This window comes from Alloyangia pacifica (genome assembly GCF_900116195.1).
Lineage (GTDB): Bacteria > Pseudomonadota > Alphaproteobacteria > Rhodobacterales > Rhodobacteraceae > Salipiger > Salipiger pacificus.
In genome coordinates this window covers 111,542-226,884 of record NZ_FOZW01000007.1, presented here as the reverse complement: position 1 = coordinate 226,884, position 115,343 = coordinate 111,542, and the positions used below count along the sequence as shown (strand labels likewise).

98 protein-coding genes and 1 tRNA gene (1 of these 99 cut by a window edge) are annotated in these 115,343 nt (G+C 68.2%); 53 read left to right on the top strand and 46 right to left on the bottom strand.

Translation table 11 applies throughout. The features are described from left to right. Positions 1-176 precede the first annotated feature (176 nt). On the bottom strand, positions 177-1,238 hold the full coding sequence (gene zapE / locus BM397_RS16170; RefSeq protein ID WP_092425955.1) for a cell division protein ZapE: 1,062 nt from the start codon (positions 1,236-1,238) through the stop codon (positions 177-179). 166 nt (positions 1,239-1,404) lie between these two features. On the opposite strand from zapE, the gene BM397_RS16165 reads away from it, so the two are divergent. Then, positions 1,405-2,643 carry an MFS transporter gene (locus BM397_RS16165; protein ID WP_092425953.1) on the top strand — a complete coding sequence of 413 codons (1,239 nt, stop codon included), beginning with the start codon at positions 1,405-1,407 and terminating at the stop codon, positions 2,641-2,643. A 39-nt stretch (positions 2,644-2,682) separates the two neighbouring features. On the opposite strand, the gene BM397_RS16160 is transcribed toward BM397_RS16165, so the two are convergent. The 6 genes from BM397_RS16160 to BM397_RS16135 form a co-directional block, all read right to left on the bottom strand. Next, entirely contained in the window at positions 2,683-3,624 is a 942-nt protein-coding gene (locus tag BM397_RS16160; protein ID WP_092425951.1) for an alpha/beta fold hydrolase, read from the bottom strand. Further along, entirely contained in the window at positions 3,621-4,241 is a 621-nt protein-coding gene (locus BM397_RS16155; RefSeq protein ID WP_092425948.1) for an HAD family hydrolase, read from the bottom strand. The genes BM397_RS16160 and BM397_RS16155 overlap by 4 nt, the downstream gene beginning before the upstream one ends. A gap of 3 nt (positions 4,242-4,244) precedes the next feature. After that, positions 4,245-4,694 carry a YaiI/YqxD family protein gene (locus BM397_RS16150; RefSeq protein WP_092425946.1) on the bottom strand — a complete coding sequence of 150 codons (450 nt, stop codon included), beginning with the start codon at positions 4,692-4,694 and terminating at the stop codon, positions 4,245-4,247. Further along, complete coding sequence (gene fghA, locus BM397_RS16145; RefSeq protein WP_092425944.1) at positions 4,691-5,521, bottom strand: S-formylglutathione hydrolase; 831 nt, start codon at positions 5,519-5,521, stop codon at positions 4,691-4,693. The genes BM397_RS16150 and fghA overlap by 4 nt, the downstream gene beginning before the upstream one ends. A 108-nt stretch (positions 5,522-5,629) precedes the next feature. Then, entirely contained in the window at positions 5,630-6,556 is a 927-nt protein-coding gene (locus BM397_RS16140; RefSeq protein WP_092425941.1) for an AEC family transporter, read from the bottom strand. A 29-nt stretch (positions 6,557-6,585) separates the two neighbouring features. Continuing rightward, positions 6,586-6,765 (bottom strand): zinc-finger domain-containing protein, encoded by a 180-nt coding sequence (locus BM397_RS16135; protein ID WP_092425939.1) that lies wholly within the window; start codon positions 6,763-6,765, stop codon positions 6,586-6,588. Positions 6,766-6,839: 74 nt separating this feature from the next. Here BM397_RS16135 and BM397_RS16130 point away from each other — a divergent pair, with 74 nt between their 5' ends. After that, entirely contained in the window at positions 6,840-7,766 is a 927-nt protein-coding gene (locus BM397_RS16130; RefSeq protein WP_092425936.1) for an ABC transporter ATP-binding protein, read from the top strand. A gap of 176 nt (positions 7,767-7,942) precedes the next feature. Here the strand turns inward: BM397_RS16130 and BM397_RS16125 are convergent, their stop codons facing one another. After that, positions 7,943-8,311 (bottom strand): histidine triad nucleotide-binding protein, encoded by a 369-nt coding sequence (locus BM397_RS16125; protein WP_092425933.1) that lies wholly within the window; start codon positions 8,309-8,311, stop codon positions 7,943-7,945. An 8-nt stretch (positions 8,312-8,319) separates the two neighbouring features. Further along, a complete protein-coding gene (locus tag BM397_RS16120; protein WP_092425931.1) occupies positions 8,320-9,894 on the bottom strand; it encodes a DUF5928 domain-containing protein in 1,575 nt (524 codons plus the stop codon). Positions 9,895-10,029: 135 nt separating this feature from the next. Between BM397_RS16120 and BM397_RS16115 the strand changes: the two genes are divergently transcribed. Continuing rightward, on the top strand, positions 10,030-10,848 hold the full coding sequence (locus tag BM397_RS16115; RefSeq protein ID WP_092425929.1) for a sulfotransferase family protein: 819 nt from the start codon (positions 10,030-10,032) through the stop codon (positions 10,846-10,848). A 209-nt stretch (positions 10,849-11,057) separates the two neighbouring features. Here BM397_RS16115 and BM397_RS16110 read toward each other — a convergent pair whose 3' ends face one another. Then, the gene (locus BM397_RS16110) at positions 11,058-11,648 is read right to left on the bottom strand and encodes a DUF1285 domain-containing protein (protein ID WP_092425927.1); all 591 of its coding nucleotides are present in this window, start codon (positions 11,646-11,648) and stop codon (positions 11,058-11,060) included. Positions 11,649-11,718: 70 nt separating this feature from the next. Here BM397_RS16110 and BM397_RS16105 point away from each other — a divergent pair, with 70 nt between their 5' ends. Genes BM397_RS16105 through BM397_RS16090 form a run of 4 tightly spaced genes read left to right on the top strand, consistent with a single transcriptional unit; the run spans position 11,719 to position 18,473 of the window. Further along, complete coding sequence (locus tag BM397_RS16105; RefSeq protein ID WP_092425925.1) at positions 11,719-12,720, top strand: AAA family ATPase; 1,002 nt, start codon at positions 11,719-11,721, stop codon at positions 12,718-12,720. After that, positions 12,717-13,595 (top strand): DUF58 domain-containing protein, encoded by an 879-nt coding sequence (locus BM397_RS16100; RefSeq protein ID WP_092425922.1) that lies wholly within the window; start codon positions 12,717-12,719, stop codon positions 13,593-13,595. The genes BM397_RS16105 and BM397_RS16100 overlap by 4 nt, the downstream gene beginning before the upstream one ends. Further along, the gene (locus BM397_RS16095; RefSeq protein ID WP_092425919.1) at positions 13,592-16,390 is read left to right on the top strand and encodes a DUF4159 domain-containing protein; all 2,799 of its coding nucleotides are present in this window, start codon (positions 13,592-13,594) and stop codon (positions 16,388-16,390) included. Before BM397_RS16100 ends, BM397_RS16095 begins: the two co-directional genes overlap by 4 nt. Before the next feature lie 40 nt (positions 16,391-16,430). Further along, positions 16,431-18,473: a glutamine amidotransferase gene (locus tag BM397_RS16090; RefSeq protein ID WP_092425916.1), complete on the top strand. Its 2,043-nt coding sequence runs from the start codon at positions 16,431-16,433 to the stop codon at positions 18,471-18,473. On the opposite strand, the gene BM397_RS16085 is transcribed toward BM397_RS16090, so the two are convergent. Genes BM397_RS16085 through BM397_RS16075 form a run of 3 tightly spaced genes read right to left on the bottom strand, consistent with a single transcriptional unit; the run spans position 18,474 to position 20,005 of the window. Beyond that, positions 18,474-18,827, bottom strand: a complete 354-nt coding sequence (locus BM397_RS16085) for a hypothetical protein (RefSeq protein WP_092425912.1) — start codon at positions 18,825-18,827, stop codon at positions 18,474-18,476. Between the two features lie 60 nt (positions 18,828-18,887). Further along, complete coding sequence (locus BM397_RS16080; protein ID WP_092425909.1) at positions 18,888-19,592, bottom strand: DUF599 domain-containing protein; 705 nt, start codon at positions 19,590-19,592, stop codon at positions 18,888-18,890. A 2-nt stretch (positions 19,593-19,594) separates the two neighbouring features. Further along, positions 19,595-20,005, bottom strand: a complete 411-nt coding sequence (locus BM397_RS16075) for a CopD family protein (RefSeq protein ID WP_092425906.1) — start codon at positions 20,003-20,005, stop codon at positions 19,595-19,597. A gap of 133 nt (positions 20,006-20,138) precedes the next feature. Between BM397_RS16075 and BM397_RS16070 the strand changes: the two genes are divergently transcribed. From BM397_RS16070 to BM397_RS16045, 6 genes are all read left to right on the top strand, one after another. Beyond that, positions 20,139-21,587 (top strand): FAD-linked oxidase C-terminal domain-containing protein, encoded by a 1,449-nt coding sequence (locus BM397_RS16070; protein ID WP_092425904.1) that lies wholly within the window; start codon positions 20,139-20,141, stop codon positions 21,585-21,587. 96 nt (positions 21,588-21,683) lie between these two features. Continuing rightward, on the top strand, positions 21,684-22,817 hold the full coding sequence (locus tag BM397_RS16065) for an FAD-binding protein (RefSeq protein ID WP_092425902.1): 1,134 nt from the start codon (positions 21,684-21,686) through the stop codon (positions 22,815-22,817). A 24-nt stretch (positions 22,818-22,841) separates the two neighbouring features. Beyond that, a complete protein-coding gene (gene glcF / locus BM397_RS16060) occupies positions 22,842-24,146 on the top strand; it encodes a glycolate oxidase subunit GlcF (protein ID WP_092425899.1) in 1,305 nt (434 codons plus the stop codon). A 79-nt stretch (positions 24,147-24,225) separates the two neighbouring features. Beyond that, positions 24,226-25,005, top strand: coding sequence for a trypsin-like serine peptidase (locus BM397_RS16055; RefSeq protein ID WP_342707620.1), 780 nt, complete (start codon positions 24,226-24,228; stop codon positions 25,003-25,005). Continuing rightward, positions 25,002-25,787, top strand: coding sequence for a trypsin-like serine peptidase (locus BM397_RS16050; protein WP_245696103.1), 786 nt, complete (start codon positions 25,002-25,004; stop codon positions 25,785-25,787). The genes BM397_RS16055 and BM397_RS16050 overlap by 4 nt, the downstream gene beginning before the upstream one ends. Positions 25,788-25,937: 150 nt before the next feature. Then, positions 25,938-26,414, top strand: coding sequence for an Hsp20 family protein (locus BM397_RS16045; RefSeq protein ID WP_092425896.1), 477 nt, complete (start codon positions 25,938-25,940; stop codon positions 26,412-26,414). Between the two features lie 178 nt (positions 26,415-26,592). Here the strand turns inward: BM397_RS16045 and BM397_RS16040 are convergent, their stop codons facing one another. Both BM397_RS16040 and BM397_RS16035 read right to left on the bottom strand, forming a co-directional pair. Continuing rightward, positions 26,593-27,135: a GNAT family N-acetyltransferase gene (locus tag BM397_RS16040; protein WP_092425894.1), complete on the bottom strand. Its 543-nt coding sequence runs from the start codon at positions 27,133-27,135 to the stop codon at positions 26,593-26,595. A gap of 106 nt (positions 27,136-27,241) precedes the next feature. Beyond that, on the bottom strand, positions 27,242-28,222 hold the full coding sequence (locus BM397_RS16035; RefSeq protein ID WP_092425891.1) for an NAD(P)-dependent alcohol dehydrogenase: 981 nt from the start codon (positions 28,220-28,222) through the stop codon (positions 27,242-27,244). 110 nt (positions 28,223-28,332) lie between these two features. On the opposite strand from BM397_RS16035, the gene BM397_RS16030 reads away from it, so the two are divergent. Beyond that, positions 28,333-29,232, top strand: coding sequence for a LysR family transcriptional regulator (locus BM397_RS16030; protein WP_176806697.1), 900 nt, complete (start codon positions 28,333-28,335; stop codon positions 29,230-29,232). A 109-nt stretch (positions 29,233-29,341) separates the two neighbouring features. Here BM397_RS16030 and BM397_RS16025 read toward each other — a convergent pair whose 3' ends face one another. Further along, positions 29,342-31,501 (bottom strand): esterase-like activity of phytase family protein, encoded by a 2,160-nt coding sequence (locus BM397_RS16025; RefSeq protein ID WP_092425888.1) that lies wholly within the window; start codon positions 31,499-31,501, stop codon positions 29,342-29,344. A 234-nt stretch (positions 31,502-31,735) separates the two neighbouring features. On the opposite strand from BM397_RS16025, the gene BM397_RS16020 reads away from it, so the two are divergent. Next, positions 31,736-32,281 (top strand): putative pterin-binding protein, encoded by a 546-nt coding sequence (locus tag BM397_RS16020; RefSeq protein ID WP_092425885.1) that lies wholly within the window; start codon positions 31,736-31,738, stop codon positions 32,279-32,281. A gap of 38 nt (positions 32,282-32,319) precedes the next feature. On the opposite strand, the gene BM397_RS16015 is transcribed toward BM397_RS16020, so the two are convergent. Then, the gene (locus BM397_RS16015) at positions 32,320-33,108 is read right to left on the bottom strand and encodes a hormone-sensitive lipase (RefSeq protein ID WP_092425883.1); all 789 of its coding nucleotides are present in this window, start codon (positions 33,106-33,108) and stop codon (positions 32,320-32,322) included. Positions 33,109-33,197: 89 nt separating this feature from the next. On the opposite strand from BM397_RS16015, the gene BM397_RS16010 reads away from it, so the two are divergent. From BM397_RS16010 to BM397_RS15995, 4 genes are all read left to right on the top strand, one after another. Next, entirely contained in the window at positions 33,198-34,673 is a 1,476-nt protein-coding gene (locus tag BM397_RS16010; RefSeq protein WP_092426226.1) for an NAD-dependent succinate-semialdehyde dehydrogenase, read from the top strand. A gap of 321 nt (positions 34,674-34,994) precedes the next feature. Then, complete coding sequence (locus BM397_RS16005) at positions 34,995-36,215, top strand: M24 family metallopeptidase (RefSeq protein WP_092425881.1); 1,221 nt, start codon at positions 34,995-34,997, stop codon at positions 36,213-36,215. Positions 36,216-36,427: 212 nt separating this feature from the next. Beyond that, entirely contained in the window at positions 36,428-37,051 is a 624-nt protein-coding gene (locus tag BM397_RS16000; protein ID WP_092425879.1) for a DUF1523 family protein, read from the top strand. Between the two features lie 89 nt (positions 37,052-37,140). After that, positions 37,141-37,548, top strand: coding sequence for a DUF805 domain-containing protein (locus BM397_RS15995; protein WP_092425877.1), 408 nt, complete (start codon positions 37,141-37,143; stop codon positions 37,546-37,548). Between the two features lie 4 nt (positions 37,549-37,552). Here the strand turns inward: BM397_RS15995 and BM397_RS15990 are convergent, their stop codons facing one another. Beyond that, positions 37,553-38,503: a nuclear transport factor 2 family protein gene (locus BM397_RS15990; RefSeq protein WP_092425874.1), complete on the bottom strand. Its 951-nt coding sequence runs from the start codon at positions 38,501-38,503 to the stop codon at positions 37,553-37,555. Positions 38,504-38,745: 242 nt separating this feature from the next. After that, complete coding sequence (locus tag BM397_RS15985) at positions 38,746-39,969, bottom strand: glycosyltransferase family 4 protein (RefSeq protein WP_092425871.1); 1,224 nt, start codon at positions 39,967-39,969, stop codon at positions 38,746-38,748. A gap of 304 nt (positions 39,970-40,273) precedes the next feature. On the opposite strand from BM397_RS15985, the gene BM397_RS15980 reads away from it, so the two are divergent. Both BM397_RS15980 and BM397_RS15975 read left to right on the top strand, forming a co-directional pair. Then, positions 40,274-41,668 (top strand): hypothetical protein, encoded by a 1,395-nt coding sequence (locus BM397_RS15980; RefSeq protein ID WP_092425868.1) that lies wholly within the window; start codon positions 40,274-40,276, stop codon positions 41,666-41,668. Between the two features lie 31 nt (positions 41,669-41,699). Then, positions 41,700-42,995: a glycosyltransferase family 4 protein gene (locus BM397_RS15975; RefSeq protein WP_092425866.1), complete on the top strand. Its 1,296-nt coding sequence runs from the start codon at positions 41,700-41,702 to the stop codon at positions 42,993-42,995. Here the strand turns inward: BM397_RS15975 and BM397_RS15970 are convergent. Next, positions 42,907-43,551 (bottom strand): serine O-acetyltransferase, encoded by a 645-nt coding sequence (locus tag BM397_RS15970; RefSeq protein ID WP_092425863.1) that lies wholly within the window; start codon positions 43,549-43,551, stop codon positions 42,907-42,909. The genes BM397_RS15975 and BM397_RS15970 overlap by 89 nt on opposite strands. A gap of 293 nt (positions 43,552-43,844) precedes the next feature. On the opposite strand from BM397_RS15970, the gene BM397_RS15965 reads away from it, so the two are divergent. The 3 genes from BM397_RS15965 to BM397_RS15955 are packed head-to-tail and all read left to right on the top strand — an operon-like array spanning position 43,845 to position 48,210. Next, a complete protein-coding gene (locus BM397_RS15965; protein ID WP_176806695.1) occupies positions 43,845-45,875 on the top strand; it encodes an acyltransferase family protein in 2,031 nt (676 codons plus the stop codon). Then, positions 45,872-47,440 carry a GMC oxidoreductase gene (locus BM397_RS15960; RefSeq protein ID WP_425425943.1) on the top strand — a complete coding sequence of 523 codons (1,569 nt, stop codon included), beginning with the start codon at positions 45,872-45,874 and terminating at the stop codon, positions 47,438-47,440. The genes BM397_RS15965 and BM397_RS15960 overlap by 4 nt, the downstream gene beginning before the upstream one ends. After that, positions 47,437-48,210, top strand: a complete 774-nt coding sequence (locus BM397_RS15955) for an SDR family oxidoreductase (protein ID WP_092425858.1) — start codon at positions 47,437-47,439, stop codon at positions 48,208-48,210. The genes BM397_RS15960 and BM397_RS15955 overlap by 4 nt, the downstream gene beginning before the upstream one ends. On the opposite strand, the gene BM397_RS15950 is transcribed toward BM397_RS15955, so the two are convergent. Beyond that, on the bottom strand, positions 48,207-48,971 hold the full coding sequence (locus BM397_RS15950; RefSeq protein WP_092426222.1) for a WecB/TagA/CpsF family glycosyltransferase: 765 nt from the start codon (positions 48,969-48,971) through the stop codon (positions 48,207-48,209). The two genes, BM397_RS15955 and BM397_RS15950, sit on opposite strands and share 4 nt — an antisense overlap. Positions 48,972-49,308: 337 nt before the next feature. Here BM397_RS15950 and BM397_RS15945 point away from each other — a divergent pair, with 337 nt between their 5' ends. The 6 genes from BM397_RS15945 (at position 49,309) to BM397_RS15920 (ending at position 57,071) form a co-directional block, all read left to right on the top strand. Beyond that, positions 49,309-50,436 (top strand): Gfo/Idh/MocA family protein, encoded by a 1,128-nt coding sequence (locus BM397_RS15945; protein ID WP_092425855.1) that lies wholly within the window; start codon positions 49,309-49,311, stop codon positions 50,434-50,436. Continuing rightward, a complete protein-coding gene (locus BM397_RS15940) occupies positions 50,424-51,428 on the top strand; it encodes an NAD-dependent epimerase/dehydratase family protein (protein ID WP_092425853.1) in 1,005 nt (334 codons plus the stop codon). Before BM397_RS15945 ends, BM397_RS15940 begins: the two co-directional genes overlap by 13 nt. Continuing rightward, entirely contained in the window at positions 51,425-52,642 is a 1,218-nt protein-coding gene (locus BM397_RS15935; RefSeq protein ID WP_092425851.1) for a glycosyltransferase, read from the top strand. The genes BM397_RS15940 and BM397_RS15935 overlap by 4 nt, the downstream gene beginning before the upstream one ends. Continuing rightward, entirely contained in the window at positions 52,639-53,598 is a 960-nt protein-coding gene (locus tag BM397_RS15930) for a glycosyltransferase family 2 protein (RefSeq protein ID WP_092425849.1), read from the top strand. Before BM397_RS15935 ends, BM397_RS15930 begins: the two co-directional genes overlap by 4 nt. Positions 53,599-53,608: 10 nt before the next feature. Beyond that, positions 53,609-55,714, top strand: a complete 2,106-nt coding sequence (locus BM397_RS15925) for an NAD-dependent epimerase/dehydratase family protein (RefSeq protein WP_092425847.1) — start codon at positions 53,609-53,611, stop codon at positions 55,712-55,714. Between the two features lie 256 nt (positions 55,715-55,970). After that, positions 55,971-57,071: a nucleotide-binding protein gene (locus tag BM397_RS15920; protein WP_092425845.1), complete on the top strand. Its 1,101-nt coding sequence runs from the start codon at positions 55,971-55,973 to the stop codon at positions 57,069-57,071. 137 nt (positions 57,072-57,208) lie between these two features. Here the strand turns inward: BM397_RS15920 and BM397_RS15915 are convergent, their stop codons facing one another. The 8 genes from BM397_RS15915 to BM397_RS15880 all read right to left on the bottom strand — a co-directional run bounded on the left by BM397_RS15915 (position 57,209) and on the right by BM397_RS15880 (position 75,122). Continuing rightward, positions 57,209-57,940, bottom strand: a complete 732-nt coding sequence (locus BM397_RS15915; RefSeq protein WP_092425843.1) for a class I SAM-dependent methyltransferase — start codon at positions 57,938-57,940, stop codon at positions 57,209-57,211. 412 nt (positions 57,941-58,352) lie between these two features. Beyond that, positions 58,353-59,663: a GumC family protein gene (locus BM397_RS15910; protein ID WP_092425840.1), complete on the bottom strand. Its 1,311-nt coding sequence runs from the start codon at positions 59,661-59,663 to the stop codon at positions 58,353-58,355. A gap of 222 nt (positions 59,664-59,885) precedes the next feature. After that, positions 59,886-60,542 (bottom strand): 4'-phosphopantetheinyl transferase family protein, encoded by a 657-nt coding sequence (locus tag BM397_RS15905; RefSeq protein ID WP_245696102.1) that lies wholly within the window; start codon positions 60,540-60,542, stop codon positions 59,886-59,888. A gap of 1 nt (position 60,543) precedes the next feature. Beyond that, on the bottom strand, positions 60,544-65,229 hold the full coding sequence (locus tag BM397_RS15900) for a MupA/Atu3671 family FMN-dependent luciferase-like monooxygenase (protein WP_092425835.1): 4,686 nt from the start codon (positions 65,227-65,229) through the stop codon (positions 60,544-60,546). Between the two features lie 5 nt (positions 65,230-65,234). Further along, entirely contained in the window at positions 65,235-66,242 is a 1,008-nt protein-coding gene (locus tag BM397_RS15895) for a glycosyltransferase family 2 protein (protein ID WP_092425833.1), read from the bottom strand. Between the two features lie 3 nt (positions 66,243-66,245). Beyond that, positions 66,246-72,686 (bottom strand): type I polyketide synthase, encoded by a 6,441-nt coding sequence (locus BM397_RS15890; protein WP_425425942.1) that lies wholly within the window; start codon positions 72,684-72,686, stop codon positions 66,246-66,248. A 202-nt stretch (positions 72,687-72,888) separates the two neighbouring features. Beyond that, positions 72,889-74,256: an oligosaccharide flippase family protein gene (locus BM397_RS15885; protein ID WP_092425830.1), complete on the bottom strand. Its 1,368-nt coding sequence runs from the start codon at positions 74,254-74,256 to the stop codon at positions 72,889-72,891. Continuing rightward, entirely contained in the window at positions 74,256-75,122 is an 867-nt protein-coding gene (locus BM397_RS15880; protein WP_092425828.1) for a glycosyltransferase family 2 protein, read from the bottom strand. Before BM397_RS15880 ends, BM397_RS15885 begins: the two co-directional genes overlap by 1 nt. 152 nt (positions 75,123-75,274) lie before the next feature. Here BM397_RS15880 and epsE point away from each other — a divergent pair, with 152 nt between their 5' ends. After that, entirely contained in the window at positions 75,275-76,486 is a 1,212-nt protein-coding gene (gene epsE, locus BM397_RS15875; RefSeq protein ID WP_092425826.1) for an exopolysaccharide biosynthesis GT4 family glycosyltransferase EpsE, read from the top strand. A gap of 51 nt (positions 76,487-76,537) precedes the next feature. Here the strand turns inward: epsE and BM397_RS15870 are convergent, their stop codons facing one another. Next, on the bottom strand, positions 76,538-79,513 hold the full coding sequence (locus tag BM397_RS15870) for a type I secretion protein (RefSeq protein WP_092425824.1): 2,976 nt from the start codon (positions 79,511-79,513) through the stop codon (positions 76,538-76,540). A gap of 334 nt (positions 79,514-79,847) precedes the next feature. Here BM397_RS15870 and BM397_RS15865 point away from each other — a divergent pair, with 334 nt between their 5' ends. After that, positions 79,848-81,413: a 2-isopropylmalate synthase gene (locus tag BM397_RS15865; protein ID WP_092425822.1), complete on the top strand. Its 1,566-nt coding sequence runs from the start codon at positions 79,848-79,850 to the stop codon at positions 81,411-81,413. A gap of 168 nt (positions 81,414-81,581) precedes the next feature. On the opposite strand, the gene BM397_RS15860 is transcribed toward BM397_RS15865, so the two are convergent. From BM397_RS15860 to BM397_RS15850, 3 genes are all read right to left on the bottom strand, one after another. Beyond that, positions 81,582-82,505, bottom strand: coding sequence for a hypothetical protein (locus tag BM397_RS15860; RefSeq protein WP_143015385.1), 924 nt, complete (start codon positions 82,503-82,505; stop codon positions 81,582-81,584). Positions 82,506-82,646: 141 nt separating this feature from the next. After that, positions 82,647-83,501, bottom strand: a complete 855-nt coding sequence (rfbD, locus tag BM397_RS15855) for a dTDP-4-dehydrorhamnose reductase (protein ID WP_092425818.1) — start codon at positions 83,499-83,501, stop codon at positions 82,647-82,649. 35 nt (positions 83,502-83,536) lie between these two features. Beyond that, the gene (locus tag BM397_RS15850; RefSeq protein ID WP_092425815.1) at positions 83,537-84,523 is read right to left on the bottom strand and encodes a 2-hydroxyacid dehydrogenase; all 987 of its coding nucleotides are present in this window, start codon (positions 84,521-84,523) and stop codon (positions 83,537-83,539) included. A 106-nt stretch (positions 84,524-84,629) separates the two neighbouring features. Here BM397_RS15850 and BM397_RS15845 point away from each other — a divergent pair, with 106 nt between their 5' ends. Further along, positions 84,630-85,130, top strand: coding sequence for an SH3 domain-containing protein (locus BM397_RS15845; RefSeq protein ID WP_092425813.1), 501 nt, complete (start codon positions 84,630-84,632; stop codon positions 85,128-85,130). A gap of 6 nt (positions 85,131-85,136) precedes the next feature. Here BM397_RS15845 and BM397_RS15840 read toward each other — a convergent pair whose 3' ends face one another. Next, positions 85,137-85,571, bottom strand: coding sequence for a GNAT family N-acetyltransferase (locus BM397_RS15840; RefSeq protein ID WP_245696101.1), 435 nt, complete (start codon positions 85,569-85,571; stop codon positions 85,137-85,139). A gap of 208 nt (positions 85,572-85,779) precedes the next feature. Between BM397_RS15840 and BM397_RS15835 the strand changes: the two genes are divergently transcribed. Beyond that, positions 85,780-86,457 (top strand): ZinT family metal-binding protein, encoded by a 678-nt coding sequence (locus BM397_RS15835; RefSeq protein ID WP_092425811.1) that lies wholly within the window; start codon positions 85,780-85,782, stop codon positions 86,455-86,457. 52 nt (positions 86,458-86,509) lie between these two features. Here the strand turns inward: BM397_RS15835 and BM397_RS15830 are convergent, their stop codons facing one another. Further along, complete coding sequence (locus BM397_RS15830) at positions 86,510-87,361, bottom strand: Hint domain-containing protein (RefSeq protein WP_342707619.1); 852 nt, start codon at positions 87,359-87,361, stop codon at positions 86,510-86,512. Between the two features lie 544 nt (positions 87,362-87,905). On the opposite strand from BM397_RS15830, the gene BM397_RS15825 reads away from it, so the two are divergent. The 3 genes from BM397_RS15825 to kdsA are packed head-to-tail and all read left to right on the top strand — an operon-like array spanning position 87,906 to position 90,483. Further along, positions 87,906-88,859 carry a KpsF/GutQ family sugar-phosphate isomerase gene (locus BM397_RS15825; protein WP_092425806.1) on the top strand — a complete coding sequence of 318 codons (954 nt, stop codon included), beginning with the start codon at positions 87,906-87,908 and terminating at the stop codon, positions 88,857-88,859. Further along, positions 88,856-89,644 carry a 3-deoxy-manno-octulosonate cytidylyltransferase gene (locus tag BM397_RS15820; RefSeq protein WP_092425804.1) on the top strand — a complete coding sequence of 263 codons (789 nt, stop codon included), beginning with the start codon at positions 88,856-88,858 and terminating at the stop codon, positions 89,642-89,644. Before BM397_RS15825 ends, BM397_RS15820 begins: the two co-directional genes overlap by 4 nt. Before the next feature lie 17 nt (positions 89,645-89,661). Next, positions 89,662-90,483 (top strand): 3-deoxy-8-phosphooctulonate synthase, encoded by an 822-nt coding sequence (gene kdsA / locus BM397_RS15815; RefSeq protein WP_092426214.1) that lies wholly within the window; start codon positions 89,662-89,664, stop codon positions 90,481-90,483. 31 nt (positions 90,484-90,514) lie between these two features. On the opposite strand, the gene BM397_RS15810 is transcribed toward kdsA, so the two are convergent. The 6 genes from BM397_RS15810 to BM397_RS15785 form a co-directional block, all read right to left on the bottom strand. Further along, the gene (locus BM397_RS15810; RefSeq protein WP_092425802.1) at positions 90,515-91,231 is read right to left on the bottom strand and encodes an LrgB family protein; all 717 of its coding nucleotides are present in this window, start codon (positions 91,229-91,231) and stop codon (positions 90,515-90,517) included. After that, complete coding sequence (locus BM397_RS15805; protein ID WP_092425799.1) at positions 91,228-91,602, bottom strand: CidA/LrgA family protein; 375 nt, start codon at positions 91,600-91,602, stop codon at positions 91,228-91,230. The genes BM397_RS15810 and BM397_RS15805 overlap by 4 nt, the downstream gene beginning before the upstream one ends. 666 nt (positions 91,603-92,268) lie before the next feature. After that, positions 92,269-92,344, bottom strand: a tRNA-Thr gene (locus tag BM397_RS15800). A gap of 45 nt (positions 92,345-92,389) precedes the next feature. After that, positions 92,390-93,961, bottom strand: coding sequence for a heme biosynthesis protein HemY (locus BM397_RS15795; RefSeq protein WP_092425797.1), 1,572 nt, complete (start codon positions 93,959-93,961; stop codon positions 92,390-92,392). A gap of 18 nt (positions 93,962-93,979) precedes the next feature. Next, on the bottom strand, positions 93,980-95,596 hold the full coding sequence (locus BM397_RS15790) for a COG4223 family protein (protein ID WP_176806693.1): 1,617 nt from the start codon (positions 95,594-95,596) through the stop codon (positions 93,980-93,982). Positions 95,597-95,609: 13 nt separating this feature from the next. After that, positions 95,610-96,410, bottom strand: a complete 801-nt coding sequence (locus tag BM397_RS15785) for a uroporphyrinogen-III synthase (protein WP_092425795.1) — start codon at positions 96,408-96,410, stop codon at positions 95,610-95,612. 86 nt (positions 96,411-96,496) lie between these two features. On the opposite strand from BM397_RS15785, the gene tsaD reads away from it, so the two are divergent. From tsaD to BM397_RS15760, 5 genes are all read left to right on the top strand, one after another. Beyond that, on the top strand, positions 96,497-97,576 hold the full coding sequence (gene tsaD / locus BM397_RS15780) for a tRNA (adenosine(37)-N6)-threonylcarbamoyltransferase complex transferase subunit TsaD (protein WP_092425793.1): 1,080 nt from the start codon (positions 96,497-96,499) through the stop codon (positions 97,574-97,576). Further along, on the top strand, positions 97,573-98,532 hold the full coding sequence (locus tag BM397_RS15775) for an NAD(P)H-dependent glycerol-3-phosphate dehydrogenase (RefSeq protein ID WP_092425791.1): 960 nt from the start codon (positions 97,573-97,575) through the stop codon (positions 98,530-98,532). The genes tsaD and BM397_RS15775 overlap by 4 nt, the downstream gene beginning before the upstream one ends. A 2-nt stretch (positions 98,533-98,534) precedes the next feature. Beyond that, positions 98,535-98,807, top strand: coding sequence for a YciI family protein (locus BM397_RS15770; protein ID WP_092425789.1), 273 nt, complete (start codon positions 98,535-98,537; stop codon positions 98,805-98,807). 10 nt (positions 98,808-98,817) lie between these two features. Further along, positions 98,818-99,237, top strand: coding sequence for an EVE domain-containing protein (locus BM397_RS15765; protein ID WP_092425787.1), 420 nt, complete (start codon positions 98,818-98,820; stop codon positions 99,235-99,237). Positions 99,238-99,309: 72 nt separating this feature from the next. Further along, positions 99,310-99,702: a DUF1761 domain-containing protein gene (locus BM397_RS15760; protein WP_092425785.1), complete on the top strand. Its 393-nt coding sequence runs from the start codon at positions 99,310-99,312 to the stop codon at positions 99,700-99,702. Between the two features lie 263 nt (positions 99,703-99,965). On the opposite strand, the gene BM397_RS15755 is transcribed toward BM397_RS15760, so the two are convergent. After that, on the bottom strand, positions 99,966-100,307 hold the full coding sequence (locus BM397_RS15755) for a DUF2853 family protein (RefSeq protein WP_092425783.1): 342 nt from the start codon (positions 100,305-100,307) through the stop codon (positions 99,966-99,968). Between the two features lie 262 nt (positions 100,308-100,569). Here BM397_RS15755 and BM397_RS15750 point away from each other — a divergent pair, with 262 nt between their 5' ends. Together BM397_RS15750 and BM397_RS15745 are read left to right on the top strand one after the other, a co-directional pair. Then, positions 100,570-101,007, top strand: a complete 438-nt coding sequence (locus BM397_RS15750; protein WP_092425780.1) for a universal stress protein — start codon at positions 100,570-100,572, stop codon at positions 101,005-101,007. A 16-nt stretch (positions 101,008-101,023) separates the two neighbouring features. Beyond that, a complete protein-coding gene (locus BM397_RS15745; protein WP_092425778.1) occupies positions 101,024-102,589 on the top strand; it encodes an alanine/glycine:cation symporter family protein in 1,566 nt (521 codons plus the stop codon). A gap of 64 nt (positions 102,590-102,653) precedes the next feature. Here BM397_RS15745 and BM397_RS15740 read toward each other — a convergent pair whose 3' ends face one another. Continuing rightward, positions 102,654-104,003: an esterase-like activity of phytase family protein gene (locus BM397_RS15740; RefSeq protein ID WP_092425776.1), complete on the bottom strand. Its 1,350-nt coding sequence runs from the start codon at positions 104,001-104,003 to the stop codon at positions 102,654-102,656. Between the two features lie 204 nt (positions 104,004-104,207). Then, a complete protein-coding gene (ahcY, locus tag BM397_RS15735; RefSeq protein ID WP_092425774.1) occupies positions 104,208-105,593 on the bottom strand; it encodes an adenosylhomocysteinase in 1,386 nt (461 codons plus the stop codon). 123 nt (positions 105,594-105,716) lie between these two features. Between ahcY and BM397_RS15730 the strand changes: the two genes are divergently transcribed. Genes BM397_RS15730 through BM397_RS15720 form a run of 3 tightly spaced genes read left to right on the top strand, consistent with a single transcriptional unit; the run spans position 105,717 to position 107,527 of the window. After that, positions 105,717-106,415 (top strand): FkbM family methyltransferase, encoded by a 699-nt coding sequence (locus BM397_RS15730; protein WP_092425772.1) that lies wholly within the window; start codon positions 105,717-105,719, stop codon positions 106,413-106,415. Between the two features lie 9 nt (positions 106,416-106,424). Continuing rightward, positions 106,425-107,027: an HD domain-containing protein gene (locus tag BM397_RS15725; protein WP_092425770.1), complete on the top strand. Its 603-nt coding sequence runs from the start codon at positions 106,425-106,427 to the stop codon at positions 107,025-107,027. A 50-nt stretch (positions 107,028-107,077) separates the two neighbouring features. After that, entirely contained in the window at positions 107,078-107,527 is a 450-nt protein-coding gene (locus tag BM397_RS15720; protein WP_092426211.1) for a GNAT family N-acetyltransferase, read from the top strand. Between the two features lie 155 nt (positions 107,528-107,682). On the opposite strand, the gene BM397_RS15715 is transcribed toward BM397_RS15720, so the two are convergent. Together BM397_RS15715 and BM397_RS15710 are read right to left on the bottom strand one after the other, a co-directional pair. Further along, the gene (locus BM397_RS15715; protein WP_092425767.1) at positions 107,683-108,237 is read right to left on the bottom strand and encodes an ActR/PrrA/RegA family redox response regulator transcription factor; all 555 of its coding nucleotides are present in this window, start codon (positions 108,235-108,237) and stop codon (positions 107,683-107,685) included. Between the two features lie 98 nt (positions 108,238-108,335). After that, on the bottom strand, positions 108,336-108,962 hold the full coding sequence (locus BM397_RS15710; RefSeq protein ID WP_092425765.1) for an SCO family protein: 627 nt from the start codon (positions 108,960-108,962) through the stop codon (positions 108,336-108,338). A gap of 137 nt (positions 108,963-109,099) precedes the next feature. Here BM397_RS15710 and regB point away from each other — a divergent pair, with 137 nt between their 5' ends. The 6 genes from regB to addB all read left to right on the top strand — a co-directional run. Continuing rightward, complete coding sequence (gene regB, locus BM397_RS15705; protein ID WP_092425763.1) at positions 109,100-110,488, top strand: sensor histidine kinase RegB; 1,389 nt, start codon at positions 109,100-109,102, stop codon at positions 110,486-110,488. 283 nt (positions 110,489-110,771) lie between these two features. Continuing rightward, entirely contained in the window at positions 110,772-112,103 is a 1,332-nt protein-coding gene (locus tag BM397_RS15700; protein ID WP_245696100.1) for a PAS-domain containing protein, read from the top strand. 59 nt (positions 112,104-112,162) lie between these two features. Next, complete coding sequence (gene tsaE, locus BM397_RS15695; protein WP_092425759.1) at positions 112,163-112,624, top strand: tRNA (adenosine(37)-N6)-threonylcarbamoyltransferase complex ATPase subunit type 1 TsaE; 462 nt, start codon at positions 112,163-112,165, stop codon at positions 112,622-112,624. Beyond that, positions 112,621-113,580, top strand: coding sequence for an aminoglycoside phosphotransferase family protein (locus BM397_RS15690; protein ID WP_245696099.1), 960 nt, complete (start codon positions 112,621-112,623; stop codon positions 113,578-113,580). The genes tsaE and BM397_RS15690 overlap by 4 nt, the downstream gene beginning before the upstream one ends. Next, a complete protein-coding gene (locus tag BM397_RS15685) occupies positions 113,580-114,254 on the top strand; it encodes a nucleotidyltransferase family protein (protein WP_092425757.1) in 675 nt (224 codons plus the stop codon). Before BM397_RS15690 ends, BM397_RS15685 begins: the two co-directional genes overlap by 1 nt. A gap of 7 nt (positions 114,255-114,261) precedes the next feature. Further along, positions 114,262-115,343: the 5' portion of a double-strand break repair protein AddB gene (gene addB, locus BM397_RS15680; RefSeq protein ID WP_092425755.1), read on the top strand. It continues 1,849 nt past the right edge of the window; the window shows 1,082 of its 2,931 coding nt (coding positions 1-1,082); the start codon lies at positions 114,262-114,264; its stop codon lies off the right edge, out of view.

The following is a 115,343-nucleotide window of genomic DNA, read 5'->3' as shown; positions in this document are numbered from 1 at the left end:
GACCGCACGGAATTTTTGTGCGGTTTCCGCTGCCGAATTCTCTGCCATGCCCACGGTCCCGACGGGATCGAAGTTGATTTCTATCGCAGGCAGAAGACTTTAAAAAAACGAGCAGTTTGAAGGGTCCTTCGGGACCCTTCCTTTTTGCGTGCGCGCCACGAAGGGCACGGCCCCAGTCAGATGGGTTTGCCCCAATCGGCATCCTGCATCTCGCGCAGGCGACTGGCGGTCCGTTCGAACTCGAAGGCCCCCGCGCCCTCGACATAGAGGCTCTCGGGCTCGTCCACCGCGCTTGCGATCAGCTTCACCTTGGCCTCGTAGAGCGCGTCCACCAGCGTCACGAAACGCTTGGCCTCGTTGAAGTTGCCCCGGCCAAGGCGGGGAATGTCCTCGATCACCAGCACCCGCACCGCGTCGGCCAGCGCCAGGTAGTCCGCCGGTCCCAGCGGCTGGCCGCAGAGGTCATAGAAGGAGGCCCGTGCCACGCCGTTCCAGTAACGCGGCAGCTCGACCTTGCGGGTCTTGATGTGCAGGGTCAGCACTTCCTCGTGGCCGTGGGTCAGCTCTTGCCAGATGTGGTCGATCTTGGCCCGCGTTTCGGGGGTCACCGGGCAAAAGTAGACCTGCGCCCCCTTCAGCCGGTCCTGCCGGTGGTCCTTTTCCGAGGCCAGCTCGCGCACCTCGAGCCGTTCCTTGATCTGCTTGATGAACGGCAGGAAGAGCTGGCGGTTGAGGCCGTCCTTGTAGAGATCATCCGGCACCCGGTTGGAGGTGGTCACCACCACGGTGCCCGCCGCGAAGAGCTGCTCGAACAGCCGCCCGACCAGCATGGCGTCTCCGATGTCGGTGATTTGCATCTCGTCGAAGGCCAGCACCTTCACCGCGTCCGAGACCTTCTTGGCCATCGGAACAACCGGGTCCTCGACGCCCTGCTCGCGCAGGCGGTGCAGCTCCGACTGCATCTCCTGCATGAAGGCATGGAAGTGCACCCGGCGCACCGGCACATGCAGGCTCTCGACGAACATGTCCATGAGCATGGACTTGCCGCGCCCGACGCCGCCCCAGAGGTAGAGCCCCTTCGGCGGCTCGGGTGCCTTGCGGAAGAAGCCCTTCTTCACCGGCTTGGCAAGCTCGGTACGGATGCGCTCGAAATGGGGAAGCGCCTCTTCCTGCGCGGGATCGCGCAGCAGCAGGCCCTCGGCCACCTTCTCGTCGTAGAGGTCCATCAGCGTGGTCATGCACGCGCCATAGCGCGGCGCGCGAGGATTGTGTAGGCCCCGCCGAAGCCTTGGGGATGCCGCGCCGCCGCATTCATTCAATTTCGTGATGTTTTTCATCATGAAGCGCGAATTGACCCCGCGTTCAGATTCCGTAAAGCTGCGCGGCGCAGCAGGAGCCTCCCAAATGACCCGCACCCCTCTCTTCACGCCTGTCCTTGTGGTGGGCTGCCTGATCATCCTGATCTCCTTCGCGATCCGCGCCAGCTTCGGCGTGTTCCAGATCCCGATCGCCGAGGAGTTCAACTGGCCGCGGGCCGAGTTCAGCCTCGCCATCGCCATCCAGAACCTTGCGTGGGGAATCGGTCAGCCGATCTTCAGCGCCATCGCCGAGAAGGTCGGCGACCGCAAGGCGATCATCCTTGGCGCGCTGGTCTATGCGGCGGGCCTCGTGCTCTCGAGCTTTGCCGTCAGCCCGGTACAGCACCAGCTCTACGAGGTGCTCGTGGGCTTCGGCGTCGCCGGCACGGGCTTCGGGGTGATCCTCGCCGTGGTGGGCCGCGCCTCGTCGGATGAGAACCGCTCGATGAGCCTTGCCATCGCAACGGCCGCGGGCAGCGCCGGTCAGATCTTTGGCGCGCCGGTGGCCGAGTGGATGCTGGGCATGATGCCCTGGCAGCAGGTCTTCCTCGTATTCACCGCGGCAATCCTCGCGGTGCTGCTCTTCCTGCCCCTGATGCGCGCCCCTGCCGCCAGCAAAGCCGAACTCGAGGAGAGCATGGGCACGATCCTGAGCCGCGCCTTCCGCGACCCCTCGTTCTCGCTGATCTTCCTCGGCTTCTTCTCCTGCGGCTACCAGCTGGCCTTTGTCACCGCGCATTTCCCCGCCTTCGTCACCGAACTCTGCAGCCCCATCGCCGCCGGCAGCGTGCTGGCCAACATCGGCGTGACCAGCACCTCGGCGCTCGGCGCGCTGTCGATCGCGGTGATCGGCGTCGCCAACGTCGGCGGCACGCTATTGGCGGGCTGGGCCGGCAAGCGTTGGCCGCGTAAATACCTTCTGGCGCTGATCTACCTGGGCCGCACCATCACCGCGGGACTGTTCATCATGCTGCCGATCACCCCGGTCAGCGTTCTGGTCTTCTCGGTGGTCATGGGCTCGCTGTGGCTGGCCACCGTGCCGCTGACCTCGGGTCTCGTCGCGCATCTCTACGGGCTGCGCTACATGGGCACGCTCTACGGCATCGTCTTCTTCAGTCACCAGCTCGGCGGTTTCCTCGGCGTCTGGCTCGGCGGGCGGATGTACGACATCTACGGCGACTACACACTGGTGTGGTGGATCGGCGTCGGCGTCGGTGCTCTGAGCGCGATCGTCCATTTGCCGGTCCGCGAGACGCCCCGCACACCGGTGGTGCAGCCGGCCTGAGACCGACCGGACACGGAAGACCCGGGCCCGGTCGCCTGTTCAGCCGAACTCGCGCCGGGTCTCATCGCCACAGATGATCCGCGCGACCTCACTGGCATGGGTGTGCGGAACGCCGTGCCAGGCATCCTCGATCAGTCGCAACTCGACCGAGGGGTTCCAGGACTGCAGCTGCTCCATGCCGTCGGAGCGCACCATGCGGTCCTGCCCGCCCCAGATCGCCAACACCGGAATGCCCAGCCCGGCAACGCGCCGGTGCTGCGCCTCCTGCGGCTCCTGCAGGCAGCCGCGCAGGCTCGACAGGACCGACCGCACATAGCCGCGCCGCTCCAGCTCCGCCAGGTGGATCCGGTCGACCTCGGGCACCTCGCTGCGCGCGTCCGAGCTTTCGATCACGTTCTGACGGTGCGCCTTGGGGAACACCATGTGGAACAGCCAGTCGCCGACGCCGCGGTGCTGCGCGGTCCAGTCGACGATCGGCGAGAGCTCGGACTCGATCCCGGCCGGGGCCAGCAGAACCAGCCGCGAGACCCGCTCGGGCATCTCGGCGGCGAATTGCACCGCAACAGTGGCGCCGAGCGAATAGCCCAGCAGCGTAACCGGCCCCCGCAGCTCCAGCGCCGACAGCAGCTCGTGCAACTGGCGGGTGAAGAAACCCGGTGTCTGCAGCGCCCGCGGCCGGTCGGAATAGCCCCGCCCGTAGAGATCGTAGATCAGCACCCGCTTGCCCTGCGCCGCGAGATGCCGGGCCAGCGCCTTGAACACAACCGAGGGGGCGGTCAGCCCGTGGATGCAGACCACCAGCTCCCCGTCCTCGGGGCCGGTCAGGCAGTAATGCGTCTCGCCCTGCGACAGCCGGGCAAAGCGACCGGGAGCTTCGGCCCGGCGGGTACTATCGAGCTTCCGGCGGCGGAGTTCACCAATCCCCGGAAGCGCCGCAAGCAGCGGCAGCGCCACGGCAACCGCGCCCAGCACATAGCTCATGCGGCGTCGCGCTCCGGCAGCAGCCCATGGTCGATCAGGCTGCGCTCCCAGCCCTCGGGCCCGTCGAAGAGATGCACCTTCCAGCCCCGCGCGGCGGCGGCGGCGATGTTCTCCGCGCGGTCATCCGCAAACAGCAGCCGCTCCGGCGCCACACCGCTCTCGGCCTCCAGCCGTTCGTAGATCTCGGCCTCGGGCTTCGTGACGCCCATGTAGCCCGAGATGAAACGGCGGTCGAATTCCTTGAGGAACGGGTAGGCCTCCTCGGCGACCTCGAAGGTGCCGATGCCGAAATTGCTCAGGGCAAAAACCGGCACGCCGCGCGCACGCAGCGCCCGCAGCAAGGCCACCGAGTGCGGGATCTCCGGACTCGCAAGTTCGATCCAATGGTCGTGCCAATGCCGGATCTCGTCGTGCCAGTCCGGGTGGCGGGCGGCCATATCGTAGACGGTGCTGCGGAAGTCCTCGCCGCGATCGACCTGTTCGTTCATGTCGTGAAGGTCGATCTCGGCGAACAACTTTCGCCTGCGTTCCTCGCCTATGCGGCGATCGTAATATCGTTCGGGCTGCCACTCGATGAGCACGTTCCCGATGTCGAAGACGACAGCTTCGATTGTCATTTCCTAGTCCCCTGCAGCGCGCACCTCGCGCTCTAGTACATTTAGGAAACGGGAGCGGTCATTCTTTGTAAAGCTCCGGCCTTTCCCGCTCTGGTAGAAAGGATCCGAAGCGCGGATATCTTGCATCAGGTCGCGCATCGCCAGCTGCGCGCCGATGTTGCCGGGGGTGAAGACCTCGCCGTCCGGCCGCAGCACCCGCGCGCCGCCCTCGATGCAGCGCGCCGCCAGCGGGATGTCACTGGTCACCACCACGTCCCCCTTGCCCGCCCGCTCGGCGATCCACATGTCCGCCTCGTCGGGACCGGCGGCGACGGTGACCACCTCGACCAGCGGATTGCGCGAAGGGCGCAACCCGCCGTTCGACACCAGCACCATCCGCAGGCGGTGGCGGGTCGCCACGCGCTCCGCCTCCTCCTTCACCGGACAGGCATCGGCGTCGATGTAGAGCGTCACGCGTAAAGCGCCTCTGCGTGGAAGGCGACATGCTCTTCCATGAAGGTCGAAACGAAGAAGTAGCTGTGGTCATAGCCCGGCTGGGTGCGGAAGCTGCCCGCCTGCCGCTTCGCCGCCATCGCCTCGGCCAGCGCCTCGGGCTTGAGCAGGTGCAGGAACTGGTCGCTGCCGCCCTGGTCGATCAGCACCGGACCGTCGAAGCCTTTCTCGCGCATCAGCAGGCTCGCGTCATGCGCCGCCCACTTGCTCTCGTCCGCGCCGAGATAGGCACCGAGCTGCTTGCGGCCCCAGTCGCTTTGCGTCGGGTTGGTGATCGGCGCGAAGGCCGAGACCGATCGGAAGCGGCCCGGCAGGCCCATCGCCAGTGTCAGCGCGCCGTGCCCGCCCATCGAGTGCCCGGTGATCGCCTGGCGCTCCATGTCGAGCGAGAACTCCTGTCCGATCAGCGCCGGCAGTTCCTCGGCCACGTAGTCCCACATGCGGAAATGCGGTGCCCAGGGCGCCTCGGTGGCGTTGACGTAGAAGCCCGCCCCCTTGCCCAGATCGTAGGCCTCGTCGTCCGCCACACCCTCGCCCCGCGGGCTCGTGTCGGGAAAGACCAGCGCCACGCCCGCCTCCGCGGCCCAGGCCTGCGCCCCGGCCTTGGTCATGGCGTTCTCATGAGTGCAGGTGAGCCCCGAGAGGTACCAAAGCACCGGCACCTCCATGTCCTTGGCCATCTCGGGCAGGAACAGACCGAAGGTCATGTCACAGCCGCAGGCCTCGGAGGCGTGGCTGTAGACGCCCTGCACGCCGCCGAAGCAGCGGTTCTCGGATTTGATTTCCATGATGGCACTCCTGTTTGCGCCGGTTCCGGTTCGGCCCAAGGGCTACCCCGCCGGATCGCCGTGGCGCAAGCGAAAGCGCCCGGAGCCGCTGCAAGGTTCAGGCCCGGATCAGGGATGCACCCAGGCGATCACCGCGCTGACCGTGAGGATACTGGCCGTGGTCGAGACGAGGATCGCCGCCGAGACCCGCTGCGGCGCGATGCCGTAATGCTGTGCCAGGATAAAGACGTTGCCCGCCACCGGCAGCGCCGCCGCCGAGACCATTACCGCCGCCTGGTAGGCGGTGACCGGGAATAGCAGGAACGCCCCCAGCGCCACGAAACCCGGATGCAGCACCAGCTTGCAGAAACTCAGCCAGCCCGCCACCGCCAGCCGCTCGGCGCTCTTCGAGGCCAGCGAGGCACCGATGGCGAAAAGCGCGCCGGGCGTCGCCGCATTACCTAGGATGGTCAGGAATTCGGTGACCGGCGCGGGCAGCGTCAGCCCCGAGGCCGAGACGCAGAGCCCCGCCGCGATCGAGACGATCATCGGGTTCTGCACCAGCCCCAGCCCGACGCGTTTCAGCGTGGCCGGGGTCAGCCGCCCCTCGCGAGATCCGGTGACGAGGATAACCAGCAGCGTCGAGAAGACGATGAGGTCGATCGACAGCATCAGGATGATCGGCCCCACCGCCGCCTGCCCCAGCAGCACCGCCAGCATGGGCACACCGAGAAAGCCGGTATTGCCGATCGCGGCGCATTGCGCCTCGATCGCCGTGGTCTGCACGTCCTGCCGCCGGATGAAGCCGATCACCGTGGCCACCGCGTAGACCGCGGCGGTGCCGAAGAGATAGGCCGAGGTGACGCGCGGATCGAAGATCTCCGAGATCGACAGCGTCGCGGAAAAGCGGAAGAGCATCGCCGAGAGGGCAAAGTAGAAGACGAAGCGGGTGATCGCCGCAACGGATTGCTCGGAAAAGAACCTGATCCGCGCGGCCCCGTAGCCGAGGCCGATCAGCGCAAAGAACGGCAGGACCTTGAGAAAAACGGCGAGCATGAACCGGGATCAGATGGTCCGGCGGGCGCTCAGACCTTGCCCTCGAGGTCCTTGTGCACGTAGCGCGCATCGCAATAGGGGCATTCCACGACGCCGGTCTCATGCGGCAGCGAAAGCCAGACGCGCGGATGGCCAAGTGCCCCTTCTCCGCCGTCGCAGGCGATGCGGTAGCTGTCGACGAATTTGGTCTCGGGCGCCTCGGTGGCCATGCTCCGGTTCCCTTTTCACTGGCTTTGCACTACCTGCGTTATGAGACAAGTGAGGCACGGGAGCAAGGCTCGGCATGAGTGACGACGCGATCCGCATCGAAGGGCTGCGCAAGACCTACGCAGGTGGCAAGCAGGCGCTGAAGGGTATCGACCTGAACGTGCCCCAGGGGTCGATCTTCGGCCTGCTCGGCCCGAACGGGGCGGGCAAGTCGACGCTGATCAACATCCTCGCCGGGCTGGTGGTGAAGACCGCCGGCAAGGTGTCGATCTGGGGCTGGGACCAGGACCGCAACCCGCGGCAGTCGCGCGCCTCGATCGGGGTGATGCCGCAGGAGCTGAACCTCGATCCCTTCTTCACCCCGCGCGGCGCGCTGGAGGTGCAGGCCGGGCTCTACGGCGTGCCCAAGCGCGACCGCCGCACCGAGGAGATCCTCGAACTGGTGGGGCTCGAGGACAAGGCCGAGGCCTATGCCCGAACGCTCTCGGGCGGCATGCGCCGCCGGCTCTTGCTGGGCAAGGCGCTGGTGCACCACCCGCACATCCTGGTGCTGGACGAGCCCACCGCGGGCGTCGACATCGAGCTGCGGCAGATGCTCTGGCGCAACGTTCGGCGGCTCAACCGCGAGCGCGGCATGACCATCATCCTCACCACCCACTACCTCGAGGAGGCCGAGGAGATGTGCGACGAGATCGCCATCATCAACCACGGCGAGGTGGCGGCACGCGACAGCACGGCGAACCTGCTGGGCAACATCGACGCCAAGACGCTGGTGATCACCCCCGAGACCATGCCGGACACCCTGCCCGAGGCACCCGGCATCAAGGCCGAGAAACGCGACGGCGGGCTGATCGCGCTCAGCTACCGGGCCCGCGAGACCACCGCCGAGGACGTGCTGGGACTGGTACGCGCACATGGCATCAGCCTGCGCGACGTGCGCACCGAGCAAGCCGACCTCGAGGATGTCTTCCTGGAGCTGACCCGCAGCCGCCCCGCCGCCTGAGAAGCGCCTCCGGCGGGCGTATTTGTCAAAGAGAAGAAGCCAGGGGCGCGGCGCCCTTGCCGGGCACAAGGTCAAAAAGGGCGCCGCCGGGGGATCGGCGCCGCCCTTTCATTGTTCCCCAAATACGCCCGCCGGAGGCGGTCCTGCCCGCCTCGCGCGCGCGGCGGCGGGAAATCTCAGCCGCGCTCGAGCATCCGGCCCAGCGGACGGCCGGCGAGGATGTGCACGTGCAGATGCGGCACCTCCTGGACGCCCTCGGCACCGGCGTTGGAGATCAGCCGGAAGCCGTTCGCCGCCACGCCCTCCATCTCGCAGACCTTGCCGATCGTGCGGGTGTAGTCGAGGATCTCGGCATCCGAGGCGTTCTGCGCGAAGTCGTCGTAGCAGACGTAGGCACCTCTGGGGATCACCAGCACATGGGTCGGCGCCTGCGGGCGGATGTCGCGGAAGGCGAGGCTGTGCTCGGTCTCGAGCACGGTGTCATTGGGGATCTCGCCCCGCAGGATCTTCGCGAAAATGTTCTGGTCGTCGTAGCTGTAGGCCATGGGAACCCTCAATCGGAATAGAGTTGATCGTCGGAGGTGATCTCCCGCGCGCGGGCGGCGGGGATCGAAAGGAACTGCGCCACCGCCTGCACCTGCGCCTCGGGCGGGTCAAGCTCGCGCAGGTAAACATGCCCCGGCAGCTGCGCATCGCGCAGCGCGTCGCTCTCATGCAGGATGTCGTTGCGGATGGTCGGCACTAGCCTTGCCATCGCCGCCTCGGAGGTGCGCTCGCCCGCCAGCCCGACGCGGGTGGCGTGGCCGGCGAGGAAGTCATCCGAGAACTGGCAGTCGATCTGCAGCAGGCGCGTGGTGGCACGGTCGCGACAGAAATCCTCGATCAGGTCGAGGTTGCCCGGATCGAGGCAGATCACCAGCCGGTCGCTGCCGAAGTAGTCGTAGAGCATGCGCATCAGCGCGCGGCGGTGGCGGTGGCGCTTGTCCATGGTCGACTGCAGCCCGCCGAGGTCGGGCAGATCGCAGCTCTCCTCGTTGAACAGGTAGTCGATGCAGGGCAGACCGGTCGCTTCACGGATGCGCCCGATCAGCCGCTTGGCCACGTGCCACTTCTTGCTGACGACGATGAGCAGTTCCCGCTCGCGGCCGAGCGAGCTCTCGGTCTCCCAGAAACGTGGCGCGAAGCGGTGCCCGGCGCGGCCCTTCTCGGTCAGGAACTTGTAGAGCGAGCGCCCCTCGTCGGAGATCTGGAATGCCACGCGCTCCGAGGAGTAGAGCACCCCGAGCCGCCGCTTGAGATCGAGCGCGCCGGGGCTGATCTTGCGGGCGAAAAGGTAGTCCTGCGCCAGCAGCAGGTCGTAGTGATCGTTGTAGAAGGTGACCGGCATCCCGTAGTCCGTGAACATCAGGAAGGTCAGCGTGCGGTTCTCGATCTCCGGCTCGGGCACGAGGTGGCGCACCAGCGTCTGGAAGAAGGTCTCGTCGGGGATCCAGGTGCCACGGAAGAAGCGCAGCACGTCCGGCCGCCCGGCGATGAACTCGAGGATTGCTTCAACCGTGCGACGGCGCAGGCACCACCATTGCGAGCCGATCATCACCTCGAGGTCGGCGGGGATCCTGCGCTTCAACCCGAGCCGTTTCTGCAGTTCGAACATCGCGTAGAAGCGCCGCTTCTGGGTGCGCTCGTTGAAGATGTGGCGGTAGATCAACCGCTCTTCCTTCCAGCCGGTCTTGATCCAGCCGGAGGAGAAGAAATCGACGCTCTCGATGTAGTCGGCCTCGCGCGCATCGAGCCGTTCATGTGCAAATTCCGCCGGCTTGATCGCCATGCAATCGCCCGAGACCATGTAGAAATGCGTCGCGCGGGGAAAGCGGTCGAGTGCGGCCTCGAGGGCATTCAGAGTGGCCTGCACCAGCGACCAGGCGCCCCAGCCACATTTCACCCGCCGCGCGAAGGTCACGTTCGGATTGTCCGCAAGCGCGGCGCGGATGCGCTCGAAGTCGGCCCGCGGCGCACTGGCGTCGAAATGGATGGCCATGCAATCGCCGACCGCGGTCAGGCTCTGCGCCTGCTTGATGATCGCCTCGGGATCCTTGTGGCACAGCAATATGAAGGCAATCTTCGCCACAGGTTGAGGTCCGCCCAATTTTCGCCTGCTTCTTCACCTTTATCCCGGCGAAGACATTGTACAGGCCGATGTCTTTTGCTTTTTTGCATGTCCAGGGAGCCCGCGACAAGCCGGGCGGTACGAGGAGCAGGCGGTATGGGGTTTCCCGGCACATGGATGACCGAGAGCGAGAGCATGATCTATCGCGTGGTGCCGAAATGCGCCTGCTCGACCATCGGCCAGATCATGTACTACTCGGACCACGGCAGCTTCTACGACGGCGACATCCATGACGCCGATCAGGGTCTGCACAAATGGGCCCGCGAGGAGAGCCACAATCCGATCAATGCCAACGTGAAGACCCGCAGCGCCCCGGCCTTCACCTGCGTGCGAAACCCATACAGCCGCATCCTGTCGAGCTTCTTCGACAAGATCTGCGGCATTCAGCGCAATGGCAACCGCTACCGCGGCAACCTCGTTCCGATGCTGGTGCAGAAATACGGCATCGAGGTCGGCGGCGAGGACGGCAAGGAGGACTTCGATCAGATCCGCTCGTTCCGCCGCTTCCTGCTGTTTGCGCGCGACACCATTCGCTGGCGCCGCCCGATGGACCCCGACATCCACTGGTCGGCGGTCTCGGGGCATGTGTCGACCTTCATCGTCAACGGCGGACGCTACGACAGCATCTTCTGGACCGAGAAGTTCGACGAGGGGATGCAGGGCGTGCTGGACCGGGTGCAGACCCGTCATCCGGTAGACCTCGCGGCGATTCCCCGTTTCAACGAGTCCGAGGGCCATGGGCCGAAGCGCGCGCATCCGGTGGAAGACTATTTCGACGACCTGTCGATGCACCTGGTCTACGAGATCTACAAACGCGACTTCGATCTGTTCCGCTACGATTTCGAGAACCCGGCGAACAAGATGCCGATCGGCGAGATCGACCTCGACGAGGTGCACGCCAAGCTCGGCGACTGAACCAAGAACGCCTTAGCCCGGGCTCAGCCGTGCACGAATCCCGGTCAGCCCCTTGCGCAACGCCTCGACCCCCAGGGCGATGCCCTTCAGCGCCTCGCTGCGCTGCTTCGACATGTCCATACACGCGTCTCCCGCCGCATCTTACCTTTGATGGCGTCAGCGTCTCATCCCGTGCCGCTAGCGCAAAGCGAGAAGTGAGTGAAGCGCGCTCAGCCCTCCAGCTCTGCCGAAGGAATCATCGGGAAGAAGGTGCCCGACGACCACAGGCCGAACCAGCGCGCGCCCTCATGGTCATGATGCACGCCCAGCTCCACCAGCCGGTAGAAGCTCTTGCGGTCGATCAGCGCCTCGAGATTGCGGCGCACAAGGATGTAGGGCGAGGGCTCGCCGGTCTCGGGGTCGCGCACCACGCGGATCGGATGCTCGGACCCGGCGACGGCGAAATCGCCCACATGGGTCTGGAAGGTCAGCACCTGCGACTCGCCCTCACCCTCCGCCTCGAAGTCGGTGGCGACGAAGGGCGCGTCCTCGACGGTGATTCCGACCATCTCGACCGGGGTCACCAGGAAATATTTCTCGCCATCTTTCCGCAAAATCGACGAAAAAAGCTTCACCAACTCGAAGCGCCCGATCGGCGTTCCAAGGTAGAACCAGGTCCCGTCCCGCGCGATCCGCATGTCCAGATCGCCGCAGAAGGGCGGATTCCACCGCTCGACAGGCGGCAGCCCGCGTCCCGAAGCGGCGCGCGCTGCAGCAGCAATGCCGTCAGCCGAAGGTGTCACGTAATTTTGTGTGCGCATTGGTTTTGCCATTCTTCACCCCCGCGATACACTCTCTTCGGTAAAGGATTTACGCAAGGGAGTCTCCCCCATGGCCGAAGACCTGGTCGCCGAGATTGAGGCGCTGGAAGAAAAGCTCGCCGAAGCCAAGTCGGCGATCACCCGGCGCTTCATCGGACAGGAACGGGTCGTCGACCTGACCCTTGCCGCGCTGCTCTGCGGCGGCCACGCGCTGCTCATCGGCCTGCCCGGCCTCGGGAAAACCCGGCTGGTCGAAACCCTGTCGACGGTGATGGGCCTCAATGGCAACCGCGTGCAGTTCACCCCTGACCTGATGCCCGCCGACATCCTCGGCTCGGAGGTGCTGGAAACCGCCGCCGATGGCAGCCGCGCGTTCAAGTTCCTGCCGGGCCCGATCTTCTGCCAGCTGCTGATGGCAGACGAGATCAACCGCGCCTCGCCGCGCACCCAGTCGGCCCTGTTGCAGGCCATGCAGGAAAAATCCGTCACCATCGGGGGGGAAACGCGTACGCTCGAGCTGCCGTTCCACGTGCTCGCCACGCAGAACCCCATCGAGCAAGAGGGCACCTACCCGCTGCCCGAGGCGCAGCTCGACCGCTTCCTTGTGCAGATCGACGTGGCCTACCCCGACCGCAAGACCGAAAAGGACATCCTGCTCGCCACCACCGGCACAGAAGAGGCGGTGGCGCATCAGGTCTTTGACCCCGCCACGCTGATGGCCGCGCAGCACCTGCTGCGGCGCATGCCCGTGGGCGACGCGGTGGTCGAGATGATTCTCGATCTGGTACGCGCCTTCCGCCCCGGCGATCCCTCGGCTTCGGCCCGGGTGCGCGACACCGTGGCCTGGGGCCCCGGCCCGCGCGCCGCGCAGGCGCTGATGCTGACCGTGCGCGCCCGCGCGCTGCTGCAGGGGCGGCTCGCACCCTCGCCCGAGGACGTGATGGACATGGCCCGCCCGGTGCTGGTGCACCGCATGGCACTGACATTCTCGGCCCGCGCCCGTGGCGAGGACCTCGGCAGCATCATCGACGAGGTCTGCGGCACGCTCGAGCCCTCCGAGGCTGCCGCTTGATAGGTCCCGTCGCCCAGCTCCGGCAGAGCGCGCAGGAAGAAGCCACCCGTTTTCCGGCCCTCCTGGCCCGTGCCGAGCATCTGGCCGGCACCGTCCTGCTGGGCGAGCACGGGCGGCGGCGCTCGGGGCTGGGCGACGATTTCTGGCAATACCGGCCGCTGCGGCCCGGCGACACCTACCGCTCGATCGATTGGCGGCGCTCGGGCCGCGGCGACGAGCAATACGTGCGCGAGCGTGAATGGCAGATCGCGCAGAGCGTGCAGCTCTGGGTCGATACCGGGGCCTCGATGCGCTTCACCTCGAACAAGGACCTGCCAAGCAAGGGCGACCGCGCCCGGCTGGTGGCGCTGGCGGCCTCGATCCTGCTGATCCGCGGCGGCGAGCGCGTCGGCTTCACCGGCTGGTCGCTGCCGCCACGCAACGGCGATATCCAGGTGCTGCGCCTCGCCGAGGCGCTGGCTGCGGACGGTGAAGAGGATTACGCGCAGCCCGAGGCGCGCGGCATCATCCCCCACGCCCGCGCCATGTTCGTCTCGGACTTCCTCGGCGATCTCGACCCGGTCGAGGCCGCGCTGACCAAGGCCGCAGACCGCGGCGTGCGCGGGGTGCTGCTGCAGGTGCTCGATCCGTCCGAAGAGAGCTTCCCCTTCAAGGGCCGGACGATTTTTGAAAGCATGGGCAAGACCTTGGCCCATGAGACACTGAAAGCCGGAGACCTGCGCGAACGCTATCTCGAGCGTCTTGCCGAGAGAAAAGCCCGGCTTGACCATCTATCGCGCTTAACCGGCTGGCAATTTCTGTGCCATCATACCAGTGACAGCGCGCAGAATGCCCTGCTCTGGGTGTACCGCGCGATGGACGGAGGGCACGGATGACCATTCTCGGCCCCCTGGGCTTCACCGCCCCCTGGCTGCTGCTCGGGCTGCTGGCCCTGCCGGTGCTCTGGGTGATCCTGCGCGCCGTGCCGCCGGCACCGATCCGGCGGATGTTCCCCGGCGTGGTGCTGCTGCTGGGGCTGAAGGACGACGATCAGGTCACCGACCGCACCCCCTGGTGGCTGCTGCTGCTGCGCCTTCTGGCCGTGGCGGCGGTGATCATCGGCCTCGCCGGGCCGATCCTGAACCCCGAGGACGACGCGCAGACCGCCGGCACCGGCCCGCTGCTGGTGGTGATGGATGCCAGCTGGTCTTCCGCCGCCGACTGGCGCGCACGGCAGATCGCGCTCGATGCGCTGCTGTCCCGCGCCGAGCGCGAGGCGCGGCCGGTCGCCGTGCTGCGCCTGACCGAACCCGAGGTGCCGCAGTTCCAGCAGGCGGCCGTGCTGCGCGCCCGGCTTTCCGGACTGCAGCCAGAACCCTGGGAGCCGGGGGAGGCGCATGTCACCCGCGCGCTCACCATGCTGCCCGAGGGCGATTTCGACAGCTACTGGATGTCCGACGGGCTTGCCCGCGAAAGCCGCGAGCCGATGCTCGACGCGCTGATGGATCATGGGCAGGTCACCGTCTTCGAAAGCCCGCGCAACCTGACCGCCCTGCTGCCCCCCGCCTTCGAGGACGGACACGTGCAGCTGACCGCCCGCCGCCTGCACCCCGGCGGCGAGCGCGAGATCTCCATCGCCGCGCACGGCCTCGACCCGGCAGGCAACCCGACCGTGCTGGTCCGCGCTCCGCTGACCTTCGCCGACGGCGCCTCCGAGGGCGAGCTCGACCTGTCGCTTCCCGCCGAGCTGCGCGCCCGCATCACCCGCTTCGAGATCGACGGCGCCCGCAGCGCCGGCGCGGTCAGCCTGCCCGACGACAGCCTGCGCCGCCGTGAGGTCGCGCTGATCGCCGGGAACGAGAACCGCGAGGGGCTCGAGCTGCTCTCGCCGCTCTACTACCTGCACAAGGCGCTGGAAGAGGATGTCGACATCCTCGACGGTGCGCTGACCGAGGTGCTGCCTGCCAATCCCGACGTGATCGTGCTGGCCGACGTGGCGACGCTCGGCCCGGGCGAGGAAGAGGGCGTTACCGATTGGCTGCAGAAGGGTGGCACGCTGCTGCGCTTCGCCGGGCCGCGGCTCGCCGCCTCGGACCTCTCGCGCGACCGCGAGGACCCGCTGATGCCGGTGCGGCTGCGCGCTGGCGGGCGCTCGGTCGGCGGCGCGATGAGTTGGGGCGAGCCGAAATCGCTGGCCCCCTTCCCCGCAGGCAGCCCCTTCGAGGGGCTCGCTATCCCCGAAGACGTGACCGTCACCAGCCAGGTCATGGCCCAACCCGACCCGACGCTCGCCGACCGGGTCATCGCCCAGCTCAGCGACGGTACGCCGTTGGTCACCCGCAAGCGCGTCGGCCAGGGGCAGGTTGTGCTGTTCCACGTCACTGCCAACGCCGAATGGTCCAGCCTGCCGCTCTCGGGCCTCTTCGTGCAGATGCTCGAGCGGCTGGCGATCTCGGCCATGCCGACCACCCCGGCACCCGAGGAACTGGTCGGCACCATGTGGCAGCCGATCCGCGTGCTCGACGGCTTCGGGGCGGTGGTCGACGCGGGCACCCTGCCCGGCGTGCCCGGCGAGGCCCTGCTGACCGAGGCCCTTGGCCCCGAGCTGCGCCCCGGCCTCTACCAGGGCGAAGAGCGTAGCCTCGCGCGCAACGTGGTGACGGCGGACACCGAACTGCAGCCCGCCACCTGGCCCGACACCGTGCCGGTCGAGGGGCTGAGTCGCCCGCGGGAAACCCCGCTTGCCGGCTGGCTTCTGGCGCTGGCCATCGCGCTGCTGCTGGCGGATGTGATCGCCTCGCTGGCGCTCTCCGGTCGCCTGCGCGGCGCCCGGCCCAGCACGCCCGGCACCGCCGCCGTGCTGCTGGCGCTGGCGCTCGGCGCGTTTGCCATCCCCGGCACAAGTCGTGCCCAAGGCACCGCTTCCGCGGACGTCGATGCCTTTGCCGAGGCTGCCACGGGCGAGGTCACGCTGGCCCACGTGGTGACCGGCGATGCCCAGCTCGACGCGCTGGCGCAGGACGGGCTGCGCGGCCTGTCCGACACGCTCTTCTACCGCACGTCGGTCGAGCCCTCCGAGCCGATGGCGGTGAACCTCGAGAGCGACGAGCTGGCCTTCTTCCCGCTGCTCTACTGGCCGATCACCCCATCGCAGCCAACTCCCTCTCCTGCCGCATACGCCAAGCTCAACGAGTACCTGCGTTCGGGCGGGATGATCCTTTTCGACACCCGCGACGCCGACGTGGCGGGCTTCGGCGCCGCCTCTCCGGAGGGCCGCAAGCTGCGCGAGCTGGCCGCCCCGCTGGACATCCCGCCGCTGGAGCCGGTGCCGCAGGACCACGTGCTGACCCGCACCTTCTACCTTCTGCAGGATTTCCCCGGCCGCTACGCCAGCCGTGACGTCTGGGTCGAAGCCGCGCCGCCCGATGCGGAAATGGTCGAGGGCATGCCCTTCCGCAACCTCAACGACAATGTCACCCCGGTGGTGATCGGCGGCAACGACTGGGCCGCGGCCTGGGCGGTGGACAGCCGCGGCAACCCGCAGGTGCGCATCGGCTCGGGCTTCGCCGGCGAACGCCAGCGCGAGATCGCCTACCGTTTCGGGGTCAACCTGGTGATGCACGTGCTGACCGGCAACTACAAATCCGACCAGGTCCACGTGCCCGCGCTGCTCGACAGGCTCGGCCAATGACCGGCGCCGGGACCGCCGCCCCAACCAACGGACATAACGAATGACCGGCGAGATCGTCTTCGACCCGCTTCTGCCTTGGCCCGCGATCTGGGTACTGGGCGCCGTCGCGCTGGCCTCGGTGGCGCTGGCGCTCTGGCGCGGCATGCCCGGCTGGGCGCTGCGGTTCTTCGCCGGCTTCGTGCTGCTGGCGGCACTCACCCAGCCCTCCTTCCAGGAAGAAGACCGCGCGCCGCTGTCCGACATCGTGCTGCTGCTCGAGGACCACAGCGCCTCGCAGCGGCTCGGCGACCGGCTGGAGACCACGGCCGAAACCGCCGACGCGCTCGAGGCCCGGATCGCCGCCCGCCCCAACACCGAGGTGCGCCGCATCACCGTGCCCGACGGCGAGGGCGACAGCGGCACGCTGCTGATGACCGCCCTGTCGGAAGCGCTGGCCGAGGAGCCGCGCGGCCGCGTCGCGGGCATCTTCCTGCTGTCGGACGGTCGCCTGCACGATCTCGAACGCGCGCCCTCGCTGCCCGCGCCGATGCACCTGCTGCTGACCGGCCACGACACCGACTGGGACCGCCGCCTGATCGTCAAGAACGCCCCCGCCTTCGCCATCCTCGGCGAGCCGGTCACCCTGACCCTGCGGGTCGAGGATGACGGGGATGCCCCGCAGGAGGCCGAGACCGAGCTGCAGATATCGATCGACGGCGGCGATCCCGAGAGCTACCGCGTGCCGCTCGGACAGGACATCGAGCTGCCCGTCACCCTGCCGCACGGCGGGCTCAACGTCATCCAGTTCACCGTCCCCGAGGGCGAGGCCGAGCTGACAGACCGCAACAACACCGCGCTGGTGCAGATCAACGGCGTGCGCGACCGGCTGCGCGTGCTGCTGGTGTCGGGCGAGCCCCACGCCGGCAGCCGCACCTGGCGGAACCTGCTGAAATCCGACAGCTCTGTCGATCTCGTGCACTTCACCATCCTGCGCCCGCCGGAGAAGCAAGACGGCGTGCCGGTGACCGAGCTCTCGCTGATCGCCTTCCCCACCCGCGAGCTCTTCCTCGAGAAGATCGAGGATTTCGACCTGATCATCTTCGACCGCTACAAGCGCCGCGGCATCCTACCGGCCATCTACCTCGACAACGTGCGCAACTACGTCGAGAACGGCGGCGCGGTGCTGGTTGCCGCCGGGCCCGATTTCGCCAGCGCCGATTCCATCTACCGCTCGCCTCTGGCCGAGATCCTGCCCGCCGAACCCACTGCCCGCGTCATCGACCGCGGCTTCCGTCCCACGGTCACCGACCTCGGCCAGCGCCATCCCGTCACCGCCGGGCTCAGCGGCGCCGAAAGCTGGGGCCGCTGGATGCGGCAGGTCGAAGTCACCCCAAACGACAGCGCCGAGGTGCTGATGTCAGGCGCCGAGGAAAAGCCGCTGCTGGTGCTCGACCGCATCGGCGAGGGGCGCGTGGCGCTGATCGCCTCAGACCAGGCCTGGCTCTGGTCGCGCGGCTTCGAGGGCGGCGGCCCGCAGCTCGACCTGCTGCGGCGACTGGCGCACTGGATGATGAAGGAGCCCGAGCTCGAGGAAGAGGCGCTCTGGGCCGAGGCCACGGGCCAGCACATGCGCATCATCCGCCGCACGCTGGAGCAAGGCGTGGGCGCGGTCACCGTGACCCGCCCCGACGGCACCGAGGAAAGCGTGGCCCTGCAGGAGGTTTCGCCCGGCCGCTTCGAAGCGGAATACGACGGGCCGGAAATCGGCCTCTACCGGCTGAAGGAGGGCGAGCAGGAGGCGGTGATCGGCCTCGGTCCCGCCGCCCCGCGCGAATTCGAACAGACCATCGCGAGCGGCGAGGCGCTGGAACCCGTGGTCGCCGCGCTGCGCGGTGGCGAAGCACGGATCGAGGACGGTCTGCCGAGCATCCGCGCGGTCGGCGCGGGGCGCCCCGCCGCCGGGCGCGGCTGGATGGGCATCACCCCGCGCGAAGCCTTCGAGACCATGGACGTGACCCGCATTCCGCTGCTGCCGGCCTGGCTGACGCTACTGCTGGCCGCGGGCTTCATCGTCGCGGCCTGGCTGCGCGAGGGCCGGCGCTGATCACTCCAGGTCGAGCGGGGTCCGCGCCTCGTTCCAGCCGTCGGTCAGACAGCGTGCGCGGATGTAGACGCGCCGCGTGCCCGCCGGGATCGCGACGCCGGACAGGCTGCGGGTGAAGGGCTGCTCGGTCTCATGCGGGTGTAGCAACTCGCGCACGCCCAGCACGGTGCCATCCTCGGCCTCCACGCGCCATCCGTCGGCATAGTGCTCCCAGCCGGTGTCGGGATGGGCCAGCGTGACGGAGAAGACCCGGGCATCGCCATTGCCCGACGTCTTGGCTGCGACCACCTCGGGCGGCGCGGCGTAAAGCGGCAGCGCAGACAGGCATAGCAGGGCAGCGAATCCAGCTTTCATGCGGCGAGCATAGCGCAACTCCCTTCGAAGGGAGTTGCAAAAGCCTTCGAAGGCTTTTGACTACTCTTCCTCGCTGGCGAGCAGAACTTCGCGCGACTGCGAGGTGAACTCGCGGCGCAGGATCACCGTCAGGGTGATCAGTACCGCCACGATCAGCGGCCAGGACCCCAGCAGCCAGGCGGTGGAGCCGATACCAAAATACACCGACCGCAATCCGCGATTGTAGCTGCGCGCGGCAAAGATATTGATCTCGGCGGCCTTGGCGGCGCGGGTATAGGCCAGCGGGCTGTCGTCATTGGGCACCGAGCCCATCAGCACCGAGCAATAGCCGAACAGCCGGTTCGACCAGACGAACTTGAGAAAGGCGTTGGCGGCGAAGGCGAGGATCAGCAGCAGCTTGGCCTCCCAGACGATCACCGGCGAGTCGCCCCCCGTCGACAGATCCTCAGCGACGCCCCGAACCTGGTCAGGATTGCCCAGCAGCGCGAAGATGCCGCCGATGGCGATCATCGAGGTCGAGGCGAAAAAAGCGGTGCTCTGTCGCAGACTGCCGACGATCTGGGAATCGAAGATGCGCGGCTGGCGGGTGACGAAGTGCCTCATCCATTGCCGCCGGTAGCGCGCCATCAGCTTGGTCACCGAGGGACGCCGCGCCGGCGGGTGCTCGATCAGCCACGAGCTGCCCAGCCAGCAGAGCAGCAGCAGCCCGACACCGGTCAGGTCGACTGGCGAGAAATAGTAGAAGGGATCGAGCGAGGGCAGCATGGTCAGAACGGCTTGGCCACGACCAGCCACAGGATGGCGATCGTGCCCACCACGCTGATCTCGTTGAAGATGCGCAGGAACAGGTCCGACTCGCGGAACTCGCCCCGCTTGGCCCGGCCGACCAGCACCCCGGTCCAGACGTAATGCGCCGCCAGCAGCACCACGAGCGCAATCTTGGCGTGCAGCCAGGCCGGGAAGCCCCAGAGCACGCCGAGCCAGAGCCCGGTGATCGCAGCGATCACCGCCAGCCCCGCGGAAAAGCGATACAGCCGGTAGGTGAGATCGCCCAGCGGGCCGAATTCCCCGGTCTTCGCGAAGTCGCGTTTCCAGTAGATGAGCGCGCGCGGCACGGCGAAGATGGAGGTCATCCACCCCATGACGCAAAGAATGTGAATGATCTTCAGCCAGGTCATGGGGGCCACCTGCTATCATTCCCTTGCCTCGCGCAAGATCCGCGGACACCGCGCGCGCGCCACCATGGCAAAAATGCTTGGCCCTCGCGCAAATTGGTTATATGAGTTTACCAATTCTAGGAGGAGACCCCCGATGGAGATGCCAGCCCCCAATGCAAGCATCCTCGCGCGCAAGCACCAGATCGTCGCGCGGCTGAGGGAGGTCCTGCCCGAAGGTTCGGTGATCTCGGAGCTGTCCGAGACCCGCGCCTATGAATGCGACGCACTCACCGCCTACCGCTGCCCGCCGCTCTGCGCGGTCCTGCCGTCCTCGACCGAAGAGGTCTCGGCGGTGCTGAAGATCTGCTTTGAGGAAGGCGTGCCTGTCGTGCCGCGTGGCTCGGGCACCTCGCTGGCAGGCGGCGCGCTGCCCACCGCCGACAGCGTGATCCTCGGCGTCGCCAAGATGAACCGCGTGCTGGAAACCGATTACGCCAACCGCTTCATCCGCGTGCAGACCGGGCGCACCAACCTCTCTGTCAGCGGCGCGGTGGCGGAGGAAGATTTCTTCTACGCCCCGGACCCTTCGTCGCAGCTCGCCTGCGCCATCGCCGGGAACATCGCGATGAACTCGGGCGGGGCGCATTGCCTCAAGTACGGCGTGACCACAAACAACCTCATGGGCGTGACCATGGTGCTGATGGACGGCACGGTGATCGAACTCGGCGGCGCGCATCTCGACGCGCCGGGGCTCGACCTGCTGGGCGTCATCTGCGGCTCCGAGGGACAGCTCGGCGTGGTCACCGAAGCGACGCTGCGCATCCTGCGCAAGCCCGAGGGCGCACGCCCGGTGCTGATGGGTTTCGCCGCCAACGAGGTGGCCGGGGAATGCGTGTCGGACATAATCAAGGCCGGCGTTCTGCCGGTGGCGATCGAGTTCATGGACCGGCCCTGCATCGAGGCCTGCGAGGCCTTTGCCAAGGCGGGATACCCGATGTGCGAGGCGCTGCTGATCGTCGAGGTCGAGGGCTCCGAGGCCGAGATCGCCGAGCAGCTCGAAAAGATCATCGAGATCGCCAAGCGCCACAACCCCGTCGAGCTGCGCGAGGCGCGGGACGAGGACGAGGCGGGCCGCATCTGGCTTGGCCGCAAGTCCGCCTTCGGCGCCATGGGGCAGATCAATGACTACATGTGCCTCGACGGCACGATCCCGGTCTCCTCGCTGCCCCATGTGCTGCGCCGGATCGGCGAGATGTCGGAGGAGTTCGGACTGAAGGTGGCCAACGTCTTCCATGCCGGCGACGGGAACATGCACCCGCTGATCCTGTTCAACGCCAACGAGGAGGGCCAGCTCGAGCTCTGCGAGCGCTTCGGCGCGGAGATCCTGAAACTCTGCGTCGAGGTCGGCGGCTGCCTGACCGGCGAGCACGGCGTGGGGATCGAGAAGCGCGACCTGATGCACACGCAATACGCGCCCGCCGACCTCGAGGCGCAGATGGCGGTGAAGGACGTCTTCGACCCGCACTGGCTGCTGAACCCCGCCAAGGTGTTCCCGCTGGACGCCTCGGAAGCGCGGCGCAGCGCGGCCCTGGCTGCCGAGTGAACCGACGCTTGAGCCGCCGTTTGACCCGCCGAGGGGGCGCTGCCCCCATCCGCTGACGCGGACTCCCCCGGGATATTTTGACCATGTGGAAGCCTGATGAGACCTGAGACCGAGACAGACCTCGCGGAGATGATCTCCGCCAGCAACGGGCCGCTGCGCATCCGCGGCGGCGGCACGCGCAGCATCGGCGACGTTGCGGGTGCGCCGCTGGAGACCGGCGGCCTCTCTGGGATCACGCTCTACGAGCCGGGCGCGTTGACGCTTGTGGCCGGGGCGGGCACGCCGCTCGCAGAGGTCGAGGCGGCACTGGATGCCGAGAACCAGCGGCTGGCCTTCGAGGTGCCGGACATGCGCGGGCTGCTCGGCGCGCAGGGCACCAGCACGCTGGGCGGGATCGTGGCGGCCAATGCCTCGGGGCCGCGGCGCATCGCCTCCGGCGCCTGCCGCGACTTCCTGCTGGGCGTGCGTTTCGTCGATGGCGCGGGCAGCATTGTGTCGAACGGCGGGCGGGTGATGAAGAACGTCACCGGCTACGACCTTGTGAAGCTGATGGCAGGCAGCCACGGCACGCTCGGGGTACTGACCGAGGTGAGCTTCAAGGTGTTGCCCAAGCCCGAGGCCGCCGCGACGCTGGTGCTGCACGGGCTTTCGGATACCGAGGCCGTGGCCGCCATGTCGGCGGCGCTCGGCGCGCCCTACGACGTGACCGGCGCGGCGCATGACCCCGCCGCGCGACAGACCTTGCTGCGCATCGAGGGCTTCGCGCGCTCGGTCGCCTATCGGCTGGAACGCCTGAAGGCGCTCTTCCCCGGGCGCGAAATCACCGAGGAGACCGGTGCTGCGGCCGGGGCGGCGCTCTGGGCCGGGGTGCGCGACGCGGCCCCGCTGCAGGGCCGCGCAGGGGATGTCTGGCGGCTGTCGTGCACACCCTCGGACGCGCCGGAGCTGGCCACCCGGCTGTGCGCCGAGGCGCTGCTCTACGACTGGGGCGGTGGGCTGGTCTGGGCGCTGCTGCCCGAGGGCACCGACGCCCGCACCCGGCTCGGCGCTTTCAAGGGCCATGCCACGCGGGTTCGGGGCACCGGCAGCATATCTGGCAGCGTATCTGGCAGCGCATCTGGCAGAGTGCCTGCCTTCCATCCCGATCCCGCCCCCGTGGCCGCCCTGAGCACGGCGCTGCGCCGCCGCTTCGATCCGCGCGGGGTGCTGAACCCCGGCCTGATGGCGTGACCCGAGCGAGCTGAGGACCAAGACATGCAGACCAATTTCACCCCCGACCAGCTGCGCGATCCGGGCACCGAGCGGGCCAACGAGATCCTGCGCTCCTGCGTGCATTGCGGCTTTTGCACCGCCACCTGCCCGACCTACCAGGTGCTGGGCGACGAGCTCGACAGCCCGCGCGGGCGCATCTACCTGATCAAGGACATGCTCGAGAACGAGCGGGTGCCGGACGCCAAGACCGTGAAGCACATCGACCGCTGCCTCTCGTGCCTGTCGTGCATGACCACCTGCCCCTCGGGCGTGCATTACATGCACCTCGTGGACCATGCGCGGGCCTATATCGAGAAAAACTACACCCGCCCCTGGCACGACCGGGCGCTGCGCTGGCTGCTTGCCCAGATCATCCCGCACCCGATGCGCTTCCGCCTGGCGCTGGCGCTGGCCAAGCTGGGCCGCCCGTTTGCCGGGCTGCTGCCCGACCCGCGACTGAAGGCGATGCTGGAGATGGCACCGAAGCGCATTCCGCCGGTCAGCCGCAACGATGACCCGCAGAGCTTTGCCCCCGTGGCACCGAAGCGCAAACGCGTGGCGCTGATGACCGGCTGCGCACAGAAGGCGCTGAACACCGACATCAACGACGCCACCATCCGTCTGCTGCGCCGGCTGGGCTGCGAGGTGGTGGTCGCCAAGGGGGCGGGTTGCTGCGGCGCACTCACCCACCACATGGGGCGCGAGGCGCAGGCGCATGGTTCTGCCGAGGCCAATATCCACGCCTGGACCGCCGAGATGCAGGGCGATGGGCTCGATGCCATCGTCATCAACACCTCGGGCTGCGGCACCACGGTGAAGGACTACGGCCACATGTTCCGCAGCTCGCCGCTGGCGGAGGCGGCGGCAAAGGTCTCGGCCAAGGCCATGGACATCAGCGAGCTGCTGCGCGATCTCGAGATCCCCGAGGAGATGCTGGCGGGCGCGCCGAAGGACCTGCGCGTCGCCTATCACGCCGCCTGCTCGCTGCAGCACGGGCAGAAGGTGAAAGCCGCGCCCAAGGACCTGCTGAAGCGCGCCGGGTTCGAGGTAGTCGAGCCCGCCGACAGCCATCTCTGCTGCGGCAGCGCCGGCACCTACAACCTGCTGCAACCGGAGATCTCGAAGCAGCTGCGTGACCGCAAGGTGCAGACGCTGGAGGCCAAGGCACCGCAGCTCATCGCGGCGGGCAACATCGGCTGCATGATGCAGATCGGCTCGGGCACCGGGCTGCCGGTTGTGCATACGGTCGAACTGCTTGACTGGGCGACCGGCGGGCCGAAACCGCGCGCGCTGGAAGCGCTGGCCTGACCCTTTTGAGACCCCCGGCGCGCCCAAATTTCGCCCCAGACTCTGCCTAGCGTAAGCGGGCGAACAGGGAGTCATTTTCGTGCGATACCTCATTGCGCTGCTCGCCGCGCTGCTGGCCTCGCCAGCCTCCGCACAGGGTGGCCTGTTTTCCATGGAAAGCCGCGAGGACGGGCGCGGCTGGGAAGCGGTCGGCCGGCTGGAGATCGCCGGACAGGCCTTTTGCACCGGCGCGCTGATCGCGCCGGACCTCGTTCTGACCGCCGCGCATTGCCTGTTCGATGCACGCAACGGCGCGCGCGTGCCGGTCGAACAGATCCAGTTCCTTGCAGGCTGGCGCAACGGCCGCGCCGCGGCCTACCGGCGGGTCCGCCGGGCGATCTCGCTCGACAGCTACGACTTCGGTGCGCCGGCCAGTCCCGAACGGGTGCGCAGCGACCTCGCGGTGATCGAGCTGCAACTGCCGATCCGCAACAGCAGCATCGCGCCCTTCGGGCTCGGCCCCTTCCCCGAGACGGGCGACGAGCTGGGCGTGGTCTCCTACGCGCATGACCGCTCCGAGGCCCCTGCACTGCAGGACTATTGCGGCGTGCTCGAGCGTCAGGACGGCATTCTGGTGCTCGACTGCACCGTCGACTTCGGCAGCTCCGGCTCACCGGTCTTCTCCTTCGAAGGCGGGGAGCCACGCATCGTCTCGGTGATCTCGGCCAAGGCCGAGGCAGACGGCGCGCCGGTCTCGCTGGCCACCGGACTGTCCGGCCCGCTCTCCGAGCTGCGCGGCGCGCTCGACGAGGACATCGTGCTCAACCCGCTCCCTGCCGGCGACCGGCGCGACACCGGCGCAAAGTTCATCAAGCCGTGAGGGCGCTGCTCGCCCTTCTCCTGCTGTTGCCCGGACTGGCCACGGCGCAGGCGAACTTCGACGTGATCGAGGGGCGCGGCGACCTGCTGGGCTGGGAGGCGGTGGGCCGGCTCGACGCCGAGGATGCCTTCTGTACCGGCGCACTGATCGCCCCAGATATTGTCCTGACTGCGGCGCATTGCGTCTTTTCCCCCGACGGCACCCCGCGTCCGCCGGGCAGCCTGACCTTTCGTGCCGGCTACTACCGCGGCTCGCAGATCGTGGCGCAGCGTGTCCGCCGCTGGGTCACCCCGCCCTCATACGTGCAACTGCCGCGCCCCACCCATGCGACCGTCGCCGTGGACGTCGCCCTGCTGAAGCTCGAGGCCCCGGTGACCAGCGCCGAAGCCGATCCCTTCCGGGTGCTGCAGCACGCCCCGGAGGGCAGCGAGGTCACCGTGCTCAGCTACGGCAAGGGCCGCGAGGAGGTGTTGTCGCGAGAGCCGTCCTGCGCGGTCACCGCGCATTACGCCGATGACGTGCTCGGCTTCGACTGCGACGTGACCTTCGGTAGTTCCGGCGCGCCGGTGTTCCTGCGCGAGAACGGACGGCTGCGCATCCTGTCGGTGATCTCCTCGACCGGCGGCGGCTCGGCCTACGGCCCCGGCATCGCCGCGCTGGTGCCCGAGCTCGCCGCCCGCCTGCGCAATGAAGATGCCCGGCCCGTCGCGAGCACTGGTGCGCGGCGCATCACTGTCGGCGGCGGGCGCGAGGGGACCGGCGCGCGCTTCGTGCGGCCTTGAAGTTCCGGCCTCTTGAAACGCCGAAAACCGCTCCCCATCTGAGCTTTACCGGGGCGCCTGTGACAGGGCTCCGGACCAACCCAGCGCCTGTTCCGGATGGAAAGGCGCAGCACAACGGTATCGCACAGTCTCGCTCAACGGAGGATTCCCATGCGACATTTCGATCTTGCCCCGCTCTATCGCGCCACTGTCGGTTTTGACCAGATCGCCGACATGATGGACCGGGTGCTGGCCAGCGACGTGGCCCAGCCCAGCTACCCCCCCTACAACATCGAGAAGACTGCCGATGATGCCTATCGCATCTCGATCGCCGTGGCCGGCTTCTCCGACGAGGACCTCTCGGTCGAGGTGAAGGATCACGCGCTGGTGGTCTCCGCCAAGAAATCCGACGACGGCCAAGAGCGCAGCTACCTGCACCGCGGCATCGCCACCCGCGCCTTCGAGCGCCGCTTCACCCTTGCCGACCACGTGCGGGTCGAGGGCGCGACGCATGAGAACGGCATGCTGCACATCGACCTGCGCCGCGAGATCCCCGAGGCGCTGAAACCGCGCCGGATCGCCATCGCCAAGCCGCAGCGCACCACGGCCATCGAGAAGGACGTGGTCGACGCGCAATCGGTCAATTGACCGGTGATCTTCGGTCTCGGGTCGCACTGACCTGAGTGTGGGGCCCCGCTGGACGCAGCGGGGCCTTCTTGCATCCAGATGTCCCGGACCCTCTTGCAAACCCCGTCACGCCTGCTCTCCCGGCGCAGCCCCGCCTCAGCGCTCTGACTTGCAGCGTTGCGGAGCGCCCCCGCGCCAGCTAGCGCGCGCGGCGCGGCCGGTACAGGAACAGCGCCTCGTTCTCCCCGTAGCGCCCCATGCGGTCCCGTTCAAAGCCGACCTTCCTTGCGACGTGGATCGAGGCGACATGGGCCGGATCGAACATCGCCACCGTCGCGGGATGACCAAGCCTCTCATCCGCCCACCTCAGCGCCGCCGTGACCGCCTCGGTCGCATACCCCTTGCCGTGGGCATGGGCGGCAAAGACCCATCCGGCTTCCGGTGTGCCCGCGAGGTCCGGGTCGGTGTCGCGGCGGTAGTCGGCGAAGCCCACCTCGCCCAGGAAGGTGCCCTCCGCCCTGTCGGTTACCGCCCAATAGCCGAACCCCAGGTGAAGCCAGTGCCCGGTGTAGCGCAGCAGCCGTGCCCAGGACTGCTCGCGGGACGACGGAACCCCCGAGATATGCGCGACCACGCGGGGATCGGCCCACATCTCCGAGAGTGCATCGAAGTCGTCGCTCCGGTGACCGCGCAGGATAAGGCGGTCTGTTTCCAGGACGGGAACCCGTTTGGTGTCGTTCATCGCAAAAACCCGCCTTTCCTGCCGCAATGTGCTTGGCGCCATATCCACCACAGCTGACCGCCCATTGCACGGGGGAACGGTTTGCTGCCCCGCGATGCTCAGAATCTCAGCCGTTGCCGGCCTCGTCCCCACCGACCTCCAGCACCACCGCCCCGGCGCGATGCCGCGTCTCCACCAGGCGATGTGCCTCGGCGATGTCCTTCAGGGCGAAGCGGGAGTCGATGACCGGGCGCAGCTTGCCGGCGCGCCACAGGTCCAACAGGGCCTCCAACCCCGCGCGGCTGTCGCCGCTCACGTGCAGCACCATGCGCGGCCCGCCCGAGAGCTTCGCCTGCAGCAGGTGCCACAGGTCCCCCAGCCCGAAGTTGAGCGGCAGGAACAGGCCCTGCTTGCCGAGCAGCCCTCGGCTTTGCGGCCAGTGCGTCGCCCCCACCGTATCGAAGGCCAGATCGAAACGCCCCGCGATCTCGTCCTTGCGGTAGTCGAGCACGCGCTCTGCCCCGAGACCACGCAGGAGGCTCTCGCGCCCCGGTCCCGCAACCGCGGTCACATGCGCGCCGAGCGCCGCGGCGATCTGCACCGCGTAGGCCCCGACCCCGCCCGAGGCGCCAAGGATCAGCACCTCCTGCCCGGTGCGCAGGTTTGCCACGTCGCGCAGGAACTCCAGCGCCGTCAGCCCGCCGAAGGGCAGCGCCGCAGCCTCGTCGAAGCCCATGTCCTCCGGGAGAGGCACCACCGCGCCGTCAGCCTTGGCCAGCGCATAGTCTGCATGCCCACCGTGGCCGAGCACCGCCAGCACCCGCTGCCCGACCTCGAAACCGCCGACCCCCGCGCCCAGCGCCGCGACCTCTCCGGCGACATCCGAGCCGGGCACCAGGTGGCGCGGCTTCCAAAGGCCGGCAACCATCCGCCCGACCAGCGCCAGCCCGCCCGGGAATTCGGCGGCCCGCAGCCGCCAGTCGGCGGTGGTGACCGAGGCCGCACGCACCCGGATCAGGATCTCGCCCGGGCCGGGCTCGGGGCGCGGCAGGTCTTCGATGCGCAGGACATCGGCGGGGCCGTAGCGGCGGGCGGTGGCGGCTTTCATGGCGGGCTCCTCGGGGCTCGGTGTCGGATTCTGATTGGTTGGACCCGAGATACACCCCACGATTACGCAGGAATATTGACCGATATTGCACCACACCCATACAAATACGCATGGACTGGCAGAACCTCCGCTTTGACTGGAACCGGCTGCGCGGCTTTCTCGCGACCGCCGAGCAGGGCTCGCTTTCCGGCGCGGCCCGGGCGCTGAACATGAGCCAGCCGACCCTCGGGCGGCAGGTGGCGGCGCTGGAGGCGGAGCTGGGCCTGACCCTCTTCGCGCGTCACGGCACCGGGTTGCAGCTCACCGAGGCGGGGATGCAACTGGCCGAGCACGCCCGCGCCATGGGCGAGGCGGCAGAGCGCCTGTCTCGCGTTGCCTCCGGCCAGCAGCAGCAGATTGCCGGGCATGTGACCATCACCGCCTCGGAGATCTACGCCGCCTGGCTCCTCCCGCAACTGCTGCCGAAAATTCGCGCCGCCGCCCCCGGGCTGACCATCGAGATCCTCGCCTCCAACGCCATCCGAGACCTGCGCCGCCGCGAGGCGGACATCGCCCTGCGCAACGCCCGCCCCGAGCAGCCCGACCTCATCGCAAAACGCGTCGCCGAGGACCGCGGCAGCTTCTACGCCACCCCCGGCTACCTTGCCACGCTGCCGCCGATCACCGCCCTGCCCGATCTCGTCGCCGCCGAGTTCATCGCCTTCGAGGACCCCGGCCCGCACCGCGCCTTCCTGCGCGAGCTCGGCGTGCCGGTCACCGATGCGAACTTCCCACTGGTCAGCTCCAGCCACCTCGTGCACTGGCAGATGGCCCGCGCCGGGCTGGGCATCGGCGTCGGACCGATCGGCCTCGGCGATCCCGACCCGCAGCTGACCCGCGCCCTGCCCTCGCTGGAAATCCCCTTCCCGGTCTGGCTCGTCGCCCACCGCGAATTGCACAGCGCGCGCCGCATCCGCCTCGTCTACGACCTTCTGTCGGAGCTAATCCCGCCGCTGCTGCGCGCGCCCTGATTCTTCTTCTCTTTCCAAATACGCACGGCGAGAGCTTTCCACCCGCACCATGAACGGCAAGGGCGCCGCACGGTTTCCCGCACGGCGCCCCTTCCTCAATTCGCTGCAATCAGTCGAGCTGGAACGACCAGAAGAAGGTTTCGCCCGAGCTGTCGTCGACGCCGTCGTTGTCGGTCGAGACGTAGGCGGTGCCGTCCTGCGTGATGGCGAGGCCCTCGACCTTGTCCACCACGTAGCCACCCCAGGACTTGAGGTCGGGGATCAGGTCGCGCACCTCTTGCTTGCTCACCACGGGCAGCGCGCCGCCCAGCGGTGCAGGCACCATCTCGGTCAGCGGGATGCGATAGACCTTCTTGGTCACCGCTTCGGCGCCGATCTGGTTGTCGCGTTCCACCACGTAGACGTGGTCGCCATGCGCGGTGATCTCCGACAGGCCCACCCAGCCCTTGTCAGGCGCGGCCTTGGCATAGCGCACGGCGCCCCATTCCTCGGTCTCGGGGTTGTAGGAGACCAGCTTCACGTGATCCTTCGGATCGTCGCCCCACTCGCGCTGCACCGCCATCCAGAGCGTGCCGTCCACCATGGTGACACCCTCGAAGCCGAAACGTTTCTCGCCGGCGAGCAACTCGGAGGGCAGGCCCACCTCGTCCTCGATCTGACCCTCAGCATTGACGTGATAGAGCGCATGCGGGATCAGCTTCGCGGTATTGCCTTCGGAGGCGAGCCAGAAGCCGCCCTCACCGTCGAGCGTGATCCCCTCGATGTCGAGCTTCTGCGCCGGCATGCCCGCGCGGGTGATCTCGATGGCGCGGGTGATCTTCGCCGGTTTCGAACTCGGGTCGATCACGAAGATCCGCGGCTGGTAGCCGTAGAAACTGTCGTTGACCGCGTAGACCATGCCGTCCTCGCCGGCGACCATCCCCGAGATCGCGCCCCATCCGATCAGCGCGTCCGCGCCTTCGGAGGTGAGGGTCGGATACATCGCCTCGCCCTCGGCATACTCGTAGATCATCACGTGGGCACGTACGCCGCCGTCCTCGATCAGATCTTCCTCGTTGGCGGTGACCAGAAGGTTGCGCTGCGGGATGGCCACGGCACCTTCGGGCGCGATGCCCGAGGGCAGCATCTGCTTCAGCACGGGCGCTGCGGGATCGGTCAAGTCGTAGACACCCGCCACCGATCCGCGCTCGGAGAGCAGGATCATGTAGGGCGTGCCGCCGAAAGTGGCGAACTCCATGCCCTCGGGCTCGGCACCCTTGGCGTCGGAGCGCTTGTCCGGGTAGTGGCCGACCTGCACCACGGCATGCTCAAAGCTGTTGCCGCTGTCGTAGACCTCGGTGCCATCCTTCTGGAAAACGGTGAAGCTGCGCGAGCCGCCGTCCATGTCACCCTCGTTGGCGATGGCGAAATGCGCGTCGTCGATCCACTGCACCGAGTCGGGTTCGCGCAGACGGCCCATCTGGCTCTCGGTGAAGTTGAGCGCGCCGCGCTCGTCGGTGCCGTCGATCTCGGTCAGGTCGGTGCTCCCGGCGGAGAAGTGGTTCAGCACCTCGCCCGATTTGTTCAGCACGACGATGTGGTTGTTCTCCTGCAGGGTGACCACGATCTCACCGGCGCCATTGACGTCGACGAACTCGGGCTCGGGGTCTTCCGGCACGATCTCGGCAAGGCCGGTCAGATCGGCCTTCACGAGGCTGGCGCAATCCGCTGCGCCATCCACCACGTCGAGGATCGCCACATAGCCCGCGGGCATCTGCGGCACGCGGCCGTCGCCTGCGTCTTCGTCACGCTCGTTCTCGATGGCGATGGTGACGAAGCTTCCGTCCTTCGACAGCGCCACGCTGTCCGGCTGGCCGCCGAGGTCGCACTCGCCGACGATCTCGCCGCTCTCCATGTTCACCATCTCGAGCTTGCCCGAGGGGTTGGTGAAGCTCTCCGAAGTGTTCACCCCGACAAAGGCGGTGCCGCCCGCCACGGCCACCGAGGTGGGTTCGCCGCCCATTTCGATATTGCCCAGCGGCTTCGGCGCGCGCGGCTCGGTGATGTCGATGCGGCCGATCACGCCCAGCGGGCTGTCGGTGTAGACCAGCGTATTGCCGTCTTCCGAGGCATAGATGATCTCGGCCGAGGTCACGCGGGCGCGGTCCTCGCCCTCGGCCATGTTCTCGGGCGTGGAAAAGCTGGCGATGCGGTTGAAGGTCATCTCGGCCTGAGCGGCCCCGGCGAAGAGAGCCAGAGCCGAGGTCAGGCACAGCGTACGGATGGTCATGGGACGTCCCCCTGTTTCGGTCCGCATCGCCATGGGGCAGCGACGTAACAGCCGTGTGATGCCTCGGTGACGCATTGATGACGCTACGGAAAACAGCCCTTTACAATGGCCCGTGGTTGCGCAGGAATTGCCGCAAAGCCGAGCCATAGTGCGCGGGTAACCGGAGGCTCGGTGGGGATATTTCCCCGCACCGGCTCTGCCCGTGAGTATTTGAAGTCCAGCAGGAGATTAAACTTGCCCAACGCCTTTTCAGCCGCCGTCCAGGCCCATTTCAACACTTTCAAGATTCCGGCCTGCGCCGCCGCCCTCGCGCTTTGCACAGTGGCAGCCAGCCCGGCGATGGCCACCGAAACCCTGCTGACGATCATTGCCGCCGACGGCACCGAGACGACGCTCGACCGGGCGGCACTGGAGGCGCTGCCGCAGCATGCATTCAGGACCGAGACGCAATGGACCTGGGAAGAACAGAGCTTCAGCGGCCCGCTGCTGATCGATGTGCTGGAGATGGCCGGCCTGCCCGGCCCGGCATCGGGCAAGGTGATCGAGTTCGTCGCCGACGACGGCTATCACGCCCGCGTCGATCTGGACGCGAATGCCGAGTTCCTGACCGGCGACTATCCGATCGTCACCACCCGCATCAACGACGAGCCCTTCCCGCTGGAAGAGAACGGTCCGCTCTGGGTGATGTTCCCCTACGACGCCCACCCGGAGCTGGACGTCGAGGCGGTGCACAACTTGACGGTCTGGCAGCTGCTGCAGATCGTCGAGCTCCCCGAGTGACCCTTGCCCGAGGTGCCGGGGGCTAGCCCCTCGGCTCCCTAACCTCCGGTCACCGCCCGGCACAGCGGGCTGTCCGCCTCGGCCAGCCCGTCGATCACGTCGAAATGGTGCAATCCGGCGTCGATCACCACGGCACAGTTCCAGGCCTCGCCCAGCCAGCGCGCCTGGTCGATGAACACCGGCCGCTCGTCGCCGCCGACCCAGACCGTGACCGGCACCTGCGGCGCGGGCTGGAAGATCGGGCTCTCGGCCTCGGCCTCCGCAGCCTCCAGCTTCAGCCCGGCGTTCATGTCGGTCTGCATCAGCGGGCGCAGGTCGGCCAGCGGCGAGATCGGCACCACCCCGGCGATCCGCGCGGCCACAGCGTCTGGCAGCAGGCCCGGCGCCAGCATCCGCGCCACCAGGTGCCCGCCTGCAGAATGGCCGGTCAGATGGATCGGGCCCGCGACCTCCTCCGCCGCCTTGCTCACCGCCGCCGCCACCTGGCGCGTGATCTCCGAGATGCGCACGTCCGGACACAGATCATAGGAGGGCATCGCCACAGCCCAGCCGGCCGCCAGCGGTCCGGCGGCGAAATGCGACCAGACCGAGCGGTCGAAGCGCAGCCAGTAGCCGCCGTGCACGAAGACCACGAGGCCCTTCGCCTCCCCCTTGGGCAGGAACAGGTCCAGCGCCTCGCGCGCGCCCGCCCCGTAGGCGAGGCTGCGGTATCTACCCTCGTCGGCAAGCTGCGCCCGGAACGCCTCGGCCGCCGCGCTCCAGCGGGGCGGGAAGTCCGCCGCGCCGGGAATGTAGGCGGCATTGGCATATGCGTCGCTGAGGTCCATCGTCTTTCTCCCTTGTCGTACTAGAGTAGGGAATAGCAGATACGCCGACGCCCGCAGCAGGAAACGCGGCAGGACAAATGGAGATCGCCATGCTTGACCAGACCACCGACCTTCCCGGGCTGCTGAAGGACCCCAGCCTGCTTGCCACCCGTGCCTATGTGAACGGCGAATGGATCACCGGCGCGGACGGCGAATTCGAGGTCACCAACCCGGCCCGCGGCGACGTTATCGCCCGCGTCGCCGACCTCAGCCGCGCGCAGATCGCCGGGGCCATCGACGGTGCCTACCTCGCGCAGAAGGCCTGGGCGCAATGGACCGGCAAGGAGCGCGCCAAGGTGCTGCGCAAGTGGTTCGACCTGATGATGGAGAACCAAGACGATCTCGGCACCATCATGACCGCCGAACAGGGCAAGCCGCTGGCCGAGGCCAAGGGCGAGATCGCCTATGGCGCGTCGTTCATCGAGTTCTTCGGCGAGGAGGCCAAGCGCGTCTACGGCGAGACCATCCCCGGCCACGCCCGCGACAAGCGCATTACGGTGCTCAAGCAGCCGATCGGCGTCGCCGCCTCGATCACGCCCTGGAACTTCCCCAACGCGATGATCACCCGCAAGGCCGGTCCGGCGCTGGCCGCCGGCTGCTCCTTCGTCGCCCGCCCGGCCTCAGAAACCCCGCTCTCGGCTCTGGCCATCGCCGTGCTGGCCGAGCGCGCCGGCATCCCGGCGGGCGTGTTCAACGTGGTGCCGACCTCGTCGTCCTCGGAGGCGGGCAAGGAGTTCTGCGAGAACCCCAAGGTGCGCAAGCTGACCTTCACCGGCTCCACCGAGGTCGGCCGCATCCTGCTGCGCCAGGCCGCCGACCAGGTGATGAAATGCTCGATGGAACTGGGCGGCAACGCGCCCTTCATCGTCTTCGACGACGCCGATCTCGACGCCGCGGTCGAAGGGGCCATTGCCTGCAAGTTCCGCAACAACGGCCAGACCTGCGTCTGCGCCAACCGCATCTACGTGCAATCCGGGGTCTATGACGCCTTCGCCGGGAAGCTCGCCGCGGCGGTGAAGAAGCTCAAGGTCGGCGACGGGCTGGAAGAGGGCACCGATCTCGGCCCGCTGATCACCACCAAGGCCATCGACAAGGTGCAGGAACATATCCGCGACGCCAGGGAGAAGGGCGCCACGCTCCTTCTCGGCAGCGAGGAGCAGGAGCTCGACGGCCAGTTTTTCGGCCCGACCATCGTCACCGGCGCCACCCGCGAGATGAAGTTCGCGACGGAAGAGACCTTCGGCCCGCTCGCCCCGCTGTTCAAGTTCGAGGACGTGGACGAGGTCATCGAGATGGCCAACGACACCATCTTCGGCCTCGCCTCCTACTTCTACGCCAAGGACCTGAGCCGCGTGTACAAGGTGGCCGAGGCGCTGGAGTATGGCATCGTCGGCGTCAACACCGGTCTGATCTCGACCGAGCTCGCCCCCTTCGGCGGGGTCAAGCAGTCGGGTCTCGGCCGCGAGGGCAGCCACCACGGCATCGAGGACTACCTCGAGATGAAATACGTCTGCCTGAGCGTCTGACGCGCGACCGACCACCGTCCGTACTTCCCGTCCGTACTTCCATATGTCGTAAATATCCCGGGGAGCGCGAGGGGCTGGCCCCTCGCTCCTTCGCCCTCCCCCAGCGTCACGCTCCACGTGAAACAGCCCCCTTGCCAAAGCCGCCGCCACGCAGCATCCTTCGCTCCGGGCAGGCGATGGCGTCGCCGGTGCCGCGTGGCACGCCCTGTCAGCCGGTGACTCCCCGTCACCCGAAGACACAACCGTCCTGAACGCCGGGACCTTGCTTTGTCTGTGCGGCAGGGTCGGGTCCCCCTCCCTCCGCATCCAAAGGAGGGCCATATGGACCACCAACCGACCACCCGCCCCGCGACCTACCGGTTCCACAACGGCGAGAAGGCCCCGCTGCCCTTCGCGCCCCGGGAATACGAGGCGCGGTTGACCGGCCTGCGCACCGAGATGGCGGCGCAGGGGCTCGACGCCTGCGTGCTCAGCTCGATGCACAACATCGCCTACTACTCGGGCTTCCTCTACTGCAGCTTCGGCCGCCCCTACGCACTGGTGGTCACGCCCACCGACAGCGTCACGATCAGCGCCGGCATCGACGCCGGTCAGCCCTGGCGGCGCTGCCATGGCGACAACATCACCTACACCGATTGGGCCCGGAACAACCTCTGGCGCGCCGTGCGCGAGGTGACCGGCACCGGCAAGGTCGTCGGCTTCGAGGCCGACCACCTGACGCTGGCGCAGAAGGCGCTGCTCGACGAGTTCCTCGCGCCCGCGCGGACCACGGACATCGCCGCGGCCACCATGCGCCAGCGGATGATGAAATCCCCCGCCGAGATCGCGCTCATCCGACACGGCGCGCAGGTCGCCGACATCGGCGGCTACGCCATCCGCGAGGCGATCCGGGAGGGCGCACGCGAGATCGACGTCGCCATGGCCGGGCGCGACGCCATGGAGCTGGAGATCGCGAAGCGCTTCCCGGATGCCGAGTACCGCGACACCTGGGTCTGGTTCCAGTCGGGGCTGAACACCGACGGCGCACACAACCCGGTCACCGCGCGCGCCCTGCAGCGCGGCGATATCCTCTCGCTCAACTGCTTCCCGATGATCTCGGGCTATTACACGGCGCTCGAGCGCACGCTCTTCGTCGGCGAGGTCGATGCCGCGTCCCTTGCGATCTGGGAGGCCAATGTCGCCACGCACGAGCTCGGCCTGTCGCTGCTGAAGCCCGGGGTGAGCTGCGCCGAGGTGACCCATGCGCTCAACGCCTTCCTGTCGGAGCGCAACCTGCTGCAGTACCGCACCTTCGGCTACGGCCACAGTTTCGGCGTGCTGTCGCACTACTACGGCCGCGAGGCCGGGCTGGAGCTGCGCGAGGACATCGACACGGTGCTTGCGCCCGGCATGGTGGTCTCGATGGAGCCGATGCTGACGATCCCCGAAGGTCAGCCCGGCGCCGGCGGCTACCGCGAGCACGACATCCTGGTGATCACCGAAGATGGCGCGGAGAACATCACCGGCTATCCCTACGGTCCGGGGTTCAACGTGGTCGGCTAGGGTTTCACCTCGAGAAAGGATGGGGGCTCTGCCCCCGTCCGCTTGCGCGGACACCCCCGGGATAGTTTTGTCTAGACGAAGCCGGACGCGCGCGCGATCCAGCGGCGGAGCTTGGCTTGTTTTGCCGCCAGACGGTTGATTTTCCTGCCCCGACAGGTCACCTGAGGAGAGGGCGCGCCGCGCCTGCACGCCGCATCATCAGGAGAGCCCCAGTGACCTACGTGAAATGGACCTTCATCGTGCTCTTCTGGCTCCTCGTCGGCGCCTTCCTGCATTACACGCTGCCACAGCATGACATCGCCCGCATCACCGACACCTACGAGAAGCGCGAGACGCCGGGCTCGGTGAACCGCTGGTTCTGGAGCCAGGCTGGCAGCAAGAGCGCCGCCGCCACCGGCGGGCGCGACGTCTTCTTCATCCAGACGCGGCTGGCCAGCGACAAGGTCATGGTCTACCGCAACGAGGACACCAGCTGGGGCTGGCCGCCCTATTTCAAGTTCGACACCTCGAACCTGCAGGCCGAGGCCAACGATCTGCGCTCGGGCTCCGCAGAGCCGCAATGGGTGGCGATCAAGCATTACGGCTGGCGCAACGAGTTCCTGTCGATCTACCCCAACGCGGTGAAGATCACCCCGGTGGACGGGCCGGACGCGCGCATCATCCCCTGGACCAACATCATCGTACTGACCCTGCTCGCAGCGCTCTGCTGGGCGGTCTGGGTGCGCTGGCGGCGCTTCCGCCGGGCGCGCATCGACCCGGCGCTGGAGGAGATGGGCGACAATATCGACGAGGCCGGCGGGCGGATCCGCGGCTTCTTCGGGCGCAAGAAGGGCTGAGGCCCGGGGCGCCCCCCTCGACACTCGCCCCAAGGCACCGCGGCGTGTATGCTGATGGCGACGCTGGACAATCGGGACGAGGGATCGACATGGGCTTCGTGGATGCGGTCAGGACCTGCTTTCGCAACTACGTGACCTTCTCGGGGCGCGCGGCACGACCGGAGTTCTGGTGGTTCGCGCTGTTCGTCTATGGCGGCGGCCTGCTCCTTGGCCTGCTCGACCTCGCCCTCTTCGGCCAGACCACCACGGTCTCGACCGAAACCACCACCGCGGTCTCGTCGCAGACCACCTTCGCGCCCTTCTCCTTGCTCTTCGGACTGGCCGTCGTGCTGCCCTACATCTCGGTCACCGTGCGGCGACTGCACGACACGGACCGCAGCGGCTGGTGGTACTGGATCGCGCTGATCCCGCTGATCGGCGTCATTCTGCTGATCGTCTGGCTGGCCTCGAAAGGCACGCCCAGCGACAACCGCTACGGTCCGCCGCCCAATAAATGACTGCTCAGTAGCCGCCGGTGGCGCGCAGGATCTGCACCCAGACACCGGGGGCATCGTAGAGCGTCCACTCGCGCCGCAGCCCGTCCGGCCCGAATTCGGCATGAGTCATCCCCAGGATCTCGACCGGGGCGCCGGTGGGCGCACCGAAGGCGCCCTGGCCGTCGTGCCGCCCCACCAGACGCCAGCGGATGCAGGCACGCGGCGGCGCCAGCGGCCTCTCGCTGCCCAGGGCGTGATGCACCTCGAAGCGGGCCGAGGGGAAGGCCGCCCGCAGCCCGACCCAGAAGGTCTCGGCCTCGCGCGGGCCGCAGCCGATCTCGGCCCCGGGCAGGAAAAGCTCCGCCGCCGGGTCGTATTGCTCGGCCAGAACAGCGATCTCGCCCGACATCACCCGCCCGATCAGCTCGGCCAGCGCCTCCCCCCAGGGATCGCCATCACCGGTGCCGGCGTCGCGCGAGGGGACCTGCTCTTCTACCCCGGAGGCAAGGCGCAACCGCGCGCCCTCTTCCGGCTGCAGACCGAGCTGCGCCAGGATCGCGGCCTCGTCGCGCAGCACCCATTGCTCGTCCAGCCTGCCGGAACGGCAGAGCCGCTCGCTCATCTGCGCAAAACACAAGCGACGACGGCTCGGCGGGCCGTAGAGCCCTGCGCCATCATGCCGGGCTGTGACGTGAAACCGTTCGGCGGCATAGAGCGCATTGGCCTCCGCGGCATGCCAGAGCCGTTCCTCCAGCAACAGGTGCGGACCGGTGAGCGCGGCCAGCCGGCTGGCCAGCGCCGCGCCGAGGACCTCGGGCTCGGTCAGCGCCCCGCTGCCGCCGTGCGAGATCACCTCGGGCGAAAGGTATTCGTCCAGCAGGTCGAGACGCCGCCCCTCGTCGAGATCGCGGGTCAGCGCGGAGAGATACTGGTCAGCGTCCTGCCAACGCGGGTCGAACCCGGCAAGAAACGGCACACTTGTCACCTTCCGTCGAAGAAGCCGACCCCGTGATCGACCCCTGAAAAGTACAACCGTATTCAGGGGAACACGCGGACGACCCGCGAGGCAAGCAAAATGAGTCAAAAATAAGGCATGCATCGGACTGGGCGATATTGGCTGCCCGAGGTCTGCACCGTGCCCTCCGGGAAACGGGTGCACCGACGGCAACGAGCGACGATCCCGCTGGATCTACGCGTCCCGGCCCGTCCCGCCGCAGATCACTCTGCCGCGGCGACCCGCGGTGACACGGCCTGCGCCTCTGCCGCGGGCGGAACCGCCCCGCGCCTCGCGACCTGCGCCTGAAGGAGGCCGGAGACGCGTTGCCCCCAGGCGTCCCAGTTGAGCCGCGCTTCGTACTCGGCACGGCTGCTGCGCACCAGCGCGGCGTAGCTGTCCGGCGCGTCGAGGCAGGCCAGGATGCGCGCGGCAAAATCCTCCGCGCCGCTGCCGGGCGGCAGCGCAAAGCCGTTGATCCCGTCGCGCACCGGAACCCCGCCGATGCGGAGGCAGAGCGAGGGCACGCCATGCGCCGAGGCCTCACAGAAGGCAAAACCGTAGCTCTCGAAGCTGGCCATGACGGTGAAATGCGCGCGGGCATAAAGCTGCTGGAACAGCGCCGCCTGTTCCGGCACGGCCTTGTCGAGCTGCGGGTGCACCTCGGTATGGGGACCGCGCGCTTCCGGCGGCGGCACGCAGCCGATCACCGTCAGCCGCGCGTCGATGCCGCGGGCGCGCAGCAGGCACATGACCTCCTGCGCCACCGGACCGCCCTTGGCCACCCAGTTGCGGCCCACGACCAGAAGGTGCACCGGCGCCGAGCGCGAGATCGGGCGCTGCGCGGGCGGCGGAGGCGGCGGGATATTGGCACCCCAGGGCACCAGATGCATGCTGTCCCCGGACAGGCAGTAACGCGCCGCGCTCTTGTCCATCAGCCATTGCGAGGGCCAGAGCAGCAGGTCGGCACGGCGGAACACCTCCGCCTCGGCGCGCTCGACCCAGGCGTCGAACAGCCGTCCGCCCGGGATCAGCCCCGGGTGCGCCTGGCCGATTTCGGATCCCCGGTAGATGCTGTGCGTGGCGTCCGAGGTGTAAGCGACGGTCATCGGGTAGGGCAGCCGCAGCCCGCGCAGCGACTGGAAGGCATAGGCCGCGAATAGCACGTCGTAGCGGTCCTGTCGCAGCGCCGACTCGATCCGGCGCGCCACCAGTGGCGCCAGCGCTGTCTGGGCGCGCCACCGAAGCCGCAGGCTGAGGGTATCGGGCAAGGCGAGGATCGCACGGCGCAGCGGCTCGGCAGGGCCCCAGTCCGTCGGCAGGATCGTCACCTCCCCTGCGTGGGCCTGCAGCGCATCGTGGATGCGCGCGTTGCCGCCCGAATAGAGATTCCGGTCGCGTGCCGAGAAGTCACTCAGATAAGCGATCTTGAGAGGCCGACGACCCATCCCGCACTCGTGCTCCTGAAACCTTCCCCAAAGAAAGGCTGCACCTCCAATCGGGCAGGATCATGTCTCCAAAAGAACAATCCTGCGGTTTCGCGGCGATTTACGCCAAGTGCGACACCATCGGCCAGCCGTGACCCCGCGTCTTCGGGCAAACTGTGCCAAATCCGCCTGATCGCCGACATTCCTGCCGCTCCGCAGGCGACAGGGATCGCCGCGCATGATAGGTCTGACACCTGCTCCGCGCGCATGGGTGTGCTGCCCGGAAGGCTGTTTTGAGTAGTCTGGTTCACGGGTCGCACAAGGTATGCCGAACCCTCTTGCCTTTCTGATGCTGGCGCTCTGGCCGATCGTCACGATCGTCCTGTTCCGCCGCATGGCGCCCGACCGGGCGCTGGTCGCCGCGCTGCTGGCGGGCTACCTGATCCTTCCCGAACCCCCGGCGGTTTTCGACCTGCCGATGTTCCCGCCGCTGACCAAGCACAACATCCCGGCGCTCACCGCTTTCGCCTTCTGCCTCTGGCGCTACGGCATGCCGGGCGGATTGCTGCCGCGCTCGCTGCCCGGGAAGGTCCTGCTGATCACCTACGTGTTCTCCCCGGCTCTCACGGCAGTGACCAACACCGAGCCGGTCTTCTACGGCCAGATCGGCCTGCCCGGGCTGACGATCAAGGACGGGGTGGCGTTGGTGCTGCAGCAGGTGCTGCTGGTGCTGCCCTTCCTGCTGGCGCGCCAGTTCCTGGCACAGGGGGGCGCGCAGCGGCACCTGCTGGTGGCGCTGATCTGGGGCGGGCTGTTCTACACGCTGCCGATGCTGGTCGAAATGCGGCTCTCGCCGCAGCTGAACAACTGGGTCTACGGCTACTACCAGCACCTCTTCGGCCAATCGATCCGGGCCGACGGCTACCGCCCGGTGGTGTTCCTCTACCACGGCCTCTGGGTCGCCTTCTTCATGATGACCGCCGCGGTCTCGGCCTGGGCCCTCTGGCGGGTCGAGCGCAACATGAAGATGCTGATGGCGGCCCTCTGGCTGACGCTGATCCTCGTTCTGGCCAAATCGCTCGGCGCGCTGATCTTCGCGGTTTTGCTGATCCCGGCGGTGTTGCTGCTGAGCCGCATGGCCCAGATCCGCGTGGCGATCCTGATCGGGCTGATGGCGATCACCTACCCGGTCCTGAAGGGCACGCACCTCGTGCCCGAGCAGACCATCCTCGCCCAGGCCGCGAAGATCGACCCCGAGCGCGCCTACTCGCTGGATTTCCGCTTCGACAACGAGAACACCCTGCTCGACCGCGCCTACGAAAAGCCGGTGTTCGGCTGGGGCAGCTGGGGGCGCAACCACATCCTCGACCCGGTCAGCGGCGCTATCCTGACTGTGACCGACGGCCGCTGGATCATCGTCATCGGGGTCTACGGCTGGGTCGGCTTCCTCGCCGAGTTCGGGCTGCTGCTGTTGCCGCTGCTGCTGCTCTGGCGGGAAAGCACCACACGCGGGCACGACGCGATCTCGCCCTTCATCGCGCCGCTCTCGCTGCTCCTGGCGATCAACCTGTCGGACATGGTGCCCAATGCCACGCTCACACCGCTGACCTGGCTCGTCGCCGGCGCCCTCACCGGTTACGCCGAGTCGCTGAAGACCCGGCGCAGCCAGTTTGTTGCCCCGGATCAGCCCAAGAAGCTGGGCTGGCAGTCCGTGCTCTAGCCCTTTCCTCCCGTTTCAGATGATTGCTCAGATGACATCACCCCGGAAACCCCGCGTCCTGGCGATCGCCGAGGCCGCCAATCCCGAGTGGGTCAGCGTGCCGCTGGTCGGCTGGTCGCTGGCGACGGCACTGCGCGAGGTCGCCGAGGTGCACATCGTCACCCAGGTCCGCAACCGCGACGCCTTCATCCGCGCGGGGCAGGTCGAGGGCCGGGACTTCACCGCCATCGACTCCGAGGCGTTCGCCCGCCCGCTGTGGAAACTCGCCGAAGTGCTGCGCATGGGCGAGGGCAAGGGCTGGACCATGGTTCAGGCGGTCAACGCTCTCAGTTACCCCTATTTCGAACAGCTGGTTTGGAAGGCCTTCGGCCCCGGCATCCGCAACCATGCCTGGGACCTGGTGCATCGCATCACCCCGCTCAGCCCCACCGTCGCCTCGCCGCTCGCCGGACGCTGCGCGCGCGCCGGGGTGCCCTTCGTGCTGGGCCCGCTCAACGGCGGCGTGCCCTGGCCGAAGGGGTTCGACGCGGAACGCCGGCGCGAGCGGGAATGGCTGAGCTACCTGCGCGGCGCCTACAAGGCGATGCCCGGCCGCGGAGCGACGCTCCGGTCGGCCTCCGCGATCCTTGCCGGCTCGCAGCACACCGCCTCGGAGATTCCCGCGCGCTATCGCGACAAGCTGATCTACCTGCCGGAAAACGGCATCGACCCCACGCGCTTCAACAAGCGGGCCGCCCCCGAGCCCGGCGCGCTGCGCGCCGCCTTCGTCGGGCGGATGGTGCCTTACAAGGGGCCGGACATGCTGCTCGAGGCCGCCGCGCCGCTGCTCCGGGACGGCCGGATGACGCTCGAGATGGTCGGCGACGGACCGCTTCGGGCCAGCCTCGAGGCGCGTGCTGCCGCCCTTGGGGTCACACAGGCGGTCACCTTCCACGGCTGGCTCGACCACCACGAGGTGCAGGACGTGCTGTGCCGCTGCCACCTCCTGCCCTTCCCCTCGATCCGCGAGTTCGGCGGCGGCGTCGTGCTCGAGGCCATGGCGCTGGGGGTGGTGCCGATGATCGTCGACTACGCCGGCCCCGGCGAGCTGGTCACCGAGGGCACGGGGTTCAAGCTGCCCTGCAGCGACCGTCCCGGCATCATCTCGGCCTTCGCCGCCGCGCTGGAGGCGCTCGCCGCGGACCCCGCCCCGCTGCCAGCCATGGCGCAGGCCGCGCGGGAGCGGGTGCACGCACGGTTCACCTGGGCGCAGAAGGCCGCGCAGGTGGCGCAGGTGTACGAGTGGATCGCGCAGGGACGCCCTGGAAAGCCCCCGGCGTTTCCGTGATCTCTGCGTCCCCGTCCGGGGCAGCGGCTGACGCCGTGTCCGGGCCCGGGTCGGGACACGGACGACGTCGGTACGAGATCACCCGGGCTGGCACCCCGGCAACCACCGCGCCCGGCGGCACGTCACGGGTGACCACCGCGTTGGCGCCGATCTCCGCGTGATCGCCGATGGTGACCGGACCGAGGATCTTTGCCCCGGCACCCACGTCCACATGCCCACCGAGCACCACCCGACCCGCCAGCGTCACCTGGTGAAAGAGCAGGCAGTTGACGCCGATCTCCGCGTCGGGATGCACAACGATCCCCTGCGGATGCGGCAGCCGCAGCCCGCCCCCGATCCGGGTGTTGAGATGCAGCTCGCATTGCGTCATCAGAGACCAGAGCCAGTGCGACAGCACCCAGTATTTCGCCAACAGACCAGCCGCGATGCCGCCCCTTTCCCGCGCCGCCTGGTAGCGGCGGATCGCCCGCAGTTGCCGGTAGCCGGGATCCCAGAGGCCCCGCACCTGCTCGCGCGTCCAATCCGGCTTGTTGGCCGAGATACCCTCGTCACTCATACTTATCTGCGCTCCGCACCGTTCCCCTGACCGATATTTTTGCGTCGGCCTCGCAGTTTCGCAACACTTCTGCGGCTAGTCTCCCGCGAGCCGCGTTTTCCTTGCAGCAGTTCCGTCCGCGTTCCTATAGTCGCCGACGTGCTTCTGCGGGGGCGTGAGGCGCGCCCGTTTTGTCCGAGCTCCGGTTTCGTTTATGTCCAGACCCGCCCCGATCCTTGCCCCGATCCCTGCCAAGAACCTCCTGCCGGGTTCCATCCCGCTCGCGCGCCCGGCCACCGGAGGCGGCACCGCGCATGCATGATCCCGCACATGCGCCCATGCCCTACCGCGCCGACATCGACGGTCTGCGCGCCGTGGCTGTCCTGTCGGTGGTGCTCTATCATTTCGGCCTGCCCTGGCTCGGCGGCGGCTTCACCGGCGTCGACGTGTTCTTCGTCATTTCCGGCTTCCTGATCGGCGGCATCCTCTGGCGCGAGTACGAGGCCGAGGGCAGGATCCGTCTCGGTGCCTTCTACCTGCGCCGCTTCCGCCGGCTCGCCCCGGCCTTCTTCCTCATGGCGCTGGTCACCGCGGCACTGAGCGCGGCGCTGCTGCTGCCCTTCGAGTTCCGCGAGTTCGGCAAGTCGCTGATCGCCGCCACGGTCTACCTGTCGAACGTGCTGTTCTTCCGGCAGGAAGGCTATTTCGACACCGGCGCAGAAACCAAGCCGCTGCTGCATACGTGGTCGCTGGCGGTCGAGGAACAGTTCTACATCTTCCTGCCGCTGCTGATCCTCGCGCTGGCGCGCAACCGCAGGCTGCTGCTGATGGCCCTGGTGACGATCTGGGCCGCCTCGCTCGCCTCGTCGATCCTCGCGACCCCCAGCCAGCCCGGTGCTGCTTTCTACCTCTTTCCCTTCCGCGCCTGGGAGCTGCTGTCCGGCGTGCTGCTGGCGATCTGGGGGCTGGAGACCGGCCGCGTCTGGCGGGGCCACCCGGTGCTGAGCTGGACCGGGTTGGCGTTGGTCCTTGGCGCGGCGGTGCTGGTGCCGGCCGGGCCGCTCTTTCCCGGCCTGCTGGCGATTGTTCCGGTACTCGGCGCGGCGCTGCTGATCGGCAGCGGCACCGGCGACAATCCGGTGAACCGTGCGCTGTCGCATCCCGCCGCCCTGTTCTTCGGGCGTATCTCCTACTCGCTCTACCTCTGGCACTGGCCGGTGCTGGTGCTCTCGCTCTACCTGCGCGGCGAATATGCGGGCCCGGCCGAGGCGCTGTGCTGGGCGGCGCTCTCGGTGGTGCTGGCCTGGCTGTCCTGGCGCTTCGTGGAAACCCCGATGCGCCGTGCCCGCCTGCCCGGAATCGCGGTCTTCGCGGGGACCGCGATGGCCTCTGCGGCAACGCTGGCCATCGGCGCCTGGCTCTACCTCGGCGACGGGCTGGCCGGGCGCTTCGGCCCCGCGGCACGCCCGCATATCGCCGCTTCGGCGGACTTCCTGCAGGACTGGAGCCGCTGCACCACGCCGTCTTCCGGCCCGCTGATGGGCATCGAGACCTGCCCGATCGGCCCCGAGGGGGCGCCGCAGGTGCTGGTCTGGGGGGACAGCCACGTCAGGGCCTTCAAGGAGGGGCTCGATCTTGCCGCCCATGAGGCCGGGGTACCCGGGCTGATCGTCTGGCGCGCCGGCTGCCCGCCGCTTTTCGGCCTGCGCAAGACCGAGAGCGCCGCCACCCCGGCGCAGGACCATGCCTGCACCCAGGCCAACCTGCAGATCCGCCAGGCGCTGCCCGCCCTGGAAGGTCTTCAGAGGATCGCGCTGATCGGCCGCTGGACCTATTACGCCCAGGGCTCCGGCATCGGGCTGGACGCGGGCAACACGATCACCCTGTTTCCCGCGGACGCCCCGACCCCGGCGGAGGCGCCGCAGTCGCAGATCGTCGCCGCGGCGGCGCGTGCCACGGTCGAAGACCTTCGGCAGACCGGCGTGCAGGTCATCGCCCTGCGCCAGCCGCCCGAGATCCCGAATTACGACAGCCGCCGCGCCGCGCGCGAGGCCGCGCATGCCGGTTGGCCGCTGGCGCAGACGCCGGTCACCGATCCCGACATGCCCCGCGCAGCCCTCGCCCAGCGGGTGAGCGAGGCAGAGGCGCCTTGGCGCGCCTTGGCCGAGGCGGGCGAGATCGCCTTCATCGACACCTGGCCGCGCTTCTGCGACGCAGAGGCGTGCCACGCGCTGCAGGGCGGAACCGGCTGGTACTTCGACAACAACCATATCACCAACACCGCGGCCCGCGCCCTGCGCGATCTCTTCGCCCCGGTCTTCGGCACCAAGGTGGCCGGACTGTGAGCCACCCGCTCAGCGACATGCACTGGGACGCGATCGTCATCGGCTCCGGCATCGGCGGCGGCACGCTGGGCCGGGCACTGGCCGAGTCGGGCCAGAAGGTGCTCTTTCTCGAACGCGGCCCCGCCGGGCAGCGCGCCGCGCGCAATGGGCTGTCCGAGATCTTCGTTCCCGAGGCCCGGCTGGCGCGGGGGCTCTGGCCGGAGCCGCTGCACGCCCGGGTGAACGGGGTCGAGTCCGCCTTCTACGCGCCGCTCGGTGCGGGACCGGGCGGCTCCTCGGTGTTTTACGCCGCGACGCTGGAACGGCCCGAGCGGCACGACCTCGACGATCTGCCGGACCTGCCCCACCCGTCCGGCGGCTGGCCCGTCGGCTTCGACGCCATGCGCCCCTGGTACGACCGCGCGAGCGCGCTCTACCGCCTCCATGGCACTCCCGACCCGCTCTCGCCCGAGCCCGCGCCGCCCCTGCACGAGCCGCCGCCATTCACCGCCACCGAAACCGCGTTGATGCGCGCGATGGAGGCGGGCGGCCTGCATCCCTACCACGCCCATACCGCCATCGACCGCACCGAAGACTGCCTCAACTGCCTCGGCAGCAAATGTCCTCGGACATGCAAGATGGACGGACGCTCCGCCGGAGTGGAACCGGCGCTGGCCACTGGCAACGCCATGCTGCTCGACCGGGCCGAGGTCACGCGTCTGCTGGGCAGCGACGAGCGGGTCGAGGGCGTCGAGGTTCGCCGCGACGGCGAGACCCATGTGTTCCGCGCCCGCAACTACGTGCTGGCCGCAGGTGCGCTGAACTCGCCGCGCATCCTGCTCGCCTCGGCCTGCGAGGCCTGGCCGGAGGGCGCGGCCAATGGCTCCGGGCTGGTGGGACGCAACCTGATGTTCCACCTCAACGAGATGTTTGCCCTCTGGCCGCCGCGCGGCACCCCTGACAGCGGCCCCACCAAGGCCATCTCGCTGCGCGATCTCTACCACGCCGGCGGCACCCGCATGGGCACGGTGCAGGCCATGGGGATCCGGGCGTCCTACGGCGAGATCACCTTCTACCTCAACCGGATGCTGGCCCGCTCGCGGCTCCGCCACCTGCCCGGCCTCGGCCAGCTCACCCGCCTGCCCGCCGCAGCGGCGGCGCAGGTGCTCGGCCATGCGCAGATCTTCGTCGGCCTGCTCGAGGACCTGCCCTACCGCGAAAACCGCGTGACCTACGATCCCGCCGAGCCGCACCGCCTGTCGGTGGACTACACGCTGCACCCGGAGTTGCTGACCCGCCGCCGCGCCTTCCGCAAGGCGATCTCGCGCGCGCTGAAGGGCCAGCGCCGCATGTTCCTCGGGCATGGCCCCGAGCTGAACTTCGGCCACCCCTCGGGCACACTGCGCTTCGGCACGGACCCCGGCACCTCGGTGCTGGACGCCGACTGTCGCACCCACGGGCTGCGAAACCTGCGGGTGGCCGACGCCTCCTTCATGCCCAGCTCGATGGGCGTGAACCCCAGCCTGACCATCGCCGCCAATGCCCTGCGCGTGGCGGACTCGATCCTCAAGGAGCGCGCCCCATGACCACGCTGACCCCCGAGGACGGCATCGCCGTGGTGACCGGCGCGGGCTCTGGCCTCGGCCGTGCCATGGCGCTCGAGCTGACCCGGCGCGGCTTCACCGTGGCCGGTCTCGGCCGCCGCCGCGCCGCGCTGGAGGAGACCCGCGCCGGCGCCGCGTCGGGACGCTTCCACCTCTACCCCGCCGATGTTGCGAACCCGGAGGAGGTCGCCGAGGCTTTTGCCCGCATCCGCTCCGAAAACGGCCCCGTCGCGCTGCTGATCAACAACGCCGCCAGCTACCCGCGCCGCGACATCCTCGATGAAAGCGTCGAGAGCTTCATGGAGACCGTGGCCACCAACCTCGGCGGCACCGTCGCCTGCAGCCGCGCCGCTCTCGAGGATATGGTCGAGAGCGGGCGCGGGCGGATCCTCAATGTCGCCACCTTCGCCGATCTCGCGCCGCTGCCCGCGTCCTCGGCCTATTCGGTGTCCAAGGGGGCGGCGCGCATCTTCACCCGCGCGCTGATCGCCGATCTTGCCGACCGCTTTCCCGGCATCGTCATCACCGACTGGATGCCCGGAATGCTGCGCACCGCGATGGGCATCCCTGACGGGCTGCCGCCCGAGCAGGCGGCCGCCTGGGGTGTCGCGCTGGCGCTGAACACCGATCCGGCGCTCACCGGCGCGACCTTCGAGATGGATCGCGAGATCCTGCCGCCGCGCGGCCTCAAGGGACAGCTCAAGGACATGGTGCTGATGCGCCGCCGCAGGCCGCGCCGGATCGCCCCCTAGGAGCGGAGCGTGAAGAAACGCAGCAGCAGCGCCCGCAGCGACTGCCCCGGCAGGATCGCGAGGCAGCTCAGGTAGCGCAGCCCCAGCCGCCGGGGATTGTTCACCGCCCGCCAGAGCCATTCCAGCGCCATCTTGCGCGCCCAGTCCGGCGCGCGCTTCTGAGTTCCGGCAAAGAAATCCAGACCGGCGCCGATCCCGGCAAAGCCCACGCGGGGTGCCAGCATGCGCCCCACCGCGCCGAAGATCTCCTGCTTGGGCGCGCCCAGCGCGACGAAGCACAGGCCCGCCCCCGAGGCCACGATCTCCTCGAAGACCGCCCGCCCCTCGGGGCCCTCCGGATCGAAGCCCATCGGCGGCGACACCATCGCCACCACGCTCAGGTCGCGCACCTCGCGTTCGAGGTAGCTGCGCGCGCGCGACAGGGTGACCGGGGTACTGCCGACGAGCGCGACGCCGATCCCCTGCTTGGCGGCGATGCGTGCCAGCGGCAGGATCGCGTCGGAGCCGGGGATGAGCTCGACCGGCCGTCCGGCGAGATGCGACAGCCAGACGATGGGATTGCCGTCGGCGACGACGAAATCCTGCGCCGCATAGGCGGCGCGGAACCGGACCGAATGGCGCAGCTTCACGAGGTGATCGAGATTTATGGTGGCAAGCGCGAAGCCCTGCCGCTGGGCGAGCCGTTCGGTCACCCGCGCCTGCAGCGCCGCCCACGTGGGCACCGTGATGGCGACCCGCTGGCCGCCAATCCGAAATTCCATGCGCGGATCCATCGGCGCGCGACATCCCCTTCTTCGCCCCGTCGCAGACTCTCGCTCAACGCCCCCGGCGATCCTAGCTGGCCGGGGCGATTTGCCCCAGACCGTGGCCGCGGTGCCGCACTCGCAGGACAAATGCCCGCCGCCGCCGCGAAAGCGCCGAAGAGACCTGCATACGGTCGAATTTCGGTCAAAGTCTTCTGGTCAGTGACGACCCGGAGCGCCCCCGGGCGTGCCGACAGTTTTTGCCCGTCCCGCAGTCAGGTATCGCGATGATCGCCCTCAGCATTTCCGGCCCCGCGCGCTGCCGTGGCGCGCTCCGCTCCGCGGCGGGCCCGCGATGACCGGAACCATCGCGCTTCTGGGCTGCGGCTTCGTGGCCGACCTCTACCTGCGCTCGCTGCACGCCATGCCGGGCATCTCGGTACATTCGGTGCACGATCGCGACGAGGCCCGTCTGTCGCGGTTCTGCGCCCATTGGCAACTGCGCGCAGATCCCGATCTCGAGAGCTTTCTTGCCGGCCTTCCCGAGGGCTGCATCGTGCTCAACCTGACCAACCCGGCCGCCCATTACACGCTGAACAAGGCGCTGCTCGAGGCCGGGCACCACGTCTATTGCGAAAAGCCCCTCGCGCTGGAATTGGGTCAGGCGAAGGCGCTGCACGCGCTGGCCGCCGAAAAGGGTCTGATGCTGGCCTCCGCCCCCTGCTCGGTGCTGGGCGAGGCGGCCCAGACGCTGGGCCATGCGCTGCGCAGCGGCGTGGCCGGCACGCCCCGCGCAATCTATGCCGAGCTGGATGACGGCTTCGTACCGCAAGCGCCCTACAAGGACTGGCACAGCGAGAGCGGCGCGCCCTGGCCCTTCGAGGACGAGTTCCGCACCGGTTGCACGCTGGAGCACGCGGGCTACTACCTCACCTGGCTGATCTCCTGGTTCGGATCGGTGCGCAAGGTGGTCGCCGCCTCGACCGAGGTGCTGCCCGACAAGGCCGGGCTCGGCCCCGCCGCGCCGGACCTTTCGGTGGCCACGCTGTTCTTCGAAAACGGGCCCGTCACCCGGCTCACCTGCTCGATCGTTGCCAGCCACGGCCACGGCATCCGCATCTTCGGCGACCGCGGCGTGCTCAGGTGCAAGGCATCTTGGGACAATGCCGCCAAGGTCCGCTTCGCAAGGCGCAGCGTGCTCCGCCGCCGGCTGGTCGAAAGCCCTTTCCCGCGTCGCCTCCGTCTGCCGCAGCCGACCCATCCCAAGGTGAAGCGCTGGGGCGCGGCGGCGATGAACTTCATGCTCGGCCCCGCCGAGATGCTGGAGGCACTGCGAGAAGGCCGCCCCTGCCGCCTGTCGCCCGACTTCGCGCTGCACCTGACCGAGGTGACGCTGGCGATCCAGAACGCCGGCGAAGACGCCGGCGCGCAGGTGATGACCACCCGCTGCGCCCCAATGGAGCCGATGCCATGGGCGAAATGAGGGGCACAGAGAGCGGCAAGGTGACCGATACGCCGCGCATCCTGCTGACCGGGGCAAATGGCTTCGTCGGCCGCGCGGTGCTGATCGAGGCCCGCGCCCAGGGACTGCGTGTTGTCGCCGTCACCCGCTCCGCCGCGCCGGGCAAGGTCCCGCAGATGAAGGGCGTCACCTGGCTCGAGGCCGATCTTTCCGACCCGACCTGCATCCCGCTTCTGCGCGAGGCCGCGCAGGGATGCTCTGCTGCGATCCACGCCGCCGCGCATCTGGGCGCCGATGAGGGCGCGGTGAGCGCCGGCACCATCGACGGCACGCGCCACCTGCTGGAGGCGCTAGAAGGCCTGCCGCTGCACCTCGTGCTGGTCAGCTCCATCGCGGTCTATGACACCGCCCGCCTGTCCCCCGGCGCCGAGGTCACCGAAACAACGCCGCTCGACACGCCGACCAGCGCCCGCGACGCCTATGTCGGCGGCAAGCTCGTGCAGGAAGAGCTCTGCCGCGACTCTGGCCTGCCGCTCTGGATCCTGCGCCCGGGTACGATTTTCGGCGAGGGACGGACGTGGAACGCCCATCTCGGCCCGGCGCTCGGGCCGGTGCTGATCCGGGTGGGCATGACCGGTGAGCTGCCGCTTGCCCATGTGTCGCATGTCGCGAAACGTCTGCTGCAGGCCGCGCAGCGTCGTCCCGAGGGCCCGCGCGTGGTCAACGTGATCGACCCGGATCGCCCCGACCGCACGCGCTTCCTGCGCGCCCATGCCGCCTCGGGGTGGCCGAAGCTGGTGCTGCCCCTACCCTGGCCGCTCTGGATGCTGGCCGCCCGGCTGCTCTCGCCCTTCGCCGCGGGCCTGCCCGGCCTGCTGCGGGTGCCGGCGCTCAAGGCCCGGATGATGCCGTTGCGCTATCCCGACCGGGGTCTTCTCGCGGCCCTCGGCCCGCTGCCGCAGGAGCGCTTCGGCGCGCTCATGGCGCGGTCCCTACGGGAGGGCACGGAATGAGCCTGCCCAAGCTGGCCTATCTCTCCGGCGAATATCCCCGCGCCTCGGACACTTTCATCCAGCGCGAGATCGCGGCCCTGCGCGACCTCGGCCACGAGGTGCTGACCTGCTCGATCCGCACCACCGGGGCCGAGCACCTCGTCGGCCCCGAGCAGCGCACCGAACACGCGCGGACCTTCAAGGTGCTGGACGCCTGCCGCGCGCCGCTGCGACTGCTGCGCGCCCATGCCCGCTGGATGCGCCAGCCCGGCCGCTACCTGCGTGCTCTGGCGCTGGCGTGGCGAACCGCGCCCAGGGGCCTGAAGGGACGCGCCTACAACCTGATCTACTTCGCCGAGGCCGGGGTGCTGGCGGATCACGTCGCCGCGCAGGGCGTTCAGCACCTGCACAACCACATCGCCAAGGCCTCCTGCACCGTCGCCATGCTGGCCTCGGAACTGTCGGGCATCCCCTACAGCTTCACCATCCACGGGCCGGACATCTTCTTCGAGCCGCATCACTGGCGGATCGACGAGAAAACCCGCCGTGCCAGCTTCGTCGCCTGCATCAGCGCCTTCTGCCGCGCGCAACTGATGTGCTTCGCAGAGCGGGCAGACTGGGACAAGCTTGAGATCATCCACTGCGGCATCGAGCCCGCGCGCTATGCGCCCTCGTCGCACGGAGGCCAGAGCCTGCTCTTCGTCGGCCGCCTCGCCGGGGTGAAGGGCGTGCCCGTGCTGCTGCGCGCCCTCGCAGACCTCGCCCCCCGCCATCCTGACCTTCGCCTGCGCCTCATCGGCGACGGGCCGGAGCGGGCGGCACTGGAGACGCTCGCGACCGAGCTGGGCCTCGCAGAGCGCTGCGAGTTCCTCGGCTACCGCTCGCAATCCGAGGTCGCCGAGGCGCTGAGTGCCGCCGACACCTTCGTATTGCCGAGCTTCGCCGAGGGCGTGCCCGTGGTGCTGATGGAAGCCATGGCGGCGCAGCTGCCCGTGGTGACCACCCGCATCGCCGGTGTGCCCGAGCTGGTCGAGCATGGCACCAGCGGCCTGCTGGTGCCGCCGGGAGAGGTGGACAAGCTCGCAGAAGCACTGGACACCCTGCTGACCGACCCGGCAAAACGCCGCGCCATGGGGGCCGCGGGCCGTGCCAAGGTCGCGGCCGATTTCGACATCGGAACCGAGGCGGCGAAACTCTCCGCCCTCTTCACCCGTGGCCCCGAGGCAGGCGCATGACCCCCGTCGATGTCGTGCTTATCGGCCGCAACGAGGGTGCGCGGCTGATCGCGGCGCTGGCCTCGGTGCAGGGTCAGGCCCGGCAGGTGGTCTATGTCGACAGCGGCTCCACCGACGGCAGCACATCCGAGGCGCAGAAGGCCGGAGCCAAGGTGATCGAGCTGGACCTCGCCTCCCCCTTCACCGCCGCCCGCGCCCGCAACGCGGGCTTCGCGGCGCTGGACGATCCGCAACTGGTGCAATTCATTGACGGCGACTGCACGCTGGTGCCCGGCTGGATCGACGCGGCGCGCACGCATCTCGAGCGCGCGCCCGGAACCGCCATGGTCACCGGCTGGCGCTCGGAGGTTCACCGCGACGCCAGCCTCTACAACCAGCTCTGCGACTTTGAATGGCGGCGCCCGGCCGGGGTCATCCTCGCCTGTGGCGGTGACATGATGGTGCGCGCCGGGGCCTTCGCCGAGGTCGGCGGCTTCGACCCCAAGGTGATCGCCGCCGAGGACGACGAGTTCTGCACCCGCCTGCGCAAGGCCGGATGGATGCTAGAACGCCTGCCGCACGAGATGACGCGCCACGACGCCGCGATGATCCGCTTCGGCCAATGGTGGCGCCGCGCGGTGCGCACCGGCCACGGCTTCGCACAGGTCGGCCACCTGCACCCCGAGTATTTCACCACAGAGCGCAAGCGGGCGCTGATCTACGCGCTGCTCCTGCCGATGCTGATCCTCCTGTGTGCCCTTCTCTTCTGGCCGTTCGCGATCGTCCCTCTGGCCGCCTACCCGCTCAACTGGGCCCGTACCGCGCAGGGCCTGCGCCGCGACGGCCTGCCCGCCCCCGAGGCGCGCCGCCACGCGCTGCTGCTCACCCTTTCGAAATTCCCCAACCTCATCGGCATGGCCACCTACCACTGGCGCCGGCTGAGGCAGGCACCCATGCGCCTGATCGAGTACAAGTAAGGAGCCTCCCATGCCGCAACCCATCCGCGTGGGCCTGATCGGGGCCGGCTATATCGCCAGCTGGCACGGTGATGCGCTGAAGGCCACGCCCGATGCACAGGTGACCGCCGTCTGCGACCTCTCGGAGCCCGCCGCCGAGGGGCTGGCCATGGCCTATGGCGCGGTGCCCTTCACCTCCGTCGAGGCGATGATCTCATCCGGGGCCTGCGACGCCGTGCACATCCTCACGCCGCCGCAACTGCACGCGGGGCTGGCGCAGCAATGCCTGAAGGCCGGGCTGCACGTGCTGGTGGAAAAGCCCGTCGCGGTGAGCCTAGACGAGACCCGCGCCATTGCCGAGACCGCCGAAGCATCGGGCAAGCGGTTCCACCCCGGCCACAACTTCCTCGGCCTTCCGTCTTACGTCCGGATGAAAGAGGCGCTGAACGCCGGGGCCTACGGCCGCGTCTCGCAGGCCGAGATCAGCTGGGCCCTGCCGCTGGCCCCGCTGCGCTCGGGACCCTTCAACCTCTGGCTTCTGCGCGAGCCGAAAAACCTGCTGCTGGAGCTGGGCCCGCACCCCTTCGCCTTTGCCGTCGACCTCTTCGGCCCGCTGGAGGTGCTGCACGCGGAGGCCACCAAGCCCACGCCCCTGCCCGGCGACGACATGCGCCCGCAGGGCTTCCGCATCCTCGCCCGCGCCAGTGGCGTCGAGATCACCTTCCACCTGTCGATGGTCGAGACGGTGGACGACCGGTCGCTCACCCTGCGCGGCTCTTCGGGGCGGGCGCGGCTCGACTATGCCGCCGACACGCTGGTGGTGGACCGCGAGAACGCCTCGGACCTGATCATGAACCCGCTGAGACGACAACTGGACCTCGGCTGGCAACACCTGCGCGAAGGCATCCGCAACGCCGCCGTGCAAACCGTCTCGCTGAACCAGAAGGGCCCCTATGCCCAGAGCTTCCGCGGCATGATGGCGGCCGTCTACGGCCCGCTCGCCGCCGGCCAGCCGCAGGACAGCCGCTTCACGGCAACAAGCGCGATCGCGGTGATGCAGGCGCTCGAGGATGCCATCGCAAAGCTGCCGCCCGAGGTGCTGGCGGTGGCCGCGCCCGCCGTGCAGCACCGACAGCCCAAGCCCACCGCCATGGTGATCGGTGGCACCGGCTTCATCGGCCGCGCCCTGACCCGGCGGCTGGTGGCCGAGGGTCAGGACGTGCGCGTGCTCTCGCGCGGGCGCCAAGGCCCCTTCCCCGACCTGCCGGACCAGGTGGAAACGGTCGGCGTGTCGCTGCACGACCTCGAGGCGCTGACCGAGGCGATGCAGGGCATCGAGGTGGTCTACAACCTCGCCCGCTCGCTGGAAGACACCTGGGCCGGAGCGCTGGCCAACGATGTCGGCGTAAGTACCCGCATCGCCATGGCTTGCGAGGCCGCAGGCGTGCAGCGGCTGGTCTACACCGGCACCATCGCCAGCTACGACATGTCCGATCCCGAGGTACAGATCACTGAGGAAACCCGCTTCCCCGCGGACATGACGGACCGCAACCTCTACGCCCGCTCCAAGGCCGAATGCGAGCGCCAGCTGATGAAGCTGCACGCCGAGCGCGGCCTGCCGGTGACCATCGCCCGGCCCGGCATCGTCGTGGGCCATGGCGGGCCGCTGCAGCACTGGGGCATCGGGCGTTGGCACGGCGCGGGCGCGGTGCGCATCTGGGGGCCGGGCCACAATATCCTGCCCTTCGTGCTGATCGACGACGTGGCCGATGGGCTGATCCGCATGGGCCGGGACCCGGCGGCGGTTGGCCAGAGCTTCAACCTCGTGGGCGAGCCGATGCTCACCGCGCGCGGCTATTTCGACGCCATCGAAGAGGCGCTCGGCGCGCGCCTGCGTGTCAGCTCGGGCAACCTCAACGTCTTCTACGCCAGCGACGCGGTGAAATACGGGCTGAAGAAATACGCGCTGCGCAAGCGCGGCCTCGTGCGTCCCTCGCTCGCCGACTGGAAGAGCCGCGCGCATTTCTCGCCCTTCGTGAACGACAAGCCGAAAAGAATGCTCGGGTGGCAACCGGAAACCGACCGCGCGCGTTTCATCGAGAAGGCCATCACCGAGGCGAATCTGTTCGGCTTCTAGGCGAAAACTCTGGGAATTGACCGGCTCGTGCCCGCCACGAGTCGTGAACAATCCTCAAATTTCGACCTTATTCTTGACCGAATCTCGTGGTGTCCTGACGCCGAATGTAAAGATTGTGTGCGGAACCCGCGCCGTGGCATGGCCCCGCGCGACAGCCCCGCGAAGAGGCGGTAATCTTGGAGGGTCGGAGGCCGGGAGGCCGCCGTCGACAGGACCGCCGGTACGGTGCCCACCTTCCGGGTGCGGAGAGACGAGTATGGTAGAACGCCGAAAATTCAGCCGTCGCAAGCGGGCTGAGGAATTGCCGGAGGATCCGCCGATCCTGCCGCTGGAGCGCCGCGAGGAGAGGCTCGCCCGACGCCGCGCCGACCGCGAGGCCGAAGAGGCTCGCGCCGCCGAGCAGCGCCGCGCCGAGCAGCAACGGCTCGAGGACCAGCGCCTCGAAGAACGCCGCCTCGAAGAGCATCGGGCAGAGATGGACACGGCCCGCCGCCAGCTTGCCGCCGCGCGTCCCCGCGCCGCCGCAGCCGTGGCCGCACCGGTCAATGCGTCGGCAGCCCCCGCACATCCTGCGCCCGAAACCGCGCCTGCCTTTCGCCGCCCGATCACCCATCGCACCGCGCCGCAGGCCGAGGCGCTCTGGGATCGCCTGCCGGTTTTCGAGATCGACACCGACCATCTCGAGCGCAGCCGCATCATCACCGCCAGCCGCGAGGACCCGGCCCATACCGCCTTTGACGTGCTGCGCACCCGGCTGACCCAGGCGCTGGCCGAGAACGGCTGGACCCGCGTCGGCATCACCTCGCCCAGCAAGGGCTGCGGCAAGACCTTCACCGCCGCCAACCTCGCGATCTCGCTGTCGCGGCAGGAAGGATTGCGGGCGCTGCTGATGGACCTCGACCTGCGCAACCCGTCGCTGCACAAGGTCATGGGGGTCCGCACCCCGGGCGCCATGGGCGCGCTGCTGCGCGGGGTGGTCTCGCCCGAGGCACATCTGATGCGCATGGGCGAGAACCGCATCCACGCGGGGCACAACATCGCCTTCGGCTTCAACGAGGTGGTCGAACCCTATGCCGCCGAGCTGCTGAACGCCCCCGCCACCGCCGAGGTGGTCACCGCGATCGAATCCCGGCTGCAGCCGGACGTCATGCTCTTCGACCTGCCCCCGGCGCTTTACTACGACGATGTGCTGGCCTTCCGGCCGCAGATCGACGGGGTCCTGCTGGTGGTCGGCGGCGGGCTGACGACGGAGCGGGAAATCCGCGAGGTCGAACGCCGGCTCGGCGCCAACACGCCCCTGCTCGGTATGGTCCTCAACAAGGCCGAAGGCACGGAGCTCAAGAAGTACCAATACTGAGAAAGTCGGCCCGGGCCGGGCTGTATGCGATACCTGGCGCGCGGGTGCTCGACGAAGCCACCGCAATGACCGCCACGAGCCCTTTCGCGACATTCGGTAGTATGCCGCCTGGCCAGAAGGACCGGGCGGCAACCAGATCAGCTCTTGAATGCCGAAACCAACAGCATCATCGGCCGTTCCTTCTCTTCGGCCAGCCCCGGCATGGCCTCGATCTGATCCGGCGTCGGTGCGAATTCCTCGATCCGGCGCAGCGTGAAGCCCGCGCCAAGCAGGGTGTTGACCGTGGTCGCCAGTGTCCGGTGATGCTTCAATACACCCTCGGCGAACCAGTCGGTGCGACGTTCGCCCTCCCTCGAATAACCGTTGACGGGCCAAGTTTTACGTCCGCCCTCGTCCTTGATCCAATGCGGATGGGCTGCGGCCATAAAGATCGGGTGTTCTATGGTAAAGACCAGATCGCCACCGGGCGACAGAGCGCGGTGGATCGCCCGCATAAGCCGTCCAAAATCCTGTACGTAGTGGAAGGTCAGCGCACTATAAACCAGATCGAACGCGGCTTCCGGAAGGTCGAGCGTGTCGAGATCGGCAATGCGATAGTCGATGGCGGCATCGTCAGTGCCGGCCTGTGCTCGGTCGACCATGTTCCGCGACAGATCAAGCCCAAGAACTGAGGCTGCACCGTTCTCGCGGAACCAACGGGATGCCCAACCGAAGCCGCAGCCCAGATCAGCCACGCTCTTGCCTGTGACGTCCGGCAGCAACGCGCGGATGGCGGGCCATTCCGGCGCACCATCTAGCCCTTGCACCTGCCGGGGAAGCTGGCTGTAGCCAGCAAAAAAATCGGGATCGTCGTAGATATTCTGTGCCATGTGTGTCTCCAGAGAAAAGGGAGGACGAGGCACGTTTTCCACGCCATAGCACCTCGTCCAAAAAGGCGAGGCCGAGGCTGGCAATCGGCAAGGTCAGGTCGCGTGATTGTCTTCCCGGCATCCCGCTAAGGGGAAGCCGGCCGGCCGGGCGACTATGTGGATGTCCTTCTCAACCATGCGGGCGTTATCGTCCGTGAGGCAGAAAAAGTCAATTTGACCGCCCTCGCGAAGGGCCGGAGTGTCCGCCTAGCCGTCCTTCATTGCGGAAAACTCCCGAAGATTTCTTCGAGAGCCGCTCTTCAACCTGGTGATGTGGCTACGCCGCAATGAGCCCGAGACGGCACTACTTGTTGCACGTGCTCCGGGTCCGCCTTTCCGTTCCTCCAGGGCCGGCGACGATCCCGACCCGCACTCATGCCCCGACGCGCGGCAGGAAGCGTTCGATCAGCGGCAGCCTGTCGCCCAGCACCCGCATCACGCCGAAGATCAGCGCCGCGGCGGCCAGCACCAGAGCGAGGATGCCAAGACCCCGGCCCCGCCGGTCGCGGCGGGTCTTCACCGGGGGAATCGCGACCACCGGCTGGATGCCCAGCACCCGCTCCATCTGCGCCGCGCTGCGCAGCGCGGGGTTCATCATCTCGGCGGCAAAGGCGGACATCAGACCGGCGATCAGGCTCGCAACGGCACCCACCGCCACCAGCTTGCGGCGGCTCTTGGAGCCGGAGACCTCAGGGACCAGCGCCGTCTCGAGGACCTCAAAGCGATCCGACTGCTGACGGTCTTCGAGCATCTGCCCCATTTCGGCGTCGGCCTTGCGGCGGGTGATCACGCTGTACTGATCCTGCAACTGGGTGCGCTCGCGCTCCAGCCCGCTGAGCTCGCGCTCGACCTCGGGTGCCTGGCGGATGGTGTCCTCCAGCGAGGTGACGCGCGCCCCGATCAGCTGCTTCTGTTCTTGCAGCAGCGCCAGCTGACGCGCCTGCACATCTTCGCGCTGACGGGCGGAATTGGCCTGCAGGGCGACGATGTCGCGATCCAGTTCCAGCTTGTTGTCCTCCAGCGTTGCCAGCTGGTCGCGCATTGCCGCCAGGCCCGACGGCAACGCCTCGGAGTTCTGTGTCTTGAAGTCGGCGATGCGGGCATCCATCGCCTCGATCTCGGCCTCCACCCGGGCCGCTTCGGCCTCGAAGAAAGAGAGCGCATCGCGGGCGCGGGTCTCGCTGCGGCTGCGCGACAGCTCGATCACCGAGTCCATGAGCTCGTTCGCCACGTCCGCGGCCTTCTGCGGATCGTCGAGTTCGACGGTGATCATCAAACCGGACGGCGCGCTCTGCGGGCCGAAGCCGGCACTGATGTCGCGGATCTCCTCGATCGACGCGGACTTGCGCATCTGGAACACGCGCTGGGTCATCGGCATCGCCGGATCGGCGGTGAACAGGTCGTGCTTCTGCATGATCCGCACGAGGTTGTCGCGCGACATGATCCGCTGCTCGATCAGCTGCACCCGGCGCGAGGCATCCTCTGCCGCGCTGGTCGGGCTGGTGGGATTGGGGGCGACCTGCGCCTCCTCGATCTGCACCACGGCCGTCGCCTCATAGAGCTTGGTCTGGTTAAGCGCGAAGAGGACGGAGATTCCCGTGCCGACCACGAAGATCAGGAAGATGAGCCCGAAGCGGCGGCGCAATGCGGAGAGCACCTCGGAAAACGACTGGAACTGGTTCACAAATACACTCCCGCAAAGGCCCCCAATGCGTTCGGAAAGCGACGCTCCTGCACCCGGCCAATTTGGGGTTGAGACCGGAAACAGACGCGCCGTTTTCATGTCAAAGTGTAACCTATGCGCCCAGTTTACGCCATGTTCATGCACGGCATTTCGGGAAACACTTCGTGTCCGGAACCGCAATCAGGAACACATTTAAGTCATATTGTGGGGTATTTTTATCTCTTATGCGTGAGGAATGGCGCATAAGGACAGGATGAGGTCAAATTTGGCGATCTGGAGCATCGGAAGTCGTGCGCCTTTTCCCAGCCCAATTTCCGCCACCATTTGCATCTCGCCAAATGGCAGACGCGATTCCATCGCCTCGAAGCCGAAGAGCGCCCCGGTCAGCGGGTATTGCGCCTTGTAGGCGGCTTCCTTGGCGCTGAAGATCCGCACCGCCGCCTGCGAGAAGGGCATGGGCGAAAGCCGCGCCAGCTCGGTGATCGAGGTGATCGCCGGGATCAGGTCGGATCTCATCGGGCGGTCGAGTTCGAGGTCGATGCCCAGAGCGCGCCAGTCGCGGGCCCGCGCCGCCATTGCAAGGCAGAGCCCGCCGGTGTGCGTGATGCTTGCAACCACCCCCTCGGGCCAGATCGGCGAACGGTCTTTCGCCTTAAGGATCGGGCCACCGCTCAGCCCGAGCTGGCGCAGCGCCGCGCGCGCGGCGAGCCGTCCCCCGGCAAATTCCGCCTGCCGCTTCGGCACCGCATTGGAAATGGCGGCACGCTCTTCGGGATGGAGCTCGGAGAGATCCGCCACCGGCTCCGAGACCGCCCAGACCACGCCCTCCGGCAGCGGCGCCCGACTCAGCAGGTCGCGGAGATCCTCGGGACCCGCCACGTCAGGCTCTGCGCCGGGCGCGCATTTCGCGCCGCCGGGCCATGGCATCGGCCCTTGCGCCGGCCCGTTCGTTGCGCGGCGGCGCGGGGACAGGGGCGGGCTCCTCCGACACCCGCGCGGGCTCCGGGGCGGGCGCGGCGCGCGTTGGTGCGGGCGCGGGTTCGATCATCCCTCCCCCGAACAGCCCTGCGACCCGGCCCGCCAGGTCGGCCAGCACCGGGAAGCGGAAGATATCGGTGATCGACAGCCCCTTCGCGCCAAGTTCGTCGCGGATCGCCCGATGCGCCTGCACCGCCAGCAGCGAATGCCCGCCCAGCTCGAAGAAATTGTCGCGCCCCGAGATGCCCTGCACCCCCAGAACCGTCGACCAGATCTCGGCAATCCGCGTTTCGAGCTTCGCCAAGTCGGCACTGCCCGGCGGTGTGCCACCGGCAGACGGCGCTGCGACCGCGGGCGCAGGCCGTGGCTCTGGCTTGGCCACCCGGGCCGGGCGCGTCACGGGCGCGGGCAGCGCCTTGCGGTCGACCTTCTTGTTCGGGGTCAACGGAAAGGCATCGAGCTTCACGAAATGCGCCGGCACCATGAAGCCCGGCAGCCCCCGGCCCATTTCGGTGCGCAGCGCGGCGTCGTTCATCTCGGTGGCGGCGGTGTAGTAGCCCACCAGCCGCAGGTCCCCCGGCGCGTCCTCGCGCGCCACCACCACCGCCTGCGAAATGCCCGGCTGCGCCTCCATGACGGCCTCGATCTCGCCCAGCTCGATGCGGTAGCCGCGCAGCTTCACCTGGTGATCGACCCGGCCGATGAAATCGATCCGGCCATCCATGCGACGGCGCACCAGATCGCCGGTGCGGTACATGCGGCCTTCGTGGAACGGGTTGGAAACGAACCGCTCGGCGGTGAGCGCCTCGCGGCCCCAATAGCCGCGCGTCACGCCCTCGCCACCGATCCAAAGCTCGCCGGGCACACCCACGCCCACCGGCTGCTGCGCCTCGTCCAGCACGTAGAGCTGCTGGTTCGCCAGCGGCAGGCCGATGTTCACCACACCCTCGGCGGCGAGCGCATCCTCGGTCGAGGACCAGATCGTCGTCTCGGTGGGCCCGTACATATTGGTCACCGAAGCGTCGGTGATCCGCCCGAACTCCTCGACCAGCGCGCCGGGCAGCGGCTCGCCGCCGAGGAACAGGTGATCCACCTTCGACAGCGCAAACCGCGCCTCGTCGTTCATCGCGATCATCCGCGCCATCGAGGGCGTACACTGCATATGGGTGACCCCATGGCGCAGGATCTGCGCGGCGATCGAGAAATCGTCCTCGGCCAGTTCCGGCGCGACATTCGCCCGCTTCACCACTTCGGCCAGCGGCTTCAGCCCCTCGAGCACGGTGTCCACCGGGATGCCGTAGTCGATCAGGCAGGCGATCTCGCCCACGCCGATGCGCTTGAGTTGCTCGGTCCGCTCCAGTGCGTCCTCGACCGTGCCGAAGAGCCCGCTTTCGTTGAAATAGCGCTCGAAGGCGAAATCGAGGATCGCCTCGAGGTCCTCCGGCTCCAGAATGTCGAGGTCCAGATCGAAGGCGTTGTTCACCCCTTTTGGGCGTTTGAACGCCGGGAAGGCCCAGGCGTATTGCTTGATGAGCGCCGCCGCCGAGCGCAGGTATTCGCGCATCGGGCCGCGAGCAGTCTCTCGCGCCTCCTCGCGGGTGCCCGCAACGAAGCTGTGCAGCATCAGCGTGACGGTGAAATCCTTCGGGTCGCGCCCGGCCTCGCGCAGCGACGCATGGTAGAGGCGGATCATCTCGGCCACGTCGTCGATGCTCTGCCCCAAGAGGTGCGTCAGGACGTTGCAGCCGTGGGTGCCGGCGTCCTTCCAGGTCTGCGGGTTGCCCGCGACGGTCAGCCAGAGCGGCAGCTCCTTCGAAACCGGGCGCGGCTGGGTCACCACGTCAAACAGCGTCCCATCCTTGCGCGGGAAGGATACGGGCTTGCCAGCCCACAAATCCCGGATCTGGGAAATATTCTCGATCACCGCCTTCTTGTTGTCCGGCGGCGTGTTCTCCGGGCGCAGCACGAAGTCATCCGGCTGCCAGCCCGAGGCCAGTGCCAGCCCGGCCCGACCGTTCGTCAGGTTGTCGATCACCGCCCATTCCTCGGCGATCCGCGCCGGGTGGTGCAGAGGCGAGACCACCGAGCCCGAACGCACCGCCAGGTTCTCGGTGACCGCCGCCACCGCCGCCCCGGTCACCGAGGGGTTGGGATAGGGCCCGCCGAAGGCGTGGAAATGCCGTTCGGGTGTCCAGACCGCGCAGAAGCCGTGCTTGTCGCCAAACTTCGCGCCCTCCAGCAGCAGCCGGTACTTGTCGCGCCCGACGCCGTCATCGTTGCCCCAGTAGTAGAGCGAGAAGTCCATGCGCTGATCCGACAGCGGCATCGGCCCGTTCGAGATCAGCCCGCGATCCTCGTCCGAGGTCAGCACCACCTTGAAGCCGCGCGCCAGCGTGTAGAACAGCTCCAGCACCGAGATGTCGAAGCTGAGCGAGGTCACTGCCAGCCACGTTCCGGCGGGGTCATGCGGCACCACAGCATCCATGCCGGCAAAGAAGTTCACCACGTTGCGCTGCTCGACCATGACCCCCTTGGGCGTGCCGGTCGAGCCGCTGGTGTAGATCAGATAGGCGAGGTCTTCGGGGCCGCTGGTCGCTTCGGGGCGCGTCGCCGGGGCCTGCGAGAGCCGCGGATCGGCATCGAGCAGCAGGAGCTGCGCCGCGTGCTCCGGCAGGCTGTCCGCCAGGGCCGACTGGGTGACGATCACCGGCGCGCCGCTGTCGGCAATGTAGTGCTGCAGCCGGTCCGCCGGGTAGGACGGATCGAGCGGCAGGTAGGTGCCGCCCGCCTTGAGGATGCCGAGCGCCCCGACCATCAGGTCGACCGAACGACGGGTGCAGAGCCCGACGACCACGTCCGGCCCGACGCCCATCGCCTGCAGCACATGCGCGGCGCGGTTGGCGCGCGCATCCAGGTCGGCATAGCGCAGGCTCTGCCCCTCGAAGACAAGCGCCACGGCCTCTGGCGTCTTCGCCGCCTGTGCCTCGAAGGCGGCCTGAATGGTAAGGCCTCGGTCATGCTCCATCCCTGTGGCGTTCCACAGGTCGACGACCATGGCCCGTTCGGCCTCGGGCAGGATCGGCAGCTCGGCAACCGCTCCGCCGCCGGACAGATGCGCCGCGATCAGCTCCAGCCGGGCGGCGATCAGCTCGGCCTGCGCGGCGGAGATGCACCCGGTGTCCGCATGAAGGATCGCCCCCTGCGCCGTCTGCTCGACGGTCAGCGCCGTACCGGGGACCATGCCGGCGGCAAGGCTCAGCCCGAGATGCGGCACCTGCGGCGCACCGGTCAGTTCGGGCGTGCGGGCGGGCAGATCGGTGGCAAAGCCCCGGCGCGTCTTCGCCTCGGCAACCGAGATCGCCAATCCGGCTTCCAGCGCCGCCACATCCCCCGCGCTCTCCGCGCGCAGCGGCACCCAGGGGGTGATGATCCCGCTCTTGGCCAGCCCACTCAGCGCCAGATCGCTCAGCGCGATGTCGCAGCCTCCCTGCTCGTCGTGCCGCGCGGCAAAGGCGGCAACGACAGAGCCGATGTCCGCCGTGCCCAGCGACAGCGGGCGCATGGTGATCTCGCCTGCGGAACGGCCCAGCCCCGGCAGCTCGAATGGCCTCAGGTCAGCGAGCCGCTGCCGCCAGAAGCCCTCATGCGGGGCGACGGCACGGATGGCGCTGTCGATCCGGGCCCGCTCGTCCGGCTCCAACATATCCAGCGATCCGCCGGGTTTGCCGACCTGCGCCACCAGCGCGGGCGCGCCACAGATATGGGCGAAATGCGCCAGCCGCAGCGCTCCACTGCCGCAGGCGACGGTGAGGTGATCGTCGGTGGCCTCGAGGATCTCGCCGGGCGTGCCGCACCCCTCGATCCCCGTCGCCGCGCCAACCAGCCAGAGCCGGCCGTTCGCGCGCAGCTTGGGGGCCGAGAGAGGGTTGGCATAACCGCCATGATCCAGCGCCCGCACCAGTCTCGCGAGATCGGTGGCAGGCTTGGTGAAGTCCAGCAGAGCATGCCCCGACGGCCGGTTGGCCAGCGCGTGGTAGCTGCGCTGCGCGAGGTCCTGCGGAACGCGCTTCAGCCCGCCCGCCAGCTGCGCGATCACCTCGTCGAAACTGTCGATGGCGGCCTCGAAGGCCTTGGCGTTCAGCGTCAGCGCCGTATCGGTTCCGGAAATGTCGAAGCCGCGGGTCACGAGGATATCGCCCTCGTCCACGCCGCCCTCAATCATGTGCCAGCTGATGCCGTGGCGGGTCTCGCCCTCGATCAGCGCCCAGACCGGCGCGTTGAGCCCGGCGTGGCGCGGCAGCGGCCCGTCGTGGAAGTTCACCGCCCCCTTGGACGGCAGCGCCAGAACGGAGGCGGGAATAATATCCAGATTCGAGATCGACAGCAGGTAGTCGAACGCCTGCGGCAGGCGCTCCGCCAGCCCACGCCCGGGGGCGACGACCTCGATTCCCTTGGCCGCGGCCCAATTCCCGATATCGGGATTGCGCGTCACCACGGCAGAAATCTCGTGGCCTGCCGCCAGCAGCTTCTCCGAACATTGCACCAGCAGAGACTCGTTGCCGATCACCACAGAGGTAAACTTGGCCATCACATTCACTCCACCTTCGCCTCTGCGCGTGCCGTCCCCGCGGGGACGGCACGTCCCGGCGCGGGCCGGAACAGGGCGCGGAGGTCATGGGACAGAAGATCGCGCAGGAACCGCGCGGGATCGGCGGGGGGCTTGCGCTGAATCAGCCGGCGCAGCCGCCAGAGCAGCCCGCCGCTGGCATGCGACAGCGTCGCCAGCGCGGCGTAGCCCCGTCCGTGGGATTTCGAGAAATAGTGCCAGCGGCTGTCGAGCCAGAAGCCGGGAACGCGGGTCCAGCGCTTCATGCCGGTCGAGACCGAGCCGATGTGCATGACCTCGCTCTCGCGGACATAATGCGTCTCGTAGCCCGCCCGCGCGGCGCGCAAGCAGAGCTCGGTCTCCTCGAAGTAGAGAAAGAAGGTCTCGTCGAAGAGCCCGATCTCGTCCAGCACCCTGCGCCGCATCATCAGCGAGGCCCCGGCCAGCCAGTCGACGGGCCGTGTCCCCGCGGGGACGGGCAAGGGCACAGCCTTGTTCCGCAGCAGCCGCGAAACCGGACCCGAGCGCGCGGCGCCCTCGAATTCCGAGGCGATCGAGGGAAAGCGGAAGGCGGTGATCTGCGCCGCGCCATCCTCGCCGAGCAGGCGGCTTCCGGCGAAGCCCGCCTGCGGATGCGCTTCGAGGTGGCCGACCAGCGCGCGAATCGCCCCTTCGGCCGGGAAGGCGTCGGAGTTCAGCAGGTAGACGTAGTCCGGGTGGCTGCCGTCCGACATGCCGGCGCGAATGCCAAGGTTGTTGCCCGCGCCGAAGCCGCCGTTATGGCCTGACCGGATCAGCCGGATCGGAGCGCCCTGCGCCCAGGGCTCACCAGCGAGCGCTGCCTCCATGGTTTCGTAAGACCCGTCGCCGCTGTCGTTGTCGACGATGACCAGCTCGGCATCGAGGCCCTGCATCGCGCGCAGCGCCGCCTGCGCCGAGCGCAGGGTCATTTCCGCGGTGCGGTAGTTGAGCGATATGACCAGAACGCGGGGCATGGCCTACTCCGCCGCCCGCGCGCCGAAGCTCAGAACGGCGCTGTTCAGGCGCTCTGCCTCGGCCTCGGCGATGGCGCGGCGCATCTGCGCGGCCAGCACCCGCACGTTGGGCTCCAGCACCATGGAATCGTGATCCCCCGGCACCTCGTGCACCTCGACGCCCGGCACGTATTGGCCCCAGTCGTTGTCGTGCAGCACGTAGGCGCGTTCCGAGTTCACCATACGGCCGCCACCGACCTGCCACTTGCCGACCAGCGGCGGGCGGTAGAGCACCAGCCGCCCGTCCCAGGGGCGCAACTGGTATTGCGCCACCGCCGAGAGGAAGGCCGCCTCGATCTCGGCGTTGTGGAAGGCGTGGCCAGCCTCGGTCTCGTCTTTCGCGCTGCGCTTCTCGATCTCCCAGCGCAGGCGGTTGCGCGCCCAGATCAGCGGATAGAAGACGCCCTTCGCCTTCGCCTCCTGCCACTGGATGCGCAACCGGTCGCCGCGGTCCAGCGGGCGGCGCACGGGCAGCGGCGTGTCAAGCAGCACGCAGAGCGAGACCTCCTCGCCCATGGCTTCGAGCTGGCGGGCGATCTCGTAGGCGGTGATGCCGCCGCCCGAGAAGCCTCCGACCATGTAGGGGCCCTCGGGCTGCACCTGCCGCATCTCGGCGATATAGTCGCGCGCCGCGGCTTCGATGCTGTCGTGCGGCGCCTCGCCGCCGTAGAGCCCCTTGGCCTGTAGCCCGTAGAACGGCCGGTCAGCCCCCAGCAGATGCGCGAGATGGCGCAGGTTGAGCACGTTGCCGAACATGCCGGCGACAAGGAAGAACGGCCGTCGCGGACCGCCCTCGCCGTCGTGCATGGGCACGAGATGGGTGAAGCGGCGCTCGGGAGCCTTCGGCTCTGCGGGCGCGTCCTCGCCGGTGTAACCGGTGCGCTCGGCGATCAGCGCGGCGCATCTGCGGATGGTCGGCGCCTCGAAGAGCACCGAGATCGGGAAATCGACGCGGAACGCCTTGCGCACCATGGAAAAGAGCCGCACGGCGATCAGGCTGTGGCCGCCCAGGTCGAAGAAACTGTCCTCGGCCCCGACGTCCTGCACGCCCAGCAGCTCCTCCCAGAAACCCGCCAGCCGGCGCTCGATCTCGCCCTCGGGCGCGACATAGTCGCTGTCGAGCTGCGGGCGATCGAAGCTCTGGCCCTCCGGCTTCTCGGCGGTGGAGGCGGCTGTCTGCCGGGTGAGCTGGTCCAGATCCATCGACGAGACCACCACCTGCGGCAGCCCCAGCGCGAGCGCGCGGGCAAAGGCCTCGACCCCCTCGGCGGGCAGGATGCCCTGGCTGAGGTTGTGGGCCAGCCGCTCCTCGGCAGGCGACAGCGGCTGCGCGGCGGCGGTCTCATCGACCTCCAACTCGGCGGCAGTGAGGCGCGGCGTGACCTGCAGTTGGTCGGGCGTCTCGAGACGCCGGATGGTAAAGCCGGAGACCTCCACCAGCACGGTCCCGTCGGGCGCGCAGAGCGTGACATCGAAGCTGGCGGTCTCGTCCTCGACGCGGTTCCCAGCCGCGTTGCGCACCCAGCTCACGATGCGCTCCGGCAGCGGCGCATGAACGCGCACCCGGGCATAGGAGACCGGCACCCACAGATGCGTCGGCTGCCATCCCCCGATCAGCTCCATCGCCCAGCCGGTGGCGATGTCAAGCAGCGCCGGATGCAGCAGGCAGGCGTCCTGCGCCGCCTCGGGCGGCAGCGACAGCTCGGCGATCCCCTCGCCCTGCCCCAGTGCGCGGCTGTCCAGCACCTTCCAGCGCGGGCCGAAGTCGAGCTGCACCTCCTGCGCGGCGGCGAGCTTGCCGCCCTGCGGCGCGCGCAGCGGCCTGCCGCAGCGGGCGCGGATCGCCGCGAGGTCCAGCGGCGCGGGGCGCGCCATCGGCAGCAGCGCCAGCGTGGCCTGCGCGGTGAGTGCAAAGCCCCGGCGCCCGTTCAGCGTGGCATCGGCCAGCACCTCGAACCCGTAGCCCTCGTCGCGGCGGGTGAGTCGCAGGCGCATCTCGCGGCTTCCGTCCCCGCTCACCCGCAGCGGACGCAGGAAGCTCAGGTCGCGGATCTCAAAAGGCTGGTCCTCGTGCTGCGCCTTCAGCGCATGAGCGGCGAGGGTCAGGTAGCCGGTGCCCGGCAGCAGAGCGTCGCCCGCCCGGGTCCGATGCTCGCCGATGATCCAGTCGTCGGTCGAGAGCCTACTGGTGAACAGCCGGTTGCCAAGGCGGTCGAAGGTTGCCGCATCGAGCAGCGGCAGCCCGGTGGGCTCGACCGGCGCCTCGGGCAGCTCGCCCTGGCGCGCGGCGACGGCCTCGGCGGCCATGCCGACCTCGTTCCAGATGCCCCAGTTGATCGCGGTGACCTTGGTCTTCCCGCCGGCGCGGGCGCGCGCGAAGGCATTGAGATACTCGTTGGCGGCTACGTAATCCACCTGCCCCGCCGGAGCGGTGACGGTGGACGACGACGAGAACAGCACGATCCAGTCGGTCGCGCCGTCGGGGAAGACCTCGCCCAGCACTTGCGTGCCGTGGATCTTCGGCGTGAAGACATCCTCGACCGAGGCGGGGGTCTTGGCGAGCAGCGGCGCGTCGTCGATGACCCCCGCGCCGTGGATCACCCCGGTGATGCGGCCGAAGCGCGCCTCGGCCGCGTCCCGCGCGGCCTGAAGCTGGGCGCGGTTGCAGACGTCGGCGGCGAGGACCATGACCTCGGCCCCGGCGTCTTCAAGAGCCTGCACCGCACGAATGCGGCGCGACAGCACGTCCTGCGGCGCGTGGCGGGCGAGGTAGTCGGGCCAGTCGGCGCGGGCGGGCAGGTCGCGGCGGGCAACGAGGATCAGCTTCGCCCCCTGCCGGGCGAAGGCCATGCCGAGCGAGAGACCGATGCCGCCGAAGCCGCCGGTGAGCAGGTAGGTCCCCGGCCCCGGCTGCGGCGCGCCCTCGGGCAGCGGTACGGGTTTCATGGAGCATTCGAAACGGCGGCCGTTGCGCAACGCGGCGATGGCATCCTTCGGCTCGGCCAGAAGGTCCTCGAGCACGAGGTCGGTCAGTTGGATCAGGGCCTGCGCGCGCTCCGCCTCCGCCTTTCGGCGGGACAGCAGCCCGCCCGTCGCGGGCGGCGGCAGCACGAGGTCGAGCGTCTCGACGCTCACCCCCGGCAGCTCGCGCGGAATGACCCGCGCGGGACCGGCGATGGTCGCCTTGGAGGGGTGCTCCAGCGACTCATGCCGAACCTGCGCCGCGCCGGAGGTCATCACGGTCAGCTGCAGCGGGCGCGGCAGGTTCTCTTCGGCCATGGCCTGCGCGAGGAAGAGCAGCGAATAGAACCCCTGCTCCTGCACACGGTGGAAGAAGCTGGACCCGGGGCGATGGCTCTCGCCCTCGGTGACTAGCCAGAAGTGCGCGATTCGGGTCGGCACGTGGCCGCGCAGCGCGAGGTCCTGCAGCAGAAGGTCGTAGCCCTCTCGCCCGCGCTCCGGCGGCAGGATGTAGGACGTGTCCGACAGGCGGGTGAAGGCATCGCCGGGGCGGACCTCGATCACGTCGTGCCCGGCGGCGGTGAGCCGCGCGGCGCAGCGGGCGGCGAGTCCCGACTCGTCCATGAACATCAGCCAGACCTGCGGCTCGGCCTGCGAAAGCCCTTCGGCGATATCGAATGCCACCTCGGCGGCGCGGGGGCGCCAGACCGGCGCCCAGCCCCAGGTGCCGAGGTCATCGGAGCGGGTGAGTAGTTTCGGAGCACCTTCTGCCTGCGTCTTGCCCGGTGCGATGAAATAGGGCGCGTGCTGGAAGCCATAGGTGGGCAGCACGACGCGGTTGCGGCGCGCGCCGCCCCAGACCTGCTCCCAGTCGATCCCGGCCCCGAGCGCCCAGAGACGGCCCAGCACCTCGAACATGAACTTGTCGTCGTCGATCTGCTCGTCCGGGTGGCGCAGCGAGCTCAGCACCTGCTGGGCCGGCACATCCGGGTGCTGGCGGGCCAGCGAGGACAGTGCCTTGCCCGGCCCGACTTCAAGGAAGATGCGGTTCTTCTCCGCGGCCAGAGTCGCCACGCACTCGGCAAAGAGTACGGTGCCGCGCAGGTGGTCGGTCCAGTAATCGGGGCTGGTGGCCTCCTCGGGCGTCATCCAGGTGCCGCTGCGGTTCGAGGTCAGCGGGATCTGCGGCGGGCTGAGGTCAATGCTGCGCAGGTAGGCGCGGAACTGCTCGAGGATCGGCTCGAGCATCCGGCTGTGCGCCGCGATGTCGATGGCGATGCGCTGGCAGTCGATTCCGTCCGATTTCAGTCTCTGTTCAAGGGATTTCAGCGCCTCGGCCGGCCCCGAAGCCACCGACAGCCCGGGCGCGTTGACCGCGCCGAGGTCGAGGTCGTCGCCAAGGTAGCCGCGCAGCGTCTCGGCGGGCAGGCTGACCGAGAGCATGCCGCCGGCGGGCACCGTGTCGAACAGGCGCCCGCGCAGGTGCACGAGGCCGATGCAATCCTCGAAGCTGATCACCCCGGCAATACAGGCAGCGGTGTTCTCGCCCATGGAATGGCCCGAGAGCGCGGCGGGCGCGATGCCCCAGTTCATCCAGAGCTTCGCCAGCGCCACCTCGATCATCAGGATCAACGGCAGCTGCAGCGAAGGTTTTTTCAGGGCCGCGTCGGCGGCTGCCTTCGCCTCGAGCGCGGGCAGCCAGAGCGCGCGGATGTCCTCGTCGGTGATCTCGGCCAGAGCGGTCAGGCCGCGGTCCATCCAGTCGGCGAAAACAGGCTCTGTTTCGTAGAGATCGCGTGCCATCCCGGCGTATTGCGCGCCGCCGCCGGGGAAGAGGAAGGCCACGTCCGGCCGATCCAGCGCGCTGTGCGAATGCACGCGGCGCGGGGACTCTTCCTCCAGAAGGCGCGCTGCCTCCTCGTGGCTTTCGGCGACCACCACGCGGCGCTTCTCAAAGTCGTGGCGCCCTTCTTTCAGGGTGAAAGCGACATCGGCCAGCGGCTGCTCGGGATGCGCGCGCAGGTGCGCGGCGAGGCGTCTGGCGTTCTCGTCGAGCGCCGCCTTGTTGCGGCCCGAGAGGGTGAGGATCTGGAACGGCCAGTCACTGGCTTCGGAGGCGGGGCGCAGCGGCGCCTCTTCCAGCACGACATGGGCATTGGTGCCCCCGACGCCCAGCGAGTTCACCCCGGCGCGGCGCGGGTGATCGCCGCGCTGCCAGGGGGTGAGCCTGTCGTTGACCACGAAGGGCGAGGTTTCGAAGTCGATGGCGGGGTTGGGTTTCTCGAACCCCAGCGAGGGCGGCATCTGCCCGTGGTGCAGCGCCAGCGAGGTCTTGATCAGGCTCGCAACACCGGCGGCGGTGTCTAGATGGCCGATGTTGGTCTTCACCGAGCCGATGCGACAATGCCCTTGTCTAGAGCCGCTTTGGGCGAAGGCCTGGGTCAGCGCCGCGACCTCGATGGGATCGCCGAGGTATGTGCCGGTGCCGTGGCATTCGACGTAGTCGATGCTGTCCGAGCTGACCCCCGCCACGGCCTGCGCCTCGGCAATGGCCTGCGCCTGCCCGTCCACCGAGGGCGCGAGATAGCCGGCCTTGCCCGCGCCGTCGTTGTTGATCGCCGAGCCCTTGATGACCGCCCAGACGTGATCGCCATCAGCGATGGCATCCTTCAGGCGGCGCAGCACCACGACCCCGGCGCCCGAGCCGAAGACCGTGCCGCGCGCGCGGTGGTCGAAGGCATGGCATTCGCCGTCGGGCGAGAGGATCTCGTTCTCCTTGTAGAGATAGCCGCGCCTCTGCGGCAGCTCGATGGTCACGCCGCCCGCCAGCGCCATGTCGCATTCGCCGCTCAACAGCGCCTGCACCGCGAAATGGGTGGCGACCAGCGAGGTGGAGCAGGCAGTCTGCACGTTGACCGACGGCCCGTGCAGGTCGAGCACGTAGCTCAGGCGGGTGGTCAGGAAATCCTTGTCGTTGCCGGTATGGCGCAGCAGGAACATGCCGGTGCTGTCCACGAGGTCGGGGTTCGAGCACAGGTTGACGGAGAAATAGCTGCCCATGCCGACGCCACCGAAGACACCGATGGCGCCGTCGAAGCTCGCGGGCACGTGACCGGCGGTCTCCAGCGCCTCCCAGGCGGCCTCGAGGAACTGCCGGTGCTGCGGATCCATGATCGCCGCGTCCTTGGGAGCGAAGCCGAAGAACTCGGCATCGAACATCTCGAAACCGTCCAGCGGCGCACCGAAGGGCACGTAGTCGCGGTGGCGCATGAGGCCCGGATCCTCGCCGGCGGCGCGCAGCTCGTCCTCGGAGAAACGCCGGATCGACCGGCGGCCCTCGCGCAGGTTGTCCCAATAGGCGGAAATGTCGGAGGCGCCGGGCAGGTGCGCGGCCATGCCGACGATGGCGATGTCCGTCTCGGCAATCTCGTTCAGAACTTCCAAGACCCAACCCTCACTCGCACCAACCCGCGACCCTCCGTTCGGTAAAACCTGAATACGGAGAAAATTGGGCGCAAACCAGCCAGCCCCCCCCAGCGGGGAAACAAACCTCCGCCCCGGGGCAGCACTGTCGGCCGGAGGCGATCTTAACAGAGGTAAATCAGGTTGTCTGTGCCGGGGCGCGGGGCGCGCGCGGTTGTGAGACTCAGCTGCCCTGCGCGGCCAGAGCCATGATCGCGGGCCAGTTGAGCCAGATCGCCAGCGCCGCGAGAGCGGTACCGAAGAGCGCGGCGGTAAGATCGTGCAACGGGTCCCAGACCCCCATGCGCCGGGCCAGCCAGACCACAACCGGGTAGGCCAGCAGGAAGGCCGCGCCATAGCCCAGCAGCGCGCCGATCAGCCCGTAGGTTTCGAGACCGACGAGGATGCAGCCCATCATCAGCAGCGCCCGCGCCAGCGCCAGCACGAAGAAGGCGCGGCTGTCGCCCGCCGCCAGCGCCGCCTGATCGTAGGTCTGCACGACGATCTGCGGCATCTGCATGCAGGCGACGAGCACCGTGACCGCCCCGGCTGCCAGATAGCGTTCATCGTACATCAGATCGACCAGCCAGTGCCCGCAGAGCGCGAAGCTGGCCACCAGCAGCAGCAGCGGCGCGGTGACGGCAAAGCGCATCTTGCGCAGCCGCGCGAAGTTCTCGCGGCTCTCGCGCGGGGGGCTCTCGCGGTAGATCGGGATCAGCACCTTGCGCGTCACCATCCCGCCCAGCAGCATCGGGAAGGAAGCGAGGAAATAGCCGATGTTGTAGACCCCGAACGCGTCGAGGCTGAGATACTTGCCGATCAGGATCTTGTCGCCCTGACTGAAGAAGAAGCCGCAGACCGTCGACAGGAAGATCCACTTGCCGAAGGTGACCAGCTCGGCCCGCGCCTCGGGCTCCATTCGGAAGCGGTTGCGGCCTCCGGACAGCAGCAGCGAATTGGCGATCACCTCGAAAACCACGCTGATCAGACCCGAAAACACCAGCGACCAGACCGATCCCGTGGCCCAGGCCAGCAGCACGGCGCTGCCGACCCCGAGCGTCTGCGTCGCCAGTTCCAGCACCGTGACCCGGCCGAGCCGCAGATGCCGGTTGGCGCTGTCCATGCGGGTCGGACGGAAACCGGCGATCAGCAGCGCGAGCCCGGCCACCGGCAGCAGATGCAGCAGTTGCGGCTCGTCGTAGAAGGCGGCCATCGGCCAGGCCAGCGCGCAGGCGGTGAGCCAGAGCCCGACGCCGCGCACCACTTGGATGGTCCAGGCGGTGTCGAGGAAATCACGATCATCGCCGCGCTTGCTCTGCAGGATCGCCGGGGTCACCCCCACGTCCGAGAACTGCATCAGCCCCATCAGGAAGACCGAGACCAGCGCCATCAGCCCGAAGGCCTCGGGGAACAGCAGCCGGGTGAGGATCAGGTTGCTGCCCAGCCGAAGCGCCTGCGAAAAGCCAAAGCTGCCGACGGTCAGCAGCGAGCTGCGCAGAACCCGCGCGCCAAGCGAGGCGCCCGAGAATCGTCGGATCAGGGTCGCGTTCATCACCGGCCGCGACTCCAGTCGGGGCCCGCCTGCGGGCTCATCCGGACCAGAAGCGCCACGCCGGTGTAGACCGCAAAACCGATCGGGTCGCGCAGCGCCATGCGCAGCTTTCCCATCGCCGAGAGCGGCAGCTTGTCGTCATTGCCCAGCAACCGCGGGTAGAGCGCGCCGACCTGCGCCACCCCGGCGTCCTGCCGCCGGCGCACGCGGACCAGCGCGGGCAACCCCTCGGCGATCGGCCATTCGTAATGGGCAGGCACAGCGCTGCGTTCCTCGGGGGTGAAGCTGAGCCGCACGAAGGTGTCGTCCGAGATGATGTCGGGGAAATCCTGCCAGCGGGCACGGCCCTCGGCATTGACCGCGAAGACGCCGCAGCCGGGCACGCCCCCCGTCATGAAGGGCACCTGCCGCCAGGTCCGGGCATAGGCGCGGGCCACCCAGCCATGGGCGGTGATCCGCAGCCGCCCGCTGGCGTAGCGCGCGCCGGGTCGCGACAGCGCCGCATGCAGCTGCGAGAGCAGGGGCTTGCTGACCGTCACATCCGCGTCGAGGTAGACCCGGTTTCCGGCGCGGGCCACGGCATCCCCGGCGTTGAGCGCGGCGAGCTTGCCGCCCTCGGTCCGCTCGATCACCTGCAGGCTCCAGCCACGTGACGCGAAGTCATCCCCGAAAGCCCGGGCGCGGGCGGCTGTGTCATCCCGGCAGCCGTTGGCGACGACGATCACCTCCGGCCCGGGGGCGTCGCCGGGCCAGTCAGAGGCCAGAAGGGCCTTCAGGCACGCGCCGATCAGCGCGCTTTCATTGCTCGCAGGCAGGATCACCGAAACCGAAGGGCTGCCACAAAACCGGGACTCGTCAGACGCCATGATCCGTACCAAGGACGACACACATGCTTAGTTCCTGCACCAGGACAGGGTGGCATTGCCAGCAAACTGTGGCCAAAGAATGATTTGAGACAGCGTGTGGTTTAATTGTCGACGGATTGGCCGGAACGTCCGATCGAGGCGTGGGAGATGGGGTGACGCAAAAACTTCGGATCGGGTATCTTGTGCCCCAGTTTCCCGGGCAGACCCATATCTTCTACTGGCGCGAGGTACAGGCGCTCGAGGCGATGGGCCACGAGGTTCACCTGCTGTCGACCCGCGTGCCCCCGGTGGGGCTGATCGCGCACAGCTGGTCCCAGGACGCCATCGCCCGCACCACCTACCTCGGAGAGATTCGCCCGTTCGCCGCCGCCGCCGCGCTGGCCCGGCTGCTGCCGCGCGGCCTCGCCGGCGACATGCTGCGCGAGGGCCCCGGCTTTGCCCGCGACGTGGCGCTGACGCTCTCTGCCGCCGAGGCGCTGCGTGACTATGCGGAGGCGCATCGGCTCGACCACGTGCATGTGCACAGCTGCGCCCGCGCCGCGCTGGTGGCCAACCTGGCGCGGCGGCTCGGCGGCGTGCCCTACTCGCTGACCCTGCATGGTCCGCTGTCGGACTACGGGCCGGGCCAGCGGGTCAAATGGCGCGGCGCCGCCTTTGCCACGGTGATCACCCGCAAGCTGACGGATGCGCTGCACGCGGCGTTGGGGGACAACCTGCCGCCGCGCATGGTGATCCGCCCGATGGGCGTCGACACCGAGGTGCTGCGCCGCGACACGCCCTACCAGCCGCCCGAACGCGGCCGCCCGGTGCGGCTGTTCTCCTGCGGGCGGCTGAACGTGGTGAAGGGCCACCAGGACCTGATGTCGGCCATGCGTCAGCTGCTCGATCAGGGCGTCGACGTGCGGCTGGAGATCGCTGGCGAGGATGACGCCGGAGGCAGCGGCTACCGCACCGACCTGGAGGCGCACCTGCGACGGCTGCGGCTGCAGGACCACGTGAAGCTGCTAGGCGCGATCGATGCGGGCGAGGTGCGCGACAAGTTGCTGTCGGCACATGTCTTCGTGCTGGCCTCCTGGCACGAGCCGCTCGGCGTCGCCTACATGGAGGCGATGTCCTGCGGGGTGCCGGTGATCGGCACCGATGCGGGCGGCGTGCGCGAGCTTATCGACGATGGGCATGACGGCAAGCTGGTCGCGCCGAAGGACCCGACGGCGCTGGCCCGGGCGATCCGTGACCTGGCGCAGAACCCCGAGACCGCCCGACGCCTCGCCGAAGCCGGACGCAGCAAGATCGAGCGCAACTTCCGCGCCAGCCTCGGGGCCGAGACACTGGTGGAGGAAATCCTGCGCGCGCGGCAGGGGTAGGGTCAAAAGCCTTCGAAGGCTTTTGCACCTCTCTTCAAAGAGAGGTGCGGCTCAGAGGCCAGCGGTGGGCAGCTCGTCCCCGGGTGCCTCCTCGAAGCTCAGCGACTCGACGGCAAAAAGCGTGACCCGGCCCCTTGCCCCTTCGGCGATCAGCCGCCCCGCCGCATCGCGCGAGAAGGCATAGTCCCCCTGCGCCCCCGGCAGCAGCGCCCGGTCGCTGCCCGCGCCGCCATGCAGATGATCGCCTCCGCCCCGCCCGATCAGCAGGTCGTCGCCGTCGCCGCCAAGCAGGATGTCGGGGCGCGCGCTGCCCTCGAGCCTGTCGCCCTCCGGCCCGGCGCGCAGCAGCAGCCCGTCGTCGAAGGTCCCGGCATCCCGCGTCTCCCAGCCGGTGGGGGCCGTGGCGTTGTAGCTCATCAGCATGTCCCAGCGCGGATTGGCGTCATCGAGGTGCCGCAGCGCGCCCCAGCTGCCCCATTGCGAGGCCGGGGCCACATCGACGAAAGCATTGAACAGCGTGCCCCCCGCTCCGATCCAGCCAGTCAGCAGCTGCTCGTAGAGCTTGGCCATCTCGGGACTGTAGTTGAATTGCTCGAAGAAGCTGGTCAGGCGTTCATCCTGCACCCGCTCGGCCTGCGCCGCCACATGGGTGCCGCCCTCGTACATGACCAGCCGCAGTCCCGCCGCCTCGGCCACCCCTGCGTGATAGGGGAAGATCTCGCCGGTCAGCTCGGCCAGCGAGCCCTCCTGCAGCGCCATGGCGACCGGCAGCATGGCGGCGTCGAACCTGTGGCGCTTGACGTATTCGCGCAGGGCGACGCGGCGCAGCCCCTGCGCCTCGCCGTCTTCCTGAGCCTGCATCTCGGCGCGCGACAGCCAGTCGTCCACCTGCCCCGCCATCTCGGCGCCGCCCAGCTCGTAGCCGAAGTAGCCCGCCACAGCGTAGGCGTCGAAGCTCTCCTGCGGCGCGCGGCCGAGCGCAAGATAGGCCAGCGGCGCGGTGAGGATCTGCTCCTCGAGCCCGGGCCAGCCGGTGTGGGTCGAGATCACCCGTACCAGCCTCGTATCCGCTGCGTCGCCGTAGACCTCGGACCAGATGTCCATGACCTGCGCGGCGCGCAGCCCGTAGTACTGGATCCAGCCCGATTCCGAGCGGCCCCAGCGCGCCTCGGCCTGCTGCGCCGCCCATTGCGCCTGTGGGAAAATGTGGTTCCAGACCTCGTTCGAGTACTCGACATAGGCCTTAAGGCCCGGATCGAGCCGCGCCTTCACCAGCTCGGCGAAGTTCCGGACGTAGTCGTCGTCGGCCATATGCGGCAGGGTGAACCACGGGTCGGCGCCGACCTGGTTGGCGAGCGCGATCATCACCTCTGGCGGCACGCCCCATGCGCTCCATGTGGCATCGCTCATCCGCGGGCGGTCGTCCCAGCCCTGCACCGGGGAGCCGTTGGTCATCATCCAGTCCATGAAGCGCAGGCTGCGCAGGTCGTGGACGCGCGCCAGCCAGTCGGGGTTGAACAGCGCCCCTGCCTCGAAGAGCGGCATCTGGTCCTCGCGCACCACGTGGATGTCGCGGATCGGGTCCTCTGGGTCGAGCGAAGAGATCGAGACCCCGACCGAGCCATCGCCCGGCGCATAGTCGAAGAGTGCCCGCCCCTCTTCCATCCGCACCCGGCTGGCACGGCCGGTGAGTTGCAGGTCGCCCTTGCCCTGCCACGTCACGACGTAGGTGCCGCGCAGGTGGGTGGCCGCCTCGGGCTGGTCGGTGAGCAGCAGCGCCTCCAGCCGCTCGACCCCCTCGGGGATGCGCAGCGGCCAGCCGTCCGGATCCAGCGCCCCGAGCGCGCGCAGCGCGTCGATCTCGACCCCGCCCCATTGCCCCGGCAGGTGGCCGATCCAAGGGCGCGAGGATTTCATCAGGTCGACGAAGGGATGCTGGGTGGACCAGTCCGACAGGCCGTTGAGCCCCATGGCCAGCGCCGGGGCGCCGCCGGGCCGCGCGCCGGGGTCCGGCAGGGCAAGCTCGGGTCGGGGCGGCAAAGGAGCCTCCTCTGCCGCCGGGGCGGCCGCCACCTGCTGCACCGGCTCCGACTGCGGCACCTGCGCCTCTGCACGCTCCTCGGGAAGACGCTCGGAGACCAACTGCCAGACGTGATCGGCGATCTGCGGATAGGCGGCGGTGATGGCCTGATCGATCTCGGGCGGCGGCAGGTAATCGGCGGGCGGCGGCGCGCCGTAGAGCGCGCTGTAGCTGACCATCGCCGCGAGGAAGTAGAGCGAAGGCGTGCCATGCGGCGCGTCGTCGACATAGAGCGCCTCGGCCGGGACATCCTGCAGCAGACCGCCCTCCTCGAGCAGTTCCGACAGGGCCCGCGCCACGGGAATCAGCGCCACCTGCTGCTCGGGCCGCGCCGCGCGCAACTTGCTCAGCAGATCGTCATACCAGACGCCGTAGGCCCCCAGCGTGTAGGCGTGATAGCGCCGCATGCCCCGCGCCGACGGCGGGTAGTCCCCGGCGACCGAGGCCATGTCGGGCCAGCCCTCGTAGATCCAGAGCGGCGTGCCGGGCGCATGGCCCTCGACCCAGTCGGCGACGGTGAGAATCGCATCCATCGGGCTGGTGCCCGAGGGGTTGTTGCCGGGATAGGGCGCGTCGGACTCCTGGTACTGCAGGAAATTGGCGGGGGTGATCAGCACCGCGTCGTAGCCCGCATCGCCGAAGGCCCCGCGCCCCGGGTCCCAGGCCTTCACCACGCCCGGAATGGTCCAGTTCGGCTCCGGCGGAAGTCCGTCCGAAAAGTCGCGCAGAAAGCCCCATTGCCCATCGAGCGCAAGGCTTGCGCCATCCGCCTGCGCCAGTTGCGAGAGCCAGTAGGGCGTGTTGCTGTGCGCCTCCTGTCCGAGGAAATGTACCAGCGAGTTGCCGAAGACATAGACCTCGCGCTCCGGGCTCCCGCCCTCCTGCGCGAGCGCCGCCAAGGGCCAGCCGGCGGCAAGAAGCGCCGCCCTCAGAAATCGCCCGACCATGAAACTCCCCTGAACCAAATACCTTCCCCGAAGCATATGGGCACCCGGTCCGAGCACTCAAGCGGCGCGGAGCCCGGCGCTGCACTGCGGCGTAACTTTCCGTCATTCGGCGGGCATTTGCGGTTTTCATTTCGGTTCCGCTGCGTATAGTCGCGCCCATGATGACCCTTGGCCATATCCCCGCTGCTGCACGTGCGTTCCGCGCGCCGGTTGCGCTTGGCCTGCGTCTAGTCCTAATCCGCCTCTGAGCGCGCATCTCGGCGCGACCGCTCAGAGGAGGACCGTTTCGCGCCGGCGAACCCTTTCCAGGACGACGACTCAAGAGATCCGAAAAATGACCGACCAAGCCAAAGACCGCGTGTACATCTTCGACACGACCCTCCGTGACGGCGAGCAGTCGCCCGGCGCGACCATGACCCATGACGAGAAGCTCGAGATTGCCGAGCTGCTCGACGAGATGGGCGTCGACATCATCGAAGCCGGCTTCCCGATTGCCTCCGAGGGCGACTTCCGCGCCGTCTCGGAAATCGCGGAGCGCAGCAAGAACTCGGTGATCTGCGGCCTCGCCCGCGCCCAGATCAACGACATCGACCGCTGCTGGGAGGCGGTGAAACACGCCAACCGTCCGCGCATCCACACCTTCATCGGCACCTCGCCGCTGCACCGCGCCATCCCGAACCTGACCATGGACGAGATGGCCGACCGCATCCACGAGACGGTGACCCACGCGCGCAACCTCTGCGACAACGTGCAGTGGTCGCCGATGGACGCGACCCGTACCGAGCATGACTATCTCTGCCGCGTGGTGGAGATCGCCATCAAGGCGGGCGCGACCACGATCAACATCCCCGATACCGTGGGCTACACCGCGCCGCGCGAATCGGCGGACCTGATCAAGATGCTGCTCGAGCGGGTGCCGGGCGCGGATGACATCATCTTCGCGACCCACTGTCACAACGATCTCGGCATGGCGACGGCAAACAGCCTCGCCGCTGTCGAGGCCGGTGCGCGGCAGATCGAATGCACGATCAACGGTCTCGGCGAGCGGGCAGGCAACACTGCGCTCGAAGAGGTGGTCATGGCGCTCAAGGTGCGCGGCGACATCATGCCCTACGAGACGCATATCGACACCAAGAAGATCATGCACATCTCGCGCCGCGTCGCGACGGTCTCGGGCTTCCCGGTGCAGTTCAACAAGGCGATCGTCGGCAAGAACGCCTTTGCGCATGAGTCCGGCATCCACCAGGACGGCATGCTCAAGAACAAGGAGACCTTCGAGATCATGCGTCCCGAAGACGTGGGTCTCGCGGGCACCTCGCTGCCGCTCGGCAAACACTCGGGCCGCGCCGCGCTGCGCGCCAAGCTCAAGGACCTCGGCGTCGATGTGGGTGACAACCAGCTCAAGGACATCTTCGTGCGGTTCAAGGACCTCGCCGACCGCAAGAAAGAGGTCTTCGACGAGGACATCCTCGCGCTGGTGACGGCAGCGATGACCGATGGCGCGGATCACCTCGAGATCGTCTCGCTCAAGGTCGTCTGCGGCACCGGCGGTCCGGCCGAGGCGACGCTCGAGATGGAAGTGGGCGGCGAAGAGAAATCCTGCGTGATGGAAGGCGATGGCCCGGTCGACGCCACCTTCAAGGCAGTGCGCGCGCTCTACCCGAACTCGGCGCGTCTGCAGCTCTACCAGGTGAACGCCGTGACCGAGGGCACCGACGCGCAGGCCACGGTATCTGTGCGCCTCGAAGAGGATGGCAAGATCGCCACCGGCCAGTCGGCGGACACCGACACGGTCTACGCCTCTGCCAAAGCCTATGTGAACGCGCTCAACCGCCTGCATGTGCGCCGCAGCAAGACCGGCACCGACCAGAAGGAAATCAGCTACAAGGACGTGGGCTGACGAACTCCGCAGCTGCGGCTGAACAAATGGAAGCCCGCTCTGGAAGGAGCGGGCTTCTTGCTTTTTCGTCGTCTCGTTCCCCTGGGCGGGCGGAGAAATTCTTCATCCCCCAAGCCGGGCATCCGGGCCGAAGACAGGGCCGATTAGGGGGCCGATTAGGGGGCCCGCTCAGGCGAAATGCCCCTCGTAGCCGTGCAGGTGGCCGTCCTGCGCGTGACGCTCCGAGCCAGCATGCGGCGCGAAAATGCTGTCGTTGTCTTCCGCATCGTCCGTCTGCCAGTTCGCGGCCCGGTCGCCATCGTAGAGCGCACCGTGCAGCGCGGCATATTGGCTTTCGACAAACATCACCTCCTGCTGCGCCAGATCGAGCTGCGCGTCATGGGCGGATGCGCCCCGCACGAAGGCGGTGGCCGGCTCCGGTGCGGCGAAGATGAAGGCCTCGGGCTCGTCCTCCTCGGACATCATCCCGGCGAGAAAGGCGCGTCCTTGCTCCGACAACACCTGCTCTCCAGCATCGAGCTGCGCGACCTCGGGCTGCGTCTCATGCAACAGCGCGGCGCTGCCGTCGCCGAGGGGGTCGGACACAGGTTCGCGCTGCGGCACATTCCCGTTCTTCTCGAGCCCCATCTCCTCGAGCGGGCCATCGACCGAAAGCTGCATGATTTGCGGCAGGCGCTCGGCCCAGCCGATCCGCCAGCTATCCGCGTAGCTCGCCACCGAAGGCGCCGCCGCATCCTCCGGGGCATGGTCGAGATCCAACCAATGGCCGATGCTGATCACCGCATTGCGCAGCCCCCGGACGCTGCCGTCCGCCTCACCGCGCAGCAGCGCCAGCTTCGATTTCCGCCCCTGCGAGAGCGCTTCCTGCTCGTGCGCCAGAGCATCCTCGCTGTAGAGCGATTCCAGCCGGGCTTCGTCGAGCGTGTCGTAATGGACCGCGTTGCGGGCCTCACTTCCTTCGTACCCGAAGGCGCCGGTCGCGAGACCGGCATCCACGAGCGCCAGATCCTGTGCCGTATCGTAGTGATGGACGCCGTTGCCCATCCCCAAGGCCTGCAAGGACCACAGGCCGCGTTCCTGTATCCGTTCCATGGGTTACCCTCATTCGCTCCGTTGCGATGGGGGCACATTGGCGCGAAGGAGCGGCGGAAGCGGCGCGGGATCATGGCCGCAAAGCGGACATTTCCCACTTTTTTACATGAACTTGACGGTTTCCGCTCCCAAGGAGCGCCCTCAGTCCTGACCGGCCTGCAGCTCCTTGAGGATCGCCGCGAGGCCGACGCGCCAATCCGGCCGTGGCAGGCCGAAGGCGGCTTCGGTCGCGCTGTTGTCCATGCGCGAGTTGGCGGGGCGCTTCGCCGGGGTCGGGAACTCCGAGGTGGGGATATCCACCACCTCGCAGGTGATGGCGGCCTGGGCAAATATCTCGCGGGCGAAGTCGGCCCAGCTGACATCGGGACCGCCCGACAGGTGATAGGTGCCCGACTTCGACGGGTCCGCGATCAGCTGGCTGGCTGCGGCGAGGCAGAGCTCGGCAATGTCCGCCGCCGGGGTCGGCCCGCCGATCTGGTCGGCGACGATGGTCAGCCGGTCGCGCTCGGCCCCAAGCTTCAGCATCGTCTTCACGAAATTCTTGCCATGCGCCGAGACCACCCAGGAGGTGCGGATGATCGCATGGGGGCCGCCGGCGGCACGCACCGCCTCCTCACCTGCCAGCTTGGTGCGCCCGTAGGCCCCCAGAGGCCCGGTCGGCGCGTCCGGGGCAAAGGGCTGATCGCCCGTGCCGTCGAAGACGTAGTCGGTCGAGATATGGATAAAGGGGATCCCGAGGTCGGCGCAGGCCCGCGCCATGGCACCGGGGGCTTCGCCATTGACCCGCGCCGCGGTGACTTCGTCGCTTTCGGCCTGGTCGACGGCGGTATAGGCGGCCGCGTTGATCACCACGTCGGGGGCTTCGGCCCGCACCGCCTCGGCGCAATCGGCCGGATCGGTCAGATCGGCCTCGTCGCGCCCCAGCGCCACCACCGGCGCCCGGCGCTGCACCTCGCGCGCCACTTGCCCCGTGGTGCCTAACATCAGTATCCGCATCTTTTATCCATGTAGTCAGTGTGTCGGGGTCGGGCTCAGAGCATCGCCGGCACGACCTGGTCCGGCGGGCGATGCCCGTCGGCAAAGGTCTTGACGTTGATGATGACCTTCTCGCCCATCTCGATCCGGCCTTCCAGGGTCGCCGAGCCCATGTGCGGCAGCATCACCACGTTCGGCATGTTCACCAGGTCCGGGTTGCCCTTGATCTTGTGCTGGTAGACGTCGAGCCCGGCCCCGCCCAGCTCACCCGCCTTGAGCATCCGGGTCAGCGCGGATTCGTCGATCACCTCGCCGCGCGAGGTGTTGACCAGCACCGCCGAGGGCTTCATCAGCCGCAGCCGCCGGGCGTTCAGCAGGTGGAAGGTCGACGGCGTATGCGGGCAGTTGACCGAGACCACGTCCATCCGCGCCACCATCTGGTCGAGGCTCTCCCAATAGGTGGCCTCCAGCGCCTCTTCGGTCTCGTCGCGCAGGCGGCGGCGGTTGTGGTAGTGGATCTGCATGCCGAAGGCCGAGGCGCGCCGCGCCACTGCCTGGCCGATCCGCCCCATCCCGAGGATGCCGAGCCGTTTTCCGCCGAGCCGCGTGCCGAGGAAGGCGGTCGGTGCCCAGCCGGCCCAGTTGCCCTCCTGCATGGTGGCGAGCCCCTCCTGCATGCGGCGCATCACCGCCAGCATCAGCCCCATCACCATGTCGGCAGTATCGTCGGTCATCACCCCGGGCGTGTTCGACACCATGATGCCCCGCGCCCGGGCGGTTTCCACGTCGATATGGTCGACACCCGCGCCATAGTTGGCAATCAGCTTCAGCCGGGGACCGGCCTGGGCGATCAGCCCGGCGTCGATCTGATCGGTCAGAGTCGGCACCAGAACGTCGGCTTCGGCCATCGCTGCGGTCAATTCCGCGCGAGTCATCGCGAGGTCGTCGGTGCGCAGTTTGACGTTGAAAAGCTCGCTAAGGCGGGTTTCAACCACCTCCGGCAAACGTCGCGTGACGACAACAGTCAGGCGTTTCTGCGGCATTCCGGTCAGGGCCTCCCTTTCCTTACGCTCTTCGCTTTGGCACACTGTCGCAAGCATGCACGGGGCACAAGAACCCCGGCGTAAAATCTCGAGCAGGACAGACACGATGGTCAGGACTTCTGTGTTGGCGGGGCTGCTTGCCGCCCTGCTCTGCGGCACGGCCGCGCAGGCGGCCGAGGAGCGCGGGCCGGTCACCAACCTGCCGCTTCCGCGCTACGTTTCACTCAAGACCGGCGAGGGCAACGCCCGGCGCGGCCCCTCGCTCACCCACCGCATCGACTGGGTCTACAAGCGGCGCGACATGCCGCTGGAGATCACCGCCGAATACGGCCACTGGCGCCGGGTGCGGGACAAGGACGGTGTCGGCGGCTGGATCCACTACGCGCTGCTCTCGGGCGTGCGCACGGTGCTGATCGAGGAGGACATGCTCGAATTGCACCAGCGTCCCGATCCCGCCACGCCCGTCGAGGCGAAGCTGGCGATCGGGGTGATCGCCCATCTCGAGCATTGCGAGAAGGACTGGTGCGAGCTGTCCGCCGGCGGCTACGCGGGCTGGGCTCCCAAGACCGCGGTCTGGGGCGTCGGGCCGGACGAGATTCTCGAATAGACCCGCTCAGGGCTGCCAACGGTAGAGGATGTCGAACGCCTCCTCGCCAACGGGCTCGAAACCGCAGGCGCGGTAGAAGGCGTTGGCCGGGCTTCCCTTCAGCGCCATGAGCCGGATCGGCAGGCCAGCCGCGCGCGCCTCTTGCTGTAGCCGGCCGATCACCCTCCGCCCGAGGCCGAGGCCGCGCGCCCCCTCGGCAAGGTACAGGTGATCAAGGTATAGCTCGCCCGGCCGCTGCCGCAGCACGTAGAAGCCGGCGATCTCCGCCCTGTGCAGCAGCACCACCGTGTCCGAGGCCACGAATCCATCGAGAAACCGGCGACGCGCACGCTCCGGGTCGTAGCGCCCGAGCGCCTCAAGGCTGGGGCGCATCGCCTTGGCGCGAATCTCGGCGAGCCGGGGCGCATCTTCCGGCACGGCAGGGCGGTGGATGAGGGTCATCTGTTCGGTCCTTTGGCTCCGCCATTCTTTAGCCATGCGTGCCGCACGCGGAAACGGCAAACGGCCGCTGCCCTTTCTGCCGGTCATCTCAGGTGGCCTCCCGGCGTCGCCGCGCAGCCGGTTGTGCTCGGCGTCGCGCTCCGCTATCGCATTATGCAATGTTATTACATAACAGAATCACTGATGCGTCTTGGAAAGGCCAACAAAGATGACGACAGATTTCCCCGGACTGATTGCAGCCCTCGCGCTTGCCATCGCGCTTCCCCTCGCATCCGCCGCACAGGCGGAAAGCTCCAAGGACCACGCTCATGAGCACACGCATGACCATGCCCACGAGCACGATCACGGCGACGACGCGATCTACAAGGGATACTTCGACGACGCCCAGATCGCCGCGCGTCCGCTTTCGGACTGGCAAGGCGACTGGCAGTCGGTCTACCCGCTGCTGCGGGACGGCACGCTGGCGCCGGTCATGGCGCACAAGGCCGAAAGCGGCGACAAGAGCGCAGAGGCCTACACCGCCTATTACGAGGTCGGCTACGCCACCGAGGTGGACCGGCTCACCATCGCGGGCGACAAGGTGAGCTTCCATGAGGGCGGGAAGGTCGTCTCGGGCACCTACGAGAGCGACGGCCACGAGGTGCTGACCTACGCCAAGGGCAACCGCGGCGTGCGTTACATCTTCGCCAAGACCGCGGGCGACGCCGAGGCGCCCGCCTTCATCCAGTTCAGCGACCACCGCATCGCCCCGGCCGAGGCCGACCACTATCACCTCTACTGGGGCGATGACCGCGCCGCGCTGCTCGAGGAGGTCACCAACTGGCCGACCTACTACCCGTCCGACCTGAGCGGGTCGCAGATCGTCGACGAGATGCTGGCGCACTGAGCACGGCTGATGAAAAACGGTGGCGGGCGTTGCAGGCGCGCCCGCCTCAGGGTCAGGAGGCCTGCCGGATCAACAGCGCCGATTCCCGCGCCGTCAGGTTGCGCCGCGCATGCGCGCCGTAGTCCGTCGGGCGCAGCTCCACACCAGGCAGCAGCGCCAGAAGCCTGGCGCGGTCCACGTCGGAGAGGCTCGAAAGCGCGGTGTTCGCCGGGTGGAAGCTCTCGGTCTCGACGCCGTTGGCAAAGACGATCTCGTGCCGGGGCAGCAGCAGGTGCACATAGGTCACCTCGCGCACCCGCAGGTCGCGGCAGATGGTCGAGCCATTCACCAGGTGCTTGGCCGCGACCAGCACCTCGTCGGTGTTGAACAGCGACCGCGCCACCGCGCCGCGGATCAGCATCCGGTGTTCGGGCGAGACGAGGAATTCATCGTCCGGGCGCTCGATGCCGAAGGCGCCGGCCCTGATGCGCACCGGCCGCAGCTCGGGAAGCACATGCAGCCGCGCGCCGCTCATCCGGCGGCTGCCGACCCAATGCACCGGCTGCAGGCCGTCGTCCTTGGTCTGCACCATGTCGCCCTCGCGCAGGGTCTCGACCGCGACCTGTCCGCGCGACGTCAGGATGCGCGTCCCCACTGCAAAGCAGATCACCCCGCCGCCGTCCGGACGTCCCTGCTCGGCCCGCAGGCTCATGCCACCGGCGGTATGCACGACCCAGAGGTCCCGGCCCGGCGGCGGCACGTCGTCGAGGAACATCAGCAGCGGGCGCGGGCTGTCGGCAATGTCGATCCGGGTCACGGTGTAGCTCTTCAGCCCGTCCGAAACGACGAATCCGGCGTCCAGCGTACCGGGCACCATGCCGGGCGCAGCCGATCCGGCCAGCGCCTCGCCGACCAGGAGGCGCACCTGGGCGGCCGCGCGTCTGCGACGCGCCGCTTCTCCGTCTCCCCGGTCTCGCTCCGACGGGCCCACAAGCCCATCAACCCTTACAACGTCACCATTCCAGGCCCAGCGGGCCCCGACTTGCAGGGAGGACGGCGGTGCGGCCTTGAGGCCATCTATGCGCGTCTGCGACCAAGAGACGACAAACGTGCCATGCAAGGCCGTTGTCATGTCCTGAAATCCTGCTCTCGTTTTCTTCTTGTATGCTGATTTCAAGATACCAAGCCGCAGGCGGCTGTCATAGCGGCAAAGACACGATATCAAGCCCGTCATCTGACCCAATTTGTGTCAGTTTCTTGCGACAACGGAGCCAAATCGAAAGCGATGCAACCATCGGGTGCAGTGGTGTCAAAAAGGCGACAGAGTAGGCAGAGCTCGGGCGCCACTCTCGGCCCGAGTCGACGCTGATGCGCGACACCCAGGCGCGCCCCGGCCCCGCCAGCCTGCGCCATTGGACAAGATCGCGATTGCGGGATAACACGCGGACAGCTCAAGATCAGGGATCCCAATGTCCGAAACCCCCTCCGACATCGCCCGCAAGGTGCTGGCCACCGAGACCGAGGCGCTGGTGCGCCTCTCGGACGAGCTTCCGGCCGATTTCGACGCCGTGGTCGCGCTGCTGCTGAACATCCGCGGGCGGGTCATCGTCTCTGGCATGGGCAAGTCCGGCCATGTCGCGGCAAAGATCGCCGCCACGCTTGCCTCCACCGGCACCCCGGCGCAATTCGTCCACCCCGGCGAGGCCAGCCACGGCGATCTCGGCATGATCACCTCGGCAGATGCGGTGATCCTGATCTCCAATTCCGGCGAGACCCGCGAGCTCGCCGACATGATCGGCTACTGCGCGCGCTTCTCGATCCCGATGATCGCCATCACCAAGCGCGCCGAAAGCACGCTGGCCAGCGCCGCCGACCATATCTTGCTGCTGCCCGACGCCCCCGAGGCCTGCGCCATCGGCATGGCGCCGACCACCTCGACGACGCTGTGCATGGCGCTCGGCGACGCGCTGGCGGTGGCGTTGATGAGCAACCGCGGCTTCGGCCGCGACAGCTATGCGCATTTCCACCCCGGCGGCTCGCTCGGCGCGGCGCTGCTGCGGGTCTCGGCGGTGATGCACAAGGGCGACGAGCTGCCCGTGGTCAACCCCGACACCCCGATGAGTGAGGCGCTTGTGGTCATGTCGCAGAAAGGCTTCGGCGTCGCCGCAGTGGTGACGGACGGCCAGGTTGCAGGCATCATCACCGACGGCGACCTGCGCCGCAACATGGAGGGGCTGCTGGAGCGCCGCGCGGGCGAGGTTGCCACGCCCGGCCCGATGGTCACCCGCCCCGAAACGCTACTGACGGAGGCACTCGGCGTGCTCAACGCGAACAAACGGACGGTCCTTCTGGTGGTCGACGAGGCCGAGCGCCTCGTCGGGCTGCTGCATATCCACGACGCGCTGCGGGCAGGTGTCGCATGAGCGCGGTCATCTTCATCCCCGCCCGCTATGCCTCGAGCCGCTATCCGGGCAAGCCACTGGTCGAGCTGGCCGGCGCCACCGGCGAGAAGAAGAGCCTGATCCAGCGCGCCTGGGAAGCCGCGCTGACGGTCGAGGGCGTCTCGGCGGTCTACGTGCTGACCGACGACGAGCGCATCGCCGAGGCCGCGAAGGGCTTCGGCGCCGAGGTGCTGATGACCTCTTCCGAGGCGCGCAACGGCACCGAGCGCTGCGCCGAGGGCGTGGCGCAGCTGTCCGGTGAGCCGGAGATCGTCATCAACCTTCAGGGCGATGCGCCGCTGACCCCGCCGTGGTTCATCGAAGCGCTGATCGCCGCCATGCAGGACCCCAAGGTCGAGATGGCCACCCCGGTGCTGAAGACCGATCCCGAGACGCTGGCGAACTTCGTCACCGACCGCCACGCCGGCCGCGTCGGCGGCACCACGGCGGTGATGCGGGCCGACGGCACCGCGCTCTATTTCTCCAAGGAAGTGCTGCCCTACGTCGGCAACCTCGAGACGCCGCCCGAGGTCTGGCACCACGTCGGCGTCTACGGCTACCGCCCGGACGCTCTGCGCCGCTACGCCGCCTGGCCCGAGGGGCCGATCGAGCGCGCCGAGGGGCTCGAGCAGCTGCGCTTCCTGGAGAACGGCGGCACCGTCACCTGCGTGCCCGTCGAAGCGCGCGGAAGGGTGTTCTGGGAGCTCAACAACCCCGTCGACGTGGCCCGCATCGAGGCCGTTCTGAAGAAGGAAGGCATCGCATGACCGCCCAGAAGCCCACCATGAAACCCGTCGCCGTCAAGTCCGTCACCTTCGCCAATGACGCGCCGCTGGCGCTGATCGCCGGCCCGTGCCAGCTGGAAAGCCTCGAGCACGCCCGCATGCTGGCCGAGAAGATCGCCGAGGCCGCCGAGGCCGCCCGCACCCCCTGGGTGTTCAAGGGCAGCTTCGACAAGGCCAACCGCTCCTCGCTCTCGGGCAAGCGCGGCATCGGCATGGAGGCGGGACTGTCGATCCTGTCGCAGATCGGTGCCGAGTTCGGCGTGCCGGTGCTCACCGACATCCACACCGCCGAGCAATGCGCCACGGTGGCCGAGGCGGTCGACATCCTGCAGATCCCCGCCTTCCTGTCGCGCCAGACCGACCTGCTGCTCGCCGCCGGCGAGACCGGCGCGGCGATCAACGTCAAGAAAGGCCAATTCCTCGCGCCCTGGGACATGGCCAATGTGGCCTCCAAGATCGCCAGCACCGGCAACGAGCGCCTGCTGCTCTGCGAGCGCGGCGCAAGCTTCGGCTACAACATGCTGGTCTCGGACATGCGTTCGCTGCCGATCATGGCGGAAACCGGCTATCCGGTGGTCTTCGACGCCACCCACTCGGTGCAGCTGCCGGGCGGACAGGGCACCTCCTCGGGCGGCCAGCGGCAGTTCGTGCCCACGCTCGCCCGCGCCGCCGTCGCCGTGGGCTGCGCCGCGGTCTTCATCGAAACGCATGAGGACCCGGACAATGCCCCCTCGGACGGGCCGAACATGGTGCCGGTGGACCAACTCGGCGCGCTGCTGACCAAGCTGCGCGCGCTCGACGAGGTGGCCAAGGAAGCCTGATTTCGAGGGGGGCCGCGAGGCCCCCTTCTCTTTAGCGGAAGAGCTGCAGCACCAGCGGCGCCAGCAGGCCGGTCAGCACGGCGTTCATCCCCATGCCGATCCCGGCAAAAGCCCCGGCGGTGGGATTGACCTGCAGCGCCCGCGCGGTGCCCACGCCATGCGCCGCAACCCCGGTGGCAAAGCCGCGCCCGCGCCAGTCGCGCAGCCCGAGCGCGTTCAGCATCGGCGTCACCGCGATCGCCCCGATCATCCCGGTCAGCAACACGAGCACCGCGGTCATTGCCGGATCGCCGCCGAGCTTCTCCGAGATGCCGATAGCCACCGGCGCGGTCGCCGATTTCGGCGCCAGCGAGGCCAGAAGGCCGAAGTCCGCGCCCAGCAGCCACGCAAGCCCCAGCGCCGAGACAACTGCCGTCAGCGAGCCCGCCAGCAGCGCCAGTGCCATGGGCAGCGCCGCCTTGCGCACCCGCCGCAGGTTGGCATGCAGCGGCAGCGCCAGCGACACGGTCGCCGGGCCGAGCATGAAGTGGACGAACTGCGCGCCCTCGAAATAGGTCTCGTAGGGCGTGCCAGTTGCCAGCAGCAGGCCGCCCAGCACGATCACCGACAGCAGCACCGGGTTGAACCAGGGCTTGCCACGCGACAGGCGGAAGATGCGGTCGCCGATCCAATAAGCGACCAGGGTCGCGGTGAGCCAGAGCAGCGGCCCGCTCTCGAGGTAGGACCAGATCAGCAGCGGGTCGGTCATGCCTCCTCCTCCTCGTCGACGTTGCCGGTGAGCCGCGCCACGTACTCGAAGGTCAGCGCGCCGACGCAGATCGCCAGCAGGGTCGAGCCGATCAGCGACACGCCGATGGCCAGCGCATGCGCCGATAGGTCCGACAGCCGCGCCACCGCCCCCACGCCCACCGGCACGAAGAGCAGCGAGAGGTTCTGCAGCAGGAAGCTCGCCACCGGCCGGATCAGCGCCAGCAGCCGCTCGGACAGCGCCATGCCGATGACCATCGCCACCATCGCCAGCACCGGCCCGGGCAGCGGCAGGGAGAACATGCGCGAGACCACCTCACCGCAGAGCTGGAAGAGCAGGAGGGTGATGATTCCGGAGACGACGCTGGGCATGGGGCGAACCTCTTTGCGGTGGCAGCTGCGATCAACTTAAGACTGACCTACATGCAGGCGGAAGCGTCTTCGCAAACCGAAAGTGGACCTCACTTGGAACCGCGTTACTGGAATAGATAACATTGTGATCACTACACCAATTCGTAGTGATACCATACCTAGCTTCACCTGCTCGAATGCCACCTTATATTGGGTAACTCCCAACAGGTCGATCATAGTGCACTACACGCATCTAGATTTTTTGAGTCTGATCAGGTAGATACAGAAATGCCGCTGGGATTCGCACTCCCAGCGGCATCAAAGGCAAGTAACCGCGTCCGGCTACGATTTGTGATTTCACAACGGGTTTTTCCCACTTCGGAGTCATGAAGTCAAGCCGGGCCTACCATTAACCACTTCTGATGGAGCCTCAAATGGCTAAAAAACAAACTACATCCAAGACCTCCACTCTCGCGAGCAAAGTTCTCAGCGGCAAAGTTAAGCCCACTCAAGCTCAGATAAAGACGCTTGCCGCGTCTGCACTGGGACAAGACGAAAAGAAGGGCAACAAATAAGAGGTCCGTCGGCGCTGCAATTTCGCAGTTCATTTTTGAAGAACGAAAAAGGCCACCCGCGCGGGGTGGCCTTTTTTCTTATGCGACCTCAGGAAGTGCTCCCGGGGAAACGTGGTGCCGCTGAAGGGACTCGAACCCCCGACCCCATCATTACGAATGACGTGCTCTACCAGCTGAGCTACAGCGGCACTGGTGGGCGGCCTCTTAGCATCGGGGCCGCCGCAGGAAAAGGCCTATTTTGCCTTCTCGGGTTCGCGGTTCGACTCGCCACCCGCCACCGTGTCCTCGACGGTTTCGGCGTCGGGCACGTCTGCCTTCGGATCGGCTGCAGCTTCGGCACTGACCTCTGTCTCCGCGCCCGGCTTCGGCGTCGGCGTCAGCACCTCCGGAGCCTCGTCGGCGGCCTCCGGCGCGCCCTTGCCGCGGTCCTCGAGCGAGCCGATGATCAGCGGCAGCATCTCGGCCCCGGCGGGGGCGACGTCGGACTGCGGCGGGGTGCGCCAGCTCAGTGTGTCGAAGCCTTCGCAGTTGCCGCAGACCGGCACCCACTCGGCATGCACGTGGTTGCACTTGTCACAGACCCACTGTGGGCCGCGCGGCGCCAGCAGGGCCTTGGCCAGCCAGCCCCGCACCACCGGCTCCTCGGCACCCTCGCCCTTGGCGATGGCCGCCATGACGGTCAGCACGCGGGCATCGGCATCGGTCTCGGCGAGGTTGCCCACGGCGCGCCGCGCCTCGGGGAAATCCTCGGCGGCGAGCGCCAGCTCGGCCTTCAGCAGCTTGGTCTCGCGATGCCCGGGGTTGACCGAGGTGAGCGTGCCGAAGCGCTTCATCCGCGCCGCCGGCGTCTCGTCGGGGGCGATCTCGGCGAAGGCTGCGGCGAGGTCCGGATGCGGCTGCACCGACCAGGCCTTCTTCAGCAGGCGGGTCGCCAGCTTGGGCTTGTCCTGCGCGATGTAGGAGCGTGCCGCCATGGCAGCCCCGGGGATCAGGTCGGGCGACCCCTTGGACGCGGCGATCGCTGCCTCGCGGGCCTCGATCGGCTTGTCCTCATCCATGATGTCCTTGGCTTCCGACAACGCCAGCACCGCGTCGCGGCGACGGTAGACGTCGCGCGGCAGGGCCCCGTGCTTGAGCTTGGCCGAGAGAGTCTTGCGCGCGCCCTGCCAGTCATGCTTCGAGGCCTGCAGCTGCAGCAGGACGTCCTGGATTTCCTCGTGTTTGGGCTTGAGGGCAAAGGCGCGTTCGGCCAGTTTCAGCGCCGTGTCCGTATCGCCCTTGGCCAGCTTCTGCTTCATCATCCCGCGGATGCCGACGAAGCGGGTCTGCTCATTGGTGATGAGCGCCTTGTAGACCTCTTCGGCCTTGCGGCTATCGCCGGTCATCTCGGCGGCCTGCGCGGTCAGCAGCTGGGTCAGCGCGGGCTTGTGCAGGTAGCGCTCGGCCTTCTGCGCCTTGGCCATGGCCAGCTTGCCCTCGCCAGAGGCCAGCGCCAGCAGGCCTTCGGACATGGCCTGGTAGCCCTTGCGCTCGCGGTTGCGGTCGAAATAGCGCGACAGCGCGGTGTCATCGCCGTTGATGAACTTCAGCACCGCGATGAGCAGCGATACCAGCTTGAAGACCACCCACAGAACGAAGACCAGCACGATGGCGGCGATCACCGACTGCAGCGGCCCAAGGGTGAATTCCATCCCGCCGGCGGTGACCTGCACGCCGCCCTGGCTTTCCATCAGGTAGCCGGCCCCGAGGGTCAGCCCCGCCACGGCGGCGACGAAGAGAACGATTTTCAGAAGTGACCAAAGCATGAAAACGATCCCTTACCCTCAGTTCTGGTTCAGTGTCTGTGCAACGGCATCGGCGCCGTCGAGCGCCGCCTTGCGCGTTTCGGCGCGGGCGATCCAATCGGCCAGCTCGGCCTGCGCCGGTTCGGGCAGGGCCGCGAGCTCGCTCAGCACGGTGCCGAGATCACCCGAGCGCAGCGCCGCCTCGGCGCGCGACAGCACGGCATCGGGGTCATCCCCCGCGCGCGGCTCGACCGAGCGCGCGCCAAGCTGATTGGCGAAGAAGGTGGTGACGCGGCTGGCGGTGTCCTCGTTGGTCGACTCGGCGCGGCGCGCGGCCGAGAGCGCATCGCGCGCGGCGGGCGGGAACTCCGCCTCCAGCGCAGAGAGGGTCGGCACGCCGTCGCCCGCCGGGTCGCTGAGCCCCCCGGGCACATCGACGCCATTTTCCTGCATGGTCTGGATCGCAGCGGCATAGGGCGCGCCGTCGCGCAGCGCGGTTTCCACATCGGCGAGCGCCGAGCGCGACTCGGCGACCATCGCCTGATCCGAGGCCGCCTCGCGGGCCTGCATCGCTTCCTGGGTCATCTGCTCGACCTCGGCGCGCTGCGTCTCGATCGCGGTGCGCACGTCGGCCAGCGCCTTTTCATAGGCAGCCATCGCCTCGGGCGACACCGATTCCGACAGCCACTGGTTCTGCATGTCCTCGATACGGGTCTGCAGCTGCGCCACCTGCTCGGTCAGCGTCGCCGCCGAGCCTTCGGCGGCCTGCATCCGTGCCCCGAGATCGGCGGCGGAGCTCTCCAGCCCCGAGAGGTCGATGCCGCCGACCTGCGCTGCAGTCTCGGCGACCGTGCCGTTCAGCGTGTCGATCTGCTCGGACTGCGCCGCCAGCGCGGCGGAGGTCTCGGCCTCGAACTGCGCGCCGCCGTCGCCGAAGGGGAAACTGCCGGACTGGTAGCTCGACGCGCCCCAGCCGAGCGCCGCGGCGACGATGCCCCCCAACGCCACGGGCACGAAGCCGCCCTTGCGTTCGACCACGGTCTCGCGGACCACCTCGCGCATGGGTACGGCAGCCCCTGCAACCACAGGCCCGGCCGTATCGGGACCCGCCGCGACAGTGTCATCGCCCTCGGCGATCAGCGTATCGGCGTCCTTGCCGACATCAGCCTCGCTGTCCAGTTCCACCGCTTCTCCGACGGAGTGGATCGATTCCATCGAGTTCGCCGGTTCGGACGCGAAGGTGTCGTCAGCCTCGGCGCTGGCGAGCGAGTCCTCGGTGGACAGCGTGTCCGTGCCCTCGGCGCCCATCAGCGTATCGCCCTCTCCGGGGGTCTCGTCTCCGGCATCTTCCTTGGCGAGCGTGTCCTCGGCCTCGAGATTCTCGGCCCCGGCGGCGTTCTTGACCTCGTCGCCCAGCGTGTCCTCGGCATCAGCGGGAACTGTCTCCGGCATCCCGGAGTCGGGCGCGTCCTGATCGGATGCCTCTTCGGGGGTCGCCCCGGCTTCGAGCGTGCCAGTCTCGGGCTTGCCAGTCTCGGGCTTGCCGGTGTCAGGCGTTTCCGTCCCGGCGGGGTCAGCCCCGGGGACCTTGCCCTCCTCCGGCTTGTCCCCGTCCGGCTGCTTCTTGGCGTCTAGAGGCTTCTTCTTGTCGGCCACGCGGTCCACCCTTTCAATCTGTCGCTCGCGGGTCCTCAGCGGACCCTGCGTCACTTCCATAACTTTTCACGGACCCGCCGCGATCCACAAGCGACCGCGCGCATTCTAGGAGCTTTTCCACCGACTTACGCATCAGCCCGGCGTCGGGTCGCAAAACAATCTCTGAGTCGTGAACATAGAGGTCGGAGAGGGCCGCTTCCACCTCCGCGCTCATATATGCGGCGAAAAGCGGCGCGGTAGCGTTAACGTTCCGGGCTGCGACCGCGAAAATCCGGGCGCTGCGCGGTGAAAAAAGCGGCACAACGACCGGGATTTGCCCGCGCAAGGCCGAGATTGCCGCCGCGCAGAGCGGGCGAGTCGGCTGATCGTAGACCACGACCTCGGCGCAGGGCTGCCCGGCGGAGGTGAGTCGCGCCGCCAGATCGCCCCGCGCATGGGTGCCGCGCAGGTGCAGCAGCCGCCCCCCGGGGCGCTCGGACAGAACCAGCGCGAGCAGCGTCTCGGCGTCACCCTGCGCCACCCGCGGCGCGAGGCCGGCGTCGCGCGCCGCGCGCGCCGTGGCCTCGCCAACCGCATAGCACAGGGGCAGAACCGGCCCGCCCAGCTCGGTATAGGCCCGCACGCCGTTTGCCGAGGTGAAGACCAGCCCAGTGATCCCCGCCATCTCCGGCAGCGGGCCGGTGGTCTCGATCTCGATCAGCGGGCTGACAAGCGGCACGAAGCCGGTCACGCCCGCGCCCGCCAGCTCCGCGGCAAAGCGCTCGGAGGCCGCACGAGGCCGGGTGAGCAGCAGGAAGGGCTGGGAAACTGGCATCCTTGCTCCGCGAGTGTCGGGCCGGGATTGTGAGGACCCTGTACTGGTGGTAGCTGCAGGAACAAAGGGATGCAACGGACGTGGCGATGCCTGAACTGACGATCCTCGGACTGGAAAGCAGCTGTGACGACACCGCCGCCGCCGTGCTGCGCGGACAGGAGATCCTGTCCTCGGTGGTGCTCGGTCAGGCGGAACTGCACGCGGCCTTCGGCGGCGTCGTCCCCGAAATCGCCGCCCGCGCCCATGCCGAGAAGCTCGATCTGGCCGTGGAACAGGCGCTGGTGCAGGCCGGCGTGCCGGTGAGCGAGCTCGACGCCATCGCGGTGACCGCGGGCCCCGGGCTGATCGGCGGCGTGCTCTCGGGCGTGATGATGGGCAAGGGCATCGCCGCGGCCATCGGCAAGCCGCTGATCGGGGTGAACCACCTTGCCGGCCATGCGCTGACACCGCGGCTGACCGATGGCCTGGCCTACCCCTACCTGATGCTGCTGGTCTCGGGCGGGCATTGCCAGTTCCTGATCGTGCGCGGCCCGCAGGATTTCAAGCGGCTCGGCGGCACCATCGACGACGCCCCCGGCGAAGCCTTCGACAAGACCGCGCGCCTGCTCGGGCTGCAACAGCCCGGCGGCCCCTCGGTCGAGGAGGCCGCGAAGTCCGGCGACGAGAAGCGGTTCCGCTTCCCGCGTCCGCTGCTCGACCGCGAGGGCTGCGATCTGTCCTTCTCGGGTCTGAAAACCGCGCTGCTGCGGATGCGCGACAAGCTGATCGAGGAACAGGGCGGGCTGCACCGGCAGGACGTGGCCGATCTCTGCGCCGGGTTCCAGGCGGCGGTGCGCGACGTTCTGGCCGAGAAGACCCGCCGCGCCATGCGTGCCTATCTCGAGGAAAACCCCGCCGAACCCGCGCTGGCCGTGGCCGGGGGCGTTGCTGCCAACAAGGCCCTCCGCGGCGCGCTTGAGGCGCTCTGCGAAGAGCACGGCGTCACCTTCACCGCACCGCCGCTGCGGCTCTGCACGGACAATGCGGCGATGATCGCCTACGCCGGGGGCGAGCTGCTGGCAGCGGGCGAGGTCTCGGACATGACCCTTGCCGCCCGCCCGCGCTGGCCGCTCGACAAGGCCGCCGCGCCGCTGCTCGGCTCGGGCAAGAAGGGAGCCAAAGCATGATCGGCGTTCTGGGCGCGGGGGCTTTCGGCACGGCGCTGGCCGTGGCGCTCGCCCGCGATGGCCGGCAGGTGATGCTCTGGGGTCGCAACGAAGGCACCATGGCGGAGATGGCCCGGACCCGGGAGACTGCCCGCCTGCCCGGCGTGACCCTGCCTGAAGGCATCGAGATCACCGCCGACCTCGCCCATGCCGCCGGCGCAGAGACGCTGCTTCTGGCGGTGCCGATGCAAACGCTTTCCACTGTGTTGGGGTCTGTTTCCGCCCCGCTCGACGGGCAGAAGCTGGTGGCCTGCTGCAAGGGCATCGACCTCGCCACCGGTGAGGGGCCGAGCCACGTCATCGCCCATGCCAAGCCCGGAGCCTTGCCCGCGATCCTCACCGGGCCCAGCTTTGCCGCCGACATCGCGCGCGGCCTGCCCACCGCGCTGACGCTGGCATGCGAAGACGCCGAGGCGGGGCTGGTGCTGCAGCATGTGCTCTCGACCAAGACATTGCGGCTTTACCGCAGCACCGATGTCACCGGCGCCGAGGTCGGCGGCGCGCTGAAGAACGTCATGGCCATCGCCTGCGGCGCCTGCATCGGCGCCGGGTTCGGCGACAGTGCCCGTGCCGCGCTGATGACCCGCGGCTTCGCCGAGATGACCCGCCTCGCCGTACACTTGGGGGCAAAACCAGAGACTGTTACGGGGCTTTCGGGCCTTGGCGACCTGGCGCTCACCTGCACCTCGGAGCTGTCGCGCAACTACCGCTACGGGCAGGCGCTCGGCCGCGCGGAAGGCTTCGATCCTTCGGTCACCGTCGAAGGCGCCGCCACCGCCCGAGCTGTCGCGGCCCTCGCGGAGCGCGAGGGGATTCCCATGCCGGTCTCCGGCGTTGTCGCCGCGCTGACCGAAGGCAAAGTCACCATTTCCGAAGCTCTCGATGAGCTTCTTTCCAGACCCCTGAAGGAGGAATAACCATGCTCGTCGCTCTCGTCGCCAAGGACAAAGCCGGCGCCCTGCAGATCCGCAAGGACACCCGCGCCGAACACCTCGCCTATATCGAACGCACCGGTGTCGTCGCGCAGGCCGGCCCGCTGCTGGATGAGGCCGGCGAGATGGCCGGCAGCCTGGTGATCCTCGACGTCGCCGACATGACCGCGGCGCAGGACTGGGCCGACAAGGACCCCTACGCGCTGGCGGGCCTCTTCGAGAGCGTCACGCTGACCGCCTGGAAGAAAGTCATCGGCTGAGGATTTTGCGATGAGATACTGGCTCTTCAAGTCCGAGCCCTCGACCTGGTCCTGGGAGGACCAGGTCGCCAAGGGCGAGGCGGGCGAGGAATGGGACGGCGTCCGCAACTACCAGGCGCGCAACTTCATGCGCGAGATGAAGCTCGGCGACCGGGGCTTCTTCTACCACTCGCAGAAGGAGAAGGCTGTCGTCGGTATCATCGAGGTCTGCGCCGAGGTGCATCCCGACAGCAAGGCCGATGACCCGCGCTGGGAATGCGTGGACATCAAGGCGATCGAGAAGCTGCCGGTCCCTGTCACGCTCGACGAGATCAAGGGCGACCCGGCGCTGTCCGAAATGGCACTGATCAAGCAGTCGCGCCTGTCGGTACAGCCGGTGACCGAGGCCGAGTTCGCGCATATCTGCGCCAAGGGCGGCCTGAAGCCCTGATCCGGCGCTGAATGCCGCTAGCCAGCGCGCCGCCTTTGCGGCAGGCTTTCTGCATGAGCGGAGGAGGCTGCCATGGACTTCATCAGCGTGATCGTCGCGGCGCTGGCCGGCTGGCTGTTCGGCGCGGGCTGGTACATGACCCTGTCGAAGCCCTGGCTCGCGGCCTCGGGCATCGACTGCGACGAGACCGGCAAGCCGAAGAACGCCAGCCCCCTGCCCTTCGTGCTCTCGGCCATCGCCATGTTGCTGGTGGCGGGCATGATGCGGCACATCTTCCACATGGCCGGGATCACCACCGCCGGCGCCGGGATGGTCGCGGGGCTCGGGATCGGCCTGTTCTTCATCTCGCCCTGGATCATGATCAACAACGCCTACGGGCAACGGCCCTTCAGGTTGACGCTGATCGACGGCGGCTATGCCACCTTCGGCTGCGCGGTGATCGGGCTGGTGTTGGCGCTGTTCTGACGCCAGGCACGCCCGGGGGGCCTCGCCAAGACAGGAGTCCAAGAAGGCAGGTCCAAAAAGGCGGGAGCCCAAGAAAGCAGGGATCCGGCAACGACCGGACCCCTGCACCACCCCGCGTACTCCCACGCACGCTTTGGAGGAACTGGACCCGGCCATTCTGGCCGAGCCTCGAAGATCGCACGACCGTCGCCCCGGGGCAAAGACGAAGTGCCTAGAATTCTAGGAGTCGCGCCTTCGGCCCGCTGTCCACGGGCCAGGCCGCCTCAGGCGTAGACGCTGTCCTTGCCGAAATGCTTCACCAGCATGTAGTAGACCACCGCCCGGTACTTGTTGCGCTCGGAGTGGCCGTAGGTCTCGATCACCGAATGGATGGCGTCCATCAGCTCCGGCCCGTCCTCCAGACCCAGCTTCTTGACCAGGAAGCTGTCCTTCACTGTTTCCAGTTCGTGATCCTGGCTGGCAGCCACCGTCGAGGCGTCGGCGTTGTAGATCGACGGGCCGCAGCCGATGGTGACCTTGGTGAGCAGGTCCATGTCGGGCTCCATGCCGCACTTGCCACGCAGGTCCTCGGCGTATTTCTCGATCAGCTCGTCCCGTTTGCCCATGTCACTCTCCCTTGCAACTGCATGTTCCGGCGCGACCGGAACGACCGTGCCTGAGCCGACTATAGTCGGCCCTGATTGTTGATAAAGAGAAGAAAATCGCCTGTTTTGCCGCACAGGTTTACGTAGCGGCACCCCGTTAAGCTTTTTTTAGTGACAAACCCGTGACGTCGCCCGCAGCATGGTCCAGAGAGCACCAGGCCGTGCAGACCCGGAAAACGGGCATCGCGGCCTGCTTTCAGAACGCAGAAACCGGGGAATTCCAATGGCAACAGAGACGTTTGTCGTCGCCTATGAGAACAAGGAAGGTGATGACGGCCTGCTCGATTACGCAATCGCGCGGGCCAAGAAGGACAATGCAGCCCTGCTGCTTGTCCATATCCTCGAATGGTCGCCCTACAAGTTCCTGACCCCTCAGGAACTCGAAGAGCGCCACGCCCGCCGCAAGGAGGAATTGGCGCGGGCCAAGGAGGTGATCCTCGATCCGGCGCTCGCCAAGGTCGCCGCGGCGGGGCTCGAGGGTGACTGCCGCATCCGCTACGGCTCGGTGGTCGAACTGGTCGTCGAGATCGCGACCGAAGCCGACGCCAGCATGATCTTCGTCGGCCGATCCGGCACGCAATCCATGACCGCGCGCATCTTCGGATCCGTGCCGCTGGGGCTCGCGCAGATCGCCCCCGTGCCCACCGTCATCGTGCCCTGAGCCGTTGGAGAGCCTCATGAAACCCATTCAATTTGCCACCCGCGCCGCCCTGCCGGCCCTCGGCACGGCGCTCGCCGCGCTTCCCGCACAAGCGCAGGAAGCGGCGCACAGCGTCGACGAAAAGATCAACGAGGTCGTCGGCTCCGTCACCGGCCCCTTCGTCAACTTCATCTTCGCCCCCTTCCCCGGCACGTCCTTCCCGTGGATCGTGCTCTGGCTGGTGGTGGCGGCGACGATCTTCACCCTCTATTTTGCCTTCGTGCAGTTCCGCGCCTTCCCGCATTCCATCGCGCTGGTGTCGGGCAAGTATTCCGATCCCAATGACGCCGGCGAGGTCAGCCACTTCCAGGCCCTTGCAACGGCGCTCTCGGGCACCGTCGGGCTCGGCAATATCGCCGGTGTTGCGGTGGCCGTGTCGATCGGCGGCCCCGGCGCGACCTTCTGGATGATCCTCGCGGGTCTCATGGGGATGGCGTCGAAGTTCACCGAGTGCACCCTCGGCGTGAAATACCGCAACGAATATCCCGACGGCACCGTCTCGGGCGGGCCGATGTACTACCTCAAGAAGGGCATGGCCGAACGAGGCTTCGCCGGGCTTGGCTCGGTGCTGGCGATCATCTTCTCGATCTTCTGCGTGCTCGGCTCGCTTGGCGGCGGCAACATGTTCCAGGCCAACCAGGCCCACGCGCAGCTTGCCAACATCATCGGCGACTACCCGGGCTGGATCACCGGCGTGATCTTCGCGGCGATCGTCTTCGCGGTGATCATCGGCGGCCTGAAGAGCATCGCCCAGGTGACCGAGAAGGTCGTGCCCTTCATGGGCGTGCTCTACGTCGGCACGGCGCTGATCATCATCTTCATGAACTTCGACAAGATCGGCTGGGCCTTCGGGCAGATCTTCGACGGGGCCTTCACCGGGCTCGGCGTCGCGGGCGGGCTTGTCGGCGCGCTGATCCAGGGCTTCAAGCGGGCCGCCTTCTCGAACGAGGCGGGCGTCGGCTCGGCGGCCATCGCCCACTCGGCGGTGCGCACCAAGGAGCCGATCACCGAGGGCTTCGTGTCCCTGCTCGAGCCGTTCATCGACACCGTGGTGATCTGCACCATGACCGCGCTGGTCATCGTCATCACCGGCGTTCTGCAGATCGATCCCGAAACCGGCCAGTACATCTGGAACGCCGATCTGGGCCGCGTGGAAACCGTCGGCGACGTCTCGGGCGTGGCGCTGACCTCGGCCGCCTTCGGCTCGGCGATCAGCTGGTTCCCCTATGTGCTGGCTCTGGCGGTGATCCTCTTCGCCTTCTCGACGATGATCTCCTGGAGCTACTACGGGCTCAAGGCATGGACCTACATGTTCGGCGAGGGCAAGTTCCAGGAGCTGAGCTTCAAGATCCTGTTCTGCATCTTCGTGGTGATCGGCGCGGCGATGAACCTCGGCCCGGTGATCGACTTCTCGGATGCGGCGATCTTCGCCATGGCGCTGATCAACATCATCGGCCTCTACTTCCTGATGCCGATCGTGAAGGCGGAGCTGAACAGCTACCAGTCGCGGCTGAAGTCCGGCGAGATCAAGCGCTACGCCTGATCCATACCGCAGTCGAACGTGAAAGGGGCGCCCAGGGGCGCCCCTTTCTGTCTGGCAGGGCCGATCACTTCGCCGCCAGCAGCTCCGGCACTTCGAGCAGGATGAACTCGTTGTGCGCCGCCTCGCCCGGCACCCGGCCGCCCGAGAACGGCAGGTTGTTGTCGTTGGCGACCAAGATGTGGGTCTCGTCCACGGCGATCACGTCCTCGATGGTGAAGAACGGGAAGCTGAAATGGTCACCGCCTGCGCCCATGCCGTCCAGCGCCTTGGCGTCGGGGTCGGCGATGTTCAGCAGGTCGATGGAACCGATGCGGCGGATGAAGCCCTCATCATCGGTCTGGCTCATGTCGACCAGTACGATGTTCTTCACCTTGGCGGGGTTCGGGTAGCACTCGGCGGTCTCGGTCGCTCCTTCGGCGCAGGCCATCGCCATGTCGCCTTCACCGTTGTCGCGCTCGATGACCAGCGCGCGGGTCTCGTCGATGAAGTTGAAGTCACCGATCGCCGTGGCGCCCTCGGCGAGCTGGAATTTCACGCTCTCACCGGTCCATTCCCCCGCTTTGGGGTCGAAGGCGATGACCCGCAGGAAGGGGCCCTCGGTCTCGCCGCCCTCGATCAGGATCGGCTTTTCCAGCATCGCCCAGAGCAGGTTCGTGCCGGGCTGCAGCGCCATGCCCTCGTAACCGCCCGAGCGCTGCACCTGGAAGTCGGTGCCGGCCTCGGCAGGGACGAAGACGCTGTAGGTGTCCGGCCCGTGCAGCTCCTTGCCGTCGAGTTCGGTGGCGAAGACCTCTTTCACCACGCCGTCGAGACCGGCGCGGATGATGTAGGGGCCGAACTCGTCGCCGATCCAGACCTCGCCGTCGAGCACCTGGATCGACTCGGTGTCGAAATCGGCGCCGGTCAGGTAGCGGCTCTCGGTGCCTTCATAGGCAATGCGGAAGGGCACCTTGTGATCCGGGTCCGACAGGAAGACGGTCTCGCGGCGCTCCACCGTACCGGTCTCGTAATCCGGGGCCATGCGGTGGAAGAACAGCATCGCGTCGGGCGAGTTGCGCTTCGAGCCGAAGCCGTTGTCGGTCAGCGTGTAGAAGCTGCCGTCCTCGGCGCGGGTCATGGCAAAGCCCGACATGCCCTGCACCGGCTGACCGATGAAAGGCAGCGAGATGCCGGTGCCGTGGTTGCCGTAGCCCTTGCCGGTGTTTCCCTCGACGCTCATCGCCTGCTCGACGCGCGCGCCGTTGGTGAACTTGCCAGAGATCCAGGCGTCGCGCGGCGCGTCGGCCGGCGGCTCGACCAGCGACAGGGCGGGCAGGTAGGCGTGACCGGCGAGCTTGGCCGGGAAGACCTCCTGGGCCGTGGCGGGCGCGGCAAGCGCGCTGGCGAGGGCAAGGACGGACAGCGAAAGACGCATCGTGTATCTCCTCAAGGATGCTTCGATGCGCCGCTGCTACCGCCCTTGCGTAAAGCTCACGTGGCCGTGATGTGACGCCGGGGTGAAACCGCGCGCGCTTTCATCTTTCCCCAAATACTCCCGCCGGAGGCACCCGCCCGCCCCAAAAGCAAAACGCCCCGCCAAATGGCGGGGCGTTGCAAAAAGCCTGAAACAGGCTCGAAATCAGTAGCGGTAGTGCTCGGGCTTGAAGGGACCTTCCGGCGTCACGCCGATATAGGCCGCCTGCTCGGTCGAGAGCTGGGTCAGCTTCGCACCGACGCGCTCGAGGTGCAGGCGCGCGACCTTTTCGTCGAGGTGCTTGGGCAGGATGTAGACCTTGTTCTCGTACTGCTCGCCGTTCTTGTAGAGCTCGATCTGCGCCAGCACCTGGTTGGTGAAGGAGGCCGACATCACGAAGCTCGGGTGGCCGGTGGCGTTGCCGAGGTTCAACAGGCGGCCTTCCGACAGCAGGATGATCTTGTTGCCCGAAGGCATCTCGATCATGTCCACCTGGTCCTTGATGTTGGTCCACTTGTGGTTCTTCAGCGAGGCCACCTGGATCTCGTTGTCGAAGTGGCCGATGTTGCCGACGATGGCCATGTTCTTCATCTCGCGCATGTGCTCGATGCGGATCACGTCCTTGTTGCCGGTGGTGGTGATGAAGATGTCGGCGTCGGCAACGACGTCCTCCAGCAGCACCACTTCGAAGCCGTCCATCGCCGCCTGCAGGGCGCAGATCGGATCGGCCTCGGTGACCTTCACCCGCGCACCGGCGCCGGCCAGCGAGGCGGCCGAGCCCTTGCCCACGTCTCCGTAGCCGCAAACCACGGCGACCTTGCCCGCCAGCATCACGTCGGTGGCGCGGCGGATGCCGTCCACGAGGCTCTCGCGGCAGCCGTACTTGTTGTCGAACTTCGACTTGGTGACCGAGTCGTTGACGTTGATCGCCGGGAAGGGCAGCTGGCCCTTCTTCTGCAGATCATAGAGACGGTGCACGCCGGTGGTGGTCTCTTCCGAGACGCCCATGATCGCTTCGCGGGTCTTGGCGAACCAGCCCGGCGAGGCCGCCATGCGCTTCTTGATCTGCGCGTGGATCACCTCTTCCTCTTCCGAGGTCGGCACGCCGAGATCCTCGCCGGCCTCGGCGCGCGCGCCGAGCAGGATGTAGAGCGTCGCGTCGCCGCCATCGTCGAGGATCATGTTCGCGCCCTCGGGGAACATGAACGAGCGGTCGAGGTAGTCCCAATGCTCTTCCAGCGTCTGGCCCTTGACGGCAAAGACCGGCGTGCCGCCCGCGGCGATCGCGGCGGCGGCGTGGTCCTGCGTCGAGAAGATGTTGCACGATGCCCAGCGCACGTCCGCGCCCAGCGCCTTCAGCGTCTCGATCAGCACGGCGGTCTGGATGGTCATGTGCAGGCTGCCGACGATCCGCGCGCCCTTCAGCGGCTGTGCCTCGCCGAACTCGGCGCGGCAGGCCATCAGGCCCGGCATCTCGGTTTCGGCGATGTCCAGTTCCTTGCGGCCAAACTCGGCCAGCGAGATATCCTTGACGATAAAGTCTTCAGCCATTGTCCGGCGCTCCAATTCAAATATCGGGATTGCTGGGGTGGGTAGCATCCCTTGCTATGCCCCGCAACGTGCATCACAATCCTGCCTAAACGGAAGCATAATCCGGGAAGGGCAGCGGATCACATGCAGTTCGATCAAAGAATCTGCGTCAACGAACACGGCTTCTACTGCGTGCCCGAAGCCTACGCCGCGCGCGAGATCCCGAAGGTCCTCGCGCAGGGCGGCGTCTACGAGCCCAGCACGCTCAACCTGATGCGGCGCAGCGCGCGCGGCGGCGACATCGTCTCCGGCGGTGCCTTCATCGGGGACTTCCTGCCCGCGCTGTCGCGCGCCCTCGCGCCGGGGGCCCGCCTGCACAGTTTCGAGCCAAACCCGCTGAGCCATGCCGCGGCGCAGGAGACGATCGCGCTCAACGCGCTCGACAACGTCGATCTCGCACCTGTGGCGGTCGGTGCCGAACCCGGCGAGCTGCTGCTGCAGGTGGCCCGCCCCGGGGGCGACACCAGCGCCGCCCGGGCGCGCATTGTCGAGACCGCGGATGCCGGCGAGACGCTGCCCGTCGTGGTCACCAGCCTCGACGCACTCGTGCCGGCGGGACGCGAGGTCTCGATCCTGCATCTCGACATCGAGGGCCACGAGCAGCCGGCCCTGATGGGCGCCACCCGGCTCATCGCCGACAACGCCCCAATGATCGTGCTGGAAGCCGCCCGCGCCTGGCGGCAAAGGCAATACGCCCAGTTCCTGACCGAGCAGTTCCCCAAGCTCGGCTACCGCCTCTGCGGCACCATGGAACGCAACGCCTTCTACCTGCCGCAGCGCTGAGGACCCCCGATGCCCCCCAAGCCCAAGCAACCCCGCGCCTGGCAGCGCATGCTCTCCGGCCGGCGCCTCGACCTTCTCGACCCCACCCCGGTGGACATCGAGATCGAGGACATCGCCCATGGCCTCGCCTTCGTCGCCCGCTGGAACGGCCAGACCAAGGGCGACTTCCCCTATTCCGTCGCCGAGCATTCGCTGCTGGTCGAAACGCTGTTCTGCCGCCTCTGTCCCAATGCCAAACCGGCGGAAAAGCTCTTCGCCCTGCTGCACGATGCCCCCGAATACGTCATCGGCGACATGATCTCGCCGGTGAAGGCGGCCGTGGGCCCCGGCTACGGCGAACTCGACAAGCGGCTGGCGGCGGCGATCCACATCCGTTTCGGCCTGCCCGCGGCCCCGAGCATCCGGCTCAAGAAACAGATCAAGAAGGCCGACAACGTCTCGGCCTGGATGGAGGCGACGCAGATCGCCGGCTTTTCGGAAACCGAGGCCTCGCGCTTTTTCAAACGGCCCGATGCGGCGCTGACCCACGGGCTCGACATCCACCTGCGCCCGCCGGTTGAGGTGCGCCGCGCCTATTCTGCGCGCCACGCAGAACTTCTGGCCGAGCTGTGAGCCGCCCGCCGATCTCCGTCCGCCGCGCCGGGGCGCTGGACGCCCGGCCGATGGCCGAGTTGCTGAACGAGGTGATCGCGCAGGGCGGCACCACCGCGATGACTGCGCCGGTGACCGGCATTGACCTGCGCGACTGGATGCGCACACCGAAGTCCATCTGGCACGTCGCGGAATGCGGGGCAGAGGATGAATCCGGTGCGCTGCTCGGCTTCCAATGGGTCGAGCCGCACCCGCAGCACGGCGAGAGCGTGGCGCAGATCGCCAGCTTCGCGCGCGTCGGGCGCACCGGGATCGGCACCGGTTCGGCGCTCTTCGAGGCGACCCGCGCCGCCTGCGCCCGCGCGGGCTACTTCTGGATCAATGCCGAGATCCGCGCCGACAACGAGGGCGGGCTGATCTACTACCAAAGCCGCGGTTTCGAGACCTACGGCCACATCCGCGGCTACCGCCTCGGCGACGGCAGCACCGTGGACAAGGTGCTCAAGCGCTACGATCTCTGAGCGTTGCTTCGGCGGTCAATCTCGGCGCGGATCCGCACGCACGCGGAGTGGCTTTCGCAGTACCAGCTCCGCTGTCCGGCCGTGCGGAGTCCTGAGCCCGCCTCGTCTAGACGAAAATATCCCCGCCGGAGGCAGCGCCCACCGGGCGCTCCGCCTTACTTGGGCGAGCGCTTTGCGAGGATCCGCTGCAGCGTCCGGCGGTGCATGTTGAGCCGCCGCGCGGTCTCCGACACGTTGCGGTCGCAGAGCTCGTAGACCCGCTGGATGTGCTCCCAGCGCACCCGGTCGGCGCTCATCGGGTTCTCCGGCGGCGGCGGCAGGTCGTCACCCTTGGACAGCAGCGCGTTGGTGATGTCGGTGGCATCGGCGGGCTTCGACAGGTAGTCGGTGGCGCCGATCTTCACCGCGGCCACGGCAGTGGCGATGGCGCCGTAGCCGGTCAGCACGACGATGCGGCTGTCGGGGCGGCGTTCGCGCAGCACCTCGACCACGTCGAGCCCGTTGCCGTCCTCGAGACGCAGGTCGACCACGGCATAGGCCGGCGGGCGGGCGGTCGCGATGGCGGTGCCGGCCGCGACGGAGTCGGCGGTCTCGACCTCGAAGCCGCGTTTTTCCATGGCCTTGGCAAGGCGCTTGAGGAAAGGCTCGTCGTCATCGACCAGCAGAAGCGAGCGATCGTCGCCCAGATCGTCTTGTGTCAGTTCCGCCACGGGGGCCCCCGTCCTGTCCAGCGGCCGGATGCGCCGCTTAGGAATTTCTCTTATCCCGCCCGCGACATGCGGTCAAACCGCTGCATGGGCTCCGCGTTTCACATGTGGTCGATGAAACAGCCGGCGCGCTCGGCAAGCTGCTCGGGCGACACGTCCCGGCGGAAGAACTCGGCAAAGCCGGTGCCGGGCAGCACGAGGTAGGTGAAAGCCGAGTGATCCACCGAGTAGAACTCGGGATCGTCGTCGTTCTTCTTGTAATAGGCGCGGTAGGCCTTTGCCGCCTGCGCGATCTGCGCCTCGGTGCCGGTCAGCCCGATCATCTTCTCGTGGATATTCGAGGCATACTGTCCCATCACCTCGGGCGTGTCCCGCGCCGGGTCGATGGAGATCATGACCGGCGTCGCCGAATAGCCTGCCTCGGCCAACAGGTCGACGGCGTCGGCGTTGCGGATGTTGTCCAGCGGGCAGATGTCCGGGCAGAAGGTGTAGCCGAAATACAGCAGCGTCGGCTCGGTGATGACCTCGGCATCGGTGACCGTCTCGCCCGAGGGCAACACCAGTTCGAACGGCCCGCCGATCGCCCCGGCACCGCCGGCGACCACGCCCTGGCGGCAGTCGGCAAACGCGTCGTCGCCGCGCCCCCATTGCGTCGCCACCCAGATCCCGGCACAGAGGGCCAGCAGCCCACCGGCGGCGACAATGGCGACGAGCGTGGCGGGCTTCATGCGGATCTCCTTCGAGGCAGTGGGCCGGGCATGGGGCGCGGCACGTTGCAAATCCCCGCCCCCGGCATGACACTCCCAGACCTAACGAAAGCCCCCCGGGGTGCAAGCCAAGAAACCACGCGAAGGAAGGCACCGGCATGAACGCGACAGAGCAGGTCCTGCCCTGGCAGGAAGAGCGCAGCAGCTTCATCCGCCTGCGCACGATGATCCTGCTGCGCTGGGTGGCGATCGTCGGGCAGATCGCCGCCTTGCTGGTCGCGCAGGCAATCTACGACCTGCAGCTGCCGCTGGGGCTGTGCTATCTCGCGGTCGGCATCTCGGTGCTTGGCAACCTCGTGGCCAGCCTGATCTTCCCCGAGACCAAGCGCCTGTCGGAAGCCGAGAACTTCCTGATGGTGATGTTCGACTTGCTGCAGCTGTGCTTCCTGCTCTACCTCACCGGCGGGCTGCACAACCCCTTTTCGGTGATGGTGCTTGGGCCGGTGACGGTCTCGGCGGTCATGCTGTCGCTGCGCTCGACCATCGTGCTCAACATCACCGCCTTCCTGCTGATTTCGGGCATGGTCTTTGTCCATGTGCCGCTGCACACCTTCGACGGCCAGGTGCTGCAGATCCCCGATCTCTTCCTGTTCGGCCAATGGGTCGCCATCGCCATCGCGCTGGTCTTCCTGTCGGTCTACTCGCGCCGCGTCACCACCGAGATGAACGCCATGTCCGACGCGCTGAACGCCACGCAGATGGCGCTGTCGCGTCAGCAGAAGCTCAACGATCTCGGTGGTGTCGTCGCCGCGGCGGCGCATGAACTGGGCACGCCGCTGGCGACGATCAAGCTGACCTCGGCCGAGCTGATCGAGGATCTCGACGACCGCCCCGAGCTGCAGGAAGACGCGCGGCTGATCCGCCAGCAGGCGGATCGCTGCCGCGACATCCTGCGCTCGATGGGGCGGGCCGGAAAAGACGACCTGCACCTGCGCCGCGCCCCGCTCACCGAGGTGATCCGCGAGGCCGCCGAGCCGCACGAGAACCGCGGCAAGCATGTCAGCCTCGAGCCGATCGGCGACAGCGAGCTGCCGATGCCGCAGATCCTGCGCCACCCCGAGGTCATCCACGGGCTGCGCAACCTCGTGCAGAACGCGGTGGATTTCGCCCGTAGCCAGGTGTGGATCGAGACCGGCTGGGACGAGACCAGCGTCACCGTGCGGATCATCGACGACGGCCCGGGATTCCCGCCGCAGTTGATCGGCCGTATCGGCGATCCGATGATCCGCCGCCGCCGCAGCGAGGCCGAGCGCCGCGCGCGCCCGGAGTACGAGGGCATGGGGCTGGGGCTGTTCATCGCCAAGACCCTTCTGGAACGCTCCGGTGCCGATCTGAGCTTTGCCAACGGCTCGGATCCGACAGTCCCGGCGCCCCCCGGCACCCGCCGCGGCGCGATCGTCGAACTGGTCTGGCCACGCCACGCCATCGTCGCGCCGGATCTGCCCGCGGGCACTCCGCTGGGCGAAAACCCGACCTTCGACGCCTGACGGCGGGCGCGGCGGCACAACCTCCGCGATCTTGATCGCTTGCTCAACATTAAGAAAAAATTAACCAGTTCGCCGATACCAAGGCAGGGCATCGTGCTTTGCGGAGGTCAGTTTGGAGCTGAAAGTCGCGCTCGCCATCGGTATCGGCGCCGGAATCGCAGCGTTCCTGGGGACCTATGGTCTGCGCCCGCGCTCGGAACCCCGGCGCGACGCATCGGCTACGCCCCCTCCTTCGATGCCCCCCGATACCGAGTTTTTGCTGACCGGAGACCGCGTTGTCGACATGACCCCTGCGGCCCGTGAGCTTCTCGATCTCGCCGATGACTCCGCGCCGGACTGGGCGACCTTGCGGCGTGGGCTCGCCCCCTATTTCGGCCCCTTGCCAGATGTCCCGCCAAAGGACCCCGCAAGCTATCCCGCGCGTCATGTCTCCGGGGTGCACCTGGCCGCGCGGCCCGAGCGATCGGCGTTGCGGCTCAGCGTGCAGGCCAGCCGCCTGCCATCCGCAGCGCAGCTGAAGCTGATGCAAGACCAGATCGAACTGCCGAGACTGCGCCGCGCCGTCTCGCTGGTGCCCTGCCCGATCTGGCAGACCGATGCGGCACAGCGGGTGACCTGGTACAACTCCGCCTACGAGGATGCCTGCGCCCAGGTCGGAGCCGTGCCCGATGGCCCGCCGCCCTTCGATCTGGCCCTGCCCGACGGGCGCGACACGCAGCGGTCCCGCACGGCGCTCGGCGCTCGGGGCGAGGACAGCAAGTACTGGTACGAGGTGCAGTCGCACCGCAACCGCGACGGCTGGATGCACTTTGCCACCAATATCGACGCGATCATCCGATCCGAGGTGAACCAGCGCAATTTCCTGCAGACGCTGACCCGGATCTTCGCCCACCTTCCCATCGGCCTCGCAGTCTTCGACCGCGAACACCGGCTGGCGCTGTTCAACCCCGCGCTGATCGACCTCACCGGCCTGTCGGCGGAGTTTCTCAGCACCCGGCCCGACCTGTTGAGCCTGTTCGACGCCCTGCGCGAAGGGCGGATGATGCCCGAGCCGAAGAATTACCAGAGCTGGCGCGAACACCTGGCGGGGGTGATCGCCGCCGCGTCATCGGACCTCTATGTCGAAACCTGGGACCTGCCCTCGGGACTGACCTACCGCATCACCGGGCGGCCGCACCCCAACGCGGGAATCGCCTTTCTCTTCGAGGACATCAGTTCCGAGATCTCGCTCACCCGGCGCTTCCGGCAGGAACTCGCACAGGCCCATTCGGTGCTCGACAGCCTCGAGGACGCGGTGGCGGTCTTCTCCAATCAGGGCGGCCTCAGTTTCTGCAACGAGGCCTACTCGCGGCTCTGGGGCGATGACCCGGACACCTGCGTTGCCGAGCTTTCGGTGACCGAGGCCACGGCGCGCTGGCAATCCGCCTGCGCCCCCAGCCCGATCTGGGGCGAGATTCGCGATTTCGCCCTGAGCCTGCGCGATCGCACCGCCTGGGAAGCGCCCCTGCAGATGCAGGACGGCCCGGCCCTGCGCTGCCGGGTCGAGCCGATGCCGGGCGGCGCCACACTGCTGCGCTTCTCGGTCGATAGACGCATGGTCGACGCCCCGGGCTGACGATCCGCTGACGTCCCGATGCCGCTTGCGCGTGACCGCCGGGGCGGTATCTTCGCGCCATGACGACGCGCGCCCTGTCCCTGCCCTCCCCAGACGCCACCTGCGCGCTGGCCGCCACGCTGGCCCCGCGCCTGCGCCCTGGCGACGTGCTGCTGCTGATTGGCGGAATCGGCGCTGGAAAGACCCATTTCGCCCGCTGCCTGATCCAGTCCCTGATGCACGAGCCCGAGGACGTGCCCTCGCCCACCTTCACGCTGGTGCAGGTCTACGACGTGCCCACGGGCGAGCTCTGGCACACCGACCTTTACCGTCTGTCGGACCCCGACCAGGTGGTCGAACTGGGGCTGACCGAGGCCTTCGACGAGGCGATCTGCCTGGTGGAATGGCCCGACCGGCTGGAGGATCTCACCCCTGCCGCGGCGCTGACCCTCAGCTTCGAGGTGACCGGCGACGAGACCCGGCAGGTGACGCTCGACTGGCAGGACGCGCGCTGGGACAGCCGCCTGGAGGGGCTCTCGTGAAAGACTTTCTGCTCAAAGCGGGCTGGGCCGATGCCGAGGCGCATCCGCTGGCCGGTGATGCCTCGTCGCGCCGCTACACCCGGCTGACCCGGGGCCTAGAGTCGGCCATCCTGATGGACGACCCCGAGGGCGATGTGTCGCTCTTTGCCCGGCTCGCCCGCCACCTGCTGTCGATCGGCCTGAGCGCCCCGCGGGTGCTGGCGGAGGCCCCGGGGAAACTGCTGCTCGAAGACCTCGGCGACGGGCTGGTGGCCCGGCTCTGCACCGATGCCGAGGCCGAGAAGCGGCTCTATCTCGTGGCAACAGACGCGTTGGTTGCCCTGCACCGTCATGCCCCGCCCGAGGAGCTGCCCGTCGCCGACGCCGCGCACCTGTCGCAGATCGCCGGCCTCGTCTTCGACGCCTACGTCCCCGGCAGCGGCGCGCCGCAGACCCCAGAGGCCCGCGCATCGGTCATCGCCACCCTACACGACCTGATCGCCGAGCACGCCCCCGAGACCGACGTGATGATGCTGCGCGACTACCATGCAGAGAACGTCCTCTGGCTGCCCGACCGCGACGGTGCGGCGCGGGCCGGGCTGCTCGACTTCCAGGATGCCCTCAAGGGTCCGCGCGCCTATGACCTGATCTCGTTGATCCGGGACGCCCGCCGCGATGTCTCCGGCGAGGCCGCAGAGGCCTGCATCAGTCACTATATCGGGCAAACCGGCACGCACGAGACCCGCTTCCGCACCGCGCTCGCCGTGCTCGGCGTGCAGCGCAGCCTGCGCATCCTCGGCATCTTCGCGTCGCTGGCGAAGAGCCGTGGCAAGCCGCAGTACATCGACCTGATCCCGCGGGTCTGGGACAACCTGCAAACCGATCTGGCGCATCCGGCCCTGGCCGGTCTCCGCGCCCTGCTGGACCCGGCCCTGCCCGCGCCCACGCCCGAGACCCTCGAAAGGCTGAAATCCTGATGCCCCACGCCGTGATGCTCTTTGCCGCGGGCTTCGGCACGCGCATGGGCGCGCTCACCGCCGACCGCCCCAAGCCACTGATCGAGGTCGCCGGAAAGCCGTTACTCGACCACGCGCTGGAGCTGACGACCGGCCTGCCCACGCGCGTCGTGAACGCGCATTACCGCGCCGAGCAGGTCGCCGCGCATCTCGACCGCAGCGGGGTCGTGCTGTCGGTCGAACAACCGGAGATCCTCGACACCGGCGGCGGGCTGCGCCACGCGCTGCCACTCTTGGGGCCGGAGCCGGTCTACACCCTGAACACCGATGCCGTCTGGGCCGGGCCGAACCCGCTCAAGCTGCTAGCCGAGGCCTGGGATCCTGCCCGCATGGACGCGCTGTTGCTCTGTGTGCCGCTGCCGCGCGCGGTGGGCCGCAAGGGCGCAGGAGACTTCACGCTGCAAGCGGACGGCCAGCTGCGCTGGACGGGCGATCACGTCTACACCGGCGCGCAGATCCTCAAGACCGAGCTGCTGGACGAGGTGCCCGAGGAGGTGTTCTCTCTGCGCCTGCTCTGGCAGCGGATGGGCAATGAGGGCCGCCTGCACGGACTCGACTACCCCGGGCACTGGGCCGATGTCGGCCACCCCGAGGGAATCGTGCTCGCCGAAGAGATGCTGGCCCGAAATGTCTGATCCCGCCATGTTTGAGCCTTCAGGCACCCCCCGCGTCTACGGCCTCGCCCCCGGCGTCGATTTCCCCGCCGCGCTGGTCGCCGGTCTGCGCGCGCGCATGGCGGGCCGCCCGCCCGAGGAGATGGCCAAGGTCGAGCTGATCGTCAACACCAGCCGCATGAAGCGACGGGTTTTGACGATCTTCGATCAGGGCCCCGCGACGCTGCTGCCGCGCATCCGGCTGCTGACCGACATGGCTGATCCCGCCGCGCTGCGCGACCTGCCCGCACCGGTGCCGCCGCTGCGGCGCAGGCTCGAACTCACCGGATTGGTGTCGAAACTGCTCGACGCCCAGCCCGACCTCGCCCCGCGCGCCGCGCTCTTCGATCTGGCCGACAGCCTCGCCACGCTGATGGACGAGATGCAGGACGAGGGCGTCTCGCCAGACGAGATTGCCGCGCTCGATGTCAGCGACGAGTCCGGCCACTGGCAGCGCGCGCTCAGCTTTCTCAGCATCGTGCAGCGGTTTTTCGAGCAGGGCGAGGAAGCGCCGGACCGCAACGCGTTCCAGCGCTACGCCCTCGATGAGAAGCTGAAGAGCTGGGAGGTCGCGCCGCCCACCCATCCGATCATCGTCGCCGGCTCCACCGGATCGCGCGGCGGTGCCTACAAGCTGATGTGCGCGGTCTCGCGCCTGCCGCAGGGCGCGGTTGTCCTGCCCGGCTTCGATTTCGACACGCCCGGCCCGGTCTGGGGCGGTCTGAGCGATGCGCTCTCGGCCGAAGACCATCCGCAGTTCCGCTTCGCCAAGCTGCTCTTCGACCTCGCGCTCGACCCCGTGGGCGTGCCGCATTGGCACGAGCAGGCGCCGCCCAGCGCGGCGCGCAACCGGCTGGTCTCTCTCGCCCTGCGCCCGGCGCCGGTCACCGATCAATGGCGGTCGGAAGGCGTGCACCTGCCCGAGCTGACCGGCGCGACGGAAAAGCTGACACTGGTCGAGGCCAACTCCAAGCGCGAGGAGGCCATGGCCATCGCCCTGCGGCTGCGGCAGGCGGCCGAGGACGGCACCACGGCGGCGCTGATCACCCCCGACCGGATGCTGACGCGGCA

Coding starts and splice junctions, on each gene's coding strand:
- zapE (WP_092425955.1), bottom strand. CDS start 1,238: ATGACCACGCTGATGGACCTCTACGACGAGAAGGTGGCCGAGGGCCTG.
- BM397_RS16165 (WP_092425953.1), top strand. CDS start 1,405: ATGACCCGCACCCCTCTCTTCACGCCTGTCCTTGTGGTGGGCTGCCTG.
- BM397_RS16160 (WP_092425951.1), bottom strand. CDS start 3,624: ATGAGCTATGTGCTGGGCGCGGTTGCCGTGGCGCTGCCGCTGCTTGCG.
- BM397_RS16155 (WP_092425948.1), bottom strand. CDS start 4,241: ATGACAATCGAAGCTGTCGTCTTCGACATCGGGAACGTGCTCATCGAG.
- fghA (WP_092425944.1), bottom strand. CDS start 5,521: ATGGAAATCAAATCCGAGAACCGCTGCTTCGGCGGCGTGCAGGGCGTC.
- BM397_RS16140 (WP_092425941.1), bottom strand. CDS start 6,556: ATGCTCGCCGTTTTTCTCAAGGTCCTGCCGTTCTTTGCGCTGATCGGC.
- BM397_RS16135 (WP_092425939.1), bottom strand. CDS start 6,765: ATGGCCACCGAGGCGCCCGAGACCAAATTCGTCGACAGCTACCGCATC.
- BM397_RS16130 (WP_092425936.1), top strand. CDS start 6,840: ATGAGTGACGACGCGATCCGCATCGAAGGGCTGCGCAAGACCTACGCA.
- BM397_RS16125 (WP_092425933.1), bottom strand. CDS start 8,311: ATGGCCTACAGCTACGACGACCAGAACATTTTCGCGAAGATCCTGCGG.
- BM397_RS16115 (WP_092425929.1), top strand. CDS start 10,030: ATGGGGTTTCCCGGCACATGGATGACCGAGAGCGAGAGCATGATCTAT.
- BM397_RS16110 (WP_092425927.1), bottom strand. CDS start 11,648: ATGCGCACACAAAATTACGTGACACCTTCGGCTGACGGCATTGCTGCT.
- BM397_RS16105 (WP_092425925.1), top strand. CDS start 11,719: ATGGCCGAAGACCTGGTCGCCGAGATTGAGGCGCTGGAAGAAAAGCTC.
- BM397_RS16095 (WP_092425919.1), top strand. CDS start 13,592: ATGACCATTCTCGGCCCCCTGGGCTTCACCGCCCCCTGGCTGCTGCTC.
- BM397_RS16090 (WP_092425916.1), top strand. CDS start 16,431: ATGACCGGCGAGATCGTCTTCGACCCGCTTCTGCCTTGGCCCGCGATC.
- BM397_RS16085 (WP_092425912.1), bottom strand. CDS start 18,827: ATGAAAGCTGGATTCGCTGCCCTGCTATGCCTGTCTGCGCTGCCGCTT.
- BM397_RS16080 (WP_092425909.1), bottom strand. CDS start 19,592: ATGCTGCCCTCGCTCGATCCCTTCTACTATTTCTCGCCAGTCGACCTG.
- BM397_RS16075 (WP_092425906.1), bottom strand. CDS start 20,005: ATGACCTGGCTGAAGATCATTCACATTCTTTGCGTCATGGGGTGGATG.
- BM397_RS16070 (WP_092425904.1), top strand. CDS start 20,139: ATGGAGATGCCAGCCCCCAATGCAAGCATCCTCGCGCGCAAGCACCAG.
- BM397_RS16065 (WP_092425902.1), top strand. CDS start 21,684: ATGAGACCTGAGACCGAGACAGACCTCGCGGAGATGATCTCCGCCAGC.
- glcF (WP_092425899.1), top strand. CDS start 22,842: ATGCAGACCAATTTCACCCCCGACCAGCTGCGCGATCCGGGCACCGAG.
- BM397_RS16045 (WP_092425896.1), top strand. CDS start 25,938: ATGCGACATTTCGATCTTGCCCCGCTCTATCGCGCCACTGTCGGTTTT.
- BM397_RS16040 (WP_092425894.1), bottom strand. CDS start 27,135: ATGAACGACACCAAACGGGTTCCCGTCCTGGAAACAGACCGCCTTATC.
- BM397_RS16035 (WP_092425891.1), bottom strand. CDS start 28,222: ATGAAAGCCGCCACCGCCCGCCGCTACGGCCCCGCCGATGTCCTGCGC.
- BM397_RS16030 (WP_176806697.1), top strand. CDS start 28,333: ATGGACTGGCAGAACCTCCGCTTTGACTGGAACCGGCTGCGCGGCTTT.
- BM397_RS16025 (WP_092425888.1), bottom strand. CDS start 31,501: ATGACCATCCGTACGCTGTGCCTGACCTCGGCTCTGGCTCTCTTCGCC.
- BM397_RS16015 (WP_092425883.1), bottom strand. CDS start 33,108: ATGGACCTCAGCGACGCATATGCCAATGCCGCCTACATTCCCGGCGCG.
- BM397_RS16010 (WP_092426226.1), top strand. CDS start 33,198: ATGCTTGACCAGACCACCGACCTTCCCGGGCTGCTGAAGGACCCCAGC.
- BM397_RS16005 (WP_092425881.1), top strand. CDS start 34,995: ATGGACCACCAACCGACCACCCGCCCCGCGACCTACCGGTTCCACAAC.
- BM397_RS15995 (WP_092425877.1), top strand. CDS start 37,141: ATGGGCTTCGTGGATGCGGTCAGGACCTGCTTTCGCAACTACGTGACC.
- BM397_RS15985 (WP_092425871.1), bottom strand. CDS start 39,969: ATGGGTCGTCGGCCTCTCAAGATCGCTTATCTGAGTGACTTCTCGGCA.
- BM397_RS15980 (WP_092425868.1), top strand. CDS start 40,274: ATGCCGAACCCTCTTGCCTTTCTGATGCTGGCGCTCTGGCCGATCGTC.
- BM397_RS15975 (WP_092425866.1), top strand. CDS start 41,700: ATGACATCACCCCGGAAACCCCGCGTCCTGGCGATCGCCGAGGCCGCC.
- BM397_RS15970 (WP_092425863.1), bottom strand. CDS start 43,551: ATGAGTGACGAGGGTATCTCGGCCAACAAGCCGGATTGGACGCGCGAG.
- BM397_RS15965 (WP_176806695.1), top strand. CDS start 43,845: ATGCATGATCCCGCACATGCGCCCATGCCCTACCGCGCCGACATCGAC.
- BM397_RS15955 (WP_092425858.1), top strand. CDS start 47,437: ATGACCACGCTGACCCCCGAGGACGGCATCGCCGTGGTGACCGGCGCG.
- BM397_RS15950 (WP_092426222.1), bottom strand. CDS start 48,971: ATGGAATTTCGGATTGGCGGCCAGCGGGTCGCCATCACGGTGCCCACG.
- BM397_RS15945 (WP_092425855.1), top strand. CDS start 49,309: ATGACCGGAACCATCGCGCTTCTGGGCTGCGGCTTCGTGGCCGACCTC.
- BM397_RS15940 (WP_092425853.1), top strand. CDS start 50,424: ATGGGCGAAATGAGGGGCACAGAGAGCGGCAAGGTGACCGATACGCCG.
- BM397_RS15935 (WP_092425851.1), top strand. CDS start 51,425: ATGAGCCTGCCCAAGCTGGCCTATCTCTCCGGCGAATATCCCCGCGCC.
- BM397_RS15930 (WP_092425849.1), top strand. CDS start 52,639: ATGACCCCCGTCGATGTCGTGCTTATCGGCCGCAACGAGGGTGCGCGG.
- BM397_RS15925 (WP_092425847.1), top strand. CDS start 53,609: ATGCCGCAACCCATCCGCGTGGGCCTGATCGGGGCCGGCTATATCGCC.
- BM397_RS15920 (WP_092425845.1), top strand. CDS start 55,971: ATGGTAGAACGCCGAAAATTCAGCCGTCGCAAGCGGGCTGAGGAATTG.
- BM397_RS15915 (WP_092425843.1), bottom strand. CDS start 57,940: ATGGCACAGAATATCTACGACGATCCCGATTTTTTTGCTGGCTACAGC.
- BM397_RS15900 (WP_092425835.1), bottom strand. CDS start 65,229: ATGGCCAAGTTTACCTCTGTGGTGATCGGCAACGAGTCTCTGCTGGTG.
- BM397_RS15895 (WP_092425833.1), bottom strand. CDS start 66,242: ATGCCCCGCGTTCTGGTCATATCGCTCAACTACCGCACCGCGGAAATG.
- BM397_RS15885 (WP_092425830.1), bottom strand. CDS start 74,256: ATGAACGCGACCCTGATCCGACGATTCTCGGGCGCCTCGCTTGGCGCG.
- BM397_RS15880 (WP_092425828.1), bottom strand. CDS start 75,122: ATGGCGTCTGACGAGTCCCGGTTTTGTGGCAGCCCTTCGGTTTCGGTG.
- BM397_RS15870 (WP_092425824.1), bottom strand. CDS start 79,513: ATGGTCGGGCGATTTCTGAGGGCGGCGCTTCTTGCCGCCGGCTGGCCC.
- BM397_RS15865 (WP_092425822.1), top strand. CDS start 79,848: ATGACCGACCAAGCCAAAGACCGCGTGTACATCTTCGACACGACCCTC.
- BM397_RS15860 (WP_143015385.1), bottom strand. CDS start 82,505: ATGGAACGGATACAGGAACGCGGCCTGTGGTCCTTGCAGGCCTTGGGG.
- rfbD (WP_092425818.1), bottom strand. CDS start 83,501: ATGCGGATACTGATGTTAGGCACCACGGGGCAAGTGGCGCGCGAGGTG.
- BM397_RS15850 (WP_092425815.1), bottom strand. CDS start 84,523: ATGCCGCAGAAACGCCTGACTGTTGTCGTCACGCGACGTTTGCCGGAG.
- BM397_RS15845 (WP_092425813.1), top strand. CDS start 84,630: ATGGTCAGGACTTCTGTGTTGGCGGGGCTGCTTGCCGCCCTGCTCTGC.
- BM397_RS15840 (WP_245696101.1), bottom strand. CDS start 85,571: ATGACCCTCATCCACCGCCCTGCCGTGCCGGAAGATGCGCCCCGGCTC.
- BM397_RS15835 (WP_092425811.1), top strand. CDS start 85,780: ATGACGACAGATTTCCCCGGACTGATTGCAGCCCTCGCGCTTGCCATC.
- BM397_RS15825 (WP_092425806.1), top strand. CDS start 87,906: ATGTCCGAAACCCCCTCCGACATCGCCCGCAAGGTGCTGGCCACCGAG.
- BM397_RS15820 (WP_092425804.1), top strand. CDS start 88,856: ATGAGCGCGGTCATCTTCATCCCCGCCCGCTATGCCTCGAGCCGCTAT.
- kdsA (WP_092426214.1), top strand. CDS start 89,662: ATGAAACCCGTCGCCGTCAAGTCCGTCACCTTCGCCAATGACGCGCCG.
- BM397_RS15810 (WP_092425802.1), bottom strand. CDS start 91,231: ATGACCGACCCGCTGCTGATCTGGTCCTACCTCGAGAGCGGGCCGCTG.
- BM397_RS15805 (WP_092425799.1), bottom strand. CDS start 91,602: ATGCCCAGCGTCGTCTCCGGAATCATCACCCTCCTGCTCTTCCAGCTC.
- BM397_RS15795 (WP_092425797.1), bottom strand. CDS start 93,961: ATGCTTTGGTCACTTCTGAAAATCGTTCTCTTCGTCGCCGCCGTGGCG.
- BM397_RS15785 (WP_092425795.1), bottom strand. CDS start 96,410: ATGCCAGTTTCCCAGCCCTTCCTGCTGCTCACCCGGCCTCGTGCGGCC.
- tsaD (WP_092425793.1), top strand. CDS start 96,497: ATGCCTGAACTGACGATCCTCGGACTGGAAAGCAGCTGTGACGACACC.
- BM397_RS15775 (WP_092425791.1), top strand. CDS start 97,573: ATGATCGGCGTTCTGGGCGCGGGGGCTTTCGGCACGGCGCTGGCCGTG.
- BM397_RS15770 (WP_092425789.1), top strand. CDS start 98,535: ATGCTCGTCGCTCTCGTCGCCAAGGACAAAGCCGGCGCCCTGCAGATC.
- BM397_RS15765 (WP_092425787.1), top strand. CDS start 98,818: ATGAGATACTGGCTCTTCAAGTCCGAGCCCTCGACCTGGTCCTGGGAG.
- BM397_RS15760 (WP_092425785.1), top strand. CDS start 99,310: ATGGACTTCATCAGCGTGATCGTCGCGGCGCTGGCCGGCTGGCTGTTC.
- BM397_RS15755 (WP_092425783.1), bottom strand. CDS start 100,307: ATGGGCAAACGGGACGAGCTGATCGAGAAATACGCCGAGGACCTGCGT.
- BM397_RS15750 (WP_092425780.1), top strand. CDS start 100,570: ATGGCAACAGAGACGTTTGTCGTCGCCTATGAGAACAAGGAAGGTGAT.
- BM397_RS15745 (WP_092425778.1), top strand. CDS start 101,024: ATGAAACCCATTCAATTTGCCACCCGCGCCGCCCTGCCGGCCCTCGGC.
- BM397_RS15740 (WP_092425776.1), bottom strand. CDS start 104,003: ATGCGTCTTTCGCTGTCCGTCCTTGCCCTCGCCAGCGCGCTTGCCGCG.
- ahcY (WP_092425774.1), bottom strand. CDS start 105,593: ATGGCTGAAGACTTTATCGTCAAGGATATCTCGCTGGCCGAGTTTGGC.
- BM397_RS15730 (WP_092425772.1), top strand. CDS start 105,717: ATGCAGTTCGATCAAAGAATCTGCGTCAACGAACACGGCTTCTACTGC.
- BM397_RS15725 (WP_092425770.1), top strand. CDS start 106,425: ATGCCCCCCAAGCCCAAGCAACCCCGCGCCTGGCAGCGCATGCTCTCC.
- BM397_RS15720 (WP_092426211.1), top strand. CDS start 107,078: ATGGCCGAGTTGCTGAACGAGGTGATCGCGCAGGGCGGCACCACCGCG.
- BM397_RS15710 (WP_092425765.1), bottom strand. CDS start 108,962: ATGAAGCCCGCCACGCTCGTCGCCATTGTCGCCGCCGGTGGGCTGCTG.
- regB (WP_092425763.1), top strand. CDS start 109,100: ATGAACGCGACAGAGCAGGTCCTGCCCTGGCAGGAAGAGCGCAGCAGC.
- BM397_RS15700 (WP_245696100.1), top strand. CDS start 110,772: ATGACCCCTGCGGCCCGTGAGCTTCTCGATCTCGCCGATGACTCCGCG.
- tsaE (WP_092425759.1), top strand. CDS start 112,163: ATGACGACGCGCGCCCTGTCCCTGCCCTCCCCAGACGCCACCTGCGCG.
- BM397_RS15685 (WP_092425757.1), top strand. CDS start 113,580: ATGCCCCACGCCGTGATGCTCTTTGCCGCGGGCTTCGGCACGCGCATG.